Source organism: Ruegeria sediminis (genome assembly GCF_005938215.1).
In the GTDB taxonomy this organism is placed as follows: domain Bacteria; phylum Pseudomonadota; class Alphaproteobacteria; order Rhodobacterales; family Rhodobacteraceae; genus Ruegeria; species Ruegeria sediminis.
The window spans coordinates 1-110662 of record NZ_VCPD01000001.1; the positions used below are offsets into that span (position 1 = coordinate 1).

General features: G+C 65.3%; 114 protein-coding genes, 1 pseudogene and 1 riboswitch (1 of these 116 cut by a window edge). Of the genes and pseudogenes, 61 read left to right on the forward strand and 54 right to left on the reverse strand.

Translation table 11 applies throughout. The annotated features are described in order from the left end of the window. From FGK63_RS21175 to FGK63_RS00020, 5 genes and pseudogenes are all read left to right on the forward strand, one after another. Positions 1-116: pseudogene (locus FGK63_RS21175) on the forward strand (DUF2189 domain-containing protein); the annotation flags it as partial. A 137-nt stretch (positions 117-253) separates the two neighbouring features. Next, on the forward strand, positions 254-901 hold the full coding sequence (locus FGK63_RS00005; RefSeq protein ID WP_138839553.1) for a MarC family protein: 648 nt from the start codon (positions 254-256) through the stop codon (positions 899-901). A gap of 310 nt (positions 902-1211) precedes the next feature. Continuing rightward, a complete protein-coding gene (ctaD, locus tag FGK63_RS00010) occupies positions 1212-2870 on the forward strand; it encodes a cytochrome c oxidase subunit I (RefSeq protein WP_138839554.1) in 1659 nt (552 codons plus the stop codon). A gap of 170 nt (positions 2871-3040) precedes the next feature. Continuing rightward, the gene (locus tag FGK63_RS00015; protein ID WP_138839555.1) at positions 3041-3640 is read left to right on the forward strand and encodes a 2-hydroxychromene-2-carboxylate isomerase; all 600 of its coding nucleotides are present in this window, start codon (positions 3041-3043) and stop codon (positions 3638-3640) included. Positions 3641-3696: 56 nt separating this feature from the next. Next, positions 3697-4194: a DUF2244 domain-containing protein gene (locus tag FGK63_RS00020; RefSeq protein ID WP_138839556.1), complete on the forward strand. Its 498-nt coding sequence runs from the start codon at positions 3697-3699 to the stop codon at positions 4192-4194. Positions 4195-4236: 42 nt separating this feature from the next. Here FGK63_RS00020 and FGK63_RS00025 read toward each other — a convergent pair whose 3' ends face one another. Further along, positions 4237-4719: a GatB/YqeY domain-containing protein gene (locus FGK63_RS00025; RefSeq protein ID WP_138839557.1), complete on the reverse strand. Its 483-nt coding sequence runs from the start codon at positions 4717-4719 to the stop codon at positions 4237-4239. A gap of 183 nt (positions 4720-4902) precedes the next feature. Here FGK63_RS00025 and carA point away from each other — a divergent pair, with 183 nt between their 5' ends. Both carA and FGK63_RS00035 read left to right on the forward strand, forming a co-directional pair. After that, positions 4903-6069 carry a glutamine-hydrolyzing carbamoyl-phosphate synthase small subunit gene (gene carA, locus FGK63_RS00030; RefSeq protein ID WP_138839558.1) on the forward strand — a complete coding sequence of 389 codons (1167 nt, stop codon included), beginning with the start codon at positions 4903-4905 and terminating at the stop codon, positions 6067-6069. Positions 6070-6198: 129 nt separating this feature from the next. Beyond that, the gene (locus FGK63_RS00035) at positions 6199-8010 is read left to right on the forward strand and encodes a glycosyltransferase family 2 protein (RefSeq protein ID WP_246043876.1); all 1812 of its coding nucleotides are present in this window, start codon (positions 6199-6201) and stop codon (positions 8008-8010) included. 3 nt (positions 8011-8013) lie between these two features. On the opposite strand, the gene FGK63_RS00040 is transcribed toward FGK63_RS00035, so the two are convergent. Further along, positions 8014-8664 (reverse strand): GntR family transcriptional regulator, encoded by a 651-nt coding sequence (locus FGK63_RS00040; protein WP_138839560.1) that lies wholly within the window; start codon positions 8662-8664, stop codon positions 8014-8016. Positions 8665-8764: 100 nt separating this feature from the next. Between FGK63_RS00040 and FGK63_RS00045 the strand changes: the two genes are divergently transcribed. From FGK63_RS00045 to FGK63_RS00055, 3 genes are all read left to right on the forward strand, one after another. Beyond that, complete coding sequence (locus FGK63_RS00045; RefSeq protein ID WP_138839561.1) at positions 8765-9409, forward strand: pyrimidine 5'-nucleotidase; 645 nt, start codon at positions 8765-8767, stop codon at positions 9407-9409. Positions 9410-9495: 86 nt separating this feature from the next. Beyond that, entirely contained in the window at positions 9496-9744 is a 249-nt protein-coding gene (locus FGK63_RS00050; RefSeq protein ID WP_138839562.1) for a hypothetical protein, read from the forward strand. Between the two features lie 74 nt (positions 9745-9818). Further along, positions 9819-11015, forward strand: coding sequence for a UbiH/UbiF family hydroxylase (locus FGK63_RS00055; protein WP_138839563.1), 1197 nt, complete (start codon positions 9819-9821; stop codon positions 11013-11015). 15 nt (positions 11016-11030) lie between these two features. Here FGK63_RS00055 and FGK63_RS00060 read toward each other — a convergent pair whose 3' ends face one another. Beyond that, positions 11031-12158: an aminotransferase class V-fold PLP-dependent enzyme gene (locus tag FGK63_RS00060; protein ID WP_138839564.1), complete on the reverse strand. Its 1128-nt coding sequence runs from the start codon at positions 12156-12158 to the stop codon at positions 11031-11033. 253 nt (positions 12159-12411) lie between these two features. Between FGK63_RS00060 and FGK63_RS00065 the strand changes: the two genes are divergently transcribed. Beyond that, entirely contained in the window at positions 12412-13095 is a 684-nt protein-coding gene (locus FGK63_RS00065; RefSeq protein ID WP_138839565.1) for a histidine utilization transcriptional repressor HutC, read from the forward strand. Between the two features lie 6 nt (positions 13096-13101). Here FGK63_RS00065 and FGK63_RS00070 read toward each other — a convergent pair whose 3' ends face one another. Both FGK63_RS00070 and FGK63_RS00075 read right to left on the reverse strand, forming a co-directional pair. Beyond that, positions 13102-13560, reverse strand: coding sequence for an Lrp/AsnC family transcriptional regulator (locus tag FGK63_RS00070; protein ID WP_138839566.1), 459 nt, complete (start codon positions 13558-13560; stop codon positions 13102-13104). Next, the gene (locus FGK63_RS00075) at positions 13557-14012 is read right to left on the reverse strand and encodes an Lrp/AsnC family transcriptional regulator (RefSeq protein WP_138840409.1); all 456 of its coding nucleotides are present in this window, start codon (positions 14010-14012) and stop codon (positions 13557-13559) included. Before FGK63_RS00075 ends, FGK63_RS00070 begins: the two co-directional genes overlap by 4 nt. Before the next feature lie 131 nt (positions 14013-14143). Here FGK63_RS00075 and ilvC point away from each other — a divergent pair, with 131 nt between their 5' ends. Together ilvC and FGK63_RS00085 are read left to right on the forward strand one after the other, a co-directional pair. Then, positions 14144-15166 carry a ketol-acid reductoisomerase gene (ilvC, locus tag FGK63_RS00080; RefSeq protein ID WP_138839567.1) on the forward strand — a complete coding sequence of 341 codons (1023 nt, stop codon included), beginning with the start codon at positions 14144-14146 and terminating at the stop codon, positions 15164-15166. A gap of 130 nt (positions 15167-15296) precedes the next feature. Continuing rightward, a complete protein-coding gene (locus FGK63_RS00085; protein ID WP_138839568.1) occupies positions 15297-16217 on the forward strand; it encodes a DMT family transporter in 921 nt (306 codons plus the stop codon). A 7-nt stretch (positions 16218-16224) separates the two neighbouring features. On the opposite strand, the gene glmM is transcribed toward FGK63_RS00085, so the two are convergent. From glmM to FGK63_RS00130, 9 genes are all read right to left on the reverse strand, one after another. Next, the gene (glmM, locus tag FGK63_RS00090) at positions 16225-17571 is read right to left on the reverse strand and encodes a phosphoglucosamine mutase (RefSeq protein ID WP_138839569.1); all 1347 of its coding nucleotides are present in this window, start codon (positions 17569-17571) and stop codon (positions 16225-16227) included. Between the two features lie 36 nt (positions 17572-17607). Next, positions 17608-18606 (reverse strand): dihydropteroate synthase, encoded by a 999-nt coding sequence (gene folP / locus FGK63_RS00095; protein ID WP_246043877.1) that lies wholly within the window; start codon positions 18604-18606, stop codon positions 17608-17610. Then, positions 18603-19523 (reverse strand): dihydroneopterin aldolase, encoded by a 921-nt coding sequence (locus FGK63_RS00100; RefSeq protein WP_138839571.1) that lies wholly within the window; start codon positions 19521-19523, stop codon positions 18603-18605. Before FGK63_RS00100 ends, folP begins: the two co-directional genes overlap by 4 nt. Positions 19524-19625: 102 nt before the next feature. Next, entirely contained in the window at positions 19626-21005 is a 1380-nt protein-coding gene (locus tag FGK63_RS00105; protein ID WP_138839572.1) for a multicopper oxidase family protein, read from the reverse strand. A 72-nt stretch (positions 21006-21077) separates the two neighbouring features. Beyond that, on the reverse strand, positions 21078-21719 hold the full coding sequence (locus FGK63_RS00110; protein ID WP_138839573.1) for a cell wall hydrolase: 642 nt from the start codon (positions 21717-21719) through the stop codon (positions 21078-21080). Between the two features lie 186 nt (positions 21720-21905). Further along, positions 21906-24467, reverse strand: a complete 2562-nt coding sequence (locus FGK63_RS00115; RefSeq protein ID WP_171052535.1) for a putative PEP-binding protein — start codon at positions 24465-24467, stop codon at positions 21906-21908. Positions 24468-24570: 103 nt separating this feature from the next. Next, on the reverse strand, positions 24571-26778 hold the full coding sequence (gene glyS / locus FGK63_RS00120; RefSeq protein ID WP_138839574.1) for a glycine--tRNA ligase subunit beta: 2208 nt from the start codon (positions 26776-26778) through the stop codon (positions 24571-24573). A 9-nt stretch (positions 26779-26787) separates the two neighbouring features. Next, on the reverse strand, positions 26788-27999 hold the full coding sequence (gene gltS / locus FGK63_RS00125; RefSeq protein ID WP_138839575.1) for a sodium/glutamate symporter: 1212 nt from the start codon (positions 27997-27999) through the stop codon (positions 26788-26790). An 18-nt stretch (positions 28000-28017) separates the two neighbouring features. Then, complete coding sequence (locus FGK63_RS00130) at positions 28018-28542, reverse strand: DUF6446 family protein (protein WP_138839576.1); 525 nt, start codon at positions 28540-28542, stop codon at positions 28018-28020. A gap of 91 nt (positions 28543-28633) precedes the next feature. Here FGK63_RS00130 and FGK63_RS00135 point away from each other — a divergent pair, with 91 nt between their 5' ends. Beyond that, positions 28634-29266, forward strand: coding sequence for a MarC family protein (locus tag FGK63_RS00135; protein ID WP_138839577.1), 633 nt, complete (start codon positions 28634-28636; stop codon positions 29264-29266). Between the two features lie 8 nt (positions 29267-29274). On the opposite strand, the gene FGK63_RS00140 is transcribed toward FGK63_RS00135, so the two are convergent. Further along, positions 29275-30204, reverse strand: coding sequence for a glycine--tRNA ligase subunit alpha (locus FGK63_RS00140; protein ID WP_138839578.1), 930 nt, complete (start codon positions 30202-30204; stop codon positions 29275-29277). Between the two features lie 211 nt (positions 30205-30415). Here FGK63_RS00140 and FGK63_RS00145 point away from each other — a divergent pair, with 211 nt between their 5' ends. Further along, positions 30416-32161, forward strand: a complete 1746-nt coding sequence (locus FGK63_RS00145; RefSeq protein ID WP_138839579.1) for a serine protease — start codon at positions 30416-30418, stop codon at positions 32159-32161. A 17-nt stretch (positions 32162-32178) separates the two neighbouring features. On the opposite strand, the gene FGK63_RS00150 is transcribed toward FGK63_RS00145, so the two are convergent. The 4 genes from FGK63_RS00150 to folE2 all read right to left on the reverse strand — a co-directional run bounded on the left by FGK63_RS00150 (position 32179) and on the right by folE2 (position 37620). Further along, positions 32179-33753 carry a 5-guanidino-2-oxopentanoate decarboxylase gene (locus FGK63_RS00150; protein ID WP_138839580.1) on the reverse strand — a complete coding sequence of 525 codons (1575 nt, stop codon included), beginning with the start codon at positions 33751-33753 and terminating at the stop codon, positions 32179-32181. Continuing rightward, the gene (locus FGK63_RS00155; RefSeq protein WP_138839581.1) at positions 33750-35201 is read right to left on the reverse strand and encodes a TrkH family potassium uptake protein; all 1452 of its coding nucleotides are present in this window, start codon (positions 35199-35201) and stop codon (positions 33750-33752) included. The genes FGK63_RS00150 and FGK63_RS00155 overlap by 4 nt, the downstream gene beginning before the upstream one ends. 52 nt (positions 35202-35253) lie before the next feature. Then, positions 35254-36192 carry a hypothetical protein gene (locus FGK63_RS20880; protein ID WP_179953051.1) on the reverse strand — a complete coding sequence of 313 codons (939 nt, stop codon included), beginning with the start codon at positions 36190-36192 and terminating at the stop codon, positions 35254-35256. Positions 36193-36516: 324 nt separating this feature from the next. Further along, positions 36517-37620 carry a GTP cyclohydrolase FolE2 gene (gene folE2 / locus FGK63_RS00165; RefSeq protein WP_138839582.1) on the reverse strand — a complete coding sequence of 368 codons (1104 nt, stop codon included), beginning with the start codon at positions 37618-37620 and terminating at the stop codon, positions 36517-36519. A gap of 263 nt (positions 37621-37883) precedes the next feature. Here folE2 and FGK63_RS00170 point away from each other — a divergent pair, with 263 nt between their 5' ends. Then, positions 37884-38669 (forward strand): HalD/BesD family halogenase, encoded by a 786-nt coding sequence (locus FGK63_RS00170; RefSeq protein ID WP_138840411.1) that lies wholly within the window; start codon positions 37884-37886, stop codon positions 38667-38669. Positions 38670-38704: 35 nt separating this feature from the next. Here FGK63_RS00170 and metZ read toward each other — a convergent pair whose 3' ends face one another. Next, positions 38705-39895, reverse strand: a complete 1191-nt coding sequence (metZ, locus tag FGK63_RS00175; protein WP_138839583.1) for an O-succinylhomoserine sulfhydrylase — start codon at positions 39893-39895, stop codon at positions 38705-38707. Between the two features lie 64 nt (positions 39896-39959). Continuing rightward, positions 39960-40037: riboswitch (SAM riboswitch) on the reverse strand. Positions 40038-40144: 107 nt separating this feature from the next. Here metZ and FGK63_RS00180 point away from each other — a divergent pair. After that, entirely contained in the window at positions 40145-40843 is a 699-nt protein-coding gene (locus FGK63_RS00180; RefSeq protein ID WP_138839584.1) for a glutathione S-transferase N-terminal domain-containing protein, read from the forward strand. Positions 40844-40977: 134 nt separating this feature from the next. Here the strand turns inward: FGK63_RS00180 and FGK63_RS00185 are convergent, their stop codons facing one another. After that, the gene (locus FGK63_RS00185) at positions 40978-41400 is read right to left on the reverse strand and encodes a hypothetical protein (protein ID WP_138839585.1); all 423 of its coding nucleotides are present in this window, start codon (positions 41398-41400) and stop codon (positions 40978-40980) included. After that, positions 41397-41864, reverse strand: coding sequence for a cupin domain-containing protein (locus FGK63_RS00190; RefSeq protein ID WP_138839586.1), 468 nt, complete (start codon positions 41862-41864; stop codon positions 41397-41399). The genes FGK63_RS00185 and FGK63_RS00190 overlap by 4 nt, the downstream gene beginning before the upstream one ends. Positions 41865-41969: 105 nt before the next feature. Between FGK63_RS00190 and FGK63_RS00195 the strand changes: the two genes are divergently transcribed. After that, positions 41970-42920, forward strand: a complete 951-nt coding sequence (locus tag FGK63_RS00195; protein ID WP_138839587.1) for a LysR substrate-binding domain-containing protein — start codon at positions 41970-41972, stop codon at positions 42918-42920. Positions 42921-43334: 414 nt separating this feature from the next. Here the strand turns inward: FGK63_RS00195 and FGK63_RS00200 are convergent, their stop codons facing one another. The 3 genes from FGK63_RS00200 to FGK63_RS00210 all read right to left on the reverse strand — a co-directional run bounded on the left by FGK63_RS00200 (position 43335) and on the right by FGK63_RS00210 (position 45941). Then, the gene (locus FGK63_RS00200; RefSeq protein ID WP_138839588.1) at positions 43335-44528 is read right to left on the reverse strand and encodes an IS91 family transposase; all 1194 of its coding nucleotides are present in this window, start codon (positions 44526-44528) and stop codon (positions 43335-43337) included. A gap of 12 nt (positions 44529-44540) precedes the next feature. Continuing rightward, positions 44541-45419, reverse strand: coding sequence for a tyrosine-type recombinase/integrase (locus tag FGK63_RS00205; protein WP_138839589.1), 879 nt, complete (start codon positions 45417-45419; stop codon positions 44541-44543). A 147-nt stretch (positions 45420-45566) separates the two neighbouring features. Beyond that, on the reverse strand, positions 45567-45941 hold the full coding sequence (locus tag FGK63_RS00210) for an OB-fold nucleic acid binding domain-containing protein (RefSeq protein WP_138839590.1): 375 nt from the start codon (positions 45939-45941) through the stop codon (positions 45567-45569). 127 nt (positions 45942-46068) lie between these two features. Here FGK63_RS00210 and FGK63_RS00215 point away from each other — a divergent pair, with 127 nt between their 5' ends. After that, positions 46069-46392: a 2Fe-2S iron-sulfur cluster-binding protein gene (locus tag FGK63_RS00215; protein WP_138839591.1), complete on the forward strand. Its 324-nt coding sequence runs from the start codon at positions 46069-46071 to the stop codon at positions 46390-46392. Then, on the forward strand, positions 46392-47117 hold the full coding sequence (locus FGK63_RS00220) for an FG-GAP repeat domain-containing protein (protein ID WP_138839592.1): 726 nt from the start codon (positions 46392-46394) through the stop codon (positions 47115-47117). Before FGK63_RS00215 ends, FGK63_RS00220 begins: the two co-directional genes overlap by 1 nt. Positions 47118-47128: 11 nt before the next feature. Here FGK63_RS00220 and FGK63_RS00225 read toward each other — a convergent pair whose 3' ends face one another. Together FGK63_RS00225 and purD are read right to left on the reverse strand one after the other, a co-directional pair. Further along, a complete protein-coding gene (locus FGK63_RS00225; protein WP_138839593.1) occupies positions 47129-47743 on the reverse strand; it encodes a LuxR C-terminal-related transcriptional regulator in 615 nt (204 codons plus the stop codon). 114 nt (positions 47744-47857) lie between these two features. Beyond that, the gene (gene purD / locus FGK63_RS00230; RefSeq protein WP_138839594.1) at positions 47858-49120 is read right to left on the reverse strand and encodes a phosphoribosylamine--glycine ligase; all 1263 of its coding nucleotides are present in this window, start codon (positions 49118-49120) and stop codon (positions 47858-47860) included. Positions 49121-49197: 77 nt separating this feature from the next. Between purD and xseA the strand changes: the two genes are divergently transcribed. Then, a complete protein-coding gene (xseA, locus tag FGK63_RS00235) occupies positions 49198-50685 on the forward strand; it encodes an exodeoxyribonuclease VII large subunit (protein ID WP_138839595.1) in 1488 nt (495 codons plus the stop codon). Positions 50686-50701: 16 nt separating this feature from the next. On the opposite strand, the gene FGK63_RS00240 is transcribed toward xseA, so the two are convergent. Then, a complete protein-coding gene (locus FGK63_RS00240; RefSeq protein WP_138839596.1) occupies positions 50702-51097 on the reverse strand; it encodes a hypothetical protein in 396 nt (131 codons plus the stop codon). A gap of 150 nt (positions 51098-51247) precedes the next feature. Between FGK63_RS00240 and FGK63_RS00245 the strand changes: the two genes are divergently transcribed. The 5 genes from FGK63_RS00245 (at position 51248) to FGK63_RS00265 (ending at position 55526) form a co-directional block, all read left to right on the forward strand. After that, positions 51248-51886, forward strand: coding sequence for a lysoplasmalogenase (locus FGK63_RS00245; protein WP_138839597.1), 639 nt, complete (start codon positions 51248-51250; stop codon positions 51884-51886). A 58-nt stretch (positions 51887-51944) separates the two neighbouring features. Beyond that, positions 51945-53105: a signal recognition particle-docking protein FtsY gene (gene ftsY / locus FGK63_RS00250; protein ID WP_138839598.1), complete on the forward strand. Its 1161-nt coding sequence runs from the start codon at positions 51945-51947 to the stop codon at positions 53103-53105. 81 nt (positions 53106-53186) lie between these two features. Further along, positions 53187-54089, forward strand: a complete 903-nt coding sequence (locus tag FGK63_RS00255) for an EamA family transporter (RefSeq protein WP_138839599.1) — start codon at positions 53187-53189, stop codon at positions 54087-54089. A 16-nt stretch (positions 54090-54105) separates the two neighbouring features. Next, the gene (locus tag FGK63_RS00260) at positions 54106-54711 is read left to right on the forward strand and encodes an inner membrane-spanning protein YciB (protein WP_138839600.1); all 606 of its coding nucleotides are present in this window, start codon (positions 54106-54108) and stop codon (positions 54709-54711) included. A 146-nt stretch (positions 54712-54857) separates the two neighbouring features. Continuing rightward, a complete protein-coding gene (locus tag FGK63_RS00265) occupies positions 54858-55526 on the forward strand; it encodes a Crp/Fnr family transcriptional regulator (RefSeq protein WP_138839601.1) in 669 nt (222 codons plus the stop codon). Positions 55527-55769: 243 nt separating this feature from the next. Here the strand turns inward: FGK63_RS00265 and FGK63_RS00270 are convergent, their stop codons facing one another. The 6 genes from FGK63_RS00270 to rpiA form a co-directional block, all read right to left on the reverse strand. Beyond that, positions 55770-57206: a DegQ family serine endoprotease gene (locus FGK63_RS00270; protein WP_138840412.1), complete on the reverse strand. Its 1437-nt coding sequence runs from the start codon at positions 57204-57206 to the stop codon at positions 55770-55772. A gap of 244 nt (positions 57207-57450) precedes the next feature. Beyond that, positions 57451-57645, reverse strand: coding sequence for a DUF2065 domain-containing protein (locus FGK63_RS00275; RefSeq protein WP_138839602.1), 195 nt, complete (start codon positions 57643-57645; stop codon positions 57451-57453). Next, on the reverse strand, positions 57645-58523 hold the full coding sequence (hflC, locus tag FGK63_RS00280) for a protease modulator HflC (RefSeq protein ID WP_138839603.1): 879 nt from the start codon (positions 58521-58523) through the stop codon (positions 57645-57647). The genes FGK63_RS00275 and hflC overlap by 1 nt, the downstream gene beginning before the upstream one ends. Further along, entirely contained in the window at positions 58523-59671 is a 1149-nt protein-coding gene (hflK, locus tag FGK63_RS00285; protein WP_138839604.1) for an FtsH protease activity modulator HflK, read from the reverse strand. The genes hflC and hflK overlap by 1 nt, the downstream gene beginning before the upstream one ends. A gap of 72 nt (positions 59672-59743) precedes the next feature. Further along, positions 59744-61102, reverse strand: coding sequence for a glutathione-disulfide reductase (gor, locus tag FGK63_RS00290; protein WP_138839605.1), 1359 nt, complete (start codon positions 61100-61102; stop codon positions 59744-59746). A gap of 11 nt (positions 61103-61113) precedes the next feature. Beyond that, the gene (gene rpiA, locus FGK63_RS00295; RefSeq protein WP_138839606.1) at positions 61114-61902 is read right to left on the reverse strand and encodes a ribose-5-phosphate isomerase RpiA; all 789 of its coding nucleotides are present in this window, start codon (positions 61900-61902) and stop codon (positions 61114-61116) included. 136 nt (positions 61903-62038) lie between these two features. Here rpiA and FGK63_RS00300 point away from each other — a divergent pair, with 136 nt between their 5' ends. The 4 genes from FGK63_RS00300 (at position 62039) to FGK63_RS00315 (ending at position 65964) form a co-directional block, all read left to right on the forward strand. Then, on the forward strand, positions 62039-62815 hold the full coding sequence (locus tag FGK63_RS00300; RefSeq protein ID WP_138839607.1) for a methyltransferase domain-containing protein: 777 nt from the start codon (positions 62039-62041) through the stop codon (positions 62813-62815). 110 nt (positions 62816-62925) lie between these two features. Beyond that, a complete protein-coding gene (locus FGK63_RS00305) occupies positions 62926-63627 on the forward strand; it encodes a glutathione S-transferase family protein (protein WP_138839608.1) in 702 nt (233 codons plus the stop codon). Beyond that, positions 63628-65001, forward strand: coding sequence for an L-serine ammonia-lyase (locus tag FGK63_RS00310; RefSeq protein WP_138839609.1), 1374 nt, complete (start codon positions 63628-63630; stop codon positions 64999-65001). Positions 65002-65046: 45 nt separating this feature from the next. Next, the gene (locus FGK63_RS00315; protein ID WP_138839610.1) at positions 65047-65964 is read left to right on the forward strand and encodes a DMT family transporter; all 918 of its coding nucleotides are present in this window, start codon (positions 65047-65049) and stop codon (positions 65962-65964) included. On the opposite strand, the gene FGK63_RS00320 is transcribed toward FGK63_RS00315, so the two are convergent. Beyond that, the gene (locus FGK63_RS00320) at positions 65909-66592 is read right to left on the reverse strand and encodes a thiamine diphosphokinase (RefSeq protein WP_246043878.1); all 684 of its coding nucleotides are present in this window, start codon (positions 66590-66592) and stop codon (positions 65909-65911) included. The genes FGK63_RS00315 and FGK63_RS00320 overlap by 56 nt on opposite strands. Positions 66593-66739: 147 nt before the next feature. On the opposite strand from FGK63_RS00320, the gene FGK63_RS00325 reads away from it, so the two are divergent. Then, positions 66740-68548: a hypothetical protein gene (locus tag FGK63_RS00325; protein WP_138839612.1), complete on the forward strand. Its 1809-nt coding sequence runs from the start codon at positions 66740-66742 to the stop codon at positions 68546-68548. A gap of 129 nt (positions 68549-68677) precedes the next feature. Here FGK63_RS00325 and FGK63_RS00330 read toward each other — a convergent pair whose 3' ends face one another. The 5 genes from FGK63_RS00330 to nthA all read right to left on the reverse strand — a co-directional run bounded on the left by FGK63_RS00330 (position 68678) and on the right by nthA (position 72060). Continuing rightward, complete coding sequence (locus FGK63_RS00330) at positions 68678-68920, reverse strand: DUF2842 domain-containing protein (protein ID WP_138839613.1); 243 nt, start codon at positions 68918-68920, stop codon at positions 68678-68680. Then, positions 68920-70215 carry an adenylosuccinate synthase gene (locus FGK63_RS00335; protein WP_138839614.1) on the reverse strand — a complete coding sequence of 432 codons (1296 nt, stop codon included), beginning with the start codon at positions 70213-70215 and terminating at the stop codon, positions 68920-68922. The genes FGK63_RS00330 and FGK63_RS00335 overlap by 1 nt, the downstream gene beginning before the upstream one ends. 230 nt (positions 70216-70445) lie before the next feature. Continuing rightward, the gene (locus FGK63_RS00340) at positions 70446-70781 is read right to left on the reverse strand and encodes a nitrile hydratase accessory protein (RefSeq protein WP_138839615.1); all 336 of its coding nucleotides are present in this window, start codon (positions 70779-70781) and stop codon (positions 70446-70448) included. Then, on the reverse strand, positions 70778-71449 hold the full coding sequence (gene nthB, locus FGK63_RS00345; protein ID WP_138839616.1) for a nitrile hydratase subunit beta: 672 nt from the start codon (positions 71447-71449) through the stop codon (positions 70778-70780). Before nthB ends, FGK63_RS00340 begins: the two co-directional genes overlap by 4 nt. Beyond that, positions 71446-72060, reverse strand: coding sequence for a nitrile hydratase subunit alpha (gene nthA, locus FGK63_RS00350; protein WP_138839617.1), 615 nt, complete (start codon positions 72058-72060; stop codon positions 71446-71448). Before nthA ends, nthB begins: the two co-directional genes overlap by 4 nt. A 149-nt stretch (positions 72061-72209) precedes the next feature. Here nthA and secG point away from each other — a divergent pair, with 149 nt between their 5' ends. Continuing rightward, on the forward strand, positions 72210-72575 hold the full coding sequence (gene secG / locus FGK63_RS00355; RefSeq protein WP_138839618.1) for a preprotein translocase subunit SecG: 366 nt from the start codon (positions 72210-72212) through the stop codon (positions 72573-72575). Between the two features lie 162 nt (positions 72576-72737). Beyond that, on the forward strand, positions 72738-74381 hold the full coding sequence (locus tag FGK63_RS00360; protein ID WP_138839619.1) for a CTP synthase: 1644 nt from the start codon (positions 72738-72740) through the stop codon (positions 74379-74381). Positions 74382-74448: 67 nt separating this feature from the next. Here FGK63_RS00360 and FGK63_RS00365 read toward each other — a convergent pair whose 3' ends face one another. Further along, positions 74449-74802, reverse strand: a complete 354-nt coding sequence (locus tag FGK63_RS00365; RefSeq protein ID WP_171052536.1) for a putative quinol monooxygenase — start codon at positions 74800-74802, stop codon at positions 74449-74451. 155 nt (positions 74803-74957) lie between these two features. On the opposite strand from FGK63_RS00365, the gene FGK63_RS00370 reads away from it, so the two are divergent. Further along, positions 74958-75395, forward strand: a complete 438-nt coding sequence (locus FGK63_RS00370; RefSeq protein WP_138839621.1) for a VOC family protein — start codon at positions 74958-74960, stop codon at positions 75393-75395. A 35-nt stretch (positions 75396-75430) separates the two neighbouring features. On the opposite strand, the gene FGK63_RS00375 is transcribed toward FGK63_RS00370, so the two are convergent. Together FGK63_RS00375 and FGK63_RS00380 are read right to left on the reverse strand one after the other, a co-directional pair. After that, positions 75431-76249, reverse strand: coding sequence for a class I SAM-dependent methyltransferase (locus FGK63_RS00375; RefSeq protein ID WP_171052537.1), 819 nt, complete (start codon positions 76247-76249; stop codon positions 75431-75433). Positions 76250-76431: 182 nt separating this feature from the next. After that, positions 76432-77376 carry an AEC family transporter gene (locus FGK63_RS00380; RefSeq protein WP_246043879.1) on the reverse strand — a complete coding sequence of 315 codons (945 nt, stop codon included), beginning with the start codon at positions 77374-77376 and terminating at the stop codon, positions 76432-76434. Between the two features lie 122 nt (positions 77377-77498). Here FGK63_RS00380 and FGK63_RS00385 point away from each other — a divergent pair, with 122 nt between their 5' ends. The 16 genes from FGK63_RS00385 (at position 77499) to FGK63_RS00460 (ending at position 93228) form a co-directional block, all read left to right on the forward strand. After that, the gene (locus FGK63_RS00385) at positions 77499-77792 is read left to right on the forward strand and encodes a DUF1330 domain-containing protein (RefSeq protein WP_138839623.1); all 294 of its coding nucleotides are present in this window, start codon (positions 77499-77501) and stop codon (positions 77790-77792) included. Positions 77793-77833: 41 nt separating this feature from the next. Next, positions 77834-78283 carry a tellurite resistance TerB family protein gene (locus tag FGK63_RS00390; RefSeq protein ID WP_138840414.1) on the forward strand — a complete coding sequence of 150 codons (450 nt, stop codon included), beginning with the start codon at positions 77834-77836 and terminating at the stop codon, positions 78281-78283. Between the two features lie 20 nt (positions 78284-78303). Next, positions 78304-78741 carry a tellurite resistance TerB family protein gene (locus tag FGK63_RS00395; protein WP_138839624.1) on the forward strand — a complete coding sequence of 146 codons (438 nt, stop codon included), beginning with the start codon at positions 78304-78306 and terminating at the stop codon, positions 78739-78741. After that, positions 78738-79490, forward strand: a complete 753-nt coding sequence (locus tag FGK63_RS00400; protein ID WP_138839625.1) for a phosphate/phosphite/phosphonate ABC transporter substrate-binding protein — start codon at positions 78738-78740, stop codon at positions 79488-79490. Before FGK63_RS00395 ends, FGK63_RS00400 begins: the two co-directional genes overlap by 4 nt. 128 nt (positions 79491-79618) lie before the next feature. Continuing rightward, positions 79619-80395: an ABC transporter ATP-binding protein gene (locus tag FGK63_RS00405; protein ID WP_138839626.1), complete on the forward strand. Its 777-nt coding sequence runs from the start codon at positions 79619-79621 to the stop codon at positions 80393-80395. Positions 80396-80428: 33 nt separating this feature from the next. After that, positions 80429-81154: a transporter substrate-binding domain-containing protein gene (locus tag FGK63_RS00410; RefSeq protein WP_138839627.1), complete on the forward strand. Its 726-nt coding sequence runs from the start codon at positions 80429-80431 to the stop codon at positions 81152-81154. A gap of 92 nt (positions 81155-81246) precedes the next feature. Beyond that, positions 81247-82134: an ABC transporter permease gene (locus FGK63_RS00415; protein ID WP_138839628.1), complete on the forward strand. Its 888-nt coding sequence runs from the start codon at positions 81247-81249 to the stop codon at positions 82132-82134. Further along, positions 82131-82937, forward strand: a complete 807-nt coding sequence (locus tag FGK63_RS00420; protein ID WP_138839629.1) for an ABC transporter permease — start codon at positions 82131-82133, stop codon at positions 82935-82937. The genes FGK63_RS00415 and FGK63_RS00420 overlap by 4 nt, the downstream gene beginning before the upstream one ends. 231 nt (positions 82938-83168) lie before the next feature. Next, a complete protein-coding gene (locus tag FGK63_RS00425) occupies positions 83169-84905 on the forward strand; it encodes a GNAT family N-acetyltransferase (RefSeq protein ID WP_218961082.1) in 1737 nt (578 codons plus the stop codon). Between the two features lie 61 nt (positions 84906-84966). After that, complete coding sequence (locus FGK63_RS00430) at positions 84967-85179, forward strand: GDCCVxC domain-containing (seleno)protein (RefSeq protein WP_138839631.1); 213 nt, start codon at positions 84967-84969, stop codon at positions 85177-85179. 135 nt (positions 85180-85314) lie between these two features. Then, complete coding sequence (locus tag FGK63_RS00435) at positions 85315-86634, forward strand: glutamine synthetase family protein (RefSeq protein ID WP_138839632.1); 1320 nt, start codon at positions 85315-85317, stop codon at positions 86632-86634. Positions 86635-86692: 58 nt separating this feature from the next. Further along, complete coding sequence (locus tag FGK63_RS00440) at positions 86693-87373, forward strand: type 1 glutamine amidotransferase (RefSeq protein ID WP_138839633.1); 681 nt, start codon at positions 86693-86695, stop codon at positions 87371-87373. Then, positions 87373-88731 carry a glutamine synthetase family protein gene (locus tag FGK63_RS00445; RefSeq protein ID WP_138839634.1) on the forward strand — a complete coding sequence of 453 codons (1359 nt, stop codon included), beginning with the start codon at positions 87373-87375 and terminating at the stop codon, positions 88729-88731. The genes FGK63_RS00440 and FGK63_RS00445 overlap by 1 nt, the downstream gene beginning before the upstream one ends. Before the next feature lie 44 nt (positions 88732-88775). Further along, on the forward strand, positions 88776-90080 hold the full coding sequence (locus FGK63_RS00450) for an NAD(P)/FAD-dependent oxidoreductase (RefSeq protein WP_138839635.1): 1305 nt from the start codon (positions 88776-88778) through the stop codon (positions 90078-90080). Positions 90081-90189: 109 nt separating this feature from the next. After that, positions 90190-91404 (forward strand): DegT/DnrJ/EryC1/StrS family aminotransferase, encoded by a 1215-nt coding sequence (locus FGK63_RS00455; protein ID WP_138839636.1) that lies wholly within the window; start codon positions 90190-90192, stop codon positions 91402-91404. A 90-nt stretch (positions 91405-91494) separates the two neighbouring features. Beyond that, positions 91495-93228, forward strand: coding sequence for an adenylate/guanylate cyclase domain-containing protein (locus tag FGK63_RS00460; RefSeq protein ID WP_138839637.1), 1734 nt, complete (start codon positions 91495-91497; stop codon positions 93226-93228). A gap of 6 nt (positions 93229-93234) precedes the next feature. Here FGK63_RS00460 and phaR read toward each other — a convergent pair whose 3' ends face one another. The 3 genes from phaR to FGK63_RS00475 form a co-directional block, all read right to left on the reverse strand. After that, positions 93235-93792 carry a polyhydroxyalkanoate synthesis repressor PhaR gene (phaR, locus tag FGK63_RS00465; RefSeq protein ID WP_138839638.1) on the reverse strand — a complete coding sequence of 186 codons (558 nt, stop codon included), beginning with the start codon at positions 93790-93792 and terminating at the stop codon, positions 93235-93237. 224 nt (positions 93793-94016) lie between these two features. Further along, positions 94017-94463, reverse strand: coding sequence for a phasin, PhaP (locus FGK63_RS00470; RefSeq protein ID WP_138840415.1), 447 nt, complete (start codon positions 94461-94463; stop codon positions 94017-94019). 132 nt (positions 94464-94595) lie between these two features. After that, positions 94596-96398: a PHA/PHB synthase family protein gene (locus FGK63_RS00475; RefSeq protein ID WP_138839639.1), complete on the reverse strand. Its 1803-nt coding sequence runs from the start codon at positions 96396-96398 to the stop codon at positions 94596-94598. A 113-nt stretch (positions 96399-96511) separates the two neighbouring features. On the opposite strand from FGK63_RS00475, the gene phaZ reads away from it, so the two are divergent. Together phaZ and FGK63_RS00485 are read left to right on the forward strand one after the other, a co-directional pair. Continuing rightward, entirely contained in the window at positions 96512-97786 is a 1275-nt protein-coding gene (gene phaZ, locus FGK63_RS00480) for a polyhydroxyalkanoate depolymerase (protein ID WP_138839640.1), read from the forward strand. Between the two features lie 3 nt (positions 97787-97789). Continuing rightward, positions 97790-98374, forward strand: a complete 585-nt coding sequence (locus tag FGK63_RS00485; protein WP_138839641.1) for a DUF6151 family protein — start codon at positions 97790-97792, stop codon at positions 98372-98374. 18 nt (positions 98375-98392) lie between these two features. Here FGK63_RS00485 and FGK63_RS00490 read toward each other — a convergent pair whose 3' ends face one another. The 3 genes from FGK63_RS00490 to FGK63_RS00500 form a co-directional block, all read right to left on the reverse strand. Continuing rightward, positions 98393-99007 carry a hypothetical protein gene (locus FGK63_RS00490; protein ID WP_138840416.1) on the reverse strand — a complete coding sequence of 205 codons (615 nt, stop codon included), beginning with the start codon at positions 99005-99007 and terminating at the stop codon, positions 98393-98395. 97 nt (positions 99008-99104) lie between these two features. Then, positions 99105-100097: an alpha/beta hydrolase gene (locus tag FGK63_RS00495; RefSeq protein WP_138839642.1), complete on the reverse strand. Its 993-nt coding sequence runs from the start codon at positions 100095-100097 to the stop codon at positions 99105-99107. Beyond that, on the reverse strand, positions 100097-100846 hold the full coding sequence (locus FGK63_RS00500) for an alpha/beta fold hydrolase (protein WP_138839643.1): 750 nt from the start codon (positions 100844-100846) through the stop codon (positions 100097-100099). Before FGK63_RS00500 ends, FGK63_RS00495 begins: the two co-directional genes overlap by 1 nt. 219 nt (positions 100847-101065) lie before the next feature. Between FGK63_RS00500 and thrS the strand changes: the two genes are divergently transcribed. The 5 genes from thrS to FGK63_RS00525 all read left to right on the forward strand — a co-directional run bounded on the left by thrS (position 101066) and on the right by FGK63_RS00525 (position 105741). Next, complete coding sequence (gene thrS / locus FGK63_RS00505) at positions 101066-103024, forward strand: threonine--tRNA ligase (RefSeq protein ID WP_138839644.1); 1959 nt, start codon at positions 101066-101068, stop codon at positions 103022-103024. A 221-nt stretch (positions 103025-103245) separates the two neighbouring features. After that, complete coding sequence (locus tag FGK63_RS00510; protein WP_138839645.1) at positions 103246-103548, forward strand: BufA1 family periplasmic bufferin-type metallophore; 303 nt, start codon at positions 103246-103248, stop codon at positions 103546-103548. 62 nt (positions 103549-103610) lie between these two features. Then, the gene (gene bufB, locus FGK63_RS00515; protein WP_138839646.1) at positions 103611-104468 is read left to right on the forward strand and encodes an MNIO family bufferin maturase; all 858 of its coding nucleotides are present in this window, start codon (positions 103611-103613) and stop codon (positions 104466-104468) included. Beyond that, complete coding sequence (locus FGK63_RS00520) at positions 104465-105226, forward strand: HvfC/BufC N-terminal domain-containing protein (RefSeq protein ID WP_138839647.1); 762 nt, start codon at positions 104465-104467, stop codon at positions 105224-105226. Before bufB ends, FGK63_RS00520 begins: the two co-directional genes overlap by 4 nt. Next, positions 105223-105741 (forward strand): DoxX family protein, encoded by a 519-nt coding sequence (locus tag FGK63_RS00525; protein WP_138839648.1) that lies wholly within the window; start codon positions 105223-105225, stop codon positions 105739-105741. The genes FGK63_RS00520 and FGK63_RS00525 overlap by 4 nt, the downstream gene beginning before the upstream one ends. A gap of 2 nt (positions 105742-105743) precedes the next feature. On the opposite strand, the gene FGK63_RS00530 is transcribed toward FGK63_RS00525, so the two are convergent. Together FGK63_RS00530 and FGK63_RS00535 are read right to left on the reverse strand one after the other, a co-directional pair. Further along, the gene (locus FGK63_RS00530; protein ID WP_138839649.1) at positions 105744-106112 is read right to left on the reverse strand and encodes a hypothetical protein; all 369 of its coding nucleotides are present in this window, start codon (positions 106110-106112) and stop codon (positions 105744-105746) included. 44 nt (positions 106113-106156) lie between these two features. Beyond that, a complete protein-coding gene (locus FGK63_RS00535; protein WP_138839650.1) occupies positions 106157-106471 on the reverse strand; it encodes an ArsC/Spx/MgsR family protein in 315 nt (104 codons plus the stop codon). Positions 106472-106685: 214 nt separating this feature from the next. On the opposite strand from FGK63_RS00535, the gene FGK63_RS00540 reads away from it, so the two are divergent. Beyond that, positions 106686-106892, forward strand: a complete 207-nt coding sequence (locus tag FGK63_RS00540; RefSeq protein WP_138839651.1) for a cold-shock protein — start codon at positions 106686-106688, stop codon at positions 106890-106892. 231 nt (positions 106893-107123) lie between these two features. Here FGK63_RS00540 and thyX read toward each other — a convergent pair whose 3' ends face one another. Further along, positions 107124-108035: an FAD-dependent thymidylate synthase gene (gene thyX, locus FGK63_RS00545; protein WP_138839652.1), complete on the reverse strand. Its 912-nt coding sequence runs from the start codon at positions 108033-108035 to the stop codon at positions 107124-107126. 184 nt (positions 108036-108219) lie between these two features. Here thyX and FGK63_RS00550 point away from each other — a divergent pair, with 184 nt between their 5' ends. From FGK63_RS00550 to FGK63_RS00560, 3 genes are read left to right on the forward strand one after another with little or no spacing between them, the layout of a single operon-like run. Next, on the forward strand, positions 108220-108648 hold the full coding sequence (locus tag FGK63_RS00550) for a VOC family protein (protein ID WP_138839653.1): 429 nt from the start codon (positions 108220-108222) through the stop codon (positions 108646-108648). Continuing rightward, the gene (locus FGK63_RS00555) at positions 108645-109349 is read left to right on the forward strand and encodes a DUF1194 domain-containing protein (protein ID WP_138839654.1); all 705 of its coding nucleotides are present in this window, start codon (positions 108645-108647) and stop codon (positions 109347-109349) included. The genes FGK63_RS00550 and FGK63_RS00555 overlap by 4 nt, the downstream gene beginning before the upstream one ends. Next, entirely contained in the window at positions 109346-110077 is a 732-nt protein-coding gene (locus FGK63_RS00560; protein ID WP_138839655.1) for a DUF1194 domain-containing protein, read from the forward strand. Before FGK63_RS00555 ends, FGK63_RS00560 begins: the two co-directional genes overlap by 4 nt. On the opposite strand, the gene FGK63_RS00565 is transcribed toward FGK63_RS00560, so the two are convergent. Beyond that, entirely contained in the window at positions 110071-110568 is a 498-nt protein-coding gene (locus tag FGK63_RS00565; protein ID WP_425471818.1) for a MarR family winged helix-turn-helix transcriptional regulator, read from the reverse strand. The genes FGK63_RS00560 and FGK63_RS00565 overlap by 7 nt on opposite strands. A 77-nt stretch (positions 110569-110645) precedes the next feature. Further along, positions 110646-110662 carry the 3' end of a succinate dehydrogenase assembly factor 2 gene (locus FGK63_RS00570; protein ID WP_138839656.1) on the reverse strand. Its footprint extends 241 nt past the window's final position, so 17 of the gene's 258 nt are visible here — the last part of the coding sequence; its start codon lies beyond the right edge, outside the window; it ends in the stop codon at positions 110646-110648.

A 110662-nucleotide genomic window follows, 5' to 3' on the forward strand; every position in this document is an offset into this window, starting at 1 on the left:
TCACCATGCTGCTGTCGCTGGTTCCGGCGTTTCTGGGCCTGATCTTCACCCTGCCGATCCTTGGCCACGCCACATGGCATCTCTATCAGCGGGCTGTGCCACCGGCGGAGGAGTGATCCAGCCGGCCATCACTGGACCTGTCGCAGAGCGGTGCACAGCCTTGAAAAATGGCCCAAAACTCGCCAATCTGCGCCTGGGTCAACTTCACTTGGGAAATTCCGGTTGAATAGTCCGGGACGGACAGAGAGGCCAAATGTTTGACAGCGATCTCTTCCTGGATTTCTTCATAGCCCTCTTTGCGCTTCTAAACCCGCTTTTCGCAATTCCGATTTTTCTTGGCCTGACAAGTGAGTTCACCGCGGGCGAGCGACAGCGGGCAGCCGCGGTTGCCGCGCTGACAACCCTGGTCGCGCTGATCATCGCGGCCCTGATCGGTGATCAGATTCTCAATCTTTTCGGCGTTCATGTGGAGTCGTTTCAGATCGCCGGCGGGATAATCGTGCTAATGATCGCCTTGGGTATGCTCAAGGATGACGGCAAAGAAGATGAAAAGGCCAAGGAAACGATAGCGGAGGAAACCGGCAGCAAGAACAAGGATATCGCTGTCTATCCTCTTGCCATTCCGCTGCTTGCCGGACCGGGCGTCTTCGTCACGACCATCGTTTTCAGCAGCCGGCTTGCGGCCGCGGGTGATTTCACGGCCCTTGGCGCGGCCATTCTGGCAGTTGCGCTGATGCTGTGGCTGTCCATGGCGTTTGCCACCACCGCCGGGCGGTTTCTGAACGACGTTGCAATCACCATCGGCACGAAGATCCTTGGAATTCTGCTTGCGGCCGTTGCGGTTGAAATGATCATCAAGGGAATAGATTCCCATTTTCTGCCGCTGCTTGGTGCCGGCTAGGGGATGATATCGGCGCGGGCGCTTGATCGGCCTGCGGGGCTTTGCATCCGCCAGTCTGCCTGCAAGGGCTTTGGACATACCGGCTGAAGGTATCCGTGCCGCCCGGCCGGCCGGCGGAGGCGCCATTTCTCTGCGCCGGGCAGGAAACGCGGGAACGATGCGCCCGATTCAAGGAGGGTGCGGCCATTTATCTTGATCCAGATCAAACTCCGCCATTGAAGGTGTGTCCCTCACATTCTAAAACCTGCTGGAATCCCCGCGCGCCGGAGAAGTCCGGCTGCGCGGTTATGTTGCAACAGGAGGCACCTAAATGGCAGACGCAGCCATTCATGGTCACGATCATGAAGACCAGCGCGGTTTCTTCACCCGCTGGTTCATGTCGACCAACCACAAGGACATCGGGATCCTATACCTGGTATTCTCGGCCATCGCTGGCCTGATCTCGGTTCTGATGACCGTCTACATGCGGCTTGAGCTGATGGATCCGGGCGTTCAGTACATGTGCATGGAAGGCTTCATGGCCGACCCCTGCACGCCCAACGGCCATCTCTGGAACGTGATGATCACCTATCACGGCGTCCTGATGATGTTCTTCGTGGTCATTCCCGCGCTGTTCGGCGGTTTCGGCAACTATTTCATGCCGTTGCAGATCGGCGCGCCGGACATGGCCTTCCCGCGGATGAACAACCTGTCCTTCTGGCTCTACGTGGCCGGCACCTCGCTGGGCGTCGCTTCGCTGTTGTCTCCGGGCGGCAACGACCAGCTGGGTTCGGGCGTGGGCTGGGTGCTGTATCCGCCGCTCTCGACCACCGAAGGCGGCATGTCCATGGACCTTGCGATCTTCGCCGTGCACGTATCGGGCGCCTCCTCGATCCTCGGCGCGATCAACATGATCACCACCTTCCTGAACATGCGCGCCCCGGGCATGACCCTGTTCAAGGTGCCGCTGTTCAGCTGGTCGATCTTCGTCACCTCGTGGCTGATCCTGCTGTCGCTGCCGGTTCTGGCCGGCGCCATCACCATGCTGCTGATGGACCGCAACTTCGGCTTCACCTTCTTCGATCCGGCCGGCGGCGGCGACCCGGTGCTGTACCAGCACATCCTGTGGTTCTTCGGCCATCCGGAAGTGTACATCGTGATCCTGCCCGGCTTCGGCATCATCAGCCACGTGATCGCCACCTTCTCGCGCAAGCCGATCTTCGGCTACCTGCCGATGGTCTGGGCGATCATCGCGATCGGGGTGCTCGGCTTCGTCGTGTGGGCGCACCACATGTACACCGTCGGCATGTCGCTGCGCCAGCAGGCCTACTTCATGCTGGCCACGATGGTCATCGCGGTGCCCACGGGCGTCAAGGTGTTCTCGTGGATCGCCACCATGTGGGGCGGCTCGATCGAGTTCAAGACGCCGATGCTTTTCGCCTTCGGCTTCCTGTTCCTGTTCACCGTCGGCGGTGTGACCGGCGTGGTGCTGAGCCAGGCGGGCGTGGACCGCGCCTATCACGACACCTACTATGTCGTGGCCCACTTCCACTACGTGATGTCGCTTGGGGCGGTGTTCGCGATCTTTGCCGGGATCTACTTCTATTTCGGCAAGATGACCGGACGCCAGTACCCGGAATTCTGGGGCAAGGTCCACTTCTGGATGTTCTTCATCGGCGCCAACCTGACCTTCTTCCCCCAGCACTTCCTGGGCCGTCAGGGCATGCCGCGCCGGTACATCGACTACCCCGAGGCCTTCGCCTACTGGAACAAGATCTCGTCCTATGGCGCGTTCATCTCGTTCGCTTCGTTCCTGCTGTTCTTCGGCATCGTGTTCTATTCGCTGTTCCGCGGCGCGCGTGTGACCCAGAACAACTACTGGAACGAGTACGCGGACACGCTGGAATGGACCCTGCCCTCGCCGCCTCCCGAACACACGTTCGAGATCCTGCCCAAGCAGGAAGACTGGGACAAGGGCCACGCGCACTGATCCCGGCCTGACCGAGACACAGCGAAAACCCCGCCACGCCGGCGGGGTTTTCCTTTTCCGGGCGGTCGCGAACCCGGCGGCGCACGGAACGGGCTTGGCGGAATCGCCAGACTCACAAAATTACGCTATTCTTTTTCGGGCCTTGTATTGCGCTACCCGGAGTCCCGCCGATGCCCGAGATCGATTTTTGGTATTCTATTGGCAGCACCTATTCATTCCTGACCGTCATGCGGCTTCCTGACTGGTGCAAGGAAAACCACACCTCGGTCCGCTGGCGTCCCTTCAACGTGCGCACGGTCATGACCGAGCAAAAGAACATCCCCTTCGCGGGCAAACCCATCAAATCCGCCTATATGTGGCGCGACATCGAACGGCGGACCGCCAAGTACGGTCTGCACGCGCGGCTGCCGGCCCCCTACCCGATTTCCGACCTGGCCCTTGCCAACCAGGTGGCGCTGCTGGGCATGGGCGAAGGATGGGGCGAACGGTTCACCCGGAACCTCTACCGCATCTGGTTCGAGGATGGCGTCGAGGCCGGAAGCGAAGCGGCCCTGGCCGAGGCCCTGCACCGCAGCGAGCAGGACCCCCTGCCCGTGCTTGCCCGCGCGCGGGAACCCGAAGCGGTCGCGGCGCTGGAGGCGGAAACCGAAGCGGCGGTTGCGGCGGGCGTCTTCGGTGCGCCCAGCTTCGTGGCGCGGGGCGAACTGTTCTGGGGCGACGACCGGCTGGAGGATGCCCTGTCCTGGGTCAAGGTCGGCCACGTGGTCTGACGCCGGGACCGCGGAACCGATCTCGACCGGCGTGGAACGGATGCTAGGTTAACCCCATGCCCTACGACTGGAAACGCCCTTCGGAAACCGTGCAGGAACTGCACCTTTGGCCGCACAACTCTCTCCCGCCCCGCGGGGTGATGGCTGCCGTTCTGGGTGTCTTTGCACTGGGCACCATTCCCATGCTGGCCGTTTTGGGATCGGTCCTTCTGTGGGGCCTGCTGCCATTCGTTCTGCTGGCCGTCCTGGGCCTGTGGCTGGCCCTGGAAATGAACTACCGCCACCGGCGCATGCTGGAGGTGCTGACCCTGACGGACGACCAGGCGCATCTGGTGCGCCACAATCCGCGCGGACGCATTCAGGAATGGCACTGCAACCGCTACTGGGCGCGGCCCGAGATGCACAAGCTGGGCGGTCCCGTGCCCAACTACGTGACATTGATCGGCGCGGGACGCGAAGTCGAAATCGGCGCCTTCCTGTCCGAAGACGAACGCATCGCGCTTTATGACGAACTGGTGTTGAAGATGCGCGTCCCGTCCGTCAGCCCGGGCTGACAGGTCAACATCTGACTTTCAGGGCAATCGGGCCAACGGCCCTCAGCCGCCGTTCGAAGCCTTGCAGAGCTGGTCCTTGACCATCGGGCCCACCGTGCCGAAATCCATCCGGCCGGTATAGCGCGACTTGAGCTCGCCCATGACCTTGCCCATGTCGCGGATCGATTCTGCGCCGGTCGATGAAATCGCCGCCTTGATCGCCGCGACCACTTCGTCGTCTTCCAGCTGCTTGGGCAGAAACTCTTCGATCACCGCGATTTCCAGGCGCTCGCGCTCGGCCAGATCCAGACGCCCGCCCTCTTCGTAGGCGCGCGCGCTTTCCTTGCGCTGCTTGGTCATTTTTCCCAGAATTTCAAGAACTTCCGCGTCGCTGCAACCGTTCGCTTCTTCGCTTCCGGCGCCGCGCGTGGCGATATCCTTGTCCTTGATCGCCGCGTTGATCAGCCGAAGCGTCGACACCCTCTCGGCGGCCTTGTCCTTCATTGCTTGCTTTAGGGCAGTGTTTACCCTTGATCGCATATCCATTTGTCCTGCCCATCCCCATGGAACTCGAACCTAGACCATATTTAAACCGAAACTATGTTACAACAAGGGATGAAAGCCGTTAACCCGTTGAAAAACAACGATAGTGGAAATTTCGATCAGGCTTGACCCAGCGGCGCAAGCCCCTTAGTTATGCGCCGATTTACCCTGCAGGAGAGTCGCGCCATGGTCCAGAATGCCACGTCCAAGCCCACCGCATGTCTGGCACTGGCCGATGGAACGCTGTTCTACGGGCACGGCTTCGGGGCCACGGGCCAGACGGTCGCCGAATTGTGCTTCAACACCGCGATGACCGGATATCAGGAAATCATGACCGACCCCTCCTATGCGGGCCAGATCGTGACCTTCACTTTTCCGCATATCGGCAACGTGGGCGTGAACCCCGAGGATGACGAGACCGCCGATCCCGTGGCCGAGGGAATGGTGGTCAAATGGGACCCGACCCTGCCGTCGAACTGGCGCGCCGCGGAAGAGCTCAAGGACTGGCTGGCGCGGCGCGGCCGCATCGCCATCGGCGGCGTCGATACCCGCCGCCTGACCCGGGCGATCCGCCAGCAGGGCGCGCCGCACGTGGCGCTGGCCCATGACCCCGAGGGCAAATTCGACATCGAGGCGCTGGTCGCCGCCGCGCGCGGCTTTGCCGGCCTGGAAGGCATGGACCTGGCCAAGAAGGTCACCTGTGCGCAAAGCTACCGCTGGGACGAGATGCGCTGGGCCTGGCCCGACGGGTATTCTCGTCAGGAAGCCCCGGCGCACAAGGTCGTGGCCGTGGATTACGGCGCCAAGCGCAACATCCTGCGCTGCCTCGCCTCGGCGGGCTGCGACGTGACTGTTCTGCCCGCGACGGCAACCGCCGCCGAAATCCTGGCCCACAGCCCCGACGGCGTGTTCCTGTCCAACGGTCCCGGCGACCCGGCGGCGACCGGCGAATACGCCGTTCCGATGATCCGGGAGATCCTGGGCACCACCGATCTGCCGGTTTTCGGCATCTGCCTTGGCCACCAGATGCTGGCGCTGGCGCTGGGCGGACAGACCGTCAAGATGAACCACGGCCACCACGGCGCCAACCACCCGGTCAAGGATCTGGAAACCGGCAAGGTCGAGATCACCTCGATGAACCACGGTTTCGCGGTCGACGCCCAGACCCTGCCCGACGGCGTGGTGGAAACGCACCGCTCGCTGTTCGACGGGTCGAACTGCGGTATCCGCATGGCGGAGCGGCCGGTCTATTCGGTGCAGTATCACCCCGAAGCGTCGCCCGGCCCGCAGGACAGTTTCTACCTGTTCGAACGGTTCGCCGCGGCCATGGCGGCCAGAAAAACCGCGGCCTGAGCCCGGACATATCCGCCTTAACCGGACATTAACCAGCCCCGAGCCACCCTGAAGCGTGTCACACGCATCGGGGTCAGTGTCTTGAGCGGCCAGAATGTCCAACGCCTCGCAGAGGTTGCGCCGCTCCCGGTGCCCCGGCTCCCGTTGGGGCGGCATCTGGTTCTGAATGGCGCAATCACCGAAGCGCAGCTGGTCGAGGCGCTGCAGCTGCAGTTGCGGCTGAATGCTCCGCTTGGAAAAATCATCGTCGCGGAAGGCTGGGCCGAACCGAGAGACATTCTGGACGCGCTGTCGGCGCAGAGCGGCCTTCAGATCGCCGACCTGGCCGCCACTCCGCCCGCTTCCGAACTTGGCGACCTGATGCCGGTTGCGTTCTGGTTGAAACACGCGGTCGTACCGTGGATTCGCATGGGGCCGATCGTGCTTGTCGCCACGTCCCGTCCCGACCGTTTTCCGGAAGTTGCCGACGCGATGGCCGCAGCCGGCTTGACAGCGATGCCGGTGCTGGCCGGGTTGGATCACATCCATGCGGCGCTAGCCCGGCTGTTCGCTGCGCCCCTGGCCAAAGCGGCCGAGACCTGCGTCGAGCCGTCGCAAAGCTGCCGGGACTGGACGTTCGGCGCCCGCTTGCCGGCGATCCTGACGGGCATCCTGATCCTTCTCGTCGCCGTGGCGTTTCCGGAACTGGGGCTGGCTGCGCTGATTTTCGCCTCGGTTCTCACGCTGAGCCTGTTCATGGCGCTGCGGCTGGCGGGTTTTGCCGCGCATGTGGCCGGCCGGACCCATCTGATCGCCTCGCATCCCGGCCCGCGCCTGCCGCCTATTTCCGTTCTGGTGCCGCTTTACAAAGAGCGCGAGATCGCGGATGCGCTGGTCCGGCGGCTCGGCCGGCTGAACTATCCCAAGGCGCTGCTGGACGTCATCCTCGTGCTCGAGGAAAAGGACGGCGTGACCCAGGCGGCGCTTTCCGCCGCCGACCTGCCGCACTGGATGCGGGTGATCAAGGTTCCCGATCTGGGCGGGCTGACCACCAAGCCGCGCGCGATGAACTTTGCGCTGGATTTCTGCCGGGGCGAGATCGTGGGGGTCTGGGACGCCGAGGATGCGCCCGCCCCCGATCAGCTGGAACGGGTCGCGGCCCGCTTTGCCCAAGCGCCGCCCGACGTGGTGTGCCTGCAAGGCATCCTGGACTACTACAATCCGCGGACGAACTGGCGCGCGCGCTGTTTCACCATCGAATACTGCAGCTGGTTTCGGGTCATCCTGCCGGGCATCGCCCGGTTGGGCCTCGTGGTGCCCCTGGGCGGCACCACGCTGTTCTTTCGCCGCCAGGTGCTAGAGGAACTGGGCCGGTGGGACGCGCATAACGTGACGGAAGACGCCGATCTGGGCGTCCGGCTTTGCCGCGCGGGATACCGGACCGAAATGATCGACACTGTCACCCATGAAGAGGCCAGCTTTCGCGCCTGGCCCTGGGTGCGGCAACGCTCGCGCTGGCTGAAGGGGTTCATGGTGACCTACCTGGTCCACATGCGCGCGCCGCGCCGCCTGCTGGCCGATCTTGGCCTTTGGCGGTTCGTGGGGTTTCAGGCCTTCTTTCTGGGCACTCTGGGGCAGTTCCTGCTTGCGCCGGTGCTGTGGTCCTTGTGGCTGCTTCTGTTCGGCCTGCCGCATCCGATTGCGCAGATGGTTGCACCGCCTCTCATGGCGATACTGGTGGGCTTTCTTGTTCTGGCCGAACTGCTGAACATCCTGATCGGCCTGACCGCGGTCTCGGCGAAAGACCGGCGTTTCCTGATGCCGTGGGTGCCCACCATGATGGCCTACTTCCCGCTCGGCGCCGTGGCCGCCTACAAGGCGCTGTGGGAACTGGCGATCCGCCCCTTTTTCTGGGACAAGACCCAGCACGGACAGGCCCCGGAAGAGGATCAGCCCGCGTGACGCTCAGCCGCGCTCGCGCTTGTCCGCGTCCTGCTTGAGCCGGGTCATGAAGGCGATCGAGATGTGGTCCTTCAGCGCCTTTTCCGCCCGCTCTTCGTCGCGCGCCTCGATCGCATCGACGATGCCCTTGTGTTCGCTCTGCGCGATTTCTCCGCGGCCCTGCGCGGCAAGCGACGTGGTCGCCATCAGTGCCATGGTCCTGTGCACAAGATCCAGCTGCTGAACCAGATACCGGTTGTGCGAGGCCAGATGGATCTGTTCGTGAAAGCGCCGGTTCGCCCGCGACAGGGCGTTCGGATCTCCGACCAGTTCGTCATCCGCCTTGACCATCTCGCGCAGCACCCGGATCTCTTCTTCGGTGGCATGTTGCGCCGCCAGGCGCGCGGCCAGCCCTTCGAGTTCGCGGCGCACGACGTAAAGTTCGGCCATCTGGTTGTGGTCCAGCGACGCCACGATCAGCGAACGCCCGTCCCGCTCGAGCAGGGATTGCGTCTCGAGCCGCTGCAGCGCCTCGCGGATCGGCGTGCGCGACACGCCGAAGCGGTCGGCAAGCTCGCTTTCCACCAGCCGGTCGCCGGGCTTGTAGATCCCGACATCGATCGCCTCGAGGATCAGGCTGTAGGCATCCGTATTCGTCTGGCGCGTCTGGTTCATTTTGTGTTCTTTCTCCCTGTTCCGACTTGTCTATCCGCCGGGCAGGCTTGCGATCAAGCCCGGCATTGAAAACCGCGTCACAGAGCCCTAAACCCAAGTCATGGTGAAACCGGCCTTCTCACACGTCACGCAATGGGTGTTCGATCTGGACAACACCCTGTATCCGCCACACATGCGCCTGTTCGACCAGATCGAGGTGCTGATGACGGAATACGTCATGCGCGCGCTCGGCGTGGACAAGACCCGGGCGGACCACCTGCGGTCGCACTATTGGCGGCAATACGGCACCACGCTCGCCGGGCTGATGGCCGAGCATGACGTGGACCCGGAGCCCTACCTGCATTCGGTGCACCAGGTGGACATGACCCACATGGAGCCCGACGCCGAACTGGCCGCGCATATCCGCGCCCTGCCCGGCCGCCGCATCGTCTATACCAACGGCAGCGCGCCCTATGCCGAAAGGGTTCTCGAGGCGCGCGGGCTGAACGGACTCTTCGACGCGGTCTATGGCGTCGAACATGCCGGGTATCGCCCCAAGCCCGAGCGGGTGGCCTTCGAGGCGATCTTTCTGCACGACGGGATCGACGCGAAACGGGCGGCCATGTTCGAGGACGATCCCCGCAACCTCGCGGCGCCGCACGAGATGGGCATGCGCACCGTTCATGTCGCGCCCGAGCGCCACGACGCCGAGCACATCCACCACCACACCGACGACCTGACCGGTTTCCTGGGCCGCCTCGTCTGAACGGCAAAACTGCGACGATCTGCGCCTGCCCGCCGCGCCCTCGCGCACCTATATGCCCGGCAGCGACGAACAGAACGGAGAAACCCATGACCGCGTTGGAAATGCCCCGCCGCCTGCCCTTCTGGCAGCGCCTTGTCTTTGCCGTGCCCCTGTTTGGCTGGATGGCCCGTGACGTGGCCTATGGCGACCCCGACAACCTGTGGTACGCCCTGATCGCGGTCGTCAGCATGTGGGGCTGTTCCCTGCTGCTGTTCGGCCTGCCCGGGCTCTACCTCCCGGCGCTGGCCATGGTGCCGGTGATGTTCCTGCTGCTCATCCTGATTTCGCGCGGATGACTTGCGGGACAGGATGTCACTTGGTGCGCAAGGCGGTTCGCCCGTAGGCTCGGACCGGTACGGAGGCATAAGCCATGAAAGACAGCTGTAACATCCTGGTTTCCGGCGGCGGCATCGCCGGGCTGACTGCGGCGGCGGCCTTCGGCGCGGCCGGCTTCGACGTCGTTTGCGTCGATCCGGCGCCGCCCGTGACCGAGCGCGACGCCGAAGGCTCGGACCTGCGCACAACCGCCTTCCTGCAACCGGCGCGCGGGCTGCTCGAGCAATGCGGGCTGTGGGCGCGGCTGGCCGAACATGCCGCCCCGCTGCAGATCATGCGCATCGTCGATGCCGGCGGCGAGGTGCCCGAACCCCGCGTCGTGCGCGATTTCAACGCCGCCGACATCTCGGAACAGCCGTTCGGGTGGAACCTGCCCAACTGGCTGCTCCGGCGCGAGATGGTGGCACGTCTGGCCGAACTGCCCAACGTGGATTTCCGCCCCGGCACGGCCACGACCGGCCTGTTCACCCGCACCGCCGAGGCGCGCGTGGGCCTGAGCGACGGCAGCCGCATCCGCTGCAAGCTGGTGATCGCCGCGGACGGGCGCAACTCGCCCATGCGCGAGGCGGCGGGGATCGGCGTTCACACCACGCGCTACGGGCAAAAGGCGCTGGCCTTCGCGGTCACTCATCCGATCGCCCATGACAACGTCTCGACCGAAATCCACCGCTCGGGCGGCCCCTGCACCCTGGTTCCGCTGCCCGACTGGCAGGGCTCGCCCTCGTCGGCGGTTGTGTGGATGGAACGCGGGCCGCGCGCCGTGGAGCTTTTGAACATGGACGCCGGGGCTTTCGAGGCGGCCATGACCGAACGGTCCTGCGGATTGTTCGGGCCGCTCAAGCTGGCCTCGCGCCGGACCATCTGGCCGATCATCAGCCAATCCGCCGAACGCCTGTCGGGCGAGCGCATCGCGCTGATGGCCGAGGCGGCGCATGTGGTGCCGCCCATCGGCGCGCAGGGGCTGAACATGTCGCTGGGCGATCTGAGGACGCTGTTGGAGCTTGCGCAGGCCCGCCCCGACGGGCTTGGCGACGCGGCGATGCTGGACGCCTATCACAAGGCGCGGCACACCGAGATCGAGCTGCGCGTCAGGGGGATCGACCTGTTGAACCGCGCCTCGATGGTCGAAGCACGCCCCTTGCGGGACGCGCGGGCGATGGGGCTGAGCGCGCTCTATTCACTCGCCCCGGTGCGAAAGACGCTGATGCAGATGGGCCTCGGCGTCCGCTGAGGCCCAACCCGCGGCTCAAAGCACCTGATCCAGAACCCGTTTCAGGCGCGCGATCGTTCCGTCCACGTCATACAGCTTGTCGAGCCCGAACAGCCCCAGCCGGAAGGTGCTGAACCCTTCGGGCTCGTCGCATTGCAGCGGCACGCCCGCCGCGATCTGCATGCCCTGCGCGGCGAATTTCTTGCCGTTCTGGATTTCGGGATCCGAGGTATAGCTGACCACCACGCCCGGCGCCCCGAATCCTTCGGCGGCGACCGACACCACGCCCTTGTCCTTGAGCATGGCCCGCACCCCGTTGCCCAGCGCCCATTGCGCCTCGCGCAGCCTTGCGAAGCCATAGTCGCGGGTTTCGGCCATGGTGTCCCGGAACGCGCGCAGCGCATCGGTGGGCATGGTGGCGTGATAGGCATGGCCGCCGTTCTCGTAGGCCTGCATGATCTGCCGCCATTTCTTCAAATCGATGGCGAAACTGTCCGACGTCGTCTCATCCAGACGCTTTTCCGCCCGCTCGGACAGCATCACCAGGCCGGCGCAGGGCGAGGCGCTCCAACCTTTCTGCGGGGCCGAAATCAGGACATCGACGCCGGTGGCCTTCATGTCCACCCAGACGCAGCCCGAGGCGATGCAGTCCAGCACCATCAGCGCGCCGACCTCATGCGCCGCCGCGGCCATTGCCGAGATGTAGTCGTCGGGCAGAATCACCCCGGCGGCGGTTTCGACATGCGGGGCAAAGACGACATCGGGGCGCTGTTCGCGGATCGCGGCCACCACCTCGTCGATCGGGGCCGGGGCGAACGGCGACGGGGTGGCATTGCCGGTCTGGCGCGCCTTCATCACCGTGGCGCCGGAGGTCAGGCCGCCGGTCTCGAAGATCTGGCTCCAGCGATACGAGAACCAGCCGTTGCGAACCACCAGCACATTCGCGCCGCGGGCGAACTGGCGCGCCACCGCTTCCATGCCATAGGTTCCGCCGCCGGGAATCACCGCCACGCCGTCGGCATTGTAAACCTCGCGGAGCATGGCCGAGATGTCGCGCATCACCTGCTGGAAGGCCGCGGACATGTGATTGAGCGAACGATCGGTGAAAACGACCGAGAATTCTTCAAGGCCGCCGGGATCGACGGTTTCAAGCAATGCAGGCATGGTCAGTCCTTTCTGTCAGGTCCCCGACTTTCTGAACTTACCCGGCGAATTGGTAAAGCTGCAAATCGACAAAAGCCGGCGGTGCGTCGGCGCCAGCCCCGGCCGGTCAGGGAAGATTCGGGTTTGTTAACCACAACTTGCAGAATTGACGCCAACCAGTGTCACGGAAGCTTTACACTCAGGCGTGTTTCTGAGCAGATAGACACATCCAAAGCAAGAAAGGACGGACCAGCCCGTGACATCACAAAAGCGAATGAGCTTTCAGGTTGTTCGTGACGAAGTGAAACGGCGGATCGAAAGCCGCATCTGGCCCCAGGGATCCGTGCTGCCGACCGAAACCCAGCTTGCCGAGGAATTCAAATGCGCCCGCGCCACCGTGAACAGGGCGCTGCGCGAACTGGCGGACCAGGGTTTCGTCGAGCGCAAACGAAAAAGCGGAACCCGGGTCAAGATGGCCCCGTCCAAGCAGGCGCGGCTGGAAATCTCCCTCGCCCGCCACACGGTCGAAGCGCAGAACGCGACCTACCGCTATGCCCTGGTCGAACGCAATGTCGTCCTCAGCCCGGGCTGGCTGGCCTCGCAGCTCAACGTGTCCTCGCATACCCGCATCCTGCATGTCCTTTGCATGCACTACGCGGACAACCGGCCCTTTCAGCTTGAGGAACGCTGGATCAACATCGAGGTCGTTCCGGACATCGAGGAGGCCGATCTGAGCCGGTCCGGCCCGCATGAATGGCTGCTGAACGCGGCGCCCTTCACCGATGCCGAGGTGGCGTTTTTCGCCATCGCCGCGGACGGGCGCCTGGCCGAGTTCCTGGGCACGACCCCGGGCATCCCCCTGCTGCAGACCGAGCGCACGACATGGCTGCACCAGCAGCCCGTGACCTTCGCCCGCATGACGCACCACCCCGGCTATCGGATCCGGACCAAGTACTGAACCCGGTCAGCCGATCGGCCCCGGCAGGCGTTCCTCGCTGAGCAGCACGTTCGCCTCGACCTCGCCCGCGCCCGGCAACGTCATGATCCGACGCCTCAGAATGCGCTCGAAATCCGGCAGATCCCGCGCCACGACCCGCAGACGATAGTCGTAGAGCCCCAGAACGTGTTCCACGGTCTGCACCTCGGGAATGGCGCTGACCGCGCGCTCGAAATCCTCGAGGCTGACCTGCCCCTTGCGCGCCAGCTTGACGCCCAGAAAGACGGTGACGCCAAAGCCCAACGCCTCGGCGTTCAGACGCAAGCGCCTGCCCTTTATGATGCCGGCCTGTTCCAGCCGCCGGATGCGCCGCCAGGTGGCCGGCTGCGAAAGCCCGAACCGCCGCCCCAAGGCGCCCGCGCTCTGCGTCGCATCCTGCGCCAACGCCCGCAGCAGCTTGCGGTCCAGATCATCCAGTTCGGTCATACCGGCAGAACCTCGTCCCGCTTGACCCGCGCGATATGCATCAGGGCTTCGATATCGGCGATGTGCGGCAGGGTCAGGATGCGGTCGCGGTAGACCTGCTGATAATGGGGCATGTCCCGTGCGATCACCGACAGCCGCACGTCCACCCGGCCCAGAAAGGTCTGGATCTCGGTCACCTCGGGCACCTGGCGCGCGGCGGCGGTGAACTCGTCAAAGGCCCGCGCCTGAGTCTTGTCGAGCGTCACCCGCAACGACACCTCGACGGCATAGCCCAGTGCCGCCCAGTCGATCACCGCCTCCTGCCCCTGGATGATCCCGGCCGCCTGCATCTTTTCGACCCGCCGCCAGCAGACGCCGGCGCTGATCCGGCACCGCTCGGCCAGTTCGGCGGTGGACAGGCTGGGCTCGGCCTGGAAATGGCGCAGAATGCGCCGGTCTATGTCGTCGAGCATGATTTTTTCGCCCATCGCCGATCTTGCGAATTGTTCTTCATCATTTTGCCGAATACCCGATCCCGGCGCTCTCGCCAATAGCCGTGTCGCCCGATAGAACCACGGCAATCGAAACAGAAAGGACCGGCGAAATGCGCGTCTATTACGATCGTGACTGCGACATCAACCTGATCAAGGACAAGAAAGTGGCCATTCTGGGCTATGGCTCCCAGGGCCACGCCCATGCGCTGAACCTGCGCGACTCGGGCGCCAAGAACCTCGTCGTCGCCCTGCGCGAAGGCTCGCGCTCGGCCAAGAAGGCCGAGGCCGAGGGCCTGAAGGTTATGGGCATCGCCGAAGCCGCGGCCTGGTGCGACGTCATCATGTTCACCATGCCCGACGAACTGCAGGCCGAGACCTACAGGAAATACGTGCATGACAACATCAAGCCGGGCGCGGCCATCGCCTTTGCCCACGGCCTGAACGTGCATTTCGGCCTGATCGAACCGAAGGAAGGCGTGGACGTCATCATGATGGCGCCCAAGGGCCCCGGCCACACCGTGCGCGGCGAATACGTCAAGGGCGGCGGCGTTCCCTGCCTGGTGGCGGTCCACACCGACGCCACCGGCAAAGCGCTGGAAATCGGCCTCAGCTACTGCTCGGCCATCGGCGGCGGCCGCTCGGGCATCATCGAGACCAATTTCCGCGAGGAATGCGAAACCGACCTGTTCGGCGAGCAGGCCGTTCTGTGCGGCGGCCTTGTCGAACTGATCCGCTGCGGCTTCGAGACCCTTGTCGAGGCGGGCTATGCCCCCGAGATGGCCTATTTCGAGTGTCTGCACGAAGTGAAGCTGATCGTCGACCTGATCTACGAAGGCGGCATCGCCAACATGAACTACTCGATCTCGAACACCGCCGAGTATGGCGAATATGTCTCGGGTCCGCGCGTCCTGCCCTATGAGCAGACCAAGAAAGAGATGAAGGCGATCCTGCACGACATCCAGACCGGCAAGTTCGTGCGTGACTTCATGCAGGAAAACGCGGTCGGCCAGCCGTTCTTCAAGGGCACGCGCCGCCTGAACGACGAGCACCAGATCGAGGAAGTGGGCAAGAAGCTGCGCGCCATGATGCCCTGGATCTCGGCCGGCAAGCTGGTCGATCAGGAAAAGAACTGATCCCATCGGGAATATCACCGCGAAAGGGCGCCCCATGGGCGCCCTTTCTGATTGCCGGGCACGCAGCGTTCCGCGTTGACGCCGCTGCCTTGACCCTGTTCAGTTGCGCCGCATTTCCCTGCGAGGCCCGATGGATCAACAACCGGACATCACGGCAAAAAGCTGGCTCATGGTGGCGGCGCTGGGCTTCGTCTGGGGCGGCACGTTCCTGATAATCGAACTGGTCCTGGAAAACATGACGCCGTTCTGGCTGGCGGCCTTCCGGATCGGCTTCGGCGCCCTGCTCAGTTGCGCGGTGTGGCAGCTGATGGGCGGGCGGCTGTTCGTCCGGCCGCCGTCGCGCAGCGCCCTGACCTCTCTGACCGTGATCGCCCTGTTCAGTTCGGCGGTGCCGTTCGCGCTGATCTCGTGGGGGCAGCAATACGTCACCTCGGGCTTCACCGGCGTCTCCATGGCCTCGGTCGCGCTGATGGTGCTGCCCCTCGCGCATTTCCTTGTGCCGGGAGAACGCATGACCCTGCGCCGCGCCACGGGGTTTGTGATCGGCTTCGCGGGCGTGTCGCTTTTGATCGGATCGCAGGCCTTCGAAAGCTCGGGCGAGGTGCGCGAGTTGCCGGGACGCATCGCCTGCCTGTCGGCCGCCGCCTGCTATGCCCTGACATCGGTGCTGATGCGCCGCCTGCCGCCCGTCGATCCCATCGGGCTGTCTTCGGTCCTGCTGCTGATCGGAGCATCCGCCGCCATTCCGGCAGCCTGGGCGGTAGAGGGTCCACCGCCGCTTCCCGATCACCGCACCCTGTTCCTGGTCGCCTTCCTGGGCCTGGTGCCCACCGCAGCCGCCAACCTTTTGCGCGTGACGGTGGTGCGCACGGCCGGCCCTGTCTTCATGAGCCTGACGAACTACCAGGTGCCTGTCTGGTCCGTGGTTCTGGGGGCCGTGTTCCTGGGCGAGCCGCTGCCGCCCGCCCTGCTCTGGGCGCTGCTCTTGATCCTCGGCGGCGTCGGCCTCAGCCAGTATGGCGCGCTCAGACGGCTGTTTGGCCGGTCCTGACCGGGGCTCAGGCCGAAACCGCGCCCATGACCGCGCCGACCACCGAATCGACGGTGCGTTCCAGCAGGCCTTCGTCCTCGCATTCCGCCATCACGCGGATCAGCGGCTCGGTTCCCGACTTGCGGATCAGCAGTCGGCCCTTGCCGTTCAATGCGCTTTCGGCATCCGCGATCGCACGCTTCACTTCTTGCAGGTCCAGCGGGTCCTGCCCGGCATCGAAACGCACGTTCTTCAGCAATTGCGGCACGGGGTCGAACTGCCGCGCCAGATCCGAGGCCGGTCGGCCGGACAGCACCATCTCGGCCAGGAAATGCAGCCCCGCCATCAGCCCGTCCCCGGTGGTGGCATAGTCGCTCATCACGATATGGCCCGACTGTTCGCCGCCAAGGTTGTAGCCGCCTTCGCGCATCCGTTCGACCACGTAGCGGTCTCCGACCGCGGTGCGCTCCAGCCGCAGACCGCTACCGGCCAGGTGCCGTTCCAGCCCGAGATTCGACATGACCGTCGCCACCAGCGCGCCGCCCTTGAGCTGCCCCTCGGCGGCCCAGCGCGAGGCCAGCAGCGCCATCAGCTGATCGCCATCCGCCACCGCGCCGGTTTCGTCGATCATCACGACCCGGTCCGCATCGCCGTCAAGGCAGATGCCCACATGTGCGCCATGCGCGACCACGGTCTCGGCCGCCACCAGCGGCTGAGTCGAGCCGCAGCCCAGGTTGATGTTCTTGCCGTCGGGCGACACGCCGACGGGAATCACATCCGCGCCAAGCTCCCACAGCACTTCGGGCGCGGTCCGGTGCGCCGCGCCGTTGGCGCAGTCGATCACCACCTTCAGCCCGTCCAGCCGCAGGTCGCGCGGGAGCGAAGACTTGACCCGCTCACCATAGCGGAACCGGGCGTCGTCGACGCGCCGCGCACGCCCGATATTCTGCGCCTGCGCCGGTCGGACGCCTTCTTCGATCAGCTTTTCGATCTCGATCTCGGCCTGATCCGACAGCTTGTAGCCGTCCGGACCGAAGAACTTGATGCCGTTGTCCTCGGCCGGGTTGTGGCTGGCCGAGATCATCACCCCCAGGTCGGCCCGCATCGAACGGGTCATCAGCCCCACGGCGGGCGTGGGCACCGGCCCCAGCAGCAGCACGTTCATGCCGGTCGAGGTCAGCCCCGCCGTCAGCGCGTTTTCGAACATGTAGCCGGACAGGCGCGTGTCCTTGCCGATCACCACCCGGTGCGCGCCCGACGAATCCCTGCGGAAGTACCGCCCCACGGCGGCGCCGATGCGCAGGGCCATCTCGGCGGTCATCGGATGGGTGTTGGCGGTTCCCCGCACCCCGTCGGTTCCGAATAGTTTGCGCATGACTGACTCTCCAATGGGTATCCGGCGCGTCAGGACTTAGCGGACAGCGGACCACAGGCGCAAGGCCTGCGATGTTTCCTTGACGTCATGCACGCGAATGATCTGCACCCCTTGGGCAATTCCCGCCAGCGCCACGGCGATCGAGCCCGGTGCTCGGGCATCGGCGCGCGGCTCCTTGCCGATCCGGCCGATGAAACCCTTGCGCGACACGCCCAGCAGGATCGGGCAGCCCAGCCCGTGAAACAGACTGATGTTGCGCAACAGCGTCAGGTTGTGCTCTTCGGATTTTCCGAAACCGATGCCGGGATCGACAACGATTCCGGACCGGTCCAGTCCATGACCCTCCAGAACGCCGATCTGCCGCTCGAGGAAGTCGTAGACGTCCAGCAGGACGTTTTCATACTGCGGGTCGTCCTGCATGGTGGCGGGGTCGCCCTGCATGTGCATCACGCAGACCGGCACCTGCGCCCCGGCGCAGAACGACGCCAGCGCGTCGTCATAGGTGAAACCCGAGACGTCATTCACCAGCCCCGCCCCGGCAAGAAGCGCAGCCTCGGCCACGGCGGACTTGCGGGTGTCGATCGAGACGACGGCCCCGGTTTCCGTGCGGATCGCCTCGATCAGCGGAACCGTTCGGGCAGTTTCTTCATCCTCGGGAACGGTCGGCGCACCGGGGCGCGTCGACTCGCCGCCGATATCCAGGATCGCCGCGCCGTGCGACACCATCTCAACGGCCGCGGCGCGGGCGGCGTCCACCGAATTATGCCTTCCGCCGTCCGAAAAACTGTCCGGCGTGGCGTTGAGGATGCCCATGATCTGCGGCCGGTCCATCGCCACCCCGGCGACGGGCGCGCGAGGGGCGGTCAGCCGGTGCAGCGCCGCATCGGGAAGATCGCCCGCCGCAACCACCAGCGGCGCAGCGTCGCGCGACAGCACTTCGGCATGGGTGAACCACAGGCCGGTGCCGGCCAGCGCCACCGCGCCTTCAGGCCGGGCGGGGCCGTTCTGAACCAGCGGGCGGCAGTAGTCCGTCACAGGTCCTTCTGCTCCACCGGTACGGCCCGCAGCGGCACGCTGGCCTCGGACGGCAGGTCGCCGCCGATCACCAGCATCTCGCTGGCCTCGAAGGTCGCCGCGAACCATGCCGCCAGCGCCACGGCGTCCGAGCGTTTGGCCGATGGCCCGTCCACCGCGTCGAGAACGATCTTCGACGGCGCCCAGACGCAGGTCTGGTGGTGCTTCATCGCCCAGTCCAGTTCCGTCCGGGTGGACACCACCACGCAGCGATGGTCGCGCGACGCCAGCGCCCAGGCGTTCTGTTCGATCGCCAGCAGGTCGATCCGGCGCTGCGTCAGGGCGTGCTCCGTCTGCGGCACCGGCAGTTTCGACGGCCCGACGCACAGGATCAGCGGGCGCTTGCGGCTTTCCAGCTGATCGATCCATGCGGTCAGGTTGTCCGAAGCGATCGCCTCGTTCGACAGGAAGACCAGGCGCGGATGCGGGCGCTCTTCGGCGGCCACCTCGTGATGAACGGTGTTCTTGGATCGCACGATCTCGACCCCCAGCGCGCCCGGACCGCGATCCAGTTTTTCGATGCGGACAAAGGCCCTTACAGCCTGAGGTTCAAGCAGGATCCGTTCGGCCACGCGCTCGGCCAGGGTTTCCAGCAGGTTCAGCCTTTCGGCGGAAAGCTCGTGGGCGATGGCCTCGGTCACGCGGTCATAGGACAGGATCCGGTCCACGTCGTCATCGATCGGTCCGGTCAGCGGCTTGACCTCGACGACGATGTTGAAACAGATGCGCTGGGTGGTGCCCCGCTCGGCCTGAAAGGCGCCGATCTCGACCTCGACGATATGATCCCTGAGCGAGATCCGGTCGAGCGGCCCGCGCGGCGCGGTGGCCGCGGACCTCTCGGAAGGATGTGCAAACGCGAGGCGGATTTCAGAGCTCATGTGACTGGCCTTTTCGGGCTCAATTTGCAGGTCCGCCCAAAATAGACGTTGCGCGGACCCATAGCAGCTTCACAAGCGCCACACCAGCGACCGAATGCGTCGTCAGGTGACGCGAAACCAACTCATCATTCCGGATGCGGCATGGCCAAGCATATGACAATGCAGCAGCCAGTCGCCCGGATTGTCGGCGGCCAGGGCGATTTCCCGCGTCTCTCCGCGCTCGACCAGCACCGTGTCCCGCCACGGGCCAAGCCCGCCGTCGGCCCCGATCAGGCGGAAGTGGTGACCATGCAGATGCATCGCGTGGGGAAAGGCGGTTTCGTTGACGAATGCGATCCGGTGCAGGCTTCCGCGCCGGGCATCCAGAAACGGATCCTCCGGACGCTCGGCATAGCCGTTCAGCGCCCAGAACCGCCCAAGCTCGGCCAGTTCCCGGCCGGACAGTTCGGTATCGCCGATCCGCGCGCTTTCCAGCCAGCGCATGGCGCCGCCCTGCAGGACCATCCGGTGCAGGGGCGCATCGGCGAGGTTTCCGATTTCCGGAACCGGGTTGGGCGGCAGGGGCGTCGGGGCCGCGTCACGGCGCCCGCCGGCGCTTTCGCCGCTCACCTCGAACCTGACCAGTCCATAGCCGCCGTCCCGCTCGACGCTCACCAGGCTTGCGGTCTGCCCGGCTGCGGCGGTCACGTCCACGATCAGATCGGCCCGTTGCGCCGGGGCGATCGGAAAGGTCCCGGCAACGGGCATGGGCTCGGGCAGCGGCATCCCGTCCAGCGCCACGATCCACCCGTCGACCCCGTCAAGCCCCAGATCGAATATCCGCGCGTTGGCCGCGTTCACCAGCCGCAGCCGCAAACGGTCGTGGCGCGCGACCTCGTAGGAAGGATCGAACCGGCCATTGACGGTCAGGACGTTGCCCAGGCGGCCGGCATGGCTGAGATCGTGCCCGTTGTCGAAATCTCCGGTGACCTGCACGGTATCGGGATCCAGCCGCCAATCGTCCAGCATCAGCACCAGGTCGCGATCGACGTCGGGCGGCGCGGCCTCGTCCACGATCAGCGGGCCGTAAAGTCCCCGCGCCACCTGCTCCATCGACCGGTTGTGCGAATGGTACCAATAGGTTCCGGCATCCGGGACGGAGAAATCATAGTCGAACCCATCGCCCGGCTGCACCGCGTCCTGCGTCAGCCCCGGCACTCCGTCCATGGCGTTGTCGATGCGGATGCCGTGCCAGTGGACCGAGGTCGGCTGGCTCAGGCTGTTGACAAGGCGGCGCTGCACGCGTCCGCCCTGCGGAACGCGGATTCCGGGGCCCGGCGCGCTGCCGTCATAGCACCATATCCGGGTCGGATCGTAGCCGTCGGGGGCGATCTGCTGCACCGCCTCGCGCGCCTCAAGCCGCGGCAGCGCGGCGCGCACCGAGGCGGGTAAAAGCGCCATGGCCGTTGCGGCCGTCAGAACCTGTCGCCGGGTCAATTTCATTGCGGGCCTCCTGACCCGCAACATAGCACCGCGCCGGGGCCTTGCCAGCAAGGTCCGGCGCGGATCAGCCAATCAGTTGCTGGCCGTCCGGTAGTTGTGACGGTAGAAAATGTGGACGCCGATCCGCGCGGTTTCCTTGTAGACCCGCGACCAGGACGGATTCACCGCCTTGGTGTGATAGTGGGTCGCGCCATCGGTCAGGTCCGTCGCCACGCCGTCCAGGGCCGCGCGGGCGACCTTGGCCACCCGCTCGTAGGCCTTCTTTTCGGCGATGATCTCCTTGCGGCCGTCGCAGGTATAGGTGAACTGGCACTGATACTTGCGCCCGGTTCCCTGGTTGATCACGTCGCAGAGCGTGTCCGGAAAGCGGCTGTTCTCGACCCGGTTCAGGATCACCTCGGCCACGGCGAACTGGCCCTTCACGCTTTCGCCGCGCGCTTCGAAGTACAGGGCCTCGGCCAGGCACTTCCAGTCCTCGTCGCCCGTCGCCTTGGGCAGTTGGTCCAACCAGTCGCGGGTGTAGCTCACCTTGATCGGACCGGGGTCTTCCCGTTTCGGGAAAAGACTCAGGTATTCGCGGAACCTTTGTCCCGGCAGTTCGTTTCGGCTGACCAGTTCCTGTCCACCGGAGTGGACCGATCCCCTCTCTGAGAAGGAAGCATTCGGCACAACAGATGCCATGAGAATGGCAGCAGCCACTAAATAGCGTCTCATCAGAAAACCTCGCACAGGCACTTTACGCGCCATACCCTCCCCCGGCGGGCGCGACGAGGCTGATAGCCCACCCGAGTCGAAAGGTCCAGTTTTCCGAAAAATGCAAGACAAATCCTGCCGATGCCGCCAAAATTTTTGGCCGCAAAGTCAGTTAGGTGACACCATACCTAGTGCCGTAACCCCTTGTCAACCCCCAAGTTTGGACGAAATTGCCAGTTGAGCGGCAGACAGCCGAGCGACCGGTACCCGGAAGGGTGAACAGGACACGTAGTTGAACCCAAGGGCCCTGCACAGCCCGATTGATTCGGGGTTGCCTCCGTGTTCACCGCAAACCGATAACGTCAGGCCCGGCTTCACTTTTCGGCCCCGTTCCGAGCCGAGCTTCAGCAATTCGCCCACCCCGTCCGCATCCAGAACATGGAACGGATCCTCGGCAAAAACGCCCTGGCGCACATAGGCCGACATGAACCGGCCGGCGTCATCGCGCGACAGGCCGTAGGTCATCTGGGTCAAATCGTTGGTGCCAAAGCTCAGGAACGCGGTGTGCGGCGCGATTTCCTCGGCCCGCAGACAGGCCCTGGGCGTTTCGACCATCACGCCCAGCCTGTAGTCGAAGGTCTTGCCGCGCTCGGACGCCACCGCGGCGGCCACCGCGTCGATCCGCGATTTCACCAGCTCGACCTCGCGCTTGGCGGAAACCAGCGGGATCATGACCTCGGGCACGACCGGCGCGCCCTCCTTGCTGGCCTCGAGCGTCGCCTCGAAGATCGCGCGGGCCTGCATGTCGTAGATTTCCGGCACGGTCACGCCAAGGCGCACGCCGCGCAGACCAAGCATGGGGTTGTACTCGCTCATCGCCGCGACCCGGCGCTCCACGTCGGAAACCGGCAGGCCCAGCGCCTCGGCCAGTTCGCGCTGCCCGGTTCGGGTGGTGGGCAGGAACTCGTGCAGCGGCGGGTCGAACAGCCGGATGCAGACGGGCTGCCCCTCCATGATCCGGAACAGCTGCACGAAATCCTCGCGCTGCATCGGCAGCAGGCGCGCCAGCACGGCGGCCCGGCCCGATGATGTCTCGGCAAAGATCATCTCGCGCATCACGGTCAGGCGGCCGGGATCAAAGAACATGTGCTCGGTCCGGCACAGCCCGATGCCCTGGGCGTCGAAATTGCGCGCGGCCTGCGCGTCGGCGGGCGTGTCCGCATTGGCCCGGATGCCGATATCCCTTTCGGCGTCGGCCCAGCGCATCAGCGTCTGGAAACAGTCGTCCAGCGCGGCTTCGAGCATTTCGGGCTCTCCGGCCAGGACCTGCCCGGAACTGCCGTCGATGGTGATGATGTCGCCGGTCTTGAACACCCGCCCGTCCGGGGCGGTCAGCTTCCTGTCCCTGGTCTGGAACCGCATCTCGGACGCGCCGACGATGCAGGGCAGGCCCAGGCCGCGGCCGATCACGGCGGCGTGGCTGGTCATCCCGCCCTTTTCGGTCAGAACCGCGACCGCCGCGTGCATGCCGCGCACATCCTCGGGCGCGGTTTCGCTGCGCACCAGAATGCAGGCTTCGCCGCGGGCGGCGCTGGCCTGCGCCTCGGCCGAGGTAAAGACGATCCGGCCCGTGGCCGCGCCCGGGCTGGCGGCGATGCCGGTGGTCAACACGTCCCGTTCGGCCGCCGGGTGCACCTGCCGGTGCAACAGCTCGTTCAGGGAATGCGGATCGACGCGCATCACCGCCTCCTGCGGCGTGATGATCCCGTCTTCGGCCAGCCGGACGGCGATCCGCACGTTGGCGCGCGAACTGCGCGACACCCGCACGCCGTCGAGAATATGCACGTGACCGCTTTCGATCACGAATTCCACCTGCATCTCCTCGCGCAGCTTGCTCCGCATGAGGGCCGCGTGTTCCTTGAGCGCGGCAAAGGCTTCAGGCGCGACATCTTCCAGCGAGGTTCCGCGCGGGTCCTTTTCCAGATACAGCGCCGCCACCCCCTCGCCCAGCGCGTCGCGCCCCTGGCTCTGGCTCAGGTACCGGCCGGTGATCTGCGGCAGCCCGGTCACCGGATCGACCAGCTGCAACACACCCGAGCCGCATTCGCCCTGCCCGACGCCGGGGATCATCTCCTGCACCACGAGGCCCAGCCCGGCATCGGCGGGCGCGCCCTTGGCCTGGCGCAGCAGCCGCGCCGAGGTGCCTTCCCAGGCCCGCGCCATCGAGCGCAGCACCGCGCTCAGCTGCTCGCCGCGGTCTTGGGGAAAACTCTCGTCGGTCTCATCCTCGTAGGCGCGCAGCGACAGGCGCAGACCCTCGCGGCCGTTGGCCTCGATGTCGTCGAACACGTCCGGATCCAGCCGCGCCACGTGGATCGCGTATGTATGCACGAACCGCAGGTAAAGCGCCGCCGCCGCCTCGACCCCCATCGTGTCCGACAGATCCACATAGCGGGCGTCGTTCATGCCGATGTTCAGCACCGCGCCGGGCCCGCCCCAATCGGGATCTTCCGAGCTTGGGCGCACGCACAGCAGGCTGTTCGGGTCGAACTGGCCCAGAACGGCCTCAATATCCGGCATCCGCCCTTCGGCGATCTGGTGCACGGAACTGAAGGACAGGGCCACGGTGCGCGGCACCGGCAACTCCAGCCGGACCAGCCGCTGCAGACATTTCGCCCGGCCGCCATGCGTGGCGGTGGACACGGGCGCGGTCGCGGTGATGAGGGTCGTATCCGGGTTATTCTGCACTGCGGCACCTATCGGTTTCAACGCAGCATAAGGGCCTGCGCGGGTGGTGCAAGGCCGATATGGGGGGCGCCGTCACGCGCCCGGTTTCCTATGGCAATCCTGCAGGGCCGCGAGCGCCCTGCGGTCAGCCTTCGATGCGGGTCAGATCGGCCACCTGGGAACAGACCTGACGGATCTGGCTCAGCAGGTTCAGCCGGTTCCGGCGAATGACTTCGTTGCCGGTATTGACCTGAACCTCTTCGAAAAACGCGTCGATCGGCGCCCGCAGCGCGGCCATCGCGGACATGGCCGCCGGAAAATCCTCGGCCTTCAGCGCCGGCGCGATCTTGGCCTGCGCGCCCTCCAGGGCAGAGAACAGCGCCTTCTCGCTTTCGGTCTCGGCGAATTTCGCATCCGCGCCGAACGAGTATTCCACCCCGTCCTTCTCCTCGGCCTGGGTGAGGATGTTGTTGGCCCGCTTGAAACCCTGCACCAGGTTCTCGCCGTCCTCGGTCGCAAGCACCGTGTTCAAGGCCCGCGCCCGCTTGGCCAGCAGGTTCAGGTCGTCATTCCCCTCCATCGCGATGCAGGCATCGATAATGTCGTGGCGGATGCCTTCGTCGCGCAGGAACACCTTGAGGCGATCATGCACGAAGGCGAGCAGATCCGCCGAAAGATCGGGAACTTCCTGCCCCACCTTTTCCAGCAGCGCGTTTTCGCCCAGCTTTTCCTTCACCGCCACGAAAGCCGCGCCGAAGACGCCGTGATCGGCGATCTCGTCGATCAGGTCGGTCAGGGCCGCGTCGCCGTTATGCGCGTGGGACTTGTGCCGCAGCAGCTGGGCATCGATGTAGCGGTCCAGCGGCAGGCGCAGGTCGTTGGCGATCACCAGCCGGATCACGCCCAGCGCGGCGCGGCGCAGCGCGAAGGGGTCCTTCGACCCGGTCGGTTTCTCGTCGATCGCCCAGAACCCGGTCAGCGTGTCCAGCTTGTCCGCCAGCGCCACCGCCACTGACAGCGGCGCGGTGGGCACGTCGTCGGACGGGCCCAGCGGCGAATAATGCTCTTGCGCCACGGCGGCCAGGCCGGCGTCCTCGCCGGCCGCTTCGACATAGTAGCGTCCCATCAGCCCCTGAAGTTCCGGGAATTCATAGACCATTTCCGAACTCAGATCGGCCTTGGCGAGCGTCGCCGCCTTTTCCGCCTGACCGGCTTCGGCGCCGACGGCAGGGGCCAGTTCGCGCGCCAGCGCGGCGATGCGGCGGATGCGGTCGCCCTGCGACCCCAGCTTGTTGTGGAAAGTGACGTTTTCCAGCGCCTTGGTCCACGCGCCGATATCGGCTTTCGCCACGCGCAGGTCGTTCTCCCAGAAGAACTTGGCATCCGCCAAGCGCGCCGACAGCACCTTTTGATTGCCGGCCAGGATGGTCGCGCCTTGATCCGCGGTTTCGCGGTTGGCGACGGTGACGAACCGTTCGATCCGGCCTGTCTTAGGGTTGCGGACCGAGAAGAATTTCTGATGTTCCTTCATCGAGGTCTGCAGCACCTCGGGCGGCAGGTCCAGGAACTCGGCCCCGATCTCGCCCATCAGCACCACCGGCCATTCCACCAGCCCGGCGACCTCGGCCAACAGGCCCTTGTCCTCGACGACCTCGAGACCGGCCGCAAAGGCCATGTTGCGGGCGTCGTTCCAGATATGCTCGGCGCGCTCCTCGGCGGACAGGATCACATGCGCGCGCTTGAGCTTGGCCGAGTAATCCTCGAAGGACGAAACCGTGAACCGCCCCGGATTCATGAAGCGGTGGCCCTCGGTGCCGTCGCCCGCGGCGATGCCATCGACCTCAATCGGCACAACCTCCGCGCCCGCCTCGCTGGTCAGGATGCAGAGGATCGAATGCAGCGGACGCACCCAGCGCAGGCTGGACCCGCCCCAGCGCATCGATTTGGGCCAGGGAAAGTTGCGGATGGTGGCTTCGAGCACTTCCGCCACGATCTCGGCCGCCGGACGGCCCGCCTTTTCGATCGTGGCGAAATAGACCGCCCCCTTGGGCGTTTCGCGTTCCTCAAGCTGGTCGCGCGTGATCTTGGCCCCGCGCAGAAACCCCTCGATGGCCTGATCCGGCGCGCCCACCTTGGGCCCCTTCCGCTCTTCGCGGATGGTGGGGCTTGCCGCCAGCAGCCCCTCGACCGCCAGCGCCAGGCGGCGCGGCGTCGTGAAAGCCGCGGCCCCGGCATAGGTCAGACCGGCTTCGACCAGGCCGTCGGTGATCCGCTTTTTCAGATCCTCGCCCGCGCGGGTCTGCATGCGCGCGGGGATTTCCTCGGAAAACAGTTCGATCAGCAGGTCGGGCATGGTCGGTCCTTAGAAATTGACGATCGTCTGGATGACGACGGCATTGGCGATGTCCACGAAGAAGGCGGATACAAGGGGGAGCACGATAAAGGCAATAGGCGACGGTCCATATTGCTTGGTGACTGCGGTCATATTGGCAATCGCGGTCGGCGTCGCGCCCAGAGAGAAGCCGGCAAACCCCGAGGCGAGCACCGCGGCCATGTAATTGCGGCCCATCACCGCGAACAGGCCGAATATCACGAAGGCGACCGTGATCACCGTCTGCGTCGCGACGATCGTCCCGATGGCAAGCCCGTCGCCCGCGATCGTCCAAAGCTGCAGGCTCATCAGCGACATGGCGAGAAACACGCCAAGCGAAAACTCCGAGATCAGCCCAAGCGCCGGGGTCCGCGAGATCGGAGGGGCTTTGGGAAACAAGGCCGCGCGCAGGTTCGCCACGAGAATTGCCATGATCAGGCAGGGAACGAAGAGGGGCAGATTGACGCCGGATGCGATGATGGCCTCGTGTGCCGCGAAACCCAGAATGATGGCCACGTTGAGGTACATCAGTACTCGCATGATCGTTTGGTGGTCGATCTTTCCATCCGCCCGGTGATCGTCCTCGGCAATGCCGACCGTCAATTCGACGTCCGGATCCGGCGAAGTCAGGTCGTGTTTCTCGACCAGGAATTTCGCGACGGGACCACCCACCAGCGCCGCCACGACGAGGCCGAGCGTGGCCACGGCAACTCCCAGTTCGGTCGCGCCGCCCAGCCCAGCCGCCTCGGCGACCTGCGGAGCCCAGGCTATGGCGGTACCGTGCCCGCCGATCAGCGAAGCCGAGCCGAACAGCACGCCGGACTTGGCCGGGAAGCCAAAGGCGATCGCCCCCGCGATCCCGACGAGGTTCTGTACGACGATCGCAGCGACGGTCAGCAGCAACAGCAGCAGCAGCGGCCTGCCCCCTGCCACCAGATCGGCGAACCTTGCATTCAGGCCGATGCCGGCGAAGAACAGGACCAGCAAAAAGTCGCGGTGCTGCAAGTCGAACTCGAACTCGAGCCCGGACACCAGGTAGACGGCAAAAAGCGCCAAGGACGCAAGCAACCCGCCCGTCACGGGCTCCGGTATGTTGTAGCGACGCAGAGCTTCGACGCGCGCGTTGATTTCCGTGCCGGCAAGGAACACCGCGAACCCCAGTGTGACCGCAATGAATGCAGGTATCTCGATGGGTTCCGCCACGGCAGGTCCTCTTTCCCCTCAGTTCTCCGGCCGCGGCGGGCATTCCTCGCCCACGACCGTTCCGTCATAGGCCTTCTGGCCGCAATTGTTGAGCGCGTTCCACGCGTAGCCCCGCCCGGCGTCGGTCACCGCCACGATCCGGTCCACCCCGAAATGGATGTTCTTGCCGCCGATGAAGGCGCGGGCCGTGCCGTCCTGCAGCGCCCTGGCCAGATCCGGCGCGTCGAAGCAGTCGAACCACCCCGGAGCGTTCAGGGGCTCGGGGTCCTCGGCGGGCGAGAAGCGGGCGGAAAGTTCTTCCAGGCTCAGGCCGGTTTCGAAACAGGCCCTGTAGCGGATCGGAGAGCTGTCGGCGTCGATCGCGCTGAAATTGGCGTAGTCGATCGGTTCGGCCGCGCCGCCGCCCTGCGGAACAAGCTGGACGTCCCGGCCCGGCTCAGCGGCAACCTCGTAGTAAAAGCCGTAGACCTGCAGATAATACATGGCCGCCGCCGCGATGGCGGCGCTCAGCACCAGGGCCAGGACCAGTATCTTTCCCGTCATCAACGGTCTCCTCGGATCAAGCCGCCCCTTTCAAGCGGGCGGAAAATCGGTCAGGGTGCGTTCCTGAAAGGCTTTCTTTGGAACGGGTTGCATGGAAACGAGTTTCGTCATCGGATTTTTCGGCGCGCTGTTCGCGATCATGAACCCGGTCACCAACCTGCCGGTCTTCCTCAGCGTGACAGACGGCGCGTCTCCGGCCGACCAGCGCAAGATCGCCGTGAAAACCGCCATCTACTGCCTGGTCCTGGGCGGCGCCTTCGCCGCCATCGGCGCGCAGGTGCTCAAGCTGTTCGGCATCAGCATCGACGATCTGCGCGTCGCGGGCGGCATGGTCATCCTCATCTTCGCCCTGAACATGCTGAACGGCAGCGAAAGCAGTTCGCATCACGGGTCCGAAGGCGAAAAAAGCGCCTACCCCGCCCCGGAAACCGTCGCCTTCTACCCGCTGGCCTTTCCGATCCTCGTCGGGCCGGGAACGATCACGACGCTCATCGTCTATTCGCACCATGTCAACGACGCGGCGCACCTCGTCGCCTATGTGGGCGTGTTCCTGTTCGTGGTGGCGCTGCTGACCGTGACCTTCTGGAACGCCGCCGCGCTGGGACGCCGCCTGTCGGAAACCGCGCGGGTGATCATGAGCCGGTTCATGGGCATGATCCTTGCCGCCATCGCGATCTCGATGATCACCGACGGCCTGAAATCGCTTCTGCCGGGTCTGGCCTGATCGGCCCATCAGGCCGCGTGCCCCCCGGCCGCCGTCTGCACGAAGGCGTCGGCGCATTGCTTGGCCAGCGCCCGCACCCGGCCGATATAGGCCTGCCGTTCGGTCACCGAGATCACCCCGCGCGCGTCCAGCAGGTTGAAGATGTGGCTGGCCTTGATGCACTGGTCATAGGCCGGATGCGCCATGACGATGCGCTTGCCGGTCTTGGGATCGACATGCTCCTGCGCCAGGATCGTGGCGCATTCGGCCTCGGCCTCTTCGAAATGGCGCAGCAGGATTTCCGTGTTCGCAACGTCGAAGTTCCAGCGCGCATATTCCTCTTCGGTCTGTTTGAACACGTCGCCATAGGTCAGCGGTATCGGCGCGTCCGGGTCGTTGAAGGGCATGTCCATCACGTGATCGACGCCCAGCACGAACATCGCCAGACGTTCCAGACCATAGGTCAGCTCGCCCGAGACCGGCGTGCAGTCATGGCCGCCGACCTGCTGGAAATAGGTGAACTGGCTGACCTCCATGCCGTCGCACCAGACTTCCCAGCCCAGCCCCCAGGCACCCAGGGTGGGGCTTTCCCAATCGTCCTCGACGAAACGGATGTCGTGCAGGGCCATGTCGATGCCGATGGCTTCGAGGCTGCCCAGATACAACTCCTGCAGATCCGGCGGGCTGGGTTTGATCAGCACCTGGTACTGGTAATAATGCTGCAGCCGGTTCGGATTCTCGCCGTACCGCCCGTCCGTGGGGCGGCGCGACGGCTGGACATAGGCCGCGGCCCAGGGCGACGAGCCCAGCGCCCGCAGCGTCGTTGCCGGGTGGAACGTCCCGGCGCCCACTTCCATGTCATAGGGTTGCAGAACGGCGCAGCCCTTGGACGCCCAGTAGGACTGAAGGCGCAGGATGATTTCCTGAAAAGAGCGCGGGGCGCTGGACTTATCGGTCATGACATTCCCTCTGGGCACGGAACGGCCCGTTTCCGGTCGGCTTGGCCCTTCCTATGCAAGGGACCAAAGGGCGTCAACGGCGCATTGGCCGGGGCTGTCGCCCGACCGCCACACCCGTCCGCCGCCTCTTTCCGGGCATGGCTTTCGCCTTAGAATCCTGCTTATGGTGCGGCAAAGTTCAAGGCATTCCGGAATACTGGACACAAGTAAAATGGTACGAGCATTCACGACAGTCGTTTTCCTTCTTTTCTGCGGTCTGCGGGCCGCCTTCGCCCAGCAGGCTCAGGACGAGGGCGTCTGGGTCCAGATCGAAGCCCTACCGACGCTGCAGCAGGCGCAGGAACGGGCGCAGGACTATTCGGACGCGCTGGCGGATGTGAACGGGTTCCGGCTGGGCAGCGGATGGTACGCGATCGTCCTGGGCCCCTATCTTAGGTCCGACGCGGAACAGGTGCTGCGCGTCTACCGGGCCGAGCGCCAGATACCCGCCGACAGCTTCCTCGCCTTCTCTGGCTCCTTCGGACAGCAGTTCTGGCCGATCGGCGCGAACCTGCTGGACCGTGCCGCCGTCACCCCGCCTGTCGAACAGTCGGCCCAGCCGCAGCAGCCGGAAATCGTTCGCCGCGACGAACCGGCAGACGAGACGCGCGCCGAGGCGCTGCGCAGCGAACAGCTGCTTAGCGGCCAGGAACGCATGGATCTGCAGATCGCGCTGCAGGCCGCCGGGTTCTACAACGCGGCGATCGACGGCGCCTTTGGCCCCGGAACCCGCCGTTCGATGCAGGACTGGCAGCTTTACAACGGCTTCGAGGCGACCGGCATCCTGACGACGCGGCAACGCAAGCTATTGATGGACGACTACAACGAACCGCTCATCAGCGTCGGCATGAAGCGTTACACCGACCGCGAGGCGGGCATCGAAATGCACCTGCCGCTGGGCGCCGTCGAATTCTCACGCCACGAAGCGCCTTTCGCGCATTTCGACAGCAGTTCGGACCTGGGCGCACGGGTGCTGCTGATCAGCCAGAAGGGCACCGAAGCGACGCTGCGCGGGCTCTACGAGGTCATGCAGACGCTTGAAATCGTGCCGCTGGACGGCCCGCGCGAACGCAGCCGGAACAGCTTTGTCCTGCAGGGTCAGGGCAACGGCATCGTTTCCCACACCGAGGCCGAGTTGCGCGACGGCCAGATCAAGGGCTTCACCCTGGTCTGGCCCGAGGGCGACGAAGCCCGCCGCGCCCGGGTGCTGGCGGCGATGAAAGCCAGCTTCAACCGGATCGACGGCGTGCTGCCCGACACCGCGGGCGCCGATGCCGAACAGCGGATCGACCTGGTTGCCGGGCTCAACATCCGCAAGCCGCGCCTGTCCCGCTCGGGCTTCTACGTCGATGCGACCGGCGCGGTCCTGACGGTGGCCGAAGTGGCCGACGGCTGCGCCCGGATCACGCTGGATGGACGGTTCGACGCCAATGTCGCGGCTCGGAACGACGATCTGGGCGTTGCGCTGCTGCGCCCGGTTCAGGCCCTTGCGCCGATCACCGTGGCGCAACTCGGCGCAGCCGGGCCGCGGATTTCGTCAGAGGTGGCCGCCTCGGGCTATTCCTACGAGGGCGCGCTCGGCGCCCCGACCCTGACATTCGGCAAGGTCTCGGATGTGCGCGGCCTGAACGGCGAGGCCGGCATCTCGCGGCTCGAACTTGCGGCGCAGGCCGGGGATGCGGGCGGACCGGTCTTCGACGAAGACGGCAACGTGGTCGGCATGCTGCTGCCTGCGCCGGCCAAGGACAAGGCCCTGCCCCGCAATGTCAGCTTCGCCGCAGACGCCGCATCCCTGACGCGGGTTCTGGCCGATGCCGGAATGCGCGGGCGCGAAGCGCAGACCAATGCCGACATCTCGCCCGATGAACTCAGCAACAGGGCGTCCGGCATGACCGTTCTGGTCAGCTGCTGGGACTGAGCCGGCGCTGACGCCCGTCAGAGGATACCGGGCGTCACCCGGATCAGCGTCGGCCCGTCGGCCTTGAAGGCCGCGCGAACCGCGCGCTGCATCTCCTCCAGCGTTTCGGGCGCCGCCGATGCGGCTCCGAACGCCTCGGCCAGCTTGCAGAAATCGGGGTTGTGGGCGGCCACCGCGTTCGGCGCGATCTGGACCCGCACCATGCTGTCCTCGATCTCCTGAAGCTTGCCGTTGTCCCACAGGATGATCGGCAGCGGCAGGCCCAGCTCGACCGCCACCCCCAGTTCCTGCATCGTGTACTGAAACCCGTAGTCCCCGGCGATGACCGCCGTCGGTTTGCCCCGCCGCGCCACCGCACCGCCGATCCCCGCGGGCAAGGCATAGCCGAGCGCCCCGAACCCGGCCGGGTGATGCCAGTGGAAGGGATAGGACATGTCCCAGATCTCATTGGCGACATAGGCGAATTGCGTCATGTCCGAATAGATCATCGCATCCGCAGGCATCGCCGCGCGAAGCGCGTCCGCCACGGCGATGATGCCCGGGCGCTCGGCATCCACCTCGGCCCGCCACCGCGCCCGCACCTCGGCGACCTCCTCGGCGCGCCATCCGGTGGCCGGCTTCGCCTCTTCCGTCGCTTCCCAGAGCGTGCGGGCAAAGCTGTCTCCGTCCGCCTGCAGCTTGACCTGCGCCCGCTGCCCGTCCGACAGAACCTCGGGGTCCAGATCGACCCGGACCAGGATCGCCCCATGCCCCAGTTCCTCGCGCCACAGATCGACCTCGGCCAGCTTGGTGCCGACCGCAATGACCAGATCGGCCGAGCCGATGATGTCGGCGCTGCCCGGCCGGGCCAGCGACGCGCCGAAATCCAGCGCATAGCCCGCCCCGGCCAGACCGCGGCCGGGACAGGTGGTGAAACAGGCCGCCCCCAGCTGGTTCAGGATCTGCCGCCAGAGGTTCGAGCGCGCACCGCCGCCGAGGATGAACAAGGGCCGCCGCGCGGTGTTCAGCAACGACAGCACCGGCGCGATGTCGGGTTTCAGCGCCCTGGTGCGCAGGGCCGGCTGGTTCGGAAACGGCGCCGGTTCGGCCTGCGCTTCAAGCTGCGCGATCGGGATCTGGATGTGCTTGGGGCGCGGCCGGGACAGTTCGAACTCCTCGAAGGCGCGCTCGACCAGGCCATAGGCGGCCTGCGCCGTTTCCGCCCTGAGCGACCAGTCGCAGACCGCAGCCGCCGCGCCCTGCTGGTCCTTCATTTGGTGCAATTGCCCGCGGCGCGAAGCGGTCTCGTCCAGGCACGAGGAAATCACCAGCATCGGCACGGAATCCGAATAACCCTGTCCCATCGGCGTCATGATGTTGCACAGGCCCGGCCCGGTGATCACATAGGCCACGCCCGGCCGTCCCGTGGCGCGCGCATAGCCGTCGGCCATGAACCCGGCGCCCTGCTCGTGCCTTGCCAGGACATGCGTGATGCCGGCTTCCTCGATGCCGCGGTACAGTTCCAGATTGTGTACCCCCGGAATGCCAAAGACGACCTCCACGCCCCGATTTCTGAGCATGTGCGAGATTTGCGCGCCGAGCGGCCGTTTCATCCGTTTCTCCAGAATTTGAGGGTAAAGATCGCATAGACCGCCAGCAGCTCCAGACGGCCGATCAGCATGGCCGCCGACAGCAACCACTTGGCGGCGTCGTTGAGCCCGGCGAAATTTCCCGACGGCCCGATCTGCGGGCCCAGGCCAGGGCCCACATTGGCCAGAGCCGTCGCCGCGCCGGACACGGCGGTGATGAAGTCCAGACCGGTCAGCGCCAGCGCCCAGGCCAGAACGCCCAGCGTCACCACGAAGAACATGAAGAAACTCATCACCGAACTCAGGACATCCTGACCGATCGGGCGGCCTTCGTATTGCGGGATGAACACGCCATGCGGCGAGCGGATGCGCCGGATCTGGACCTTGATCGACGCGAACAGCAGCTGGTAGCGGAAGATCTTGATCGAACACACGGTCGATCCGGCGCATCCGCCGATCAGGCCGATGAAAAAGAACATCATGACCGCAAGGCTGCCCCAGGTCATGTAGTCCACGCTGGCATAGCCGGTGCCCGAGATGATCGAGGTGATGTTGAACAGGGATTCGCGAAAATTCTGCTCCCAGTTTTGGGGGAACACCTGGGCCAAAACCAGCGACGTCACCGCCACCAGCACCGCGATGATCGCCAGAAAGACCCGGATCTGGGTGTCCTGCCACAGCGGCTGGGCATTGCCGTTGACGAACTGGACGTAGCGGACGAAAGGAAGCGCCGCCAGGATCATGAAGACCGACGCCGCGTATTCCGCCGGGCCCGAGAAGGTGCCGAAGGACGCGTCGTAGTTGGAAAATCCGCCGGTCGACATCGTGGTCAGGGAATGGACCAGCGCGTCGAAAAAGCTCATGCCGAGACCGGCATAGACCATCGCGCAGACGGCGGTCAGGAAGATGTAGATATAGGCGATCTGGCCCGCGATCTCCTGTGCGCGCGGCAGGATTTTCCCCATCGTCTCAAAGCCTTCCGAGCGGAAGATCTGCATCCCCCCCACCCGCAGTTCAGGCAGGAACACCATCGCGAAGACGATGATGCCGATGCCGCCCAGCCATTGCAGCAGCCCGCGCCACAACAGCAGGCCGCGCGGCAGGGCATCGAGCCCCGCGATCACGGTCGAGCCGGTGGTCGTCAGGCCCGACATCGCCTCGAAGAAGGCATCGACGAACCGCAGCTCGGTTTCGCCGAACATGAAGGGAATCGCCCCGAAGAAAGGCAGGGCGACCCAGACGCCCGTGGTCAGAAGAAAGGTCTGCCGGATGGTCAGGCCCTCGCCGACGCCGTTGGAACAGCTCAGCGCCAGAACGCAGCCGGTCAGGATGGTGATGACCGCGCTTTCAAGAAAGACGTGCCACTCACCGCGGCCTTCCAGCAGATCCGCGATCATCGGCAGCAGCATGGTCGCGCCCAGAAGCGCGACCAGCAGGCCGATCACATATCCGACAGGGCGCAGGTCCATCATGACGCGAAGCGTTGGCGCGAGGGACCTGCAGTGTCAAGCCGAAGGCGTTGCCTCAGGCGTCGGTTCCGGGCTTCCGCACCGGCATCGCGGGCGGTTTCGAAGGCGTCCGCGTCCGGCGCGTGTTTTTCTTGGCGCCTGCCGTCCGGCTGGCCGGCGCGCTCGGAGCCTGCGCCGGCGCCTTGGCCTGGGCCGCGGCAGTCGCAGGTTTCACGTCAGCGGCGGGCTTGGCCGCCTGCGCCGCAACGTCCTTGACCGGCGCGGCCTCGGCCGGTTTTGCCGGGGCGGCTGCGGGCGCCGCCTGCGGCGCTGTGGCCACGGGCTGGCTTGCGGGCGCGGATGCCGCCACGACCGGCTTGGCCTGGGGCGCCTGCTGCGCGGCTACCGGTGCCGCCGGCGTTGCAGAAGCCGGCGCCTCCACCGACCTGTTGACCGGCTTGAAGATTGCCTCGGTCGCGGGCTTTTCAACCGGCTTTGCCTCGGCGGCCTTCGGCGCTGCCGCAACGGGCTTCGCCGCTTCCTTCACGGCCGCGGCGGTTTTTGCCTGCGCCACGGGTTTTGCCGCGGTCTTGGCCGCCGGCGCCTTGCTGGCCGGCGCTTTGCGGGCCGGGGCTTTTTTCACCGGTTCCGCCTTCTTGCGGGCGGGCTTGGCCTTCGCGGCGGCAGCCTTCTTGGCCGGCGCCTTCTTTTTGGCCGGGGCGGGCTTGGCTTTGGCCGGGGCGGGCTTCGCTTCGACCTCGACCGTGCCGACCACCTTCAGGGCAGGACCGGAGGTGCCGTTTTCGGCCTTGGCCGAATTTGCGGCGGGAACGAATTCGCGTGTGACGATCGACGGCGCGGAAGCCGCGATCCGCAGCGCGCGGACCTGAAGCATCGGCAGATCCATGGCCGAGCGCGTCATGATCTGCATCATTCTCAGCTGATTTGTCAGTGCGTATCCCGCCACCCGCATGGCGGCGGCTTGTAATTCAAGCGGTCTGGAAATTGGATTCATTATTTTTGTGCTCCTCATAATATCCAAGGTCCTGGAGAGTGGTGCAGGAAACCCGCCCTGCTGCCGAAGCAGGTTGGAGTTGCCTTGCAAACTTCTGCATCACGCAATTCGGCCCCCTTCCGGTCCGGCACCCCGCCAACCGCGCTGGTAAGGGTCTGCTGCTGCATTTGCATGCACCATAGGGCGAATCGTTGAGCAAGCGCAGCAAGAATGTGCTGCAGTGCGGCAATAAGTTCTCCGGGTGGCGGAAATCCGCTTACCTTACGTCAACCCGTCGTTGTGAAACGGCCTCCGACGCACCGGAAACCGCTTGTCGCAACGGGATCAGCCGACGTGGAACAGGGTGTTGAACAGCTTGGGATCGAGGCTGGTCGCCGCGAAGGTCGGACCTTCGGTCAGGACCGACACCGCGTCGTGGCTGTGCAGGCTTTCCTGATGGCTGGCGATCACGCGGAAATCGCCGATGTGATGGTCGGCCTGCAACTCGGCGCAGAACAGACGCGCCGCGTCCTCGACGAAGATCGGGTTCGATGCGTTCAACTCGGCAAAGGCCTGTTCGTCCTCGCGTTTGACCATCACCTGCGTCTCGGTCGGCACCGCCCGGCGGCAGAGCGCGATCAGATCCTCGAACCACAGGCAATCGGCATCCGTATCCACCACGGCCGAAATCCGCGCCACCGACCGCTGTGAATGCGGCGTCGCCAGCCGGCCGCGCATCGAACGCGCATGTTCGCTCAGCTCCAGCGAGCAGGGGCAGGTCGAGGAATAGACGTAGTCCAGATGCATGATCTTCTGGCGCACTCCGGCCTGTTCCACCAGTTCCAGCGCGATGTCGTAATACTGATACCCCGAAAGCCCCGAACGCAGGCTCTCGACCCGGACCGGGTACGAGAACCGCATCTGGATGCGCGCATCGAAGCTGTCGAGATCGGTCATATAGTCGTTCAGCGCGGCTTCCATCACTTCGAAGCTGAAGGTGCGCTCGGCATGCTTGTAAAAGGACCGCATGATCCGGGACATGTTGATGCCCTTCTTCTCGGCCTCGAGACTTACGGTCCCGGTCACCGAGGTTTCCAGCGTCAGATCCTCGCCGTGCTTGCGGTGGAACCGGATGGGCAGACGGAAGTTCGAGATGCCCACATGCTGGATCTGCTGCTTCGCGCCCCGGATCAGGCTCGCCGGCCCGTTCTGCAGGTCGGGCAGCGCGGCCCTGTAGGCCTCGTCGACGGTGAAATGCTCGTCATACTCGCGCGACAGCGCGGGATAGTTGGTCGGCACCAGCCCCGGAACCAGCCGGGCGACCGCCGGATCAAGCTGGCTGATTTCAGCTTCACTTGCGGATTCCGCCCATTTCCGCAGCAGCGCCAGCGCGGCGGCGGCTTCCTCGCGGTCGGGGGTCTCGTCGATCTTGCGAGCGTGAAAGTTCATCGGCGCATTTCCTCGGCTGGTCGCAGGTGTATAGACGACTTCTGGACAAGTTCCAATCTAGTGCGTTTTCGCGCCAAGTAGCATCCCGGATCAAAAAAAGTGGGCGAAAACCGTCGTTTTTCACCCGCCTACGTCCTTGGACGGTGTTTTTTGACATCCATCGCCGCGCGCTGCCGGGGCCGGATCGTCCTGACCGCCGATTTTCGGCTTTGCGCCCGGTCAATTCTGATGCAGCTTGGATGCGACGCGAAACCGGTTCTGACATGCACGACATTCTCGATCTCGATCGCTTTCCCCTGCACCGACCGCATGATCCGGACTGGCGGTCGCTGGTCGATCGCTGCCGCGCCGATCTGGCGCGGAAAGGGATGTTCAACCTCGAGGGCCTGATGCGTCCCGAGGTGGCGGCACGGGCCGTGGCCGAGATGGAGCCGCGCTTTGCCGCGGATGCCTTTCTGCACGAACGGGTGCACAACATCTATTTCAAGCCGGTCGAGGATCTGCCCGCGGAACACCCGGCCCTGACCGAGTTCCGGACATCGAACCGGACCCTGTGCGCGGACCAGATCGCGGGCTCGGCGCTGCTGAGGCTGTACGAATGGCCGGACTTCGTGACCTTCCTGGCCGCCACGATGGACAAGCCCCGGCTGCACGTGATGGAGGATCCGCTGGCGCGCGTGAACGTGATGTCCTACGGGCAGGGACAGGCGCTGAACTGGCATTTCGACCGGTCCGAATTCACCACGACGCTGTTGCTGCAGGCCCCGGAACAGGGCGGCGGCTTCGAGTATCGCACCGACCTGCGCAGCGACGACGATCCGAATTACGACGGCGTGGCGCGGCTGCTGCGGGGCGAGGATCCCGCCAGCAAGGTCATCGCGCTGACGCCCGGAACGCTGAACGTGTTCAAGGGCCGGAACACCGCCCACCGCGTCACCCCGGTCAAGGGCGGCAGGGCGCGGGTTATCGCGGTTTTCTCCTACTATGAAAAACCTGGCGTCAGGTTCTCGGACAGCGAGCTTTTGGGCTTCTACGGCCGGACATCATAGCGCATTGTCTCGCCGAGGGGAGGTTCGATTTTCCACTATGCTTGTGACACTTCCAGCGCATTCTTCACGTCTTTTATCAAGTCGTCCGCGTCTTCCAACCCGACCGAGAACCGGATCAGCCCGGGCGTGATCCCCAACTCTTCGCGCTGCGCATCGCTCAGACGCTGGTGCGTGGTGGTGGCCGGGTGCGTGGCGATGGACTTCGCATCGCCCAGGTTGTTCGAGATCACCGGCACCGTCATGGCGTTGAGAAAGGCAAAGGCCGCCGCCTTCCCGCCCCTGATGTCCAGCGACAGAACCGTGCCGCCCTTGCCGCCCAGCTGGGTCCGCACCAGCCCGTTCTGGGCATGGGTTTTCAGCCCCGGATACATGATGCGCTCCAGCGCCGGATGCCCTTCCAGCGCCTCGGCCAGCTTCTGCGCGGTCTCGGCCTGGGCATTGACCCGCAGCGCCATCGTCTCAAGCCCCTTGAGCATGATCCAGGCGTTGAACGGGCTCAGCGCGCCGCCGGTATGTTTCAGATAGGGCTCGACCGTGCCGCGGATGAAGTCGCGGGTGCCGATGATCACCCCGCCCAGCGCGCGGCCCTGCCCGTCGATATGCTTGGTCGCCGAATAGACCACCACGTCGGCGCCCTGCTCGATCGCCTTCGAAAAAACCGGCGTCGAAAACACGTTGTCCACGATGACGACGGCGCCGACCGCATGGGCCAGGTCGGCAACGCCGGCAATGTCGATCACCTCGAGCGTCGGGTTCGACATGGATTCGAAGAACACCGCCTTGGTGTCGGGCCGGATCGCGGCCTTCCACTGCTCCAGATCGGTGCCGTCGACGAATGTCACCTCGACCCCGAACCGGGTCAGGATGTTTTCCAGGATGTAAAGACAGGAGCCGAACAGCGCCTTGGCCGACACCACGTGGTCTCCGGCCCTCAGCATCGCGGTCAGGGCCCCGTTGACCGCCGCCATGCCCGAGGCGGTGGCAAAGGCGTCCTCGCCCCCTTCCAGCGCCGCGATGCGCTGTTCGAACATCGACACGGTGGGATTGCCGTAGCGGGCATAGATGAACTCGTCGGGCCCGCATTCGATGAACCGGGCCTCGGCCTGCTCGGCGGTGTCATAGACGAACCCCTGCGTCAGAAAGATCGCCTCGCTCACCTCGTTGTACTGGCTGCGGCGGATGCCCCCATGCACGGCCTGCGTGCGCTTGCTCCAGTTCTCGCTCATCTCGTCCCTTTCCGCCCCGGAACCCGAGGGCAAAGAAAAAACCCCAGACGCGGTCAAGCGAAAGGGGTCTTTCATCCTGACCTTTTAGCGGTGTTGTTTAGCGTGGCCCGCAATCCGGTAACAAATCGCCACGTGGTTCCTGCGATGCCCATACGCCCCGCGCCGGTTTTCGTCAAGCTTTAAGGAACCGCCACACCCCTTGCCGTTGGCCGAAAATACCGCATGATCGCAAACAAACAGGGGGCTCACATGCCGGATCCGATCGAACTCTACTACTGGCCCACGCCGAACGGCTGGAAGATCTCAATCGCTCTGGAAGAGATGGGCCTGCCCTACACCGTCATGCTGGTCGACATCGGCAAGGGCGACCAGCACGACCCCGAATTCCTCAAGATCGCCCCCAACAACAAGATGCCCGCCATCATCGACCCGGACGGCCCCGACGGCGCGCCGGTCTCGATCTTTGAAAGCGGCGCGATCCTGATGTACCTGGCGCGCAAGACCGGGCGGTTCTACGGCCAGACCGAGCGCGACCGCATCGCGGTCGAGGAATGGCTGATGTGGCAGATGGGCGGCGTCGGTCCGATGGCGGGTCAGGCGCATCACTTCCTGAAATACGCGCCTTTCTTCGACCCGCCGCAGGACATCCCCTACGCCAAGGACCGCTACCGCGCCGAGGTCGCGCGGCTTTACGGCGTGCTGGACCGGCGGCTGGCCGAGAACGCGTTCGTCGCGGGCGATTTCTACTCCATCGCCGACATGGCGATCTGGGGCTGGGCCAGCCTGTGGGAGGGCCAGCAGCAGGTGCTTGAGGACAAACCCCACTTCGCCCGCTGGCTCGAGGTCATGGGCGCCCGTCCGGGCGTGCAGGCAGGGCGTGCCTTGTTTGCGGAGCTGCGCGGGGATCACCGCAGCAAGCAGGCGCAGGGGGTTTTGTTTGGGCGGTGAAATACACTGGCGAAATGGCAGCTTCGAGCCAACAATGACAGATGCTGCGAAGCGTGCGAATGGCCGCTTCAGACAAACGAGAGCAAGCGCCCAAGAGGGGCACTTGCTGCATTTTTTTTCAGCGAACATGCCGACTATTCTGCGGGTTGGGAGGTCATTCTGCTGTCTGAAACAGCTTCATTAAACGCGTGGCCTACACCGTATCTCAAGACAACAAAGCCAAACAGCGCCATGGAAAGAACTGCCAAAACCGAACCGATTTGTGCGAGCACTTCGGTCTGGCCTGAAATGGCGAGTGCGATCCCGGGGGTTAGGACCAGAACAGTCGCTGTGTTCAGCAAAAAGTGAAACCCTGCTGTCCGGCTGCGACCTGCATGGGGCGTCAGAGCATAATAGGTGCCGAAGACGGACATCATCACAAAACCGATCAGGTTGAGATGCCCATGAGCTGGCGAAAGGGTATGATCGTGGGTTGCCGACATTTGAATGCCCCAGATCATTCCGCACAGTGCAAAAAGCGCCGCCGCCGCAAAGAACATTTTGGGTAGGTTTTTCATTGGATTGCCTCCTGATCATCCGCGCTCATCGGCGGGCCAGTGAATGTCAGTTTGTATCTCGACGCAATTTTTGTGATCTCTGTCATGTCTTTTGGAATACGTAACTGTCCCGCGGCCATCTCGACAAAGAAGCCTTCGAACCCACCTGGCGTCAGGATTACCAAGTGGCGGGCGGGAACATCGCTCACTACGCGAAACGTGTGTTCTGTGCCGCGCGGAACAAAGGCGGTTTGGCCAGGCCCCCGTGCGAACCGTTCACCATCTAGCCAGAATTCGGAATCACCCGTCAGCATAATGAACGTCTCGTCAGCATCGTGGTGAATGTGACGGGGCGGGCCAGAACCTGGCGGCGAGACGGAATCCGTAATCGACATCGCGCCATTGGTGGCATCAGTCGTGAGTATTGTGTTGTAGTGTACCCCGAGCCACTCGATTGCATCGGGTCCGAGTATTGTGTCTTTCATCGCTTCCTCCTGAAAAGACGGGGAAACGAAGGCGCCTTCGATAGGAGAACCATATCAGCTTGGATTTCATATGGAAAATTGATTGATTATATGGCATCAATTTGTATGACAAATTTGAAAACCTTCGATCTGAACCTGTTGCGGGTGCTGAACGCATTGCTGGAAGAACCCTCGACAGTTCGTGCAGGCGAACGCCTTGGACTGTCCCAACCTGCGGTTTCTGCAGCACTCGCGCGCCTCAGAGCAGCTCTTGGTGACGAATTGTTTTTCCGTCGCGGAAAAGGTTTAGAGCCGACACAATACGCGCTAACCCTGAAAGAGGAACTGCAGCAGGTTCTTGAGCGTATTGAAGATCTAATCCGCGGACCGGGCACATTTGACCCCCGCACATCGGATGTGAGTTTTCGCATCTCAGGGAGTGACTTTTTTGCAGAACTTTTGATGCCAAGACTCGCCGAGAGGCTTCAGCTTCTTGCTCCCAAGATGCGTGTCCATCTGGTTGATCTTGTCCCAGATAGCTATGTCGAAACGCTCGACCGCTACGAGGTCGATCTCGCAATTGTTCCCAAAACACCTCTTCCAGATTGGGTTGAGAGCCGCCCGGTCTTCAGGTCAAGCTTTTCGGTCGTTGCGCGCAAGGGCCACCCACGCTTGAAACGGGAGGGATTGTCGGGTGGCGATGTCGTACCGATAGATCTCTTCTGTGATGTCGGCCACGTTCTGTTCTCGCCAGAGGGAAATAGTAGAGCCATCGGAGATGCGGCTTTGGCAGAAGTCGGGCGTGAGAGGCGCGTCGTCATGACAATGCCGATCTTTTCGGGGGTCTATCGAGCAGTGGCAGGATCGGACCTTATCGCTCTGCTCCCGACCGCATTGGCCTATCACGTCGAAAAGGCCGCTGGGCTGCGCGTCTACCGTGCCCCAATGCCCGTTCCAACCGCGCAACTGTGCATGATTTGGCACCGACGATACTCCGCAAGTGCTTCACATTCTTGGATGCGCGACCAGATTGCCGAATTACTTTCTTGCCTCGATGAAGAACCGATCATCCCATAGTGAAACCCATGCTAATGAGAGGAGCATTGCGCAATCCAAAGCCGACATTGGACATCGTGTATCGAATGCTCACTTTGTCGAAGGTTTTTCGATGCGGGCTGCGGCGCATCGGTGGCGTTCGTGTGCAACCCGGCCCGCGTTGAATAACCTGACAAGGAGGAAGCCGTGTGAGGCTGGGCGGCGTCTATGGGGAAAGTATACTGCGGGTGATTGCAAGTGTCGGTTCTGAGCGACAGCCAGGCAGGAAGCACCGGTTGAGAAAGGTTGTCCAGCGGGCTGTGATCATGCGTTCCGGGTGCCGGCGGAGTCTTTGACCGGGTGATTGCGGGCCAGCCACAGGGCCGGGCGTACCGGGGGCGTTCCGGAGCACGAATGGGAACCGGGGCAGTCTTCGCGGCATGGACGGGCGTTTCGTCATGCGGCCTGCTCCCTGGGTGGCGCACGGCTCATCGTTTTTTGCCCGCGCCGGAAGATTTCGACGATGCGCATCGGGCCGCCGCAGCAAGGACACGGCTCGCGCAGGGTGAGCGGTACGGTCTCAGCAATCTCCTGCGTTTCCTGTTCGGCCGGGGTCTTCACAAGCAAGCCGCGGATGCGGGCGATGGTGGCCTTGCGGGTGGCGCCGGCCAGCAGGCCGTAGTGGCGAATGCGGTGAAAGCCGTCGGGCAGGACGTGCAGCAGGAACCGGCGGATGAATTCGCCGGTCTTGAGCCGCATCACCTTCATCCGGTCGCCGCGCTTGATCCGGTAATCCTTCCATCGGAACGCCACAGTATCGGTATCGGCTCTGACAAGGCGATGGTTCGAGATCGCCACGCGGTGGGTGTACCGGCTGAGATAGGCGAGGACAGCCTCGGGCCCGCCGAAGGGCGGTTTGGCGTAGACGACCCATTCGGTCTTGCGGAGCGGGGCGAGGCAGGCGGCGAAGGCTGCGGGGTCGGCCAGTCCTTCCAGATCACCGAAGAACTGAAGCTGCCCGGCATTGTGCAGCGCCGACAGCCCTTCCAGGAACAGGCGCCGGAACAGCCGGGCCAGGACGCGCACGGGCAGAAGGAAGCCAGGGCGGCAGGCGATCCAGCGTGTAGCGTCAGGTGACAGGCCGCCGCCGGGCACGATCATGTGGACATGCGGGTGGTGGGTCAGCGCCGAACCCCAGGTATGGAGTACAGAGGTCATGCCCACGCGGGCGCCAAGGTGCCGGGGATCGGCGGCGATGGTCGTCACGGTCTCGGCTGACGCTCGGAACAGCAGGCCGTAGACCGCCGTCTTGTTCCAGTAGGCGATCCGTGCGATCTCTGCCGGCAGGGTGAAGACCACGTGGAAATACTCCACCGGCAGCAGGTCATCGGCCCGTGCTGCCATCCAGTCGCGCGCGGCCGGCCCCTGGCACTTCGGGCAGTGCCGGTTCTTGCAGGAATTGTACGCGACATGCCGGTGACCGCATTTGGCGCAGGCTGCCACATGCCCGCCGAGCGCCTCGGTCCGGCAGGCTTCAATCGCCGACATCACCCTGAGCTGGGTGAGGCTGACATGCCCGGCATTGGCCCGCCGCCATGCGGGACCATGGGCGCGAAAGATGTCAGCGATCTCAAGCCGCGGGCGGGGCACCACCCCGGTCCGCTACCCCCGGCTTCGATCCTGCAGCTTGGCCAGCGTCTCGTAGGGGCTCGCCGTGTCACGGATCAGCTTCGTGGCGACATGTGTGTAGCGTTCCGTTGTTTCGAGTTTGGCATGCCCGAGCAGCACCTGGATCACCCGCACATCCGTCCCGGCCTCCAGAAGGTGCGTCGCGAAGCTATGCCGCAGCGTGTGCAGCGTGCTGCCTGGCTTCTTGATCCCCGCGATGAGCTTTGCCGAGCTGAAGGCGCGGTGGAGCTGGCGCGACGAGAGGGGGTTGATCTTGGGCTTGCCCGGAAACAACCAGCCCTCCGGCCGCGCCTCGCGCCAGTACTCGCGCAGCAGGTTCAGCAATCCCGGCGACAGCATGACCTTCCGGTCCTTCCGCCCCTTGCCCTGTTCGACATGGATCAGCATCCGGTCGCTGTCGATATCGCTGACCTTGAGATTGCAGACTTCCGAGGCCCTGAGCCCGGCACCATAGGAGATGCTCAGCGCCGCCCGGTACTTCAGCCCCGGTCCTGGCGCGACCCGCAGCAGTGCCGCTACTTCCTCGGCGCTGAACACCACGGGGAGCTTGCGCGCCTGGGTGCGGAACTGCATGTGCCGCTTCATCTCGCCCCGCCCGCAGGTCGTCTCGAAGAAGAACCTCAGCGCAATGATGCGGGCGTTGTAGGTCGGCGGCGTGATACCGCGGTCGGTCATGTGAAGCTGGTAGGCGCGCAGATCGTCCGGCGTCGCGGTGTCCGGCGACCGTCCCAGAAACGCTGCGAAGTCCTTGATCGCCCGGATGTGCGACTTCTGAGACTTGTCACCCAGCCCCTTGATCCGCATGTCCTCGATCATCCGCTCGCGCAGCGGCGTTGTTCTCTCCTCCGCCATGGGAACCTCCTGTCTTTCGATTGAGAGGTCCCAATCGTCAGACAGCCGCGCCCATTCCCAAATGCACAGGGATCAGATCAATCCAAAACGCCTGCCACAGGCACCAGTGCCGCGCGAGCGGCTTCGTCCAAGTCCCGCAAAGCAGCCCTACACCCCCTCCCCCCTTACCAGCAGATCCAGCATCCCCGAGATGTCCTCGATCTCCTCGGCGATCACATGGGTCACCGAATGCGCCCGCTGCATCCGGCCCGTCACCCTCAGCAGCCGACCGGCGATCACCGCGCGGCGGAAGCGTTCGTAGATCTTGCGCCAGACGATCACGTTCACCACGCCGGTCTCGTCCTCGAGCGTGACGAAGATCACCCCCTTGGCCGTCCCCGGCCGCTGCCGCAGGATCACCAGCCCGGCCATCGTCACCCGCGCGCCCTCGGGCGGGTCGTTCAGCCGGTCGGCGGGCAGGCAGGCGGGCGGGCGCGGCCAGTCGCGGCCCGGCGCCACCGGGGAAACAGGGGTCACGATCATGAGAACAAAAATAGAACATTGGCCGCGAATGTCCAGACGCGCCGCGATGGGTCGCAAATGAGGGTGGAAACGCCCGAACGGCTTGACTAAGGAAGGTGCGGAACATCGCAGAAGGAAGACGCGAGCAATGGCAAAGATCACCTATATCGAGCACGGTGGCACCGAGCATACCGTCGAAGTCGCCAACGGCCTGACCGTGATGGAAGGCGCGCGGGACAACAACATCCCCGGCATCGAAGCCGATTGCGGCGGTGCCTGCGCCTGCTCGACCTGCCATGTCTACGTCCATCCCGACTGGGTCGAGAAGCTGCCCGCCAAGGACGACATGGAAGAGGACATGCTGGACTTCGCCTATGAACCCGACCCCGACCGCTCGCGCCTGACCTGCCAGATCAAGGTCACCGACGCGCTGGACGGGCTGATCGTGCAGATGCCGGAAAAACAGATCTGATGCCGCGCCGCCTGCGGCAAGGGCTTGTCCGCAGCGCACGGGCCGCGTTTTGCCTGTGGCTGGCCGGGGCAGGCCCGGCCGCATGGGCCGACACCATCGCCTCGGCCCGCTTCACCGAACCGACCGCCCGCTACGCGCATGGCGTTCTGGGCGACGACCTGGAATGGGGCGCACTGGAGCTGACGCTGTCGGACGGGCGGACGGTCACCCACACCCTGCCCGAGACGCGTGTGTTCGAGGACCTCGCCCCCCGCCTCGCCGATCTGGACGGCGACGGCCGGCCCGAGGCGATCGTGGTCGAAAGCGACGCCCGGACCGGGGCCAGCCTCGCCATCTACACGGCCAGGGGCAAGCTGACCGCGACCCCGCATATCGGCACCCGTTTCCGCTGGCTGGCCCCTGCGGGCTGGGCGGACCTGGATGGCGACGGGTACACCGACATCGCCTATGTCGACCGCCCCCATCTGGCCAAGACCCTGCGCATCTGGCGCTTTCGCGACGGCGCCCTGACCGAGATCGACAGCCTGCCCGGCCTGACCAACCACCGGATTGGCGAGGATTTCATCTCGGGCGGCCTGCGCGACTGCGGTGCCGGCCCCGAACTGATCCTCGCCAGCGCGGACTGGCGCAGCATCGTCTCGGTCCGTCATGACGGCGGCTGGATCCGCCGCGACCTCGGCCCATTCACGACCGCCGGAATGGCGCGCGCGCTGGCCTGCGAGTGACCGGGCCAGTCTCAGGGGCCCGAGCGGACCACGTGATCGCCCTCGATCCCGCCCAGCGACTGGAACAGCGCGGCGGTGTTGTTGACCCCGAACTTCTTCAGCAGCCGCGCCCGGTGGACCTCGACCGTCCGGTAACTCAGGTCCAGTTCCCGCGCGATCTCCTTGCTGGTCCGACCTTCGCTCAGCAGCGAGAACACCTCGCGCTCGCGGCGGGTCAGCGGCTGATAGGGGCGGATGGCCGACAGGTCGGCAAAGCTCCAGACGGCGCGCGCCAGCGGATCCTCGGGCGTGAAGGTCTGCCCCCTGACCCGGCACCAGAACAGATCGCCGTCCTTGCGCCGCATGACCCTTTCGTCCCAGTAGAGATTGCCCTCGCCCAGTTCCTTGTCGCCCCGGTGCAGGATGTTCGAGAACTCCTCGGCGCTCGGGTAGAGAAAGGCGAACAGCCGGTCCAGAAGCTCGTCCCGCTGATAGCCGAACATCTGGCAGAACCGCCGGTTCACCTCGCGGATCACGCGCGACTCGGTGACCACGATCCCGACCGGCACCCAGTCGAAGGCCAGCGCCCGCAATTCCCGCGCGGCATAGGCGGCGTCCAGTTCCGTCTTGTCGATGGGTCCGGGCATGGCAGGTCTCCTCGGCGGCAATCATAATCCGCGAGAAAGACAAAAGAAAACCGCAACCGCGGCCCGATCCGCGAATTCACGGGCCAGGCGGGCGACGCCGAACGTCTATCCGCGTCAAAGCGCCCGCCAGCCGATGTCCCGGCGGTAAAACCCGCCCGGCCAATCGACGGCCTTGACCATGGCATAGGCCCGGTCGCGCGCTTCCTGCAGCGTATCGCCGCGCGCCGTCACGTTCAGCACCCGCCCGCCATTGGCAAGGATGGCGCCGCCCTCGGCCTTGGTGCCCGCATGGAACACCATGTTGCGGCTGTCCTCGGGCAGATCGTCCAGCCCCTTGATTTCGGTGCCTTTCTCGTAGGAACCGGGATAGCCCTTGGCCGCCATCACCACCGTCATCGCGTGGTCGTCGGCCCAGTTCACCCGCGCCTCGCCCAGACGCCCCTCAGCCGCCGCATGCATCAGGTCCAGCGCCTGCCCGCCCAGCCGCATCATCAGCACCTGGCATTCGGGATCACCGAAACGGACGTTGTATTCGACCAGCCGCGGCTGCCCGTCCCTGATCATCAACCCGGCGTACAGCACCCCCTGGAACGGCGTGCCCCGCCGCGCCATCTCGGCCATCGTCGGGCGCACGATCTCGTCCATCGCGCGGGCCTCGATCTCGGCGCTCAGGACCGGCGCGGGCGAATAGGCCCCCATGCCGCCGGTGTTGAGGCCGGTGTCGCCCTCGCCCACCCGCTTGTGATCCTGCGCCGTGCCCACCGACAGGATGTTCTGCCCGTCGCACAGCACGAAAAGCGAGGCTTCCTCGCCCTCCATGAACTCCTCGATCACAACTTCGGCCCCGGCCCCGCCAAAGGCGCCGCCGAACATGTCGTCCACCGCTTCCAGCGCCGTCGCCTCGTCCATCGCCACGATCACGCCCTTGCCCGCGGCCAGACCGTCGGCCTTGACCACGATCGGCGCGCCCTGTTCGCGGATATAGTCCCTGGCCGGCCCGGCCTCGGTGAACCGCGCATAGGCGGCGGTCGGGGCCCCGGCGGCGTCGCAGATCTCCTTGGTGAAGCTTTTCGAGGCTTCCAGCCGCGCCGCCTCGGCGGACGGCCCGAAGACCAGGATCCCCGCCTCGCGCAGCCGGTCCGCAACGCCCGACGCCAAGGGAGCTTCGGGACCCACGACCACGAAGTCGATGGCGTTCTCTTCGGCGAAACTCACCACCGCGCCGCCGTTCTCGATGTCCAGCGCCGCGCATTCGGCGATCTGCGCGATCCCCGCATTGCCCGGCGCCACGATCAGCCGGTCGCATTTGGGATTCTGCATCACCGCCCAGGCCAGGCTGTGCTCGCGTCCGCCGCTGCCGAGAATGAGGATGTTCATGGGGGCTGTCTCCGATCTGCTTGGCCTCGCCTGCGCGGCGTTCTAAGCTGCGCGCGCAGGCGAAACAAGGCGATGAAATGTCCGATCTGATCGACGACCCCATTCCGGGGCAGAACATGCCCGAATACACCGTTTCGGAGATCTCCGGCGAGGTGAAGCGCACGCTGGAAGGCAGCTTTGGGCGAATCCGCGTGCGGGGCGAGGTCGGGCGCGTGTTCAAGGCCCGCTCGGGGCACCTCTATTACGACATCAAGGACGACCGCAACGTGCTGGCCTGCACGACCTGGAAAGGCCAGATCGACGGGCTGTCGGTGGTGCCCGAGGAAGGGCTCGAGGTCGTCGTCACCGGCCGCCTCACCGCCTTCGGCGCGCAGTCGAAATACAACCTCAACGTCGACGAGGTGGCGGTTGCCGGTCAGGGCGCGCTAATGGCGCTGCTGGAAAAACGCAAGAAACAGCTTGAGTCCGAGGGGCTGTTCGCGCCCGAACGCAAGAAGCCCCTGCCCTACCTGCCGCAGATCATCGGCGTCGTGACCTCGCCCTCGGGCGCGGTGATCCGCGACATCCTGCACCGCCTGCGCGACCGCTTTCCGCGCAAGGTACTGATCTGGCCGGTCGCGGTGCAGGGGTCCAGCTGCGCCCCCGAGGTGGCCCGCGCCATCGAAGGGTTCAACCGCCTGACGCCCGGCGGCGCGCTGCCCCGGCCGGATCTCATCATCGTCGCCCGCGGCGGCGGCTCGATCGAGGATCTCTGGGGCTTCAACGAGGAAATCGTGGCCCGCGCCGCCGCCGCCTCGCAGATCCCGCTGATCTCGGCCGTGGGGCACGAGACCGACACCACACTGATCGACTACGTCTCGGACCGCCGCGCGCCCACGCCCACCGCCGCCGCCGAGCTGGCGGTGCCGGTGCGGATGGAGCTTCTGGCCTGGACCGGCCAGCAGGGCGCGCGCCTGTCCCGCGCCGCCACCGACGCCGTGCAGCGCCGCGCCCAGCGCCTGCGCGACCTGTCCCGCGCCCTGCCGCGGGCCGAAACCCTGCTCGACAGCCCCCGCCAGCGGCTGGACCTGATCGCGGACCGCCTCGCCCCTGCATTGCAGCGCGGCGTGCAGAACCGCAGGCTGCAGGTCGTGGAACTGTCCGCCCATTTGCGGCCATCCACCTTGAGAAACCTGGTGAAAACGCGCCAGGACCAGCTTCGCAACCTGTCCTCGCGCCTGTCGGTGCGCCCGATCCGGCGCGAAATCGAGGTTCAGCGCCAGGCCGTCAACCGCCTGTCCGACCGGCTGAACGCCGCCCAGATCAACCGCATCGACCGGCTGCGCAAACAGGTCGATGCCACCGAACGCCTGCGCATCTCGCTGGGCTACGAATCGACGCTTGAACGCGGCTTTGCCGTGGTCCGGGCCGAGGGCCGGATCGTGACCTCAAAGGAAGAAGCCAGCCGCCATGCAAGCCTCGAGATCCAGTTTGCCGACGGCCGCATGACCACCGGATCGACTGCCGCGAAACCGCCGGCGAAAAAGGATAAACCCGAACCGCCCGATCAGGGGACGCTGTTCTGAGCCCCGGCCCGGCGGGTCAAACGCCCACTTCCGGCCCGTGGCACAGCATCTCTTCCCCGATGTCCTCCGCCTCATAAAGCTCGGTCGCCTCGGGGTCGCCCTCGAACCGGGCGATCAGCCCCGAGGGCGACTGCAGAAACACCCAGCATTGCGGGTCCAGCCGGTCTTCGTAGATGAAACAGATCTGCTCTTCCTGCTCGTACCAGACGCCCTCCTTGCAGTCGCCGTCCAGGAACGACCAGATCACGCGCCGGTTGGGCAGGTAGCGCTCGACCCCGTAGGCCACGCCGTCGAACCCGTAGAACAGCGTTTTCCCCTGCGTGTAGGCGTCGAATTCCGCGGCCGACATCGGTTCTTCGGCCCAGGCCGCTGGGCCTGACAAAAGCACGAGAATCACCAGACGCGTCAGCATGGGCCGATTGTGTCAGATCGGACAACCCGCCGCCACATCCCAACCCCGCACCCGATAACTCGACGTCAGCCTTGCCCGGCGCCGCCCCTTGCAGGTTGACTGCGCGGGGGAAACCTCGTCCCGGGCCGCAACCAGCAAGGGGGCCATCGAATGCCGCATATCCTGTATTGGCTCGCCGCCGCCTGCGCGCTGGCCTACCTGCCGCTGACGGCCCGCCCCGCCGGCATGATCCGCACCCTGCTGAAAACCGCGTCGGTCGCCCTGCTCGCCCTGCTTGCCGCCAGCCAGGGCGGACCGGCGCTGCTGGTCGCGGCGCTTGCGCTCTGCGCCGTGGGCGACGCCCTGCTCTCGCGCGAGACCGAAGGCGCCTTCATGGCCGGGATCGGCGCTTTCGCCGCCGGGCATCTGGCCTATGTCGCGCTGTTCCTGACGCATCCCGACAGCGATCCGGCCCGGATCTTCGACAGCCCGGGCGTGGTCTGGACCCTGATCCTACTCGGCGTGGTCATGGCCACGCTGCTTTCGCAGCGCGCGGGCGATCTCAGGGGGCCGGTTCTGGCCTATATCCCCATCATTCTCGGCATGGGAATAACGGTTCTCGCGCTGCCCGACGCCGGCTCGCTGCGCTGGGCGCTGCCGGCGGCCTTGGCGTTCATCGCCTCGGACCTGATCCTGGCGACCGAAAGGTTCCTCCTGCCGCCCGAACACCCCGCGCTGCGGCTGACGCCCTACCTCGTCTGGCCGCTCTACTGGGGCGCGCAGGCAGGCTTCACCTTGGCCTTCGCCTGACCCTTTGCAACCGGCGCCAATCCGCATTAGGTGAGGGGAACACCTGCGGAGACCTCACATGGCGTTTTTCTCAAAGCTCAAGGACCGGCTGTTCAAATCCTCCTCGCGGCTCGAACAGGGGCTGGACGCGATCGTCGAAGAGGGTGGCGAGGAAACGCCCCCCACCCCCGACCCGGTGATCCCCGAGCCCGAGCCGGAACCGCAGCCGGTTCCCGAGGTGCCCGAGCCCGCACCGGTGCCGCAGCCGGTGGAAACGCCCTCGCCCATCCCGGCCGATCCGGTGCCCGCCCCGCCGCCGCCCGAGGACCCGGCACCCGAGGCGCAGACGAAACCGGGCCTGCTGGGCCGCCTGTTCACCCGCGCCGACACCCGCACCGTGATCCGGCGCACGCTCGACGACGACATGCTCGAACAGCTCGAAGAGCTGCTGATCGCCGCCGACATGGGCGTCGACACCGCCCTGCGCGTGACCGCCAACATGGCCGAAGGCCGCTATGGCAAGAAGCTGTCCACCGACGAGATCAAGCAGCTTCTGGCGCGCGAGGTGGCCCGCATCATGGAGCCCGTCGCCAAGCCCCTGCCGATCTACCCCAAACGCCCGCAGGTCGTTCTGGTCGTGGGCGTCAACGGCTCGGGCAAGACCACGACCATCGGCAAGCTCGCCAGCCAGTTCAGGGCGGCGGGCAAGAAGGTGGTCATCGCCGCCGGCGACACTTTCCGCGCCGCGGCGGTCGAACAGCTGCAGATCTGGGGCGATCGTGCCGGCGTGCCGGTTCTGACCGCGCCCGAGGGCTCGGACCCCGCCTCGCTCGCTTTCGACGCCCTGACCAAGGCGCAGCAGGACGGCGCCGACCTGCTGATGATCGACACCGCCGGCCGGCTGCAGAACCGCGCCGACCTGATGGAGGAACTGGCCAAGATCGTCCGCGTCATCCGCAAGAAGGACGAGACCGCCCCGCACAACACGCTCCTGGTGCTGGACGCCACCACGGGCCAGAACGCGCTCAGCCAGGTCGAGACCTTCCAGAAGCTGGCCGATGTCTCGGGCCTTGTAATGACCAAGCTCGACGGCACCGCCAAGGGCGGCGTCCTGGTGGCGCTGGCCGACAAGTTCGGACTGCCGATCCACGCCATCGGCGTCGGCGAACAGATCGACGACCTCGCCCCATTCGACCCCGAGGAATTCGCGGCCGCCCTGACCGGCCTCAACGCCGCCTGATCTTCACCTTTTTCCAAATACTCCCGGGGGTCCGGGGGCAGGCAGCCCCCGGCCTCTCCTCCCGGCGCAAAGGCCCTCCTGTTGAGCGAATGGCTGATTTCCCTTGAAGGCACCGAGGCGGGCCACCAGCTCGCCCTCGGCCTTGCCCTGATGGCGGCCTTCCTGCACGCGGTCTTCGGCGCATTGCAGAAGGGCCGGCATGATCCGTGGCTGTCGCGGGGCGCAATCGACGCCTCCTACGGGCTCATGGCCGCCCCCTTCGCGCTGTTCGTGGTGCCCTGGCCCGAACCGCACATGTGGCCGATCTTCGCCACCGCCTGGCTGATCCACACCTTCTACAAGATCCTACAGGCGATGGCCTATTCCAAGGGCTCCTACACGGTCGTCTACCCGGTGGTGCGCGGGACGGGGCCCCTGTTCACCGTGATCGGCGCATACCTGCTGTTCGGCGAGATCTTCACCGTCACGCAATGGCTGGGCGTCGCGGTGCTGCTGTCCGGCATCTTCGGCCTTGCCGCCTACAACCTGCGCTACCTCGAAACCAACCGGGACACGCTGGTTCTGGCGCTGGGCCTGGCCTTCGCGACCGGGCTGTTCGTGGCGCTCTACACCACCTACGACGCCTACGGCATCCGCGCCACCGCCGACCCCTTCACGTTCCTCGCCTGGTTCTTCATGATCGACGGCGTCGTCATGCCGGTCTACGCGTTCCTGCGCTGGCGGGCGATGATCAACCGGCCCACGCCCGGCCCGCTGATGCTGCGCGGCTTCGTCGGCGGCATCGTCGCCTTCCTGTCCTTCGGCGCGATCATGCTGGCCACCCGGCTGGACAAGGTGGGCGAGGCCGCCGTATTGCGGGAAACCTCGACGGTGTTTGCAGCCCTGATCGGTTGGCTGGTACTGAAAGACACCGTTGGTCCGCGGCGAATCGCGCTGATGACCTTGATTGCGCTCGGCGCGGTAATAGTTGAAATGGGCGGATAGGCAGCAGGACGAAGGCATGGCAGGAAAGAAAGAGATCAACCCGCTTTTCAAGCAGGTGCTGGAACTGGGGCCGCCGCTGGCGTTCTTCTTCATCTACCTGCGCCTGCGCGACGACACCTTCGTGATCGGCGGAACCGACTATTCCGGCTTCATCGTCGCCACGGTGCTGTTCGTGCCGATCATGCTGGCCGCCATGGCGACGCTCTGGTTCATGACCGGCAAGCTCAGCCGGATGCAGATCTTCACCGCCTTCATGGTGATCTTCTTCGGCGGCCTGACCGCATGGTTCAACGACGAACGCTTCTTCAAGATGAAGACCACGCTGGTCTACGGCTTCTTCTCGGTCATTCTCGGGATCGGACTGCTGCAGGGCAAATCCTACCTGGCCTACGTGCTGGACGAGATGCTGCCCATGCGCCACGAAGGCTGGATGATCCTGACCCGCCGCCTGTGTGCAGGCTTCGCCCTGCTGGCGGCCGCGAACGAGCTGGTCTGGCGCACGATGTCGACCGACCTCTGGGTCAAGATCGAAACATTCGGCTTTCCGCTGGCGCTGATGGGCTTCCTGATGATGCAGTTCAACCTCTTGCAGCAATACATGGACGATCAGGGCGGCAACTGACCGGCTGCCGCGCCTCCGTTCCCCCTCGATGGCCCGCCCGGGCGGCCTGCCCAGGCGCCGAACAGGCGGTCAACCCCTTGGAATATTGCTCCAGTTGTGAAAAATGGTCCAACCACTCGACTTCCTGCAGGAGCAACCCGGCGCGCATGAATGGCTTTCCCGACACTGGTTTCCTGTCCGATGCCTCGGACCGGCTCAAGGCCATGCTGTCGGCGCAGGCTTCCGAGATCACGCTCGCGCGTGGCCAAGTCCTGTTTGAGCAGGGTGACGAAGGCAACGCGCTCTACGCGGTGGTCGAGGGAACGCTCGAAGTCTCCTTCCTCGCCATGAGCGGGCGCAAGCTGTCGCTGGCCCTCATGCGGCCCGGCGAGGTGTTCGGCGAAATCGCCCTGTTCGACCGCGGCCCGCGCACCGCGACCGTGTCGGCGGCCGAGCCGTCGCGCGTCCTGCGGGTCCGCAGCAGCGACGTGATGGCCCAGATCAAGTCGCACCCGGAACTGGCCGTGGACCTGATCCGGCTGGCCGGATTGCGGATGCGCTACATGGGCTCGCAACTCAACGAACAGGTGTTCCTGCCCTTGCCGATCCGGCTGGCGCGCAAGCTGCTGCTTCTGTCCGGTCAGCAGGACGACCGCGGCAACCAGATCAAGCTGTCGCAGAGCGAACTGGCCGAATTCGTCGGCGCCACGCGCGAGGCGGTGTCCAAGACGCTGTCGGTCTGGAAGCGTGAAGGCGTGATCGACGCCACCCGCGGCGGGCTGGCCATCCGCGATTTCGACGCCTTGGCCAAGCTGGCGGATTCCGATCTGATCTGATCCGGGCGGCGAATCCGCCCGTGTGATCCTGTTCACAGACAGGCGCCCGCAATGTCCCTAACCTGATCAAGGTTACCGAAGGGGGCCGGGTTATCATCCCCGATATCTGTCCGAAACGGCCTTTCCTGTAACAGAGCCACATGCCACGGCATGTGGCTCTTTTCCGTTCCGCGCGGAACCGTCGCCCGTCCAAAGAAAAACGGCCGGGCGTGAACCCGGCCGCCGCATTCCCGTTGCCCGCCCCTATTCCGACAGGCTCAGCGCCACGAAACGAGGCTCACCGCCGCGGCGCACCAGCAGCAACAGCGACTTGCGCCCCGCCTCCTTGGCTTCCTCCATCCGGGATTCCAGGTCCGCGATGGTCTCGACCTTCTGCTGACCGGCCTCGGTGATCACGTCGCCGACGCGCAGCCCCTTGGTGAAGGCTTCCGACGCCTCGTCCACCTTGGTCACGACCAGACCCGTCGCGTCGCCGTCCAGGCCAAGCTCGCTGCGCACCTTGTCCGTGAGCGGCGCGATCGTCAGGCCCAGGATGTCCTTCTCCGCCTCGGCCGGCGCTTCCGAGGTCGAAGGCGCTTCGGTCTCGGCGCGTTCCGCATCCTCGCGCCGCCCCAGCGTCACAAGGACGGTCTGCGTGCCGCCCTCGCGGTAGACCACGACGCGCACCGACTTGCCGACGGTCGTCTCTCCGACCTGGCGCACCAGCGCCCGTGTGTCCGCGACCTCGACGCCGTCAAAGCTCAGGATGACATCGCCGGCCAGCAGCCCCGCCTCTTTCGCGGGCCCTTCGGGCACGTCGCTGATCAGGGCGCCGCCCGGTTTCTCAAGCCCCATGGCCTCGGCCATGTCCTCGGTCACGTCCTGGATCCGCACGCCCAGCCAGCCGCGGCGGGTTTCACCGAATTCGCGCAGCTGTTCCACGACCTTGACCACGACGTTCGAGGCCATCGAGAATCCGATCCCGATCGAGCCGCCGTTGGGCGACAGGATCGCGGTGTTCACGCCGATCACCTGACCATCCATGTTGAACAGCGGCCCGCCCGAATTGCCCCGGTTGATTGCCGCGTCCGTCTGGATGTAGTCGTCATAAGAACCGCTGAGTTCGCGGTTGCGCGCCGAAACGATCCCCGCCGAAACCGAGAATCCCTGGCCCAGCGGGTTGCCCATCGCGATCACCCAGTCGCCGACGCGGGCGGTGTCGCTGTCTCCGAACTTGACGAATTTCAGCGGCCCTTCCGCCTCGACCTTGAGCAGCGCGATGTCGGTCTTTTCGTCCGTGCCGATCACCTTGGCCGGCAGTTCCTTCTTGGGCTGTCCGTCGCCCGGAAAGAACTCGACAAGGATTTCGTCGGCCTCGGCGATGACGTGGTTGTTGGTGACGATGAACCCGTCCTCGGAAATCACGAAACCAGAGCCCAGCGCGTTGCTGCGGCGCGGCCGGTTCTCGTCGTCGCCGTTGCGCTCCTGGAATTCGCGGAAGAAATCCTCGAACGGCGAGCCTTCGGGAACGATACCCAGCGGACCGGTACGGCCCTCGACCAGAGTCGTCGTGGTGATGTTGACCACCGCCGGGCTGATCCGTTCAGCCAGCGGCGCAAGACTGTCCTGGCGCGCCTGCGCCGACACGACCTGCATGAGCACGAACAGCATGGTCAGCAATGCAAGCCACGCCAGCCGCATCTTCAGTAGAATACCGTCCTGCCCGATTGAAATACTGCGTGCCTTTGCCTGCACTGGAGGTCTCCTTGTCGCCAACCCGTTCTCCGGCTGGCGCGGGGCCTGCCGGTGCTTGTGGCATTTAATGTAGTCAGTTTGGCCAAGCCCGCAACTCGGGATCGCGGGTAAATCACCTGCAATCGCGTCCATTATCGCCATCCGGTGCACAAATTCGCAGCCCGATGCCGGGGCGAACCGCCGCCTGCCGTCAGAAACCCAGCTGATACGCCCCCCACAGCAGGATCAGGCCGCTGACGACGCAGAGCAGGCCGACGTTCCTGCGGGCGCTTTCCGGCAGGGCCCGCAGGGCCTCGAGCATACGCTCGACAAGCGAAGGGGCCAGCGCATAGGCCAGCCCCTCGACGATCAGAACCAGCCCGAAGGCCAGAAGGATCATGCCCATCACCGGGCCTGCCGTCCGGTGGACGAACCCAGGTAGTTGAAGAACTCCGAATCCGGGCTCAGCACCAGCGAGCTGTTGCCGCCGGTCAGGGCGCGCTCATAGGCCGACAGCGAGCGGTAGAATTCGAAGAAATCCGGATCCTTGCCAAAGGCTTCGGCAAAGATCGCGTTGCGCTGGGCATCGGCCTCACCGCGGATGATCTCGGCCTCGCGCCGCGCCTCGGAAACCAGTTCCACCACGGTCCGGTCGGCCTGCGCGCGCACGCGCTGCGCCGCTTCGTTGCCTCGGGCGCGTTCGTCCGTCGCCTCGCGCTCGCGCTCGGCCTTCATCCGTTCGAACGTGGCCTCCAGGTTGGCCTGCGGCAGGTCGGTCGCCTTCAGACGCACGTCGATGACGTCGACGCCCAGCGCCCGCGCCTCGGCGATGGCGCTGTTGCGGATGCGCAGCATCAGCGCCGCACGGTCAGAGCTCAGGATGTCCTTGGACGAGACCGAACCCAGAACCTCGCGCGTCTCGGCGCGCAGGATGCGGTCCAGACGGTCCTCCGCCACGGGAACGCCGCCGACGCCGACGGCCTGCCGGAACTGCTCCACGTTCGCGATGCGATAGCGGGCGAAGGCGTCCACCACCAGGCGGCGGTCATCCAGCGGCGTGACCTCCAGCGGCTGCACGTCGATCGACAGGATGCGGTCGTCATAACGCACGACCTCCTGGATGAGCGGGATCTTGAAGGCGAGCCCGGGGTCTTCCTTGACCGAGACCACGCGGCCGAACTGAAGCACCAGCGCCTTTTCGCGCTCGTCCACGATGAAGATGGACGACAGCGCCACCACCACCGCGATCACCAGAACCGGCAGAAGAAATGTCGATTTACGCATCAGTTGCTCTCCTCGGTGGTGTTGCGGCGCAGTTCGTTCAGCGGCAGATAGGGCACGACGCCCTGCCCTTCGCCGGTGGCGTTCTCGTCCAGGATGATCTTGTTCACGTCGCCCAGCACCTGCTCCATCCGTTCCAGATAAAGACGCTTGCGCGTCACGTCCGGCGCCTTGCGGTACTCCTCCAGAACCGCGCTGAAGCGGCTGGCCTCACCCTGCGCCTCGTTGACCTGCTGCGCGCGGTAGGCTTCGGATTCCTCGAGGATCTGCGCGGCTTCACCGCGCGCTTCGGCAAGCACCCGGTTAGCATAGGCGTCGGCCACGTTCTGCAGCCGGTCGCGTTCCTGCGCCGCGGCCTGAACGTCGCGGAAGGATGCAATCACCTCCTGCGGCGGGTCGGCCTTGTCGAAGTTCACGCGGATGATGTTGACGCCGGAATCGTAGCTGTCGAGCGTCGACTGGATCAGTTCCTGCAAGCGGTCGGCAATGATGCCCCGGTCACGGTTCAGGATCGGCGCCAGTTCCGACTGCGCGATGATCTCGCGCATGGCCGATTCCGAGACGGCCCGGATCGTCGGGCCCGGATCACGCAGGTTGAACAGGAACTTGGCCGGGTCGTTGATGTTCCACACCACCTGATAGTCGATGTCGACCACGTTCTCGTCGCCGGTCAGCATCAGCTCGCCCTCGGCCCCGCGCGAGCCGCCGCTGCCCATGTCCTCGGTCTGTTCGCGGGTGACCGCGATGACTTCGGCCGTTACCAGCGGCCAGGGTGCGAAGTTCAGGCCCGGCTGTCCGATGGCGGAAAACTCGCCCAGGAACAGTTCGACCGACTGTTCTTCCGGCTTGACGGTATAGAAACTGGCCGCCGCCCACAGGCCCGCGGCCACCAGCACACCCAGCATCACGGTGCCGCGGGTAAAGATCGGCCCGCCGCCGCCCGGGCCGCGGCCATCGCCGCCGCGCCCGCCGCCGCCGCGCCCGCCCATCAGCACGCGCAGCTGCTCCTGACCCTTCTTCATCAGCTCGTCGATCTCGGGGATCTGGGGGCCATCGCCATCGGGCGGACGCCGTCCGCCGCCGTTGTTGCCCTTGTTTCCTCCTCCGGAAGAGCCTCCGCCCCCCCAGGGGCCACCGCTGTTGCCCGCCATATGTCGTGTTTCCCTTTTCTCAGCCCGTGTGATCACGGCGTTAGTTCTAACCTGTATCCCGGCAGGTGCAAATCAAGCGCTGCGCACGGGATGCCGCATGGTGACCAGTTCCTCGGCCATGACCGGGTGCACGGCCACCGTCCGGTCGAAGTCTTCCTTGGTCGCGCCCATCTTGACCGCGATTCCGGCAAGCTGGATCATCTCGCCCGCGCCCGGCGCCACGATGTGGCAGCCCAGCACCTTGCGGGTCGCCTTGCTGACGATCAGCTTCATCAGAACCCGCTGCGACCGCCCGGCAAAGGACTGCTGCATCGGCTTGAACGAAGTCGCGTAGACCTCGATCGGCTCCTGCTCGGCGGCCTCCTCCTCGCTCAGCCCCACCGTGCCCATCTCGGGCTGGGTGAAGATGGCGGTCGGGATCAGCTCGTGATCCACGGGCGTCGGGTTGCCCTTGAACACGGTCTCGACAAAGGCCATGCCCTCGCGGATCGCCACCGGGGTCAGGTTCACCCGGTCGGTCACGTCGCCGATGGCGTAGATCGACGGCACGCCGGTCTGGCTGTATTCGTCCACCACGATCTCGCCCTTGCGGCCGCGCTCGACGCCCACCGCCTCAAGCCCCATGTCGTCCGCATTCGGCGCGCGGCCGGTGGCGTACATCACCACGTCGAACAGCCGTTCGGTGCCATTGGTCGCCTTGACCCGGATCTTGTCGCCGTCGCGCGCCATTTCCAGCACGTTGGTGCCCAGATGCACGTCAACGCCGTTCTGGCACATCTCCTCGCAGATCAGGCCGCGCGCCTCGTCGTCGAAGCCGCGCAGGATCTGCGCGCCGCGGTAGAACTGGGTGGTCCTGACGCCCATCCCGTTCATGATCCCGGCAAATTCGCAGGCGATATAGCCGCCGCCGACGATCAGCATGGTCTCGGGCAGCTTGTCCAGATGGAAGATCTCGTTCGAGGTGATCGCCAGGTCCGAGCCCGGAAACTCCGGCACGACCGGATGGCCGCCGGTGGCAATCAGGATGTGCTTGGCCGTCTTGCGCGTGCCGTCGGCCAGTTCCACCGTATGCGGATCGACCAGTCGCGCCCGTTGGTCGAAGCTTTCGACGCCGTTGGTCTTCAGAATGTTGCGGTAGACGCCTTCCAGCCGGTCCAGTTCCGCGTGCAGCTTGCCCTTGAACACGGTCCAGTCGAAGGCCCCCGGCTGGATGTCCCAGCCATAGGCCTGCGCATCCTCGACCATGCCGGAATATTCGCTGGCGAAAACCATGAGCTTCTTCGGCACGCAGCCGCGGATCACGCAGGTTCCGCCGTACCGGTCCTCTTCGGCCAGCGCGACCTTCGCGCCGGTCTCGCCCGCCGCCACGCGCGCCGCCCGCACACCGCCGGAACCGCCGCCGATGACGAACAGGTCATAGTCAAAGCTCATGCAATTCTTCCTCAATCCGCCAGGTCGGTGAACAGGTTGTCCTTCTCAGCCACATCGACCTGGTCATGTTCTATCGTGCCTTCGTTGATGTCGCGAACCTCGACCCGGCCATCGCCGAATCCGATCACGACCCTGTCACAGATATCGATGAACAAACCATTTTCAACCACGCCGGGCACCTGATTGAGCACAAGCGCCAGCTGACGCGCATTGCCGATCCGCTGCAGGTGCAGGTCCAGGATGTGGTTGCCCTCGTCGGTGACGTACGGGGCGCCGCCGCTCATCCTAAGCGCCGCCGAGCGGCCCAGAACGTCCAGCGCGACCAGCGTTTCCTCGATCAGCGACCGCGTGGTCTGCCAGCCGAACGGAATGACCTCGACCGGCAGCGGGAACGCGCCCAGCTTCTCGACCTCCTTGCCCGCATCCGCGATCACGACCATCTGGTCGCTGGCGGTGGCGACGATCTTTTCCTGCAGCAGCGCGCCGCCGCCGCCCTTGATCAGGTTCAGCTCCCCGTCGAACTCGTCCGCCCCGTCGATGGTGATGTCCAGCCAGCCCGCCTGATCCAGCGAAACGACCTCGATCCCCACTTCGCGCGCCAGTTCGGCCGTGCGGGTCGACGTCGGCACGCCCTTGATCCGCAGCCCCTCGTCCCGCACCATCTCGCCCAGGCAGCGCACCAGCCACGCGGCCGTCGACCCGGTGCCAAGCCCAACGCGCATCCCGTCCTGAACCATTTCGGCGGCACGCTTCGCGGCGACGAACTTGGCCCTGTCGATGGGCGACAATTCTCCGGTCATGGCAGCATCTCCAATGCAGGTTTTGCGCCCTTATAGGCAATGTGTTCGACCGGCGCGAGGGGCATGGCACGCTTTCCTCGCGCGAAACCCCGGTTTTTGGTAATCTTCTCCGGGGGTACGCGGGGGGTACGCGCACATGCTGCAATTCGACGAGGCCACGGCCCGGTTCCTGGACAACGCCTATCTCGGGGCCGACGTGTCGCGCCGCCGCCGGGCAAGTTTCGACGCCGTCGCCCCCGCACCCGGCGACACCATCCTCGACCTGGGATGCGGCAACGGCCTGCTGACGCTGGAACTGGCGCGCGCCGTCGGCCCGTCCGGGCAGGTGACCGGGCTCGATCCCAGCGCCGACATGCTTGCCTCGGCCCGGACCCGCTGCTCCGGCCGCGACAATGTCGATCTGGTCGAGGGCACGGCCGAGGACTTGCCCTTCCCGCCCTCGCAATTCGACAAGGCGGTGTCGCTGCAGGTCTTCGAATATTTCCACGACATGCGCCCCGCCCTGCGCGAGTTGAACCGCGTGCTGCGCCCCGGCGGCCGCCTGGTCATCGGCGACATGCACTGGGACACCCTGGCTTGGCACAGCGACCATCCCGAGCGGATGGCGCGGATGCTTCGCCTCTGGGACGGCCACCTTGCCGAACGCTGCGTTCCCGCGGTGCTGCCGGACCGGCTCAGGGAATGCGGATTTGCCGTCGACCGGGTGGAACCGGTGGTGTTCTGCGACACGGTGCTGCGCGCCGACGGGCTGGCCGCCATGATGATTCGCCTGATCGCGGCCTATGCAAGCCGGAACGGCGACCTGCCCCCGGCCGAGGCGAAGGCCTGGGCGAGCGAACAGGAAAACCTGGCCGAACAGGGGCGCTTCTTCATGTCGATCACCCATTTCGTGTGGATTGCGCACAAGGCATAGGCCCGCCCGCGCCCCGCCCCCGCCAAACATGTCGGCAAAATGCGCGTTTCCAATGGGAAACGTCGCAATCGGAGATTTGTGAATCGCTTCCCGGAACTAGATTGACGCCCATGGAAACGCCCTACCGCCTGCATTACGCCCCCGACAACGCCTCGCTGATCATCCGGCTGGCGCTGGAAGAGATGGGCCTGCCCTACGAGACCGTCCTCGTGAACCGCGCAACGCGCGAACAGGACAGCGCCGCCTACCGCGCCCTGAACCCCAATGGGCTGATCCCGGTGCTGGAAACCCCGCAGGGCCCGATCTTTGAAACCGCGGCCATCCTGCTGTGGCTGGCGGACGCCCACGGGCAACTGGCCCCGGCTCCGGACAGCGCCGACCGCGCGGCCTTTCTCAAATGGCTGTTCTTCACCTCGAACACCCTGCACGCCGACCTGCGCATCCTGTTCTACCCCGAGCTCTACATCGCCGCCGAGGCCGCCGGGACCCTGCGCGCCGGCATATGCCCGCGCCTGCGCCGCCACCTGTCGCTGCTGGACGCCGAGGCCAGGGCCCGCCCCGGCTGGCTAGACCCCGAACACCCGTCGGTTCTGACCTGGTACATCGCTTGCCTGCTGCGCTGGATGGTCCTCTACCCCGCGGCCGGCGACCGAAGCTGGTTCAACCTGACCGACACGCCCCATCTGCAGCGCATCCTGCAAGGGCTGGAAACCCGCCCCGCCACCCGCGCCGCGATCGCGGCCGAGGGGCTGGGGGCCACGCCCTTCACCTCACCCGCCTATCCCAACCCTCCTGAAGGCTCCGCGACCTAAATGTTCCTCTCCGTCTTCGACATGTTCAAAGTGGGCGTCGGCCCCTCCTCCTCGCACACGATGGGGCCGATGGTGGCCGCCGCGCGGTTCCTCGACCTGATGCGCGCCTCGCCGTTCGAGTTCCACGGCCTCCGCGCCTCGCTGCACGGCTCGCTCGCCTTCACCGGCGTCGGCCACGCCACCGACCGCGCGACGATCCTCGGCCTGGCCGGCTTCGCCCCCGACACCTACGACCGGGAAAAGGCCGAAACGGTCCTGGCGGGCATCGCCAAAACGCACACCGTCTCGCCCGATGGCCTGCCGACGCTGAGGTTCGATCCCAAGACCGACCTGATCTTCGACTACGACCACGCGCTGCCCGGCCATGCCAACGGCATGATTCTGATGGCGACCGACGCCCAGGGCGACGTGATCCTGAAACAGGTCTACTACTCGGTCGGCGGCGGCTTTGTGCTGACCGAAGAGGAGCTGGCCGCCGGCAAGGACACCAATGACGGGCCGCCGGTCCCCTTCCCGTTCAAATCCGCCGCCGAGATGCTGGAAATGGCCGCGGCCTCTGGCAAATCCATCGCCCAGATGAAGCGCGCCAACGAAATCGCGCGCGGCTGCGAGGTGTCCTTCGCCAAGGGCACCGCCCGGCTGTGGGAAGTGATGAACAACTGCATCGAGCGCGGCCTGTCCACCGACGGCATCCTGCCCGGCGGCCTTGGCGTGCGCCGCCGCGCTAAGGGCATCCATGACGCGCTGCAGGCCGAGCGCGGCATGAACCTGAACGCGCCGCACACGATCAACGACTGGATGAGCGTCTACGCCATGGCGGTGAACGAGGAAAACGCCGCCGGCGGTCAGGTCGTCACCGCGCCCACAAACGGCGCCGCGGGCGTGCTGCCGGCGGTGCTGCGCTACTATCTCGACCACGTTCCGGGCGCCTCCGAAAGCCATATCGAGGATTTCCTGCTGACCGCCGCCGCCATCGGCGGCCTGGTCAAGTACAACGCCTCGATCTCGGGCGCCGAGGCGGGCTGCCAGGCCGAAGTGGGCAGCGCCGCGGCGATGGCCGCCGCCGGTCTGTGCGCCGTCATGGGCGGCACGCCGGAACAGGTGGAAAACGCCGCCGAGATCGCGCTGGAGCACCATCTCGGCATGACCTGCGATCCGGTCAAGGGCCTGGTGCAGGTGCCCTGCATCGAACGCAACGGCCTTGGCGCGATCAAGGCGGTTTCCGCGGCCTCGCTGGCCCTGCGCGGCGACGGCAAGCATTTCGTGCCGCTCGACGCGGTGATCGAGACCATGCGCCAGACCGGCGCCGACATGCACGAGAAATACAAGGAAACCTCGCTGGGCGGCCTTGCTGTGAACGTGCCCAACTGCTGAACTTGGCCCTTTTCCGGCTGCGCGCCATGGCCTAGCGTGGCGCGCATGACCCAAGACCGCCCCCTTCTCGGCATCGTGCTGATGCTCGGCTTCTGCCTGCTCGCACCATTGGGCGATGCACTGGCGAAACTGCTGGGGGAAACCACGCCCATCGGCCTGCTGCTGCTTGCCCGCTTCGCCGTTCAGGCGGCGCTGCTGGTCCCGCTGATCGCCGTCACGGGACGGCCCTGGCGGATGCGCGGACGGATGCTGCGGCTGGCCATGCTGCGCACCGCGCTGCATATCGTCGGCATCGGCGCGATGTTCACCGGGCTTCAGTTCCTGCCGCTGGCCGATGCCATCGCCATCGCCTTCGTCATGCCCTTCATCATGCTGCTGCTGGGTAAATACGTGCTGGGCGAAGAGGTCGGCCCGCGCCGGCTCTGGGCCTGCGTGGTCGGGTTTGCCGGAACCCTGCTCGTGATCCAGCCCAGCTTCGCCGAGGTCGGTTTTCCCGCCCTCCTGCCGCTGGTGGTCGCGGTGGTCTTTGCCCTGTTCATGCTGGTCACGCGGCAGATGGCCAAGGAAACCGACCCGGTCGCGCTGCAGGCGGTTGCGGGCGTGATGGCCTCGGCGGTGCTGCTGCCGGTGCTGGCCGTCGGCACCCTGGCCGGACTTCCCGAACTGTCCTTCGCCGCGCCGCATGACGCCACGGCAGCCCTGCTGCTGCTGGCGATCGGCGTGCTGGGCACCGGAGCGCACCTGCTGATGACCTGGTCGCTGCGCTATGCGCCCTCGGCCACGCTGGCGCCGATGCAATATCTGGAAATCCCCGTCGCGACCCTGTTCGGATGGATGATCTTCCGCGACCTGCCGAACGGCCTCGCCGCGCTGGGCATCGGCATCACCGTCGCCGCCGGCCTCTACGTCATCCTGCGCGAGCGGGCCACCGCCCGGCTTGCCCGGAAAGGAACGCCTGCGTGACCACCTCCAGCGCCTCGCGCGGCACCATCACCAGCAGGCCCGGCCCCTCCATCTCCAGTACCACCTCGCCCAGCGACCGGTTCGAGGTCCCGATGCGCCCGTCGGGTTCCAGGACCAGCCCATCGATCGGCCATTCCAGCCCCTGGCTGCGCCCCGTGACGCGCCGCATCGGAAACAGCGACACCACGCTGCCAGGCGTCACCGGCAGCCGGATCCACGGCGGCGCGTGAAAGATCACCTCGCGTTCGCCCAGCACCAGGCACGGCTGCTCCTGCCTGCGCACCAGCGAGTTGAACACCGCAAGCTGGTGGTCCACCCGCGCGCCCGAGAAACCGACGCCCAGCACCAGCGGCGCCTCGACATTGCGCAGCGCCTTGTCGAAATCCGTGGTGTCCTGTTCGCGAATCGGAAACAGCCGGTCTTCCGGTATCCGTTGCAGGTCTCCGGGCTGCAGCGAATCAAAATCGCCGATGACCACGTCGGGAAGCCGCCCGCTGGCCAGAACCGCACGCGCCCCGCCATCCGCCGCGACCAGGCAACTGACGCCGTTCAGCGTCAGATTCAGGTCATCCGGCCCGATTTGCCCGCCACCGACTAGGGTTATTGGGTTGTCAGACCGGACAATCACATCATTTTTAGACGCATTGGTCACATTTTCTGGTTTTGGACACATTCTGACCACAAAATGATACGCTGAATTACACAGTTTCGCGCCGAAATTGACGCCCGGCGCCGGGTAACGTGGACTCACTAGTTTGTAGAGGACGAGCGTCGCATGGTACAGAGCAACAAGGTATTGACCGTCTCTTACGGGACCTTTTCATGCACCTTGGAAGGGTTTGATGATTCCTTCGAGACGATGAAGGCCATCGCCGAATATTTCCGCGATCTCGCGGCGGACGACCGTTACTTCGGGTCCGAGCCGCCCCAGCCCGATGCCGAGATGCTTGCCCGTATCGCCCAGCGCGACATGACCCGCCGGGTCGAGGCGCGCCGCAACGACGACGGCATCGTCCTGCGCGCGACCGAAGCGGCGTCGTCCGGCGCGCTTTCCGCCGAACCCAAGCGCGACACGCACCGCCACGGCATCGCCGTCGCATCGACCCACCGGCCGCACGACCCGCAGCCGGCCCCCCCCGCCGCCGCCGCAGAAACCCCGAACGGGTCCGACGACCTGTCCGCGCCGGAACTCGCCGTGCTGAACCCGGCGCCGCAACCGATGCGCGCCGCCGCCCAACAGGAATACGAAGAGGAATACGAGGCCGAGCCGGTGGCGTCGCGCCCCGCGCCCCCCGCCGACAGCATCGCCGCCAAGCTCCAGCGCATCCGCGCCGTCGTTTCGCGCACCGACGAAAGCGTCGGCCAGTTCTCCGAGGACGAGGACGGCAACTACGGCGCGGGCGCCGAGCCTGTCGACGCCATCGCAGCCGCCTTCGCCGCGCAGCCCCCGGTCGAGCCCGAGTTGGAGGAAGAGCCGGAACCGGAAGCCGCCGAGGCCGAACAGCCGATCTTCGCCGAGGAACCGGAAACCGCCGAGGAACCGCAAGCCTTCATCGAAGACGCTCAGCCCGAACCCGCACCCGAACCCGAGCCCGAGGAAACGCCGGCCGGGGCCGACGCAGGCGTGCTGGTGCTGGAATCCGCCATCGAAGAAGAGGACGAAGACGAAGGCATCCTGTTCGCGGATCTCGAAGGCAGCGCCGAAGAGGAAGACGAGGACGACGATCTCCGCAACATCCTTGACGAGGACCAGGCGGCGGAACAGGCCGCCGAGACCGCGATTTCCGATCCGTCCGACGAGGACGAGATGGAAACGCCCGCCGGCACGCTCACCGAGCAGGACGAGGTCAACCTTCTCCGCAAGCTGGCCGACGTCGAGGCCGAACTCTTCGCCCGGGCGAACAGCCAGAGCGACGCCGGGGAAGAGGACGACCTGTCCCGCCTGATGGCCGCCGCCGACGAAAAGCTGGACGATCCGAATTCGGACGAAAACCGCCAGACCTACTCGCATCTGCGCACGGCCGTGGCCGCCACCGCGGCGGAACGGACCGCCAAGGGCGAATCCGGGTCCGACTCGGCCGACGAGGAATACCGCGAGGATCTGGCCTCGGTCGTCAGCCCGCGCCGCCCCGAGGTCGAAGTCACCAGCCGCCGCCCGGCGGCCGGGGAAAAGGCCCCTCTGCGCTTGGTGGCCGAGCAGCGGATCGACACGCGCGATGCCGCCGCCGAACACAAGGGCCCCGTGCAGCCGCGCCGGGTTTCCAGCACCGCCGATACGGATGAAGGCGAAAACGAAAGCGGCTTTGCCCGTTTCGCCGAAGAACAGGGCGCGCAGTCGCTGTCCGATCTGCTCGAAGCCGCCGCCGCCTACCTTTCCTTCGTCGAAGGCCAGGAGCAGTTCTCGCGCCCGCAGCTGATGAACAAGGTCCGGTCCCTGCAGATGGACGAGTTCAACCGCGAGGAAAGCCTGCGCTCCTTCGGCCAGCTTCTGCGCGACGGCAAGATCGAAAAGGCGGGCGGCGGGCGCTTTGCCGCGTCCAACCAGATCGGGTTCCGCCCCGACGACAAGCGCGCGGCGGGTTGACCCAAGCGAAATATCTCAAACGAAAAGGCCGGCAAATCGCCGGCCTTTTTGCTGCCTCTTCGCGGACATCACTGCAGCGCCGCGCGAACCCGCCCCCTGCCGGCTTCCAAGCCGGACAGGCCGGGGCGCCTACTTGTCCTTGTCGTCCGGATCCGCCTGCCCGACGCCGCGGAAGACGAACCTGAAGGGCAGCGCCCACAGGATCCCGAGCCCGACATAGACCAAAAGCTCCAGCCAGATCGGCGGCCGGTCCAGCAGGTTCAGCACCGTCACCACCGCGACGATGTAGAGCGGCAGGCCCACCAGCAGGATCACCAGCGACCAGCGGCGGCGGGCCTTGTAGCTCAGGCCCGGCTTCCCGTCCCCGCTCATCAGTCGGCGAAGGGATCGGTCACCAGGATGGTGTCGTCCCGCTCCGGGCTGGTGGACAGCAAGGCGACCGGGCATTCGATCAGCTCTTCGACCCGGCGCACGTATTTGATGGCGTTGGCGGGCAATTCGGCCCAGCTGCGCGCGCCTTCGGTGGATTCGCTCCAGCCGGGCATTTCCTCGTAGATCGGCTTGCAGCGGGCCTGGCTGTCGGCGGCTGTCGGCAGGTAGTCCAGGCGCTCGCCGTCCAGGTCATAGCCGACGCAGATCTTCAGCGTCTCGAACCCGTCCAGCACGTCGAGCTTGGTCAGCGAGATGCCGTTCACGCCGCTGGTGGCGCAGGTCTGGCGGACCAGGCAGGCGTCGAACCAGCCGCAGCGGCGCTTGCGCCCGGTGGTGGTGCCGAACTCGTGCCCGCGCTCGCCCAGGCGCTGCCCGTCCTCATCGTGCAGCTCGGTCGGAAACGGCCCCTCGCCGACGCGGGTCGTATAGGCCTTGACGATGCCCAGCACGAAATCGATCGACCCGGGCCCGATGCCGACACCGGTGGCCGCCTGACCCGCGATCACGTTCGACGAAGTGACGAAGGGATAGGTGCCAAAGTCGATGTCCAGCAACGCGCCCTGCGCGCCTTCGAACAGGATCCGCTTGCCGGCCTTGCGCTTCTCGTTCAGCACCTTCCAGACCGGCGCCGCAAAGGGCAGAATGTCCTGCGCGATCTCTCTCAGTTGCGCCAGCAGCGCGTCGCGGTCCACCGGCTCGATGCCCAAGCCTTTGCGCAACGGATCGTGATGCTGCAGCGCCCGGTCCACCCGCGCCTCGAGCGTCGCGTCATCCGCCAGGTCCGCCACCCGCACCGACCGGCGGCCCACCTTGTCCTCGTAGGCCGGGCCTATGCCGCGCCCGGTGGTGCCGATCTTGGTGCCCTTGCTGGCCGCTTCCTCGCGCGCCCGGTCCAACTCGCCGTGAATCGGCAGGATCAGCGGCGTGTTTTCGGCGATCATCAGGGTTTCCGGCGTGATCTCGACGCCCTTCGCCCGGATCGACTCGATCTCCTTCATCAGGTGCCAGGGATCCAGCACCACGCCATTGCCGATGACGCTCAGCTTGCCGCCGCGCACGACGCCCGAGGGCAGCGCGTGCAGCTTGTAGACCTCGCCGTCGATGACCAGAGTGTGCCCGGCATTGTGCCCGCCCTGAAAGCGCGCGATCACGTCCGCCCTTTCGCTGAGCCAGTCCACGATCTTGCCTTTCCCTTCGTCACCCCACTGGGCGCCGACAACAACCACGTTGGCCATATCCGGTCCTTTTGCACAGAAGTATCAAACCCGCGCCCGTATAGCGGTGCGCACAGATCAGGGAAACCGCAAATTCGACGCACCGGCGCGCCCGGCCCGGGATCGCGCTCTGCGCGATGCCTCCGGCGGGGGTATTTGCAGCCAGATCAAGACCGGATCCCCTGTTGATCTGGCCGGAATATCCCCCGGGAGAGTCGCGCCCACAGCGCGACGGGGGCAGAGCCTCCGACCTAGGCTTCCGGCAGGTGCACCGGCTGCCCGTGCGGCGTCGCCAGATAGGCCGCCTCCCAGGCTTCCCGCAACGCCGCCACCTCGACGGGCGCGGCGGCGCCATCCTCGGCCAGAATCATCTCCAGCGTCTGCAGCCAGGCGCGGAAATAGTCGTCGCCGCCGTTCAGGTCACGACCGGCCCCGTTGCGTTTCAGCGTTTCCGAAAACCGCCGGGCCCAGTCCTCCCAGCCGAACCGCCCCGCCTCGTTCAGCGCCACGGTCAGGGCAAAGACCTGCGCGTGCCAGGGCTGTTCGAAGACCGGCTCGGGGGCGGTATCCTCCACTGGCAGGCTCATGCCGGTTCCAGGTAGCTTTGCCACAGATCCAGCACCACTTCATCGTCGGGATGTTCGGGATGCGCCCAAAGCGCCCGCGCGGAAAAGCGCACCGCGTAGAGCGGTTCGGGCGCCTCGCCCAGACGATGCGCGTTGCTGTCGGGAAGCACGTGGTTGCCGTGACACCGCAGCACGTAGCCAAGCGCGCCGGCCACGTATCGCGGCAACCGGCTGTGGCCGCCGGAAACCAGCACGTTGTCGGCGGGCAGGCGCGTGCGTACGGCCTGACCCGGTGCGAAACGCGGCGCCGGCCCGCCCTTGCGATCCGCCGGTCCGCCCTTCGCCAGCACCCGCGCCACCTTGTCTGCCGTCAATGCCTTTTCGGAAAGAGTGTTCTCCGGCCCAGCTTCCCGCAGATCGTCTTCGGTCAGCGCGCCGGTTTCGACCAGCAGGTCCGCCAGCGCCGAGATCCATTTCTCGTAGTATGAAAACCGCACGTAATCCTTGGGCGAAAGCCGCTCGCGCGCATGGCGCGACATGTCGATGTTCCACAGGCCCAGCGCGCCGGCGGCCAGCGTCACCGCCAGAGCCCGCGCGTGCCAGTCCTCGGCAAAGACGGGCGCATCCTCGGGCTCAGGGCGCACCGCGCCGTCACCGAACCGCCCGCCCATGTCATGCGCGCGGGTCACGACGGCACCCCGGGCAGGCCGGTGCCGATCATGCTGTCGCGCGTGACCAGCGCCGCCAGATCGTCCTCGCCCATCCCCTCGGTCCCTCCGGGCCGCATCGGCAGCACGAGATAGCGGACTTCGGCCGTCGAATCCCACACCCGGACCGAGGTTTCCGGTGGCAGCGTCACGCCGAATTCCGCCAGCACCTTGCGCGGCTCGCGCACGGCGCGGGCGCGATAGGCGTCGGATTTGTACCATCCCGGCGGAATGCCCAGCAGCGGCCACGGATAGCAGCTGCACAGTGTGCAGACGACCATGTTGTGCTGCGCGGGCGTGTTTTCCACCACCACCACATGCTCGCCCTGCCGCCCGTAAAAGCCCAGATCCGCGATCAACGGCGTCGCGTCGGCCAGCAGTGCGGCCTTGAACTCCGGATCCGCCCAGGCCCTGGCCACCACGCGGGCGCCGTTCCGGGGGCCGATCCGGTTTTCATAGGTGTCGATGATCTCGTCCAGCGCCGCCGGATCGACCAGCCCCTTGCGGACGAGAATCGTCTCAAGCGCCTTCACCCGGAGCGCGGGGTCCGGCGGCAACAGGGCGTGCGGATGGTCGTCATCGTCATGTGGCATGGTCTCACGGTGCGCGAGCCGTGGCCGCCTGTCCAGCCCCTTTGGCACGATACCGGACATCGGAACCGATCGCGCCAACTCCTCCCTTGCCCCTCCGGACAAACTTGCATAGATACCTCGCGATACACGCCACGCTCCGCAGGAAGATCATGGAAAACGTCGTTCTCATCATCCACCTTCTCCTGGCCCTTGGCCTGATCGCCGTCGTCCTGATGCAGCGGTCCGAAGGTGGCGGTCTTGGCATGGGCGGCGGTGGCGGCGGCGTCATGAGCGGCCGGGCGGCCGCGACGGCGCTGGGCAAGCTGACCTGGATCCTGGCCATCTGCTTCATCGTGACCTCGATGACGCTGACCATCATCGCGGCGAAGAAATCCTCGGGCACCTCCGTCATCGACCGGCTCGGCGTTCCGGCGGCCGAGGAAACCGAGCAGAGCACACCCGCGGCTCCCGCGGCGGACGACCTGCTGCCGCCGGCTCAGGGCGACGACGCACCGCTGGTTCCGCGCGCCGACTGATCCACAAAACCTAGAAACATCCAGGAGAACGGCAACAGCATCTTGCGGTTCTCTTGCGCAATTTGCGCGAATCCTTTATATGTGAAGTCCCGTGGTGCTGCGGCTTTTTTCGGGCCGCCGGGCAGTTGATAATGACATCTCACGGGAGCAGCCGAAAAAGCCATGGCGCGTTTTATTTTCATCACTGGTGGTGTTGTATCGTCTCTGGGCAAGGGTCTGGCTTCGGCCGCGTTGGGCGCGTTGCTGCAGGCACGCGGATATTCGGTCCGCCTGCGCAAGCTTGACCCCTATCTGAACGTGGATCCGGGCACGATGTCGCCCTTCGAGCATGGCGAGGTGTTCGTCACCGATGACGGCGCCGAGACCGATCTGGACCTGGGCCATTACGAACGCTTCACCGGGGTGGCCGCGCGCAAGACGGATTCGGTCAGCTCGGGCCGGATCTATTCCAACGTGCTGGAAAAGGAACGCCGCGGCGACTACCTGGGCAAGACCATCCAGGTGATCCCGCACGTCACCAACGAGATCAAGGATTTCATCTCGATCGGCGAGGACGAGGTCGATTTCATGCTCTGCGAGATCGGCGGCACCGTCGGCGACATCGAGGGCCTGCCGTTCTTCGAGGCGATCCGCCAGTTCAGCCAGGACAAGCCGCGCGGCCAGTGCATCTTCATGCACCTGACGCTGCTGCCCTACATCAAGGCCAGCGGTGAGCTGAAGACCAAGCCGACGCAGCACTCGGTGAAGGAGCTTCGCTCGATCGGCATCGCGCCCGACATCCTGGTCTGCCGCTCCGAAGGCCCGATCCCCCAGAAGGAACGCGAAAAGCTGGCGCTGTTCTGCAACGTCCGCCCTGACGCGGTGATCGCGGCGCAGGATCTCAGGTCGATCTACGAGGCGCCGCTGGCCTATCACCGCGAAGGACTGGACCAGGCGGTGCTCGACGCCTTCAACATCGCCCCCGCGCCGAAACCGAACCTCGAACGGTGGGAGGACGTGGCCGACCGCATCTACAACCCCGAGGGCGAGGTCAAGGTCGCCATCGTCGGCAAGTACACCCAGCTCGAGGACGCCTACAAATCCATCGCCGAGGCGCTGACCCATGGCGGCATGGCCAACCGGGTCAAGGTCAGCATCGAATGGGTCGATGCCGAGATCTTCGACACCGAGGACCCCGCCCCGCATCTTGAAGGCTTCCACGCCATTCTGGTACCCGGCGGCTTTGGCGAACGCGGCACCGAAGGCAAGATCAAGGCGGCGCAATACGCCCGCGAACACCAGGTGCCCTATCTCGGGATCTGCCTCGGCATGCAGATGGCGGTGATCGAGGCCGCCCGCAACGCCGCCGGCATCGCCGAGGCCGGCTCCGAAGAGTTCGACCACGAAGCGGGCCGGAAGCGGTTCGAGCCGGTGGTCTATCACCTCAAGGAATGGGTGCAGGGCAACTACAAGGTCAGCCGCAAGGTCGGCGACGACAAGGGCGGCACCATGCGGCTCGGCGCCTACAACGCGGTGCTGGCCGAGGGCTCGAAGGTGGCCCAGGTCTATGGCACCTGCGACATCGAGGAACGCCACCGCCACCGCTACGAGGTGGACATTAAGTACCGCGACAAGCTGGAAGAGGCCGGGCTGAAATTCTCGGGCATGAGCCCCGACGGCCGCCTGCCCGAGATCGTCGAATGGTCGGACCATCCGTGGTTCATCGGCGTGCAGTACCACCCGGAACTGAAATCCAAACCTTTCGAGCCGCACCCGCTGTTCAAGGACTTCGTCCGCGCCGCCAAGGAAACCTCGCGCCTGGTCTGAACCGGCGCGGCGGCGTTGGGGGATATGAACCGGCCCGCCCATACCGGGTCATCGCCGCCCTTCGGACCTACCAGTTCGACAATCCCGCCTTCTGGGCCTCCAGGCCGCCGACACTCGGAAACACCGTATGCATGGTGGCGACGGTCTCGACCCCCTGATCCAGCATGGGCTCAACGGTGTTCCACCAGGTCCTGAAGACCTCGCTCTCCATATGCGCCTTGCCCGCCGCCTCGTCCCGATAGATCTCGAAAAAGTAGAAACGGTTGGGATCGGCTGCGTCCACCAGCATCTGGAACTGAAAGGCGCCCGGATCGCCGCCGATCACGCCCTTCGCCACGGCGACGCCCGCTTCGACAAAGGCCTCCCGGTGCTCGGGTTTGACATTTATGGCGAAAAACCCGGCAAGCATTGACTCAATCATCTGGTTTTTTCCCTGCATGACTTCGGCAACTCCGAAGGAACCCTAGCAGAACCGCCGCCATCACGGAGCAAGGGCTTGATGGAAAGTGCCAGCCGCGTCAGCATGTACCAAGGAAACAACCGTCTCCATCAACGTCCCAACAACAGGAGGAGGTCTTGGCCGTTACACCCAATCATATGTCCATTGTCGTGAACGACGTGGACGCCGCTCAGCGGTTTCTCTCGGCGCTGGGTTTCGAGGAGTTCTCGCGCAAGGTCATCTCTGGCCCGGTGATGGAGGAATACCTCGGCGTGCCGGACATCGAGGCCGAGCACATCACCATGGTCCTCAAGGACGCCGACCCCTATTTCGACATCCAGCTGCTCAAGTATCACCGGCCCATCTCGCCGCAGAACGAGCATATCCGCGACCTGTCCGCCATCGGCTTCAACCACTTCGCCTTTGCCGTGGACGACCTGGACAAGACCCTCGGCGCCCTCACGGACGCCGGCGTCGAGATGCGCAACAAGACCATGGAGTTCCGCGACTACAGGATGGCCTTCGTCTGGGGCCCCGAGGGGCTGACCTTCGAACTGGTCGAAAAACTGGCCTGACCCCGGGGTCGCCCCCGTCTCGCCGGCCAGTATCCCTACACGCTGGCCGTCACCAAGGTCGCGGGAAAAGGAACGCGCCAAACGCCGTCACCCGCGCCGAAGTCCTTCTGCACCCTGCTGGTCATGGCGTCGCGAATGGCGTTTCGCGCGGATGGCTCCTGAGAACGGATCAGCATGGCCGCCCGGACCGAGGCATTCTCGAAAACCTCGGCAAAACCGCCCGGATCCGAGAACAGGAAAGCCGCGTCTATGTCGGTGAATGTCGGGTTGGTGAATCCGGCTGCGGCAAGCGCCTTCTTCGCGTCGGCGCGTTTGGAAAACAAGTGGAACTCAGGCGCAGGCGGCGCCAGCGTCGGATCCCCGTACGTCTTCACTGCGCCGAACAGGATCTGAAAAGTGGGCGACACCTCGGGTTCGCGCCAGGACGTCAACCCTGCAATGCCTCCGGGGCGCAGCACCCTCGCGATTTCTCTGAGAACGGCGTCCGCGTCGGGCAAGTGACCGAACCCGACATTGCAGACGACCGCATCGAAACGGTTGTCTTCGAACGGCATTCGAGAGGCGTCCGCTTCGACGAATGTCGCCTTCGGCACGCGGAGCCGCGCGCGCGCCAGCATCGCGGGCGAGAAATCCAACCCCGTGACGGTCGCTCCCATTTCGACGAGCGCCTCCGAGGCGTTCCCGTGCCCGCAGCACAGGTCGAGGACGGCCTTGCCAGGAGCGGCGCCGACGGCGCTTGCCAGCGGGGCGATCAATTGATCCGAAACCGGAGCGAAAAGATCAACGTACGCATCGACACGCGCGTCTTCCGACCAGCCGGATTTCTCGGCAGCGGCGAATTCGTCATAGTTCATGGTCACGGCCCTCCCCGGCTTGCCGCCAATTGTACCGGAAACCCGCAACAAACAGGAGCTTCTTCGCATTCCCGGGAAAGGCGTGGCCTCGTCCTCACGCGCGCCAGTCCCCCATTGTCAGCGGCACTGCCGAATGCCAACGGACACCTGTGCAGTCCCGGCAAGGTGCGGCCCCCTCCCGCTCAGATCCAGTACGACAGCGCCAGCGGCAGGACGACGATGGTCGCCAGCGTCGAGACCAGGATGAATCCGGCCACGTCCGGCGCGTATTCCGGCACGTTCTGGTCGATGAACAGGTAGGTCGCGACCGACACCGGCATCAGGCAGCACAGGATCAGCGCGCCGCGCTCGACGCCGGTGAACCCGAACGCCCAGACCAGCGCCGACGCGACGACCACCGCCATGACCACATGCACCCCGGTCAGCACGACCGCCCGCCACAGCGACCCGGTCCGCAGCGTCGCAAGCGTGTGGCCAAGGGTCAGCAGCATCAGCGGAATCGACAGCCCGCCCAGGATGTCAAAGGACTTCTCGACCGGCTCGGGCAGGTGCGTTCCGGTCGCCAGCAGGCCAAGCGCGACGATCACCGCCCAGATGACCGGCGACGTCACCACGCGCCTGGGCGAAAACGACCCGGCGGGGATCCACATGCCCACGGTGAAGATGCTCACCAGCACCACCACGACGAAGGCCATCGTATAGGCCATGCCCGCGTTCCCCAGCGCCAGCAGCGTGATCGGCAGCCCGATATTGCCCACATTCCCATGCATCATCGGCGTGAGGAACGCGCGCACCGGCAGGCGCAGGACCCTGAGCACCCCGAAACCCAGAACGCCGAAGGCCGCGATCGCCGCGGCGCTCGCCAGCATCATGTCCAGGAACGCCCCCACGTCGATCCGGGTGGCCGACAGGTGCGAGATGATCAGCGTCGGATACCCGACCTTGGACACGATTCCGCCGATCACCTTGTTATCGAACGGCGCTTTCGTCACCGCCAGCGCGTACCCGACCCCCGCGCAGATCAGGACGGGAAGGATGACGTTGAAAACATTCAGGAAAAGATGTTCCAGGAAAAACTCCCGTAGCGGCGGCGCGGTACTTGGGCGATGACGATGGCGTGCTGGCAAGCCTGCGCCAAGCACCGGGATTTGACAAGTTTCCCGTTTTGCGCGCGCCCCGCCGCCTACCCGCTTGCACGTGGCACGATTTCACGCCACCTTGTTCGGAAAAACGACGTTGCGAGGCCGAAATGACCAAAGGATACTGGGTCGCCCATGTGGATGTGGACGACATGGATACCTACAAGAGCTACATCGCCGCCAACGCCGCCCCCTTTGCCGAATACGGGGCCCGGTTCCTCGTTCGCGGCGGCGAGCGCGTGGAAAAAGAGGGTCATGCGCGCGCCCGGACCGTGGTCATCGAATTCCCGTCCTACGAAGACGCGCTGGCCTGCTATGAAAGCGCAAGCTATCAGAAGGCAAAGGCCCTGCGCGACCCGGTCTCGACCGGCGATCTCGTGATCATCAAGGGCTATGACGGATAGATCCCGCCTTGTGGACCGTTGAACGAGGACTCACCATGCCCCTGCTGAAAAAGTTCTTCCAGGCTTTCCGCCCGCCGCAGCAGAGCAACCTGCCCGACCCCGACGCCGAACTGGCGCTCGGCGCGCTCCTGGTGCGCGTGGCCAAGGCGGACCGCGACTACAAGATCGAAGAGATCAGCCTGATCGACAAGATCCTCGCCCGGCTCTACCAGCACAACGCGATCGAGGCCGCCAAGGTGCGCGCCACCTGCGAAAAGCTGCACGCCGCCGCCCCGGACACCGACACGTTCGGCAAGCTGATCCGCGAAACCACCGATCTGCAGGAACGGCTCGCCGCGCTCGACGCGCTGTGGGAGGTCGTGCTGGCCGACGGCGAGTTCGAGGAAGGCGAGGTGAAGATCGTCGAAGAGGCCCGCATCGCCATGGGCCTCAGCTTCAATGACAGCCTGGCGGCGCGCGCGCGGGTGCAAGCCCGCTTGGACGCCGGGTAGCGGCGGCCTATAACCTTTACATGTTCCGCGATTTCCTGACCCGACTCACCCAGCCGCAGCCCGAACCCCTGGCGGACGAGGACGCCCGGCTGGCCCTGACCGCCCTGCTGGTGCGCATCGCCCGGTCCGACAACGACTACGCCGACACCGAAATGGCGCGGATCGACCGCATCCTGGCCAAACGCTACGGTCTTGGCCCGTTCGAGGCCGCCGCCCTGCGCGCCCGCGCCGAGGATCTCGAGGCCGAGGCGCCCGACACCGTCCGCTTCACCCGCGCGATCAAGGACGCCGTGCCCTACGAGGACCGCCGCGCCGTGGTCGAGGCGCTGTGGTCCGTGGCGCTGGCCGACGGCGCCCGCGCCGAAGAGGAGGACGCGCTGCTGCGCCTCGTGGTCAGCCTGCTGGGCGTCAACGACCGCGACTCGGCCCTGGCCCGGCAAAAGGCGGCGCGCGGATGACGGCGATGCTCGGCATGTACGACATGCCGCCCCTTCAGGCCGCCAACGACCGCTTCTGGACGCTGATTCGCACCCATCTGGGCCAGGGCCCCGAATCCCTGACCCGCGACCGTGACCACTGGGAGGTCTGGCAGGATCCCGGCATGGTGTTCTCGCAGACCTGCGGAATGCCCTACCGCACCCGGCTGCACGGCCGCGTCCGGCTGGTCGGCACGCCGGATTACGGCCTGACCGGCTGCCCGCCCGGCCACTACTGCTCGGTCTTCGTGGCCCGCGGCGACGACGCCCGCGCGCTCGACGAACTGGTCGCCGGCACCTTCGCCTACAACGAGGCGCTGTCGCAATCCGGCTGGGCCGCGCCCCTGTCGCATCTGTCCGGCCTCGGGCTGCGGCCCCGCGACCTGCTGCAGACCGGCGGCCACGCGCGCTCGGCCGAGGCCGTCGCCAGGGGGAGCGCGGATCTCGCATCGCTCGACGCGCTGACCTGGGAACTGCTCAAGGAGCACACCGATCTCGGCGTCCGCCTGCGCGAGGTGGCGCGGACCGCGCCCACCCCGACCCTGCCCTACATCACCGCGCTGGCCCGCGACGCGCGGGCCGTCGCCGCCGCGGTCCGCGCCGCCATCGCCGATCTGTCGCCCGCGGATCGCGAAACGCTGCACATCCGGCAACTGGTGGACATCCCGTCCGAGACCTATCTCGCGGTTCCGACGCCGCCGGGCCCCGAGACCATTCAGGCAGGGGCCTGACCACTTCGGTCATGACCTCTGGTCACTTTGGCCAATTCGCCGCCCGTTCTTTTCATTTGCGCATTGCATTGACCCGAGTTTTCAGCCCTAGTACCGCACCAACAACGCCAACAACGCCCGGACAGCCCGTGACCGACACCGCCCCCGTCATCGAGATCAAGAACCTCCACAAAAGCTTTGGTCACCTCGAAGTCCTGAAAGGGGTGGACATCACGGCCCATCGCGGCGACGTGGTCTCGCTGATCGGCTCCTCGGGATCGGGAAAATCGACGCTGCTGCGCTGCTGCAACCTGCTGGAGGACAGCCAGGAGGGCGAGATCCTCTTCAAGGGCGAACCGGTGCGCTGGACCGGCAACGGCCACGGCCGCCGCCCGGCCGACGCCAAACAGGTGCTGCGGATCCGCACCAACCTGTCGATGGTGTTCCAGCAGTTCAACCTGTGGGCGCACATGACGATCCTGCAGAACGTGATGGAGGCACCGCTCACCGTCCTCGGCCGTGACCGGCACGAGGTGGAACAGAGCGCGCGCGCCTACCTGGACAAGGTGGGCATCGGCGACAAGTGCGACGTCTACCCGGCGCAGCTTTCCGGCGGCCAGCAGCAGCGCGCCGCCATCGCCCGGGCGCTGTGCATGGAGCCCGAGGCACTGCTGTTCGACGAACCGACCTCGGCGCTCGACCCCGAACTGGAACAGGAAGTGATCAGGGTGATCAAGGACCTCGCCGCCGAGGGGCGCACCATGATCATCGTCACCCACGACATGAAGATGGCCGCCGACATCTCCAGCCACGTCGTCTTTCTGCATCAGGGCCTTATCGAAGAAGAAGGCTCGCCCAAAGACATCTTCACCGCCCCTGAATCCGAGCGGCTTCAGGGCTTCCTTTCCGCCACGCAGGCGGCATAAATATCAGGACAGAACCAAACAGGGGAGTAACCGATGAAAAACCTGATTCTGACGACCGCCGTGCTGGCCATGAGCGCCGGCATGGCAATGGCCCAGACCGTCCGCATGGGCACCGAGGGCGCCTACCCTCCGTACAACTTCATCAACGACGCCGGCGAGGTTGACGGCTTCGAGCGCGAACTGGGCGACGAGCTCTGCAAGCGCGCCGAACTGACCTGCGAATGGGTCAAGAACGACTGGGATTCGATCATTCCGAACCTGGTCTCGGGCAACTACGACACCATCATCGCCGGCATGTCGATCACCGACGAGCGCGACGAGGTCATCGACTTCACCCAGAACTACATCCCGCCCGCGGCCTCGGCCTTCGTCGCGGCCTCCGAAGGCGTCGACCTGTCCGGCGGCGTGATCGCGGCGCAGACCGCCACCATCCAGGCCGGCTACGTGGCCGAAAGCGGCGCCACCCTGGTGGAATTCGCGACGCCCGAGGAAACCATCGCCGCGGTCCGCAACGGCGAAGCCGACGCAGTCTTCGCGGACAAGGACTACCTGGTGCCGCTGGTCGCGGAATCGAACAACGAGCTGATGTTCGTGGGCGATGACGTGCCGCTGGGCGGCGGCGTCGGCATGGGCCTGCGCGAATCGGACGGCGAACTGCGCGAAAAGTTCGACGTGGCCATCACCTCGATGAAGGAAGACGGCACGCTGAACGAGCTGATCAGGAAATGGTTCGGCGAAGACGCCACCATTTACGAGTAAGACGACCCTGCGCGGGCCCGCTCCCATCCGGGACGCGGGCCCGCCATCGGCCCGGCCCGCCCGGACCGATCTGACGCCCAAAAGGCCCGTTGATGTTCTCCTTCTGCGCTGATCCCGAAACGCTCGGCACGTTCCGTTGGTTTTCCTGCTACCTGACCAACGGCGTGCACATGTCGTTCTACCTGTCCTTCGTGAAGGTCCTGGTCCTGCTCGCCGTCACGGCGCCCGTGGCCCTGAGTTTCGGATTCGTCGGCGCGATGGCGGCGCGGTCGCATTTCCCGCCGCTCAGCTGGCTCGGCAAGGGCTATATCGCGATCGTCCGCGGCGTGCCCGACATCGCCTTCTTCCTGTTCTTCGTGATCGCGCTGGACCAGGCATTCGAATGGACCCGGCACCAGATCCTCTGCCCCGACTGGACCGATCCGATCCGGCAGGGCAACGACTTCCTGGTCTGCCCCTCGGCCAAGCTGCCGCTCGGCTCCGCGCCGGAATGGGTGCATGAAACCTACGGCTTCTTCCTGGCGGTGATCACCTTCGCCATCGTCTTCGGCGCCTTCGCTGCCAACGTGCTGTTCGGCGGAATGCGCGCCGTCCCGCACGCCCAGCTTGAAACCGCCGCGGCCTATGGCATGAGCCGCCGCCAGACCTTCTGGCGCGTCCTCGTTCCGCAGATGTGGGTCTACGCCCTGCCCGGCCTGTCGAACCTCTGGATGGTGCTGATCAAGGCCACGCCGCTCCTGTTCCTGCTGGGGATCGAGGACATCGTCTACTGGGCCCGCGAGCTGGGCGGCACCAAGACGTCCCAGTTCACCGCCTACCCGCATGGCGACTGGCGCATGTGGTATTTCCTGTTCCTGCTGCTCTTCTATCTCGGCATGACGCGCGTCTCGGAAATCGGGCTCGAGCGGCTGATGCGCCGCCTGTCCCGCGGTCAGGCCACCGCCGCCGGCGAGCTGCTGCGCAAGGAGACCACCGCATGAGCTGCTGGCAGACCATCCAGGATTACGGCCTGCGCTCGATCGGCATCGGCGAACGGCTGCTGCCCAAGGGCGACTTCACCCTGTGCGAACATTTCACCCTGATCGGCTCGGGGATGATCTGGAACGTCTATTTCGGCGTGCTGGCCATGACCACCGGCTTCTTCCTGGCCACCGCGCTGGCGCTCGGCAAGGCATCGCCCAATCGCTGGCTGCGCAAGCCGGCCGAGTGGTTCATCTTCGTCTTCCGGGGTTCGCCGCTCTTCATCCAGTTCTTCTTCGCCTATTTCTTCTTCCTGTCGCTGAAGAAATCCTACCCGATGTTCGACGCCTTCACCTCGGCCTGGCTGGGCGCCCTGATCGTGCTGTTCCTGAACACGGCCGCCTATTCGGGCGAGATCTTCTACGGCGCGCTGCGCTCGATCCCCAAGGGCGACATCGAGGCGGCGGACGCCTATGGCCTGTCGGGCTGGGCGCGGTTCCGGCGGATCGTCTGGCCCACCATGCTGCGGCTGGCCTGGCCCGCCTACACGAACGAGGCGATCTTCCTGTTCCACGCCACCACGCTGGTGTTCTTTTCCGCCTTCCCGGCCTGGCAGCAACGCGGCGACGCGCTCTACTATGCCAGCTATTTCGCGGACAAGACCTTCAATCCCTTCGTTCCCTACCCGATCCTGGCCTTCTACTTCATCCTGCTGACGCTGCTGATCGTCTGGGGTTTCGGACTGGTCAACACCCGCCTGAACCGCCATCTCCCGGCAGAGACGCGCGGCAAGATGCGCTTCCGCCTGAACCTGGCGCGCTGACCCCAGGGAACCGGCCGTTTCGCCCCCGGAAAAACTCCGGCCGGGCGGTCGCCGCCCGCTGTCATTGTCTCCATCCCGTCAACATTTCCGGCGGCAACCGGCGGGAATCAAAGGAAAGCGAGATTTTTCCGAAAGAATCTCTATACTGCTCCCAGCCCCTTATTTTGTGGCGCCGTGGAGAGTATAGCTGTGCGAGTTGAATTCATTGAAACGAAAGCGGCCATTGCCGAGTTGAAAGACCAATGGACTGCCGTCTACGAGGCGGATCCCGAAGCGACCTATTTCCTCTCGTTCGAATGGCTGTTCGGCACCGCAACCGGTGCGGGCAGCGGCGGCATGGTGGTTGGGGTCCGCGCGCCCGACGACGATTCCGACTACGTGGCCTTTCTTCCGGTCCGGCTGAACACCGCACACGAATCCGGCGGATTCCACAACGAATTGAACCTGAGCGGCAACTACACCTCGGACTACAACGGCTTCATCTGCAGGCCGGAATTCGAAACCCAGGCCATTCCCGCGCTTGCCAAATCCCTGCTCGGGATGAACTGGCGGCGCCTGCGCCTGCTCAACCTGCCCGCCTCGGACGAACGCGTCCGCCTGTTCCTCAGCCCGTTCTCGGCCAGGGATTTCGACCTCAAGCCCGTGAACACGGTCAATTCCGACGGCATCGACAACGCGATTTGCCCGCACGCGGTTCTCGCCGACGACTGGGACGAGTTCCTGCAAAAGAACGTCAGTTCGAACACGCGCCAGAAGATCCGGCGCTTCCTGCGCCAGGTCGAAGGATCCGATGCCTACCGCTTCACCCACACGACCGGCGAAACCTTCGACCGCGATCTGGAAATCCTGATCGAGCTCTGGACCGAAAGATGGGCGGAACGAAAGGGCGAGCGCGTGCAGGCCATCGTCAACAGCTTTCGCCGCACCCTCAGGAACGCCCTCGAGACGCAGACGCTCTTCATGCCGATGCTCTGGCACGAAGACCGCCCGCTGTGCGCCTTCGCCATCCTGGTCGATGATCGAAAGAAGACTTACAACTTCATCGTCGGTGGCCGCGACGACACGTTCAAGGGCCCGCCCACGGGTCTGGTCCTGCACGCCTACGCCATTCGCCATGCGATCTCGCAGGGCATCAGGAAATACGATTTCCTGCGCGGCAACGAACCCTACAAATACGCTTTCGGATCCGAAGAGACGAAGAACCGTGCGCTGCTTCTAAGCACGAAAAGCGGCCGGAACCTCCGGGGGAAACTCGACCGGCGCTGCCTGGCCTTCGTGGCGCGGCGGTCCACCGAATTCTACCGGGCCGGAGACCTGGCCGCCGCCGAACGCGGCTTCGCGCAGCTTGTCGAGGCTCAGCCGGACAACGCAAACCTGCGCTACTGGCACGGTGTCATCGCCGCCAAGCTCGGCGACGACGCCACCGCAAGCCGCGAGTTCGAGACATCGCTCGAACGCAATCCCGCGTCGCTCAAGACATGGCTCAGGTTGGGCCGGTCGCTGATATCCGGAAATGGCGGGTCGATCGAAGCGGCGAATTCCTACGTCGATCTGATGCGGAAAATCCCGGACCAGCAAAATGTCCACTACCTGCTCGGGCGCGTGCTGCTCAGGCTTGACCAGGTCGATCAGGCCGTCGCCGTTTTCGAGGCCGCGTCGCGTCTCAGGCCAGGTGACGCGGATATCCTGGCCGCCCTGGAAAAAGCGCGGCGAATGCAGGGCAAGAGCGCCGCGCCGGTTGATGATCAATCCGGGCAACAAATGCCTGATACCGCTTCCGAAGCCGAAACAAAGCCGGCGGCGGTCGCCATAACCGCCAAGGCGGGCATCACCCCCGCCGCGGGCCCCCGCGAAATGCACCGACTCGCGTTTCAGGTCATGAACTGGCGGCGCACCGAAACCGCGGTGGCGAGCATCGCCCCCGCTCCGAAACCGGCCGGAAACGGACGCCTGGCCTCGCCCGGCTGACCCGGGCGTCAATGCCGCAACCCGGGCGCTGGCCCACTGCACAGGACTGGCGGGGATTCCCATGACCCAAGCCTTGCTGCAATCCCTCATCACCTGCCCCGAATGCGGGCAGTCCCGGTCCGAGCGGATGCCGACCGACGCCTGCCAGTGGTTCTACGAATGCGCGCATTGCGGAGCCTTGCTGCGGCCCCGGCCCGGCGACTGTTGCGTCTTCTGCTCCTACGGAACGGTGCCCTGCCCGCCTGTACAAAATGGCAGATCCTGCTGCACATGATGGTACAAACCCAACAATCCCGTGGCAGACGCCCGTTTCCGGTCCAATAGCATCGCCCCGAATAATTTGATCAAATATCGTGACAAGCCGCCGAGCCTCGGCTACACCTCATCTCCAAGAACGATGGAGACCCTCATGGACCTGAGCACCCTGCACACCTTCCGCGTCGCCGCCTGCGATCTCAACGGACAGATGCGCGGCAAACGGGTGCCGCCCAGCTATGCGGACAAGCTGGTCAAGGGCGCGGTGCGGATGCCCCTGTCGGCGCTCAACGTCGATCTCTGGGGCGCCGACATCGCGGGCAGCCCGCTGGTCTTTGAATCCGGCGACGCCGACGGCATCCTGCTGCCGACCGACCGCGGTCCCGTGCCCATGCCCTGGCTCGACACCCCGACCGCCCTGGTGCCCATGTGCCTTTATGACGATGACGGCGCGCCCTTCGCCGGCGACCCGCGCCACGCCCTGTCCGCGGTGCTCGACCGCTACGCGGCGCGGGGCTGGTCGGTCGTCGCCGCGACCGAGTTGGAATTCACCCTGCTCGACGCCTCGGGCAACGCGCCGCAACCGCCCCTCAACCCCGTCACGCGGCGGCGGCTGTCCAGCGAAGCCGTGCTGTCGCTGGCTGAAATGGACGCCTTCGACGCCTTTTTCACCGAGCTTTACGACGGCTGCGACGCCATGGGCATCCCGGCCCAGACCGCCATATCCGAGGCCGGGATCGGCCAGTTCGAGATCAACCTCAACCACCAGAACGCCCTGCGCTGCGCCGACGATACGTGGCTGTTCAAGGCGTTGGTGCGCGGGCTGGCCCGCAAACACGGCTTCGCCGCGACCTTCATGGCCAAGCCCTACCCGACGGATGCCGGCAACGGCATGCACGTGCATTTCTCGGTCCTCGACGATCAGGGCCGCAACGTCTTCGACGACGGTGGCCCGGATGGCACCGATACCCTTCGCGCGGCGGTGGCCGGCTGTCTGGCCGCCATGCCCGGCAGCACGCTGATCTTCGCGCCGCACGGCAATTCCTACGAGCGTCTGGTTCCCAGCGCCCATGCTCCGACCGGGGCCTGCTGGGCCTACGAGAACCGAACCGCCGCCATCCGCATCCCCGGCGGCGCTCCCGCCGCCCGCCGGATCGAGCACCGCGTCGCAGGCGGCGACATCAACCCCTACCTGATGCTCGCCGCCGTGCTGGGCGCGGCCCTGGTCGGCATCGAGGACGACCTGCGGCCGCCCGCCCCGATCACCGGCAACGCCTACGAGATCGACGGCCTGCCGCAGCTTGCCCGCGACTGGGCCTCGGCGGTCGCGGCGTTCGAAACGGATCCGCTGATCGCGCGGATCCTGCCGGCCGAACTGATCCGCTACCTGGCCATGACCAAGCGGCAGGAAATCGCGCGCTTCTCGGACCGGCCGTCCGAGACGCACTGGATGAGCTATCTCGAGGCGGTATGACCCCCTTGTCCGAACGCCCGGACTCGGCTAGATTCAATTTGATCAAATTTGGTGACTCATGAAAATCGGCATCCTGCAAACCGGCCACGCCCCCGAAGTGTTGATCGAGCGTTCGGGGGATTATGACCAGATGTTCCGCTCCCTTCTGGGCGGCAACGGCTTTTCGTTTCAGACCTTCTCGGTCGTCGACGGCGACTTTCCCGAGGGCGCGCAGGACGCGGACGGCTGGGTGATCACCGGCTCGCGTCACGGCGCCTACGAGGATCACCCGTGGATCCCGCCGCTGGAAACCCTGATCCGCGAGATTCGCGACAGCGGCAAGCCCCTGGTCGGCGTCTGCTTCGGCCACCAGATCATCGCGCAGGCGCTTGGCGGCAAGGTCGAGAAATTCACCGGCGGCTGGTCCGTCGGCCAGACCGACTATGACCTGAACGGCAAGACCGTCACGCTGAACTCCTGGCATCAGGACCAGGTGACCGAACTGCCCGAGGGCGCAAAGGTTCTGGGCAGCAACGACTTCTGCCGCAACGCCATGGTCGCCTATGGCGACACCATCTGGACCGTCCAGGCGCATCCCGAATTCTCCAACGAATTCCTCAAGGGATTGATGCGCACGCGCGGCGAGGGCGTCGTGCCCGATGCGCTGCTGCAAGCGGCTGCCAACCGGCAGGACGGCCCCAACGACAACGCGGAAATCGGCCGCCACATGGCTGACTTCCTCAAGAAAGCGAGGGCCTGATGGCCGATTGGACAGACAACCTACCGCAAGCGGCCCGGACCTACCTGGAGGACAGGCGCCTGGACGAAGTGGAATGCATCATCTCGGACCTGCCCGGCATCGCCCGTGGCAAGGCCGTGCCGGCGTCGAAATTCGCGCGGCAGACCTATTTCCACCTGCCCGACAGCATCTTCTACCAGACCATCACCGGCGACTGGGGCGAGGCCGCCGGCGAGGACGGGTTCATCGAGCGGGACATGATCCTCAAACCCGATTTCTCGACCGCCTCGGCCGCGCCGTGGACCGGCGACTGGACGCTGCAGGTGATCCACGACGCCTATGACCGCGACGGCGACCCGATCCCGTTCAGCCCGCGCAACGTGCTCAAGCGCGTGGTGCAGCTTTATCACGATCAGGGATGGAACCCGATCGTCGCGCCCGAGATGGAATTCTACCTGGTCGCCCGAAACATCGACCCGGCCAAGGAGATCGAGCCGATGATGGGCCGCTCGGGCCGCCCGGCGGCGGCGCGTCAGGCCTATTCGATGACGGCGGTGGACGAGTTCGGCCCGGTGATCGACGACATCTACGATTTCGCCGAGCATCAGGGTTTCGAAATCGACGGCATCACCCAGGAAGGCGGCGCCGGCCAGCTCGAGATCAACCTGCGCCACGGCAATCCGGTGAAACTTGCCGACGAGGTGTTCTATTTCAAGCGCCTGATCCGCGAGGCGGCGCTGCGCCACAACTGCTTCGCCACCTTCATGGCCAAGCCGATCGAGGACGAGCCGGGTTCGGCCATGCACATCCACCACTCGATCGTTGACCTGGACACGGGCAAGAACATCTTTTCCGGCCCGCAAGGCGGTGAAACGGACGCGTTCTATCACTTCATCGCCGGGCTGCAGAACCATCTGCCCGCAGGTCTGGCGGTCATGGCGCCCTATGTAAACTCGTACCGGCGCTACGTGAAGGACCAGGCCGCCCCCATCAACCTCGAATGGGGCCGCGACAACCGCACCACCGGCATCCGGGTTCCCCTGTCGGGCCCCGAAAGCCGGCGCATCGAGAATCGCATCGCAGGCATGGACTGCAACCCCTACCTGGGCATCGCCGTCTCTCTCGCCTGCGGATATCTCGGCCTGATGGAGGAACGGCGTCCCCGCCGGCAATTCTACGGCGACGCCTACGAAGGCGACGGCGACATACCGCAGGTCATGGGACAGGCGCTGGACCTGTTCGACGGCGCCGAGGCGCTGCACCAGGTCCTGGGGCCGGAATTCGCGCGAGTCTACGGCATCGTCAAACGCGCCGAATACGAGGAATTCCTGCAGGTGATCTCGCCCTGGGAACGCGAGCACCTGTTGCTGAACGTCTGAGGCCGGCAGGGCGTCTCCATACCGACAAGAAGCAGGAGGGCAGGATGAATCTGCTCTATTCCAACGACCGGCGGGCCGAGCATCCGCCAAGCTGGTACGCGGCAACCGCGCATCCTTTCGAGCGGCTGGCGCCGCTCAGGGGCGAGACCAAGGCGGATGTCTGCGTCGTCGGCGGCGGCTATACCGGCCTGTCGGCGGCGCTGCACCTTGCCGAAGCCGGGCTGGACGTGGTGCTGGTCGAGGCGCATCGCGTCGGCTTCGGCGCGTCCGGGCGCAACGGCGGACAGCTTGGCAGCGCCCAGCGGATGGATCAGGAAGACCTCGAGCGCCTGGTCGGAGACGCGGACGCCGCCCGCCTCTGGGATCTGGCCGAGGACGCCAAGGATCTCGTCAAAGGGCTGATCGCGAAGCACGGGATCGACTGCGATCTGAAACCCGGCATCGCCCATTTCGGGTTCAGCGACGCCGAATGCCGCGAGTTGCACGACCATGCCGCGCATCTGCAAACCCGCTACGGCTATGACCAGATCGAACCGCTCGACGCCGAAGCGGGGCGCGCGCTCTGCCCTTCGCCGGCCTACAAGGGCGGCTACCTGGACATGGGCGCCGCGCATCTGCACCCGCTGAACTACGCCCTGGGCCTGGCGCGGGCGGCGCAGGCCGCCGGCGTCCGGATCTTCGAGGAGACCGAGGTTCACCACATCGAGGAACGCCGCCCCGCGGTCGTGCGGACCGACAAGGGGCGTGTGGTGGCCGAGCATGTCATCCTCGCCTGCAACGGCTATCTCGGCTCGCTGAACCGCAAGGTGGAGGCCAAGGTCATGCCGATCAACAACTTCATCGCCGCGACCGAGCCCCTGGGTGACGACGCCGCCCGGGTCCTGACCCGCGACATCGCGGTGGCGGACACGAAATTCGTGGTGAACTACTTCCGTCTCAGCGCCGACAAACGTCTGCTGTTCGGCGGCGGCGAAAGCTACGGCTATCGCTTCCCCGCCGACATCGCGGCCAAGGTGCGCAAACCGATGGCCGAGATTTTCCCGCATCTGCGCGACGTCGGAATCGACTACGCCTGGGGCGGCACGCTGGCGATCACCATGCGCCGGATGCCCTTTCTGGCGCGGGTCGCCCCGAACATCCTCTCCGCCTCGGGCTATTCCGGCCACGGGGTCGGCACGGCGACCCATGCCGGGCAACTCATGGCGCGGGCCATTCAGGGCCAGGCCGAAGGGTTCGACACCCTGTCGCGCGTCCCCTCCACGCCCTTTCCGGGGGGCCCTGCCCTGCGCAGCCCGCTGCTGGTGCTTGCGATGACCTGGTACTCGCTCAGGGACCGGCTGGGCGTCTGAACCCAAAAGCGACGGTTTCGTGATTTTTTGCCGATCGCCCGGATCAGGGCTTGGCATATTCGCCGCATGGTTTTAACTTTTCAAAAGTTAGTATTCAGGATTCCCAAATATGACCCTGCCCCCCAACGTCCATGACGCCGAACCCATCCCCGCAGCCGCGCGCGAGGCGATCGACGCGCTGATGCAGTCGGGCGACCTGTTCCGCTACACCGCCCCGCAGGATGCGCCGGTCGCCCTGCTCGAGGCCGAATTTGCCGAGCTGCTGGGATCGAAATACGCCCTGGCGGTATCCTCCTGTTCCGCCGCGCTGTTCCTGTCGCTCAAGGCGCTTGGCCTGCCCCGCGACGCGCGGGTCCTGATCCCCGGCTTCACCTTCGCCGCGGTGCCGTCTTCGGTGGTTCACGCCGACTGCATTCCGGTCCTCTGCGAGGTGGGCGCGAACTACCGCATCGACATGGCCGATTTCGCGGCCAAGCTCGACGGGGTGCAGGCCGTCATCATCAGCCACATGCGCGGGCACACCTCGGACATGGACGCGATCATGAACCTCTGCGACGCCCGCGGCATCCCCGTGATCGAGGACGCCGCCCACTCGCTGGGCACCACCTGGCACGGGCGCAACATCGGCACCATCGGGCGCGTCGGCTGTTTTTCGTTCCAGTCCTACAAGATGATCAACGCCGGCGAAGGCGGCATCATGATCACCGACGACGCCGATCTGATCGCCCGCGCGGTGATCATGTCGGGCGCCTACGAGCACAACTGGAAAAAGCACAAGGGCCCGCACGGCGACAACTCGCCTGAGCTGGAGCAGGCTTTTGCCCGCTGGCAGAACCGGCTGCCGCTCTACAATCTGCGCATGAACAACCTCAGCGCCGCGGTGATCCGCCCGCAGATCCCGGAACTGGCCCGCCGCGTGCGCGACGGCCTTGCCAATCATGACTACGTGGCCGAGCGCCTGAACGCCTCGCCCCATATCCACGTTCCCGCCCCTCTGGCGCCGGAACGGCGCGCGCCGGATTCGATCCAGTTCAACCTCGTCGGGCTGGACGAGGCCGAAACCCGCGCCTTCGCCGCCGCCGCCGACGCGCGCGGCGTCAAGGTACAGGTTTTCGGCCTGAGCGAGGACAACGCCCGCGCCTTCTGGAACTGGCAGTTCCTGCCCGAGCAGGTCGAACTGCCGCGGACCCGCGCCATGCTGATGCGCGCCTGCGACGTGCGCCTGCCGGTGCGCCTCACGCGCGAGGAACTGGACGTGATCACGGGCATCCTGCTGGATGCGATGGCCGAGGCGACACAGCCCGCGCAGGCCTTCGGCACCTGACATCCGCGCCTTTGCGGTAGGCAAGGCAGCCGATTTCTGCTGGAATGACGGACAGTCAGGCGATTTCCGCCTGAAGTCCGGAGACCGCCCATGCCCCGCCGTCTGGCCGCCATTCTTGCCGCAGACGTGGTTGGATATTCCAGCCTCATGTCCCAGGACGAACCGGGCACGCTCAACCGGCTTCTGGCCTTCCGCCGGCAGGTGTTCGACCCGGCGGTCGCCGCGCATTCCGGCCGGATCGTCAAGCTGATGGGGGACGGCGCCCTGGTCGAATTCGCCAGCGTCGTCGATGCCGTGTCCTGCGCCATCGCCATCCAGAACCGGATCCGCGCCGATGCGTCCGAGGCGCTGCGGCTCCGCATCGGCATCAACCTGGGCGACGTCATGACCGAGGGCCGCGACATCTACGGCGACGGGGTGAACGTGGCCGCGCGGCTCGAGGCCGAGGCGGATCCGGGCGGCATCTGCATCTCGGACATCGTCCACCAGAGCATCGGCCGGCGCATCGAGGCCGATTTCGCGGATGCGGGCGAACACCACCTCAAGAACATCGACAGGCCCATCCGCCTGTATCACTGGATCCCGGACCAAAGCGCGGACCGGGCTTCACCGGCGCCGTCACGCCCCCGGCCGGACAACCCCGGCATCGCCGTTCTCGCCTTCGACAACATGTCCACCGACCCCGAGCAGGAGTATTTCTCGGACGGGATCGCCGAGGACATCATCACCGCCCTGTCGCATTTCCGCGAATTCTTCGTCATCGCCCGCAACACCACCTTCACCTACAAGGGCCAGCCCATCCGCGTGGACCAGATCTGCCGGGATCTGGGCGTGCGCTACCTGCTCGAAGGCAGCGTGCGCAAGGCCGGCAACCGGGTCCGGGTCTCGGCGCAGCTGATCGACGGCGCGACCGGCACGCATATCTGGGCCGACCGCTACGACCGGTCGATCGACGACATCTTCGCCGTCCAGGACGAGATCACGCAAGCCATCGTCGGCGCGGTCGCCCCCGAAACCATGGGCGCCGAGATGCAGCGCGCCCGCGCCAAAAGGCCCGACAAGCTGTCCTCGTGGGAAAAGGTTCTTCAGGCGCGCTGGCACATGGGCAAGTTCACCAGGGAAAACAACGACGCCGCGCGGAAACTGCTGTCGGACGCCGTCGAGGCGGACCCGGAACTGTGCGACGGTCATGCCGGCATCGCCCTGTGCGACCTGATCGCCATGCTGCACATCTGGCGCAGGGACACCCACGACGCGATCCTGTCCGCCAAGGCCGAGGCCGAAATCGCCGTTGGCCTCGACCGCAACAACGCCAACGCCCATGCGATGCTGGGCATGGCGAACCTCTTCGCGCGGGAATTCGCCGACGCGGAAACCCATCTTGGCCGCGCAGTCGCGGTCAACCCGAACCTGGCGACCGGCTTCGGCAATTTCGGCGCGTATTACGGCGTCGCCGGCCGCTTTGACGAGGCGCGGGCCTCGTTCGAACGTGCGATCGCCCTCAGCCCGCGGGATCCGCTGGCGGGATTCTGGCGCGGCGGCTACGGCATCGGCGCCTATGTCTCGGGCCGCTATGAAACATGCCTGGAAAACGCCCGCATCGGGTTGAAGGAAGCACCGGGCTACGCCTCGCTTCTGCGGCAGGAAGCCGCCGCGCTCGGCATGTTGGGGCGGCAGGATGAAGCCAGGGCCTCGGTCGCGCGGCTGCTGGAAAAGATGCCCGGCCTGACCATCTCGCAGGTGCGCCAGATCGTGCCGGTGCGGTACGAGGATGACCAGGACAAATGGCTGGAAGGCCTGCGCCGCGCTGGCCTTCCGGAATAGTCGGCCTCAGCTCAGCTTGGAAAGCTTCTTCTGCAGCTCGGCCAGTTGCTTCTTGATGTCTTCCAGATCCTCGCCCTGTTCGGCCGAGTCCCCGTCATCGTCCTTTTTCGGCCCCGACCAGTTGCCGGACAGGCCGCCGGTCATCGCCTTGAGAAAGGCCTGTTGCTGCGCCTGCATCGCCTCGAACCCCGGCATCTGCGACATCGGGTTCATCGCGCTCATGTTCTCCATCATCTTCGCCTGGCTTTCCCGCAGCATTTCGAACGAGCTTTGCAGGAATTGCGGCATCATGCCCCCGCCCGGCACCATGTAGCTGCGCACCAGGTCGTTCAGCACGTTGACCGGCAGTACGTTCTCGCCCCGGCTTTCATGTTCCGCAATGATTTGAAGCAGATACTGCCGGGTCAGATCGTCCCCGGTCTTGAGGTCGATGATCTGAACCTCGCGCCCGTCGCGGATGAAGCCCGCGATATCCTCGAGCGTGACGTAGTCGCTGGTCTCGGTGTTGTAGAGCCTGCGACTGGCGTAGCGTTTGATCAGAAGCGGTTTTTCCTTTTCCGACACCCTCTTGCCTCCCCAAGGATGATGCGTTGCAGCATAGGTTATGCGAGCGCAGCAGAAAAAGAAAGAGTTGCCTTTGCCGCAAGTTACGTCGCGGGAACCCGCGGAAAAACGCCCCGGTCGGACCGCTTTGCCGGACCGGCCGGCCAAAAAAGAAAGGGCAGATCTTTCGATCTGCCCTTCGCGATTGCACCGATTGGGAGGAGAGGGTGCAGTTTCGCGCTTTCTTACTTGGCCGCGGTTGCTTTCTTGGCAGCAGCGGTCACGTCATTGGTGGCCTTCTTGACGGCAGCAGCAGCGTCTTCGCTGATGTTCTTGCCGGCAGCCATCAGCAGCTCGACGGTTTCGATCTGGACCTTCTTGGCGATCTCGGCGAATGCGGCCATGTTTTCGGCGGCAACTTCAGCCGAGGCGCTTGCGAAATCGGTTGCGGCCTTGGCGTAGTCTGCCGGCTCGGCCTTTGCTTTCGACACTTCGGCCAGTTTGGCCAGGGTGTCTTTGGTCCACTTGTTCGAGATCTCAGCCGACTTGCCGGCTGCATCCAGAGCAACGCCCGACAGCTTTTCGTTCAGGGTTGCGGTCGATTTGAATGCGCCTTCAAAAGCGGCGGTGTCCACCGGGAACGCACCCATCATGTCTTTCATGATCACGGTAAAATCTTGGGTCTTTGCCATTGTCTCAATCCTCTTCGCCGGATCCGGGCCCACCCCGTTTTCCTTCGGCTTGAGTGGAATATGCTTTCTGCATCGCGGCATTTCAAGGCTTTTCTTGCTGCGGTGCAGAAATTTTTCGCTTTCGCAGCAGAATCAGTCGTTTAGCCTGGCCACCACGTAGGTTCCCGGCGCCGGGCACAGCCTGGGATGGTCCGAATCGCCGGTATCGCGGGCGGGAACCTGCTTGCCCGAACGCGTCTTCAGCCAGGCTTCCCACATCGGCCACCAGGACCCTTCGTTGAAATCGGCCTCCTTCAGCCAGGTGTCCGGGTCCGCCTTCATGTCGGGATTGGTGTAGTGGCCGTACTTCTTCTTGGTCGGCGGGTTCACGATGCCCGCGATGTGCCCGGATTCGGACACCACGAAGGTCTTTTCCCGCGATCCCATCTGCTGCACGCCGCGGTAGCAATCCTTCCACGCGGCGATGTGGTCGGTCTCGCAGGTGATCGCCATCAAGGGCACGTCCACGTCGCTGACGTGCAGCTTGTGGCCCAGGATGTCGAAGCCGCCCTCGATGAACTCGTTGCGCTGGCACAGGCCGCGCAGGTACTGCACAACCATCTTGGCGGGCAGGTTGGCCCCGTCCCCGTTCCAGTAGAGCAGATCGAAGGCGGGCGGCGTTTCGCCCATCATGTAGCTGCGGATCGCAGGCGTATAGATCAGGTCCCGCGAGCGCAGGAACGAAAACGTGCGCGCCATGATCCACGAGTGCAGCACACCCTCCCTGTTCACTTCCTCCTCGATCCCGTCGATGAAGTCGTCCTGCAGGAAAGGCGTGAACTCGCCCTGATCCGAGAAATCGGTGAGCGCGGTGAAGAAGGTCGCGGATTTCACCGACTTGTCGCCCCGCTGCTTCAGCAGCGACAGCGTCAGGCTCAGCGTGGTTCCGGCGATGCAGTATCCCACCGCGTTGACCTGCTTGACGCCGCAGATCTTCTTGACCTCTTCGATGGCGGTCAGGAACCCCTCGTCGATGTAGTGCTCCAGGCCCGTGTCGGCATGGCTTTCGTCCGGGTTGACCCAGCTGACCACGAACAGTGTATAGCCCTGCTCGGTCACCCACTTGATCAGGCTGTTCTGCGCCTTGAGGTCGAGGATGTAGAACTTGTTGATCCAGGGCGGGAACAGGACGATTGGCGTTTCATGAACCGTTTCGGTCACCGGTTTGTACTGGATCAGCTCCATCATCCGGTTGCGATAGACCACGTCCCCCGGCGTCGTGGCGATGTTTCCGCCCACCTCGAACGCGCTTTCGTCCGCCAGCCGCACGACCAGCTGGCCCTCGTTCGCCTCAAGATCGGCGACCAGGTTCTCAAGCCCCTGGATCAGCGACCGCCCTTCGGTCTCGACCGCCTTTTCCAGGGCATCGGGGTTGGTCGCCAGGAAATTCGTCGGCGCCATCATGTCGATGATCTGTTGCGAGAAATAGTTCAGCCGGCGGCGGTCCTTCTCGTCGATGTCCTCGACCGAGGCCACGGCCTGGGCCAGGGCTTCGGCATTCGTGCGGTATTGCTGCCGGATCAGCCGGAAATAGGGGTTGGTGTCCCACATCGGGTTCGAGAACCGCCGATCCTCGGGGTCTTCATTGGCCTCGGGCACTTCGCCGCGCGCCAGCGCCTGCTGCGCCTCGGCGAAATTCATCACCGATTTGCCCCAGTATTCGATCTGCTGTTCCAGCAACTTGGCGGGATTTTGCAGCGCCTCGGTCCAATACGCCGTTGCTGCCTTTGCGAAAAGCTCGTGATTCGGGGCGTTCAGGGCGTGCGTGTGCTGCTTTTTCCCCGCCATCACTTCGATCAGCCGTTTGGAAAGCTGCTCGACCTTTTCCATGTTTTCCTTAAGCCGTTCAATGTGTTCCTCGGTCAATTCGGATGACTTTCCGTCAGTAGTTGTCATTTTAAGGAATCCCCAATAATCTCGCTGCTACGCAGAATAACGTCGTGGGTCGTGGGGGGCAAAGCGACGAATAGTCCGAACTTCAATGCGTGCGAGTTTAGGAGACCCGTTTCATGCGCTACATGCTGACCTACGACCTGATGGAATCCGCCCGCAACACGAACCAATGGCTGGGGGCGACCGCCAATGCAATGGCATCCTACCCGCTTTTCAGCATGGTGCCCAACCCCATGTTCAGCTGGGTCTCCGCCTGGGGCGAAGTGACCGAACGAACCTACGAACGCATGATCGTCAAGCCGGACTGGGGCATCCGCACCTTCACCTGCGAGGACGGCAAGGACCACCTCGTCAAGGTCGAGACCGTGGTCGAACGCCCGTTCGGCGATCTGATCCACTTCAAGGTGCATGGCCGCGAGGAACAGCCGCGCAAGGTTCTGTTGGTCGCGCCCATGTCGGGCCACTACGCCACGCTGCTGCGCTCGACCGTGAAAAGCCTGCTGGTCAACTGCGAGGTCTACATCACCGACTGGCACAACGCCCGCGACATCCCGGTTTCCTCGGGCAAGTTCGACATCGAGGATTACACGCTCTACCTCGTCGATTTCATGCGCGAAATGGGCCCCGACACGCATGTGGTCGCCGTGTGCCAGCCCGCGCCGCTGACGCTCGCCGCCACCGCCTACCTGGCCGAGCTCGACCCCAAGGCGCAGCCCAGCACCCTGACCCTGATCGGCGGCCCGGTGGACCCGGACGCGACGCCGACCGAGGTGACGGATTTCGGCCGCCGCGTCACCATGGGCCAGCTGGAACAGTCGATGATCCAGCGCGTCGGCTTCAAGTACAAGGGCGTCGGCCGCATGGTCTATCCGGGCCTGCTGCAGCTGGCCTCCTTCATGTCGATGAATGCCGAACGTCACACCAAGGCTTTCGTCGACCAGATCCAGCGGGTCATGCGCGACGAGGCGTCGGACCACGACGCCCACAACCGCTTCTACGACGAATACCTCGCCGTCATGGACATGCCGGCCGAGTTCTACCTGTCCACCGTCGAGCGCGTGTTCAAGCACCGCGAGATCGCCAGGAACGAATTCGTGGTGGCCGGGCACAAGGTGGACATGGGCAAGATCACAGACGTCGCCGTCATGACCGTCGAAGGCGCGAATGACGACATCTCGGCCCCCGGCCAGTGCATCGCCGCGCTGAACCTGTGCACCAGTCTGTCGGACAGCAAGAAGGCAAGCCATGTGGAGCCCGGCGCGGGTCACTACGGCATCTTCGCCGGGCGCAGCTGGCGCGTGAACATCCGCCCGCTGGTGATCAACTTCATGAATGTCAACGCGCGCAAGCAAGGCGCCCGCAAGGCCGCCAACAAGAACACCGCCGCCTGATCCATGCCGGACGACTCCACCGCATCGCTGGCGTTTTCCTGCGATTGCGGCGGACTGTCCGGCCACATCACCGCGCAGGGGGTGAAATCCGGCACCCATGTCGTCTGCTACTGCCCGGATTGCCGGGCGGCGGAACTGTATCTCGGCCAGCCCGACTTGGCCCCGGGTCCGGTCGACATCTTCCAACTCAGTCCCGACGCCGTGGTCATCGACAAAGGCAAGGATAACTTGGCCCTGCTGCGCCTCGGCCCCAACGGCCTGTTCCGCTGGTACGCAAAGTGCTGCGGCGCGCCGATCGCCAACACCCTGAAAACGCCGAAACTTCCCTTTGCAGGCATCGCCGCGAAGCGTGTCTCCGACCCGGACCGATTGGGGCCGGTCGTGACGCGCGGCTATGTGCCCGACGGCACGGGCAAGCTGAAACACGAACACCTGGGCCGCGCGGTGCTGGCCGTGCTGCGCCGCGGCCTGTCCGCGCGTCTGTCGGGGCGCTGGCGGCGAACCCCGTTCTTCGACGTCGCGACCGGCGCGCCGATAGTGCCTGCCAAGGTGCTGACCAAGGACGAGCGCGCCGCGCTTTACGACTGACCCCGCAACCGCCCGCGCTCAGGGATAGCTGATCCCACGGAACGGCGGGAAATCCGCATAGCGGGCCCGCCTGGCCTCAACCGGCTCCGAAGGCTCGGCCCCCGCGGCCAGCAGACGCCCCCGCGGCGCGATGTAGCTGTCGATGCGGCGCAGGGGCACCGGCCTCCAGACCAGGTTGAACGCGCAGAGCTTGGGGAAGAACCAGATCTCGAAATAGTCCAGGTGATCGTGCAGCCACCATGCGAGGTCGCGCCAATCCCGCCCCTCGGCATAGCGGTCGGCGAACCACGGAATGACGACCGACGCCCCCGCGATCCGCGCCTCCCCCTCGCCCCGGTCCCAGATGTGACACTCCAGCGGATGATCGTTGCGGGCGCAGTTCAGCTTGTTCTCGTTCCCGAACCGGTTCAGCGACGGCGAGCGGTATCCCGACCGCACCGCGACCCGGCCAAAGGTCTCTTCCAGCGGGTCCAGAAGCGTCCGGCAAAAGGCGCTGCCGGTTTCGATGGCCAGGTCCGGGTTTTCGGGAATGTTCTGCAATTCATGGAAATTCCCGATCTCCGAATAGAGGAAATCGCGCATGAAGAAATGGCGCGACAGGCGTACGCGGCCAAGCGCCTCGAGGCTCCACATGCTGCCCGGTCGGCGCATCACCCGTACCCGTTCCAGCGGAACTCGCCATCCGAACCTCGGGCGACTGCCCGTCCTGGACATGCGGCGCGCTGCTCCATCACTCGATCCCCTGTTCCTTCAGCCAGGCCAGAATGCCCGAAACGGCCGCATCCGTCTGCCCGGGCGAATAGATGTCCCCGGCCACGACATGCGCGGACGGATCGTCCATAGGCCCCATCGTCACCAGCCGCACCGCCGCCGGCCCGCCCCATTCTTCCGCGACCCGATGCGTCCGGTCGGGCCGGACGACCTGATCCTCCTCCGAGAACCAGAACAGGACCGGGACCCGAGCCTCCGAGAAATCCAGCCGCATCACCGCCCTGACCAGCGCCGACATCGGCACGATGGCCTCCCAGGGATACCGGGACGTCCAGTAGGTGTCCTTTGCCGGATCGGCGCCCGAAACATCCCGCTCGTCCCCCATGACCAGCGGCAGCCAGTACCTTGCGCCGGGCAGGGTCGGCAACCAGGCCCCGCGTGCATTGACGCCGAAATTGGGCGAGACAAGCACCACGGCCGCGACATTCTCGGCCAGATCCGGGTCCAGCGCCGCCGCAGCCGCCAGTGTGGCCCCGGTCGAGGTCGCGATCACCACCACCCGCTCGCCCACCGCGCGCGCGGCGGCCAGCCCCTCCGCCGTATCCCGCATCCAGCCCGACGCGGTGCCTTCGGCCATCGCCGCCCCGCCGCGCCCATGACCCTGCAGACGCGTGAAGACCAGGTTCGCGCCCAGCGCCTCGGCCACCCGGTCCGGCACGGGGCGGATCTCCTCGGAGGTGGCCGAAAACCCGTGCAGGTAAAGAACCGAATAGGGCGTTCTCTGCTCCTTCGCCCCCGGCTGCCAGATCACCCGCTTTTCGACGCCCGGCACGATGTCGTCGAACCGGGACTCGATGCTCTCGAAATAGACCTGCACGCCTTCGCCGAACCGCCGCGGCTCGAAAGTCGGGTTCAGATCCACCTCCTCATAGGGGCCGAACCACCACAGCAGCCCCGCGCCGATCACCAGGACAAGCAGGATCCGCCCGAGAACCCGGCCGAACGCGCGCATCACCGCGCGCCCATCACGTCCAGGATCGCCTCTTCGATCAATCCCAGGCAGGGCCCGTCCGAAAACCGGTGATCGGCATCCTTGACCAGCAACAGCCGCATGTCATCGCCCTGCGCGTGCTCCAGCAGACGCAGCGCAGTTTCAGTCGAAACCGCCGTGTCCGCCGTGCCCTGCAGGAACCGCACCGGAAAGGGCAGATCCAGCGGCTCGCGCAGAACCAGCCGCCGCCGCCCGTCCTCGATCATCCGCCTGGTGATCACATAGGGCTCCATGTAGTCCGAGGGCAGCTCCACATGGCCCACCGTCTCCAGCGCCGTCTTCTGTTCGTCGGTGAAGGACGCCCAATACCCGTCCTCAGTGAAATCCGGCGCCGCAGCGATTGTCACCATGCCCGCGATCCGCTCAGGCATGACCCGCGCCAGCAGCAGGGCCTGCCAGCCCCCCATCGAGGATCCCACCGGAATCAGGGGCCCCTCGGTCAGCGCGGCAACCGCCGCCACCGCATCCTCGTGCCAGTCCCCGATGCAGCCGTCCTCGAACCGGCCCGAGCTTTCGCCATGCCCGGAATAGTCGAACCGCAGGCAGGACTGCCCGCGCGCCCGGCACCACGCCTCAAGATGCACCGCCTTGGTGCCCTCCATGTCCGATTTCAGCCCGCCGAGAAAGACGACGGTCGGCCCCGTCCCCCCGCTCTTGTGATAGGCCAGCCGCCGCCCCTGCGGCGTGTCCAGAAATTCCGTCGCTGCCATGAAAACCCTCTAAGCCGTTTCCCCCATCATGCACGCCATGACTGCCACCGCAACGACCCTTGGCCCTTCATCTTTTCTGCAAATACTCCGGGGTGCGCGAGGGGCGGCGCCCCTCGCTCCCGCCCTTGACACGCGCCCCCGCGCCTGCCAAACCGGCGCGACACCATAACCCGCAACCGGGCGTTCAGTGGGCGCCAAACCGACGAGGAGAGCCAGATCATGGCCTTGGACTCACAGTCAGTCTCCCTAACCTTCCCCGATGGCAATTCCCGATCCTACGCGGCAGGCGTGACGCCCGCCGAGGTGGCTGCCGACATTTCGATCTCGCTGGCGAAAAAGGCCATCTCGGCCACGGTCAACGGCAAGCACTGGGATCTGCAATGGCCCATCGACACGGATGCCGAGATCGCCATCAACACCTTGAAGGACGAGGCGCAGGCCAACGAGCTGATCCGCCACGACTTCGCCCATGTCATGGCCCGCGCCGTGCAGGAGATCTGGCCCGCCACCAAGGTCACCATCGGCCCGGTCATCGAAAACGGCTGGTACTACGATTTCGACCGCAGCGAACCGTTCACGCCCGAAGATCTCGGCCTCATCGAGAAGAAGATGAAAGAGATCATCAACAAGCGCGACCCGGTCACCACCGAGATCTGGGAGCGTGACCGCGCGATCGAGTTCTACAAGGCCAACAACGAGCCCTACAAGGTCGAGCTGATCGAGGCGATTCCGGGCGACGAACCGCTGCGGATGTACTGGCACGGCCACTGGCAGGACCTGTGCCGCGGCCCGCACCTGCAGCACACCGGCCAGCTGCCGGGCGACGCCTTCAAGCTAATGAGCATTGCCGGCGCCTACTGGCGCGGCGACAGCTCGCGCCCGATGCTGCAGCGCATCTACGGCTGCGCCTTCCAGAACAAGGAAAAGCTCAAGGCGCACCTGCACATGCTGGAAGAGGCCGCCAAGCGCGACCACCGCAAGCTGGGCCGCGAGATGGACCTGTTCCACATGCAGGAAGAGGCGCCGGGCCAGATCTTCTGGCACCCCAACGGCTGGACCATCTACACCCAGCTGCAGGACTACATGCGCCGCCAGCAGCGCAAGGGCGGCTATGTCGAGGTCAACACCCCGCAGGTCGTCGACCGCAAGCTGTGGGAACGCTCGGGCCACTGGGACAAGTACCAGGAGCACATGTTCATAGTCGAGGTCGACGAGGAGCACGCGCGCGAGAAATCGGTCAACGCGCTGAAACCGATGAACTGCCCCTGCCATGTCGAGATCTTCAAGCAGGGCCTGAAATCCTACCGCGACCTGCCGCTGCGCATGGCCGAATTCGGCTCGTGCAACCGCTACGAACCCTCGGGGGCGCTGCACGGCATCATGCGCGTGCGCGGCTTCACCCAGGACGACGCGCATATCTTCGCGACCGAAGAGCAGATCGAAAGCGAAACCGCCGAGTTCATCCGCTTCCTCAGCGTGATCTACAAGGATCTGGGCTTCGAGAAGTTCACCGTGAAATTCTCCGACCGGCCCGAAACCCGCGCCGGCTCGGACGAGGTCTGGGACAAGGCCGAGGCGGCGCTGCTGGCCGCCACCCGCGCCGCCGGGACCGAGCCCGAGCTGAACCCGGGCGAAGGCGCCTTCTACGGCCCGAAACTGGAATTCGTGCTGACCGACGCGATCGGCCGCGACTGGCAATGCGGCACCTTCCAGGTGGACTTCGTGCTGCCGGAACGGCTCGACGCCACCTATGTCGGGGCCGACGGTGCCAAGCACCGCCCGGTCATGCTGCACCGCGCGACGCTGGGCTCGTTCGAACGCTTCATCGGCATCCTGATCGAGGAACACGCCGGCAAGCTGCCTTTCTGGCTGGCCCCGCGCCAGGTCGTGGTCGCTTCGATCACCTCGGACGCCGATGACTATGTCCGCGAGGTTGTCGCCGAACTGACAAGGGCGGGCGTGCGCGCCGAAGCCGACATCCGCAACGAAAAGATCAACTACAAGGTCCGCGAGCATTCGGTCGGCAAAGTGCCGGTCATCCTCGCCGTCGGCCACCGCGAGGTCGAGGAACGCACGGTCAGCGTCCGCCGCCTGGGCGAAAAGCAGACCAGCGTCCAGTCGCTTGCCGATGTAACAAAAGAACTGGCCAAGGCCGCCACGCCGCCGGACCTGCTGTAACATTCGGCGGGAAATCGCGGGCAATCCGGCCCCACGCAAAGGGGCCGGATTGCTGCACATTTCAATTTTAACTTCAAAACCAGCATGTTAATCTGTCTGTCGGGATGACATTCCCTGACGGGCTTGTGAGACACGTGCTCGTGAATTCAACTGAACAGCCCCAATCGTTACCTTGTCCCTGTCACAAGCAGACATACGCAGTCACCAAGAGGATTACCGAGATGTCGAACACCGCAAAAACCCTGGTCATCGCAAGCGCAGTCGCGGCAGCGATCGCCGGAACCGCCACCACCGCCAGCGCACAAGCCAAGGAAAAGTGCTATGGCGTCGCGCTGGCCGGCCAGAACGACTGCGCCGCCGGCCCCGGCACCACCTGCGCCGGAACGTCGACCGTGGACTATCAGGGCAACGCGTGGACGCTGGTTGACGCCGGCACCTGCGCGGATATCGAACTGCCGGCGCAGGCCGACGGATCGCCCCGCAAGGGTTCGCTCGAGGCGCTGGAACGCGACCTGCCGGCATAATCCAGGAAGAATGACGGGGGGCGGTTTTCCGCCCCCGGTCCGTCACTTGGGGAGGAAGGCTGATGTTGGACAGCGCACTCGGGTCGAACCGCCTGCCGGCAGCGCCGGGCGTCGGCTACAAGCCCCAGCATTTTTCCCAGATCCTGGCCGAGGCGGCACCGGTCGCCTGGCTGGAAATCCATGCCGAGAACTACATGGGCGACGGCGGGCGGCCGCTGGCGCAGCTGCGCCACCTGTCCGAGCGTTTCCCGATCTCGGTTCATGGCGTGGGACTGTCCATCGGCGGCGAGGATCCGCTTGACGCGGATCACCTTGCGCGGCTCAAGCACCTCGTGGGCTGGCTCGATCCGGCAAGCTTTTCCGAGCACCTCGCCTGGTCCACCCATGACAGCCATTTCCTGAACGACCTGCTGCCCCTGCCCTATACCGACGCCACGCTTTCGCGCATCTGCGATCACATCGACCAGGTGCAGGACGTGGTCGGCCGCCGGATGCTGCTGGAAAACCCGTCCAGCTACCTGGCCTTTGACGAAAGCACCTGGTCCGAACCCGATTTCCTGCGCGAAGTCTCGCGGCGCACCGGTTGCGGATTGCTGCTGGACGTGAACAACGTCTTCGTCTCCGCCACCAATCTCGATTTCTCGCCGCAAGGGTACATCGACGCCTTTCCGCTTGAAAACGTCGCAGAGATCCATCTGGGCGGGCATGACGAGGACGAGGATGACCACGGCCACCCGCTGCTGATCGACAGCCACGGGCGCGAGGTCGTCGATCCCGTCTGGGCCCTGCTCGACCACGTGCTGGAACGGTCCGGGCCGAAACCCGTCCTGATCGAATGGGACACCGACGTGCCGGACTGGCCGGTCCTGCGCGCCGAGGCCGTCCGCGCGCAGGCAGCGTTGGAGCGTATCCCCGCATGACCGAATCACAAGCCACATTCCACGATGCGCTGCTGGACGCAGCGCAGCCTGTTCCGCTCGGGCTCAGCGACGCGCAGGCCCGCCCCGCGGGCCGCCGGTTCAGCGTCTACCGCAACAACGTCGCGGTGTCCCTGACCGAGGCGATGCACGAGGCGTTTCCGGTGATCGCCAAACTGCTCGGCAAACAGAACATGGACGGGCTGGCCGGCCTGTTCCTGCGCCGCCATCCCCCATCATCGCCGCTGATGATGCATTACGGCGAGGCGTTCCCCGATTTCCTCGCCGGGATGGAACAGCTGTCCCATCTCGGCTACCTGCCGGACGTCGCGCGGCTGGAACTGGCGCTGCGCCGGTCCTACCACGCCGCCGACAGCACTCCGATCGGGCCCGAGGCGCTGGCGCTGTCCCCGGACGACCTGCCGCGCGCTCAACTGGCCTTTGCCCCGGCGATCGGGCTGTTGCGCTCTCCCTGGCCGATCCACGCCATCTGGCGCTTCAACACCCAGGACGGCGCGCCGAAACCGCAAGCCGGCGCCCAGGACATCCTGATCACCCGCGCCGAATTCGACCCGGTTCCGCACCTGCTGCCCAAAGGCGGCGCGGAATGGATCCAGGCCGTGCAGGCCGGACAGACCCTGGGCGACGCCCATGAAACCGCCCTCGCCGCAGCTGACGGCTTCGATCTGGGCGCGCTGCTGGCCCTGCTGCTGCAGGAAAACGCCATAACCTCCGTGAATATCGAAAGGCTGGAAACATGACCGCTCTGATTGCCCTTCACAACAGTGTCTTTGAAAAGATCGACCGTTCATCGGACATTCTGACACCGACATTGGCGCGGGTCGTCTTTGCGGCGGTGCTGCTGTTCTACTACTGGAACTCGGCGATGCTGAAGATCGACGGGTCCATCTTTTCGCCCTCCGCCGGGGCCTTCGGCCAGATCTTTCCAAAGGCGGCCGAGGCGGTTCTCTACGACGTTTCGCAGATGACCATCTTTCAGCGCGTCGTGATCTTCTTCGGCACCGTTGCCGAGTTCGCGCTGCCGGTCCTGATCGTCGTCGGCCTGCTTACCCGTCTTTCCGCCATCGCCATGATCTTCTTCATCTGGGTCCAGACGGTCGTGGACGTGACCGGGCACGGCGTGGCGCTGGGGGGCCTGTTCGACAACACCATTACGCTGATGGATCAGCGCGTGATGTGGTCCTTCCTGCTCCTGGTTCTCGTCATCAAGGGCGCCGGCCCCATATCGATCGACCGGCTCCTGCGTCTTCCCTGAGATCAGAAATGCGCCCTGGGCTCGTCCGGCTTACCGGCGGCGAGCCCAAGCAGCCCGCCGGTTGCGGCAAAGGCGATCGGGAACATCGTGAACACGTTGAATCCGAACGCATAATACATTCCGGCCGCCGACGCGATCAGCATTGCCCCGCCCCACAACGCCCGCGCATGGGAAATCGCGCCGCCCGCGATCGCCAGCATCGGCGCCAACACCGACATCAACTGGATCAGATCCTCGTTGGCGACCTGTTCGGCCAGTCCCTTGATCTCGCCGTAGCGGCTGATGAACTCGACATAGCCGTAGCCGAAAAAACCCACGATCATGCCGATCAGGCCGGCGATCACACCAAGCACCATGGCGGCGTTGCGCATCATTCTTCTCCGTTTGCCTGCAGACGCAGATAGTCACCCGTTCATCAAACGCCAAGGGCGGCGCGGGTTTCGGCCGTCCACCCCAGGTAGAGTTCCCCGTCCTTTTCGATCAGGGGCCGTTTCATCAGCGCCGGATGTTCGGCCAGCAATTCCATCGGCGGCCGCGCCCGGTCGCCGGGCTCCAATCCACGCCAGGTTGTCGACCGGGTATTGAGCAAGGCATCGCCGAACCGGGCGAATGCCCGCGCCAGCACCTCCTCCGGAACGCCCTCCGCGCGGACTTCGACCAGTTGCGCCTCGGGAAGCGATTTCAATGCCTTGCGGCAGGTGTCGCAGGTCTTCAGGCCGAACAACCGCATGATTTCTCCTCTTTTTGGCGCTGATTGTGCAGGCAATGGCCGCCATCACCGCGCGTACTTCTTGATTTTTTACTTCACCGTGTAATGGTGAGAAAGACGAATCCAGTCGCCCAAGCCGGATTGCCCCTTGCATTGCGGGAACTTGGGTGCGGGCTCGTCATTCGCTACCCCATCGATTTTTGGGGCAACGTTTAAGTAGAAGGAGACACGGGAAATGCCAACCGGCACCGTGAAGTGGTTTAATACAACCAAAGGCTATGGTTTTATTGCGCCCGACGAAGGGGGCAAGGATGTGTTTGTTCATATCTCGGCCGTGGAACGATCCGGCCTGACCGGGCTCGCAGACAACCAGAAAGTCTCGTACGAGCTTCAGGACGGACGTGACGGCCGGCAAATGGCCTCTGATTTGAAACCATTGTAACGACCTCCGCGCCCAGCGACGGAAGTAAAGATCCAAGTCAGCGGCCAATTTCTGGCCGCTGGCTGCCTGTTTGGATAGTCACGCAAGACCATTCGGGGCTGCCTGCGGCTTGGGCCCCGAAGCAGTCGTGCTGTCCCATCACCCGCAACGCTCAATGGCAAACCGCGCCAAGGCAGGATGGCCGAGGCCAGGTCCTGCTCAATGATTTACCGCAGCGTTTTCGTTGCCGGATCAGCCCTCGCGGATGATCGCCTCGAACTCGCGCCATTCCCGGGCCGAAAGTCCGGAATTTTCCTGGGTGACGTTGTCGCCTTTCAGCATCCGGCGCAGGCAGTCGACCATCTGCGCCGACAGGTTCACGGCGCCCAGGCGGTAATCCTCGAAAGCCTTGTAGGCGAACGGTACCCAGTCGGCCACGATTTCGCAGATCGCCTCGGCATAGACGCGGATCTCGTATTGCGCATGGGCATCGGCGCGCAGCCGCAGGAAGTGGAACAGGTTGTGCAGGTCCACCTTCCAGTACCATTGCGTATAGACATTCGCCGGCAGGTTCATGCGCGCCAGTTCCCGCGCCAGTCCCTGCTGGCCGTCCTGGCTGATCATCGCCTCGTAATTGTCATAGCACCGGGCGCTGTCGGCCTTGAGGATCTCAAGCACCTGCGCGGCTTCCGCGCCCTGCAGGGCCGAGCCGCGGCCCTGGTTGTTGACCTCGGACTGGGCCGCGACATGTTCCGGCGCCGGGATGTAGAACTCGCGGTCCAGAATCGAGTACCGGGCCGAGTATTCGTTCACGTTCGCCGTGCGGTGGCGGATCCACTGGCGGGCCACGAAAACCGGCAGTTTCACGTGCAGCTTGACCTCGCACATCTCGAACGGGGTCGAGTGCCAGTGGCGCATCAGATAGCGGATCAGCCCTTCGTCGTTCTGCACCGATTTGGTGCCCTTGCCGTACGAGACCCTCGCCGCCTGGCAGATCGCCGCATCGTCGCCCATGTAGTCGATCACCCGGACGAATCCGTGATCCAGTACCGGATGCGCGGTATAGAGATGCTCTTCCATTCCCGGCGCAACCACGCGGCGCGTCACCTGCGACTGCGCGCGCTGCTCTTCGATCTCGGCCAGTTGCTCGGGAGAAAGCGGCATGTCGGTGTCCTTTCCTGAAATGAGTCGCCCACCTACTATATATCGGCAATTCGCGGACAGGAACCGCGATATAAGGTGCAATCCAGGTTCATTTTCGTCCTGCGGCGATCGGATCACCCCCCTCGACACTTGCGGGCAGCGCGCTAAGCTTCCCGCCAGAGATTTGCGAACAAGGGATGCTGGCATGGCACTGAAATATCTGCACGTGATGGTCCGGGTGAAGGACCTGGAAAAATCCATGGCCTTCTACGAGTTGCTCGGGCTGAAGGAGATCCGCCGCTACGAAAGCGAGGCGGGCCGGTTCACCCTCGTCTACATGGCCGCCCCGGGTCAGGACGAGGCGCCGGTCGAACTGACCTACAACTGGGACGGCGACGACGGGCTGCCCGGCGACAGCCGCCATTTCGGGCACCTGGCCTTCGGCGTCGACGACATCTACGGCATGTGCCAGCATCTTCAGGACAACGGCGTGACCATCAACCGCCCGCCGCGCGACGGGCGCATGGCCTTTGTGCGGTCGCCCGACAACATCTCGATCGAACTGCTGCAGAACGGCGAGGCGCTGAAACCGGCAGAGCCCTGGGTCAGCATGGAAAGCACCGGTCACTGGTGATCCGCTGGGCGGCATCCCTCGGGCTGGCCCTGGCCGCCGGCCCGTCCGGGGCGGCTGAGTGCCGCCTGGCCCTTGCGCTTGCGATGGATGTCTCGGCCTCGGTCGATGCGGCCGAGGACGCCCTGCAACGAGGCGGCCTTGCCTCGGCCTTGATCTCGCCCGAGGTGGAACGCGCCTTTTTCGCCTCGCCCCTGCCCGTCGCGCTGGCCGTCTACGAATGGAGCGGCCGGTCCGACCAGTCGATCCTCGTGGACTGGCGCCTGATCCGGACCCGGGCCGAACTTCACGCGACGGCTGACACGATCGCGCGCTCCCCGCGGTCGCAGACCGAATCCGCCACCGCGATGGGCCATGCCCTCGCCTTCGGCGCCCAGCTGCTGCAGCGCGCGCCGGTCTGCCTGTTCAAGACGATCGACGTGGCCGGCGACGGCGCCAACAACGACGGCTACGAACCCCGGTCGGCCTACGCGCATTTCCCCTTCGACGACGTTGTGGTGAACGGGCTTGTCATCAACGGCGCCGATTTCGAGGGGGAACTCAACCTGATCGACTTCTACACCACCGAGGTTCTGCGCGGCCCCGGCGCGTTCCTCGAGGTGGCGCAGGGTTTCGAAAACTACCACAGCGCCATGCGCCGCAAGCTGGAACGCGAGCTGTCCGGCGCCGTCATCGGCGGCCTGGACGGCCGGGTGCCGCGATGATCCGGGCGCTGTCGCTTCTGCTTTGCCTCGCCGGCACGGCGGCTCCGGCGCAATGCCGCCAGGCGCTGGCGCTGGGGCTGGACGTGTCCGGCTCGGTGGACAGCGCCGAATACCGGCTGCAGATCGGCGGCCTGGCCAACGCGTTGCGGCATCCCGACGTGGCGCAGGCCATGCTGGCGCAACCCGCGGCCCCCGTCCGGCTGGCCATCTTCGAATGGAGCGAACCCGGGTATCAGCGCCTGCTCCTGGACTGGACCGAGATCCGGGACCCAGCGACGCTTGCGCGCATCGCCGACCGTCTCGACAATACCGCCCGCTCGACCGCGCCCAACGGCACCGCCGTCGGCTCGGCCATGATGTTCGGCGCCAGCCTGCTGGCGGCGCAGGCGGAGTGCTGGAAACGCACGCTCGACCTGTCCGGCGACGGCAAGCACAACATGGGACCGCACCCGCGCGATGTCCGGCTTGCGCTCAAGGATGCCGGGCTCACGATCAACGGCCTGGTCATCGGTGCCGACGATCCGCGCGCCGACGACAAGCGCCAGCTCCAGATCGGTGAGTTGTCGGCCTATTACGCGGCCTGGGTGGCCCTTGGTCCCGACGCCTTCGTCGAGATCGCCCTCGGCTTTCACGATTACGAGGCCGCGATGGTCCGGAAGCTGAAACGGGAGTTGGAGAGCATGGTCGTCTCGGCTCTGCCGGGCGCGCGCCCCGCGGGCGGTCAGTAGATATAGCGGATCTGATCGGTCCAGTAGCGTTCCACGCGGCGCAGCGAGCGGGTGATCTCATCGACCCCTTCGGCGCCCAGCACCCCCCTGGCCTGCAGCCCCTCGGCATGGCGCGCGAACAGGTCGGCCACGATCCCCCTGATTTCTCTCCCGCGCTGCGTCAGCCGCACCCGGACCGAGCGGCGGTCGATCTCGCACCGCTGATGGTGCATGTAGCCCATCTCGACCAGCTTCTTGAGGTTGTAGCTGACGTTGCTGCCCTGATAGTAGCCCCGGCTCTTCAGCTCGCCCGCCGTGACTTCGTGATCGCCGATGTTGAACAGCAGCAGGGCCTGCACGGCGTTGATTTCCAGGATGCCGACCCTCTCGAACTCATCCTTGATGACATCCAGCAGCAGCCGGTGCAGACGTTCGACCAGCGCCAGCGCCTCAAGATAGCCGGTCATGAATCCCTTGTTCCCGGCCGCAACACCCCGCGTCTCCATGCTCATCCGTTCCTCCGCCTGACTCGCGCTCTGCAGACACGATGCGGCGAAATCCCCAAGAATCGGTTAAGCCGGGAAAACCGTCACTTTTGAAAGGTTT

Excerpts from the sequence above, each read along its gene's own strand:
- FGK63_RS00005 (WP_138839553.1), top strand. The coding sequence starts at position 254 with ATGTTTGACAGCGATCTCTTCCTGGATTTCTTCATAGCCCTCTTTGCG.
- thyX (WP_138839652.1), bottom strand. The coding sequence starts at position 108,035 with ATGCCGCTTTCTCCCGAGCAACTGGCCGAGATCGAAGAGCAGCGCGCG.
- FGK63_RS00530 (WP_138839649.1), bottom strand. The coding sequence starts at position 106,112 with ATGCGCAACGCCGCCATGGTGCTTGGTGTGATCGCCGGCCTGATCGGC.
- FGK63_RS00335 (WP_138839614.1), bottom strand. The coding sequence starts at position 70,215 with ATGGCCAACGTGGTTGTTGTCGGCGCCCAGTGGGGTGACGAAGGGAAA.
- FGK63_RS00415 (WP_138839628.1), top strand. The coding sequence starts at position 81,247 with ATGTTCTCCTTCTGCGCTGATCCCGAAACGCTCGGCACGTTCCGTTGG.
- FGK63_RS00260 (WP_138839600.1), top strand. The coding sequence starts at position 54,106 with ATGGCAGGAAAGAAAGAGATCAACCCGCTTTTCAAGCAGGTGCTGGAA.
- FGK63_RS00195 (WP_138839587.1), top strand. The coding sequence starts at position 41,970 with ATGACAAATTTGAAAACCTTCGATCTGAACCTGTTGCGGGTGCTGAAC.
- FGK63_RS00205 (WP_138839589.1), bottom strand. The coding sequence starts at position 45,419 with ATGGCGGAGGAGAGAACAACGCCGCTGCGCGAGCGGATGATCGAGGAC.
- thrS (WP_138839644.1), top strand. The coding sequence starts at position 101,066 with ATGGCCTTGGACTCACAGTCAGTCTCCCTAACCTTCCCCGATGGCAAT.
- FGK63_RS00060 (WP_138839564.1), bottom strand. The coding sequence starts at position 12,158 with ATGCCTGCATTGCTTGAAACCGTCGATCCCGGCGGCCTTGAAGAATTC.
- FGK63_RS00560 (WP_138839655.1), top strand. The coding sequence starts at position 109,346 with ATGATCCGGGCGCTGTCGCTTCTGCTTTGCCTCGCCGGCACGGCGGCT.
- FGK63_RS00500 (WP_138839643.1), bottom strand. The coding sequence starts at position 100,846 with ATGGCAGCGACGGAATTTCTGGACACGCCGCAGGGGCGGCGGCTGGCC.
- FGK63_RS00180 (WP_138839584.1), top strand. The coding sequence starts at position 40,145 with ATGCCGGATCCGATCGAACTCTACTACTGGCCCACGCCGAACGGCTGG.
- FGK63_RS00305 (WP_138839608.1), top strand. The coding sequence starts at position 62,926 with ATGGAAACGCCCTACCGCCTGCATTACGCCCCCGACAACGCCTCGCTG.
- FGK63_RS00430 (WP_138839631.1), top strand. The coding sequence starts at position 84,967 with ATGACCCAAGCCTTGCTGCAATCCCTCATCACCTGCCCCGAATGCGGG.
- FGK63_RS00325 (WP_138839612.1), top strand. The coding sequence starts at position 66,740 with ATGGTACAGAGCAACAAGGTATTGACCGTCTCTTACGGGACCTTTTCA.
- FGK63_RS00040 (WP_138839560.1), bottom strand. The coding sequence starts at position 8,664 with ATGAACCAGACGCGCCAGACGAATACGGATGCCTACAGCCTGATCCTC.
- FGK63_RS00150 (WP_138839580.1), bottom strand. The coding sequence starts at position 33,753 with ATGAAACGGCCGCTCGGCGCGCAAATCTCGCACATGCTCAGAAATCGG.
- ftsY (WP_138839598.1), top strand. The coding sequence starts at position 51,945 with ATGGCGTTTTTCTCAAAGCTCAAGGACCGGCTGTTCAAATCCTCCTCG.
- FGK63_RS00140 (WP_138839578.1), bottom strand. The coding sequence starts at position 30,204 with ATGACCGATAAGTCCAGCGCCCCGCGCTCTTTTCAGGAAATCATCCTG.
- FGK63_RS00210 (WP_138839590.1), bottom strand. The coding sequence starts at position 45,941 with ATGATCGTGACCCCTGTTTCCCCGGTGGCGCCGGGCCGCGACTGGCCG.
- glyS (WP_138839574.1), bottom strand. The coding sequence starts at position 26,778 with ATGCCCGACCTGCTGATCGAACTGTTTTCCGAGGAAATCCCCGCGCGC.
- FGK63_RS00220 (WP_138839592.1), top strand. The coding sequence starts at position 46,392 with ATGCCGCGCCGCCTGCGGCAAGGGCTTGTCCGCAGCGCACGGGCCGCG.
- FGK63_RS00050 (WP_138839562.1), top strand. The coding sequence starts at position 9,496 with ATGACCGCGTTGGAAATGCCCCGCCGCCTGCCCTTCTGGCAGCGCCTT.
- metZ (WP_138839583.1), bottom strand. The coding sequence starts at position 39,895 with ATGAGCGAGAACTGGAGCAAGCGCACGCAGGCCGTGCATGGGGGCATC.
- FGK63_RS00445 (WP_138839634.1), top strand. The coding sequence starts at position 87,373 with ATGGCCGATTGGACAGACAACCTACCGCAAGCGGCCCGGACCTACCTG.
- FGK63_RS00395 (WP_138839624.1), top strand. The coding sequence starts at position 78,304 with ATGTTCCGCGATTTCCTGACCCGACTCACCCAGCCGCAGCCCGAACCC.
- gor (WP_138839605.1), bottom strand. The coding sequence starts at position 61,102 with ATGAGCTTTGACTATGACCTGTTCGTCATCGGCGGCGGTTCCGGCGGT.
- FGK63_RS00475 (WP_138839639.1), bottom strand. The coding sequence starts at position 96,398 with ATGACAACTACTGACGGAAAGTCATCCGAATTGACCGAGGAACACATT.
- FGK63_RS00020 (WP_138839556.1), top strand. The coding sequence starts at position 3,697 with ATGCCCTACGACTGGAAACGCCCTTCGGAAACCGTGCAGGAACTGCAC.
- nthA (WP_138839617.1), bottom strand. The coding sequence starts at position 72,060 with ATGCCACATGACGATGACGACCATCCGCACGCCCTGTTGCCGCCGGAC.
- FGK63_RS00100 (WP_138839571.1), bottom strand. The coding sequence starts at position 19,523 with ATGAGCTCTGAAATCCGCCTCGCGTTTGCACATCCTTCCGAGAGGTCC.
- FGK63_RS00540 (WP_138839651.1), top strand. The coding sequence starts at position 106,686 with ATGCCAACCGGCACCGTGAAGTGGTTTAATACAACCAAAGGCTATGGT.
- FGK63_RS00130 (WP_138839576.1), bottom strand. The coding sequence starts at position 28,542 with ATGACGGGAAAGATACTGGTCCTGGCCCTGGTGCTGAGCGCCGCCATC.
- FGK63_RS00340 (WP_138839615.1), bottom strand. The coding sequence starts at position 70,781 with ATGAGCCTGCCAGTGGAGGATACCGCCCCCGAGCCGGTCTTCGAACAG.
- FGK63_RS00455 (WP_138839636.1), top strand. The coding sequence starts at position 90,190 with ATGACCCTGCCCCCCAACGTCCATGACGCCGAACCCATCCCCGCAGCC.
- FGK63_RS00470 (WP_138840415.1), bottom strand. The coding sequence starts at position 94,463 with ATGGCAAAGACCCAAGATTTTACCGTGATCATGAAAGACATGATGGGT.
- folE2 (WP_138839582.1), bottom strand. The coding sequence starts at position 37,620 with ATGAACTTTCACGCTCGCAAGATCGACGAGACCCCCGACCGCGAGGAA.
- FGK63_RS00485 (WP_138839641.1), top strand. The coding sequence starts at position 97,790 with ATGCCGGACGACTCCACCGCATCGCTGGCGTTTTCCTGCGATTGCGGC.
- FGK63_RS00495 (WP_138839642.1), bottom strand. The coding sequence starts at position 100,097 with ATGCGCGCGTTCGGCCGGGTTCTCGGGCGGATCCTGCTTGTCCTGGTG.
- FGK63_RS00075 (WP_138840409.1), bottom strand. The coding sequence starts at position 14,012 with ATGCTCGACGACATAGACCGGCGCATTCTGCGCCATTTCCAGGCCGAG.
- FGK63_RS00270 (WP_138840412.1), bottom strand. The coding sequence starts at position 57,206 with ATGCGGCTGGCGTGGCTTGCATTGCTGACCATGCTGTTCGTGCTCATG.
- FGK63_RS00055 (WP_138839563.1), top strand. The coding sequence starts at position 9,819 with ATGAAAGACAGCTGTAACATCCTGGTTTCCGGCGGCGGCATCGCCGGG.
- FGK63_RS00310 (WP_138839609.1), top strand. The coding sequence starts at position 63,628 with ATGTTCCTCTCCGTCTTCGACATGTTCAAAGTGGGCGTCGGCCCCTCC.
- FGK63_RS00275 (WP_138839602.1), bottom strand. The coding sequence starts at position 57,645 with ATGGGCATGATCCTTCTGGCCTTCGGGCTGGTTCTGATCGTCGAGGGG.
- FGK63_RS00070 (WP_138839566.1), bottom strand. The coding sequence starts at position 13,560 with ATGACCGAACTGGATGATCTGGACCGCAAGCTGCTGCGGGCGTTGGCG.
- FGK63_RS00315 (WP_138839610.1), top strand. The coding sequence starts at position 65,047 with ATGACCCAAGACCGCCCCCTTCTCGGCATCGTGCTGATGCTCGGCTTC.
- FGK63_RS00360 (WP_138839619.1), top strand. The coding sequence starts at position 72,738 with ATGGCGCGTTTTATTTTCATCACTGGTGGTGTTGTATCGTCTCTGGGC.
- hflK (WP_138839604.1), bottom strand. The coding sequence starts at position 59,671 with ATGGCGGGCAACAGCGGTGGCCCCTGGGGGGGCGGAGGCTCTTCCGGA.
- FGK63_RS00105 (WP_138839572.1), bottom strand. The coding sequence starts at position 21,005 with ATGAAATTGACCCGGCGACAGGTTCTGACGGCCGCAACGGCCATGGCG.
- FGK63_RS20880 (WP_179953051.1), bottom strand. The coding sequence starts at position 36,192 with ATGAATCCAATTTCCAGACCGCTTGAATTACAAGCCGCCGCCATGCGG.
- rpiA (WP_138839606.1), bottom strand. The coding sequence starts at position 61,902 with ATGACCGGAGAATTGTCGCCCATCGACAGGGCCAAGTTCGTCGCCGCG.
- glmM (WP_138839569.1), bottom strand. The coding sequence starts at position 17,571 with ATGCGCAAACTATTCGGAACCGACGGGGTGCGGGGAACCGCCAACACC.
- FGK63_RS00110 (WP_138839573.1), bottom strand. The coding sequence starts at position 21,719 with ATGAGACGCTATTTAGTGGCTGCTGCCATTCTCATGGCATCTGTTGTG.
- FGK63_RS00065 (WP_138839565.1), top strand. The coding sequence starts at position 12,412 with ATGAGCTTTCAGGTTGTTCGTGACGAAGTGAAACGGCGGATCGAAAGC.
- ilvC (WP_138839567.1), top strand. The coding sequence starts at position 14,144 with ATGCGCGTCTATTACGATCGTGACTGCGACATCAACCTGATCAAGGAC.
- FGK63_RS00135 (WP_138839577.1), top strand. The coding sequence starts at position 28,634 with ATGGAAACGAGTTTCGTCATCGGATTTTTCGGCGCGCTGTTCGCGATC.
- FGK63_RS00215 (WP_138839591.1), top strand. The coding sequence starts at position 46,069 with ATGGCAAAGATCACCTATATCGAGCACGGTGGCACCGAGCATACCGTC.
- FGK63_RS00265 (WP_138839601.1), top strand. The coding sequence starts at position 54,858 with ATGAATGGCTTTCCCGACACTGGTTTCCTGTCCGATGCCTCGGACCGG.
- FGK63_RS00410 (WP_138839627.1), top strand. The coding sequence starts at position 80,429 with ATGAAAAACCTGATTCTGACGACCGCCGTGCTGGCCATGAGCGCCGGC.
- bufB (WP_138839646.1), top strand. The coding sequence starts at position 103,611 with ATGTTGGACAGCGCACTCGGGTCGAACCGCCTGCCGGCAGCGCCGGGC.
- FGK63_RS00550 (WP_138839653.1), top strand. The coding sequence starts at position 108,220 with ATGGCACTGAAATATCTGCACGTGATGGTCCGGGTGAAGGACCTGGAA.
- FGK63_RS00385 (WP_138839623.1), top strand. The coding sequence starts at position 77,499 with ATGACCAAAGGATACTGGGTCGCCCATGTGGATGTGGACGACATGGAT.
- FGK63_RS00145 (WP_138839579.1), top strand. The coding sequence starts at position 30,416 with ATGGTACGAGCATTCACGACAGTCGTTTTCCTTCTTTTCTGCGGTCTG.
- FGK63_RS00245 (WP_138839597.1), top strand. The coding sequence starts at position 51,248 with ATGCCGCATATCCTGTATTGGCTCGCCGCCGCCTGCGCGCTGGCCTAC.
- FGK63_RS00225 (WP_138839593.1), bottom strand. The coding sequence starts at position 47,743 with ATGCCCGGACCCATCGACAAGACGGAACTGGACGCCGCCTATGCCGCG.
- ctaD (WP_138839554.1), top strand. The coding sequence starts at position 1,212 with ATGGCAGACGCAGCCATTCATGGTCACGATCATGAAGACCAGCGCGGT.
- FGK63_RS00365 (WP_171052536.1), bottom strand. The coding sequence starts at position 74,802 with ATGATTGAGTCAATGCTTGCCGGGTTTTTCGCCATAAATGTCAAACCC.
- FGK63_RS00185 (WP_138839585.1), bottom strand. The coding sequence starts at position 41,400 with ATGAAAAACCTACCCAAAATGTTCTTTGCGGCGGCGGCGCTTTTTGCA.
- FGK63_RS00440 (WP_138839633.1), top strand. The coding sequence starts at position 86,693 with ATGAAAATCGGCATCCTGCAAACCGGCCACGCCCCCGAAGTGTTGATC.
- secG (WP_138839618.1), top strand. The coding sequence starts at position 72,210 with ATGGAAAACGTCGTTCTCATCATCCACCTTCTCCTGGCCCTTGGCCTG.
- FGK63_RS00375 (WP_171052537.1), bottom strand. The coding sequence starts at position 76,249 with ATGAACTATGACGAATTCGCCGCTGCCGAGAAATCCGGCTGGTCGGAA.
- FGK63_RS00190 (WP_138839586.1), bottom strand. The coding sequence starts at position 41,864 with ATGAAAGACACAATACTCGGACCCGATGCAATCGAGTGGCTCGGGGTA.
- FGK63_RS00490 (WP_138840416.1), bottom strand. The coding sequence starts at position 99,007 with ATGTGGAGCCTCGAGGCGCTTGGCCGCGTACGCCTGTCGCGCCATTTC.
- FGK63_RS00435 (WP_138839632.1), top strand. The coding sequence starts at position 85,315 with ATGGACCTGAGCACCCTGCACACCTTCCGCGTCGCCGCCTGCGATCTC.
- FGK63_RS00240 (WP_138839596.1), bottom strand. The coding sequence starts at position 51,097 with ATGCTGACGCGTCTGGTGATTCTCGTGCTTTTGTCAGGCCCAGCGGCC.
- xseA (WP_138839595.1), top strand. The coding sequence starts at position 49,198 with ATGTCCGATCTGATCGACGACCCCATTCCGGGGCAGAACATGCCCGAA.
- carA (WP_138839558.1), top strand. The coding sequence starts at position 4,903 with ATGGTCCAGAATGCCACGTCCAAGCCCACCGCATGTCTGGCACTGGCC.
- phaZ (WP_138839640.1), top strand. The coding sequence starts at position 96,512 with ATGCGCTACATGCTGACCTACGACCTGATGGAATCCGCCCGCAACACG.
- FGK63_RS00535 (WP_138839650.1), bottom strand. The coding sequence starts at position 106,471 with ATGCGGTTGTTCGGCCTGAAGACCTGCGACACCTGCCGCAAGGCATTG.
- FGK63_RS00400 (WP_138839625.1), top strand. The coding sequence starts at position 78,738 with ATGACGGCGATGCTCGGCATGTACGACATGCCGCCCCTTCAGGCCGCC.
- purD (WP_138839594.1), bottom strand. The coding sequence starts at position 49,120 with ATGAACATCCTCATTCTCGGCAGCGGCGGACGCGAGCACAGCCTGGCC.
- FGK63_RS00045 (WP_138839561.1), top strand. The coding sequence starts at position 8,765 with ATGGTGAAACCGGCCTTCTCACACGTCACGCAATGGGTGTTCGATCTG.
- FGK63_RS00300 (WP_138839607.1), top strand. The coding sequence starts at position 62,039 with ATGCTGCAATTCGACGAGGCCACGGCCCGGTTCCTGGACAACGCCTAT.
- FGK63_RS00420 (WP_138839629.1), top strand. The coding sequence starts at position 82,131 with ATGAGCTGCTGGCAGACCATCCAGGATTACGGCCTGCGCTCGATCGGC.
- FGK63_RS00460 (WP_138839637.1), top strand. The coding sequence starts at position 91,495 with ATGCCCCGCCGTCTGGCCGCCATTCTTGCCGCAGACGTGGTTGGATAT.
- hflC (WP_138839603.1), bottom strand. The coding sequence starts at position 58,523 with ATGCGTAAATCGACATTTCTTCTGCCGGTTCTGGTGATCGCGGTGGTG.
- FGK63_RS00155 (WP_138839581.1), bottom strand. The coding sequence starts at position 35,201 with ATGATGGACCTGCGCCCTGTCGGATATGTGATCGGCCTGCTGGTCGCG.
- FGK63_RS00025 (WP_138839557.1), bottom strand. The coding sequence starts at position 4,719 with ATGGATATGCGATCAAGGGTAAACACTGCCCTAAAGCAAGCAATGAAG.
- FGK63_RS00510 (WP_138839645.1), top strand. The coding sequence starts at position 103,246 with ATGTCGAACACCGCAAAAACCCTGGTCATCGCAAGCGCAGTCGCGGCA.
- FGK63_RS00085 (WP_138839568.1), top strand. The coding sequence starts at position 15,297 with ATGGATCAACAACCGGACATCACGGCAAAAAGCTGGCTCATGGTGGCG.
- FGK63_RS00565 (WP_425471818.1), bottom strand. The coding sequence starts at position 110,568 with ATGAGCATGGAGACGCGGGGTGTTGCGGCCGGGAACAAGGGATTCATG.
- FGK63_RS00015 (WP_138839555.1), top strand. The coding sequence starts at position 3,041 with ATGCCCGAGATCGATTTTTGGTATTCTATTGGCAGCACCTATTCATTC.
- FGK63_RS00330 (WP_138839613.1), bottom strand. The coding sequence starts at position 68,920 with ATGAGCGGGGACGGGAAGCCGGGCCTGAGCTACAAGGCCCGCCGCCGC.
- FGK63_RS00450 (WP_138839635.1), top strand. The coding sequence starts at position 88,776 with ATGAATCTGCTCTATTCCAACGACCGGCGGGCCGAGCATCCGCCAAGC.
- FGK63_RS00525 (WP_138839648.1), top strand. The coding sequence starts at position 105,223 with ATGACCGCTCTGATTGCCCTTCACAACAGTGTCTTTGAAAAGATCGAC.
- FGK63_RS00170 (WP_138840411.1), top strand. The coding sequence starts at position 37,884 with ATGCACGACATTCTCGATCTCGATCGCTTTCCCCTGCACCGACCGCAT.
- FGK63_RS00520 (WP_138839647.1), top strand. The coding sequence starts at position 104,465 with ATGACCGAATCACAAGCCACATTCCACGATGCGCTGCTGGACGCAGCG.